Here is a 109515-nt window from a genome sequence, read left to right on the forward strand (position 1 = left end):
GCCGTTGATGCCGATCACGCCGCTGCCGCGCGGGCCGCTCAGGGCGTAGGTGCTCAGGCGGTTGCCGTTGGTGATGTTGTAGATGTCCACGCGCTCGTTCACGAGAATATCCGCCGCGTCGAGCAGGTCCTGGTCGATGGTGACACTGCCCACGTAGTCGAGATCCGCCTGCGTGACGGTGGCGCGGTGAATCTTGGCCCTGAACATGATGCGTTCCACGAGCGGCCATTGTACGCGGTGCCGGGCCGCGCACCGGGCGGCGGGACACGGTCGGGCGCTGCGCGCCTACTCGGGCAGGGTGCCGTCCACGAACACGGTCTTCTGGTCGGTGTAGTGCACCTGCCCGGCGGGCGCGCCACGCGGCTTCCAGACGTGCTTGATGCGGGTGTAGTCCACGGGGACGTTGCTGCTGCCGCGCGCCTTGCTGTTCGCAGCGGCCAGCCGCGCCGCGTACAGGATGTCGGGCAGGTCCAGTTCGCGCCCGCCGCTGCGCACCAGCACGTGACTGCCGGGGTAGCCCTGCGCGTGAAACCACCAGTCCATGCTGCGCCCGACGCGGTGCGTGAGGGTAGCGTTCTCCTTGTTGTTGCGGCCCACCAGCGCCTCCAGACCGCTGGGCGTGGTGAAGCGGGTGCCGTAGGGGCTCTTCTCCGGGCGTTCCTGCTGCACCTGGGCACTCAGGGCCTCCAGTTCGGGCAGGTCGGCGGTGTCCAGGGCCTGCACGCGAGCCTCAGCTTCGGCCAGCTCGGCGCGCAGGGGGTCCTCCCGCTCGGCGAGGCGCAGGTACACCTCCTCGCGGCGGCGGGCGCGGGCGTAGCGTTTCTCGGCGTTCTGCACGGCACTCAGCTGCGGTTCGAGGCTGATGGGCTGCTCGCCGCTGCCATCGAAGGCGGGCAACAGGACGCTGCTGGCCCCGGTCGGCACGGTGTGCGCGTAGGCCATCAGCAGGTCCGCGTCCTGACGGTCATGGGCGGCGTCCGCGAGGCCCGCCTCAGCGCGGGTGACGTCCGCCAGCTGGTTGCGCAGCAGGGTCACGCGTTTGTCTAGCGGTTCCCGCAGCGCCTTGCGCAGCGTGGCGGCCTTCTCGCTGCGGGCGGCCTCTCGGGCGCCGTCCTGCATGACGCCCTCACTGACGGTCGGGTCCGCCACCAGCGACTGCACGGCCTCTAGGGCGTGGGGCCACGCGTCGCCCGGCGCCTCCCCGGGGGCCAGGGCGGCGCGCCGGGCCAGTTCCGCGCTCAGCAGGGGGCCCAGGCCGTCCAGCTGCTCGCGCCAGCGGCCGATGGGCACGTGCCGCAGCGCCTGCGCCTCTTCCGGGATCAGGTGGCGCGGGTCGAGCTTCTCGTACGGCGGCGGGGGCGTGTACCGTCCCCCGGTGCGGATGGTGCGGAACCGGTTGCGGCTCCCGGTGATCTCGCGCGCGGCCATCACGATGCGGCCCTCGAATCCCTCTCCTTGATCCAGGACGAGCAGGTTGGCGTTGCGGCCCGTCACCTCGAACAGCAGCCGCGTGGGCGCCTGATCCACGAAGCCGGTCTCGCCCGCGAAGTGCAGCGCGATCACGCGGTCCAGTTTCAGCTGCTCGGCGCGCAGCAGGTCGCCCCGCACCCGCGCGGCCAGAAAGCGCTGGAAGGGACTGCGGGGGTCGCCGCGCAGCCGCTCGCGGGACAGGAACACCACGGGTTGCGGCGGTCGGTATGCGAGCACCAGGTTCGTCTGCCCGCCCAGGCGCGGCCCGTCGAGCAGGAGTGCGGCGGTCGTCTCGTCCGGGAACACCCAGCCCAGCGTGCGCAGGGGCAGCTGGCCGGTCAGGTCGCGCAGCACGCGCGCCAGCATCAGGCCTTCCACGGGCGGCCTCCGGGGTGGGGGTGGGCGGTCATCCGGGCATGCTAGCGCGAAGGGGCCACGTCCCGGCCCGCAGGCGGAACGTGGCCCCTTCCGGGAAGCGGTTTCTTTACCAGAAGTTGCCGATGCGGAAGTAGAACTTGCCCGTGCCGGTCTGGGGGCTGAAGCCGTAATCGAAGCGCAGGCTGGGCAGCAGCGCCCCGCCAATCCCGAGGTTCAGCTGCGCGCCGGCCCCGAAGCCGTACTTCAGGCTGGGGTCCGTGTTGGTGCCGCCGCCCCAGGCGGTGCCCGCGTCGGCGAACAGCACGCCGTACAGGCCCTGCGCGATCCCGGCTTTCAGGCCGAAGTCGTAGCGGTACTCGGCGCTGGTGGTGAAGTAGTTCGTGCCGAACAGTTCGCCGTCTTTCAGGCCGCGCAGCTGGTAGGGCGTGGCGACGCTGCCGCCACCGATGGCGTACCCGGTCCCGGCGGGCGCCGTATCGAGGCCCAGGACGGTCCCGGCGTTGGCGCGCACGGCGAACACCTGCTGCTTGTTGCTGACGCCCAGGTCCTTGTCGATGGTGCGCCCAAAGCCGTAGTAGGTGCTGGCCCCGCCGTTCAGGGTCGTCCAGCGCAGGGGGTCATCACCCTGACGGCCGAAGCTGTACGCGGCGCCCACGCTGGCGCGCACGCCACGGTCGGGGAATTCGCTGCTGGTGGTGCTGTCGTAGTTCAGGCCGCTGGACAGGCGCGTGGTCAGGTTGGTGTCGGGCAGCAGGGCCTGCGCTTCCGCCTGCGTGAAGGTGCGGGTCTGCTCGTTGCCGCTGGCGTCCTTGTACGTGACGGTGTTCTTGTCGCTGCTCTGGAGGGCTTCGAGGTAGTACGTCTTGTAGCTGACGCCCACGCCCACGCTGCCGGTCAGGTTTCTGGCGAGGTTGCGTCCGGCACTGACGCTGAAGCTGGTGTCGCGGGTGGTGTAGTCCCAGCCGGTGTCGGTCCTGGCGGGGGTGTCCGTGTCCTTCGTGAACAGGGCGTTGTTGCCGTACACGTTGGTGCCCGCGCCGAAGCTGAGGCTGGTGGGCGTCTTGCGGAAGTCCAGGAAGTCGATATCCAGCCAGGGAATGGTGTAGCTGGCGTTCGCGACGAGGTTCTGCCCGGCCTCGTTCTGCTGGCCGCCCAGGCTGGCGGTCAGGTTGTGGCCCAGGCCGAAGACGTTGTTGTTCGAGTACCCGGCGTCCCCGGCGAAGCCGCCGTTGAACTGGTCGTAGCTCAGGCCCAGGTTGACCGGGATGCCACTCTTGGTCTCGGCCACGCCAAGCACGTACGTGATGCTCTCGGGGTTCTGCGGGTCGGCGCGGACCGTCTCAGTCGTGACGCGCACGAAGCCCAGGCGGGCGATGCGGCCGATCGCGGCGTTCAGGTCGTTGCGGTTGAAGGCCGTGCCGGGGGCGGGCAGTTCACGCGTGATGACGCGGTCCTTGGTGTTGTGCGCGCCCTGCCACTGCAGTTCGTACCCGGCGACTTTCACCTCGCGGACGGTGTAGGTGAGGGTGCCGTCTTTGAAGCTGATGGCGTCGCGGGTGCTGATTTCATAGCCCTGTTTGCGGTACGCGTCGCGCAGCGCCAGGAAGTCCTGCTGCGCCAGCTGCGGGGAGTACACGTCGCCGACCTTGGTTTTCAGGGCGGCCTGGAGGGTCGCGGTGGGGATCAGGGTGTTGCCCTGGATGGCGACGGCCTTCACCGGGCCGGTTTCCACGCCGGAGGAGCCGAACATCACGGTGACCTGCGCGGGGTTCTGCGGGTCGGCCTGGATGGCGAAGCCCACGGGTTTGCCGGTCTGGTTGGAGAGCGTGCGGACGTCCGCCTGGAGGCTGCTCAGCTTGACGGGCTGGCCGGCGGTGGTCAGCAGGGTGACGGTGGGGTTGCCGAGGTCGTCGAGGTTCACGGCGCTCACGCGGCCCTCGATGACCTTGACCTTCAGGACGCCGCCTTCGAGGGTGCTGCTCTGCACGTCCACGCCCGCCTGGATGTACCCGGCGTCGTCGTAGGCCTGCTGAAGCTGCTGCACGGCGCCGTAGTACACGTCAGGCGTAAAGCGTTTGGCGTCGTAGAGGGGTTTGAAGATGGTGGTGACCTGGCTGGCCGGGAGCAGCGTGACGCCCTGGACTTCCACGCGCGTGACGGGCGCAGTTTCGTCCACAACGAAGTTCACGGTGACGCTGCCGTCCGTTTCGGTTTTCACGTTGGCGCTGATGCTGGGCGCGAACGGGTAGCCTTCCTGCTGGAAGTTCTCCGCCAGGGCGGTCTTGGCTTCCTCGATGCGCTGGTTGTTCAGCGTGGCGCCGGGGGCGATGTTCAGGAGGTCCGCGACGCTCTTCTTGAAGCCCTCGGCCGGCAGGAAGCTCAGGCCCGTGATGGTCACGGCCTTGATGGTCGGATTGGGGGTGACGGTGATGACCAGGGTGTCCTTGCCGCCCACGGTGCGCAGTTCGGCCACGGCGGTCTTGAAGTAGCCGCTGCTCAGGACCTCCTGCTCGACCTGACGGAGGTTCACGGCCGAGAGGGGGGTGCCGGTCTGGGTGCTGAGGGTGGCGCGGACGAAATTGGCCAGCAGGTCGCTGGTGCCGACCACGGTCACGTCCTGCACGGTGCCCGCGGTCTGGGCGACGGCGGGCGCGGCAAGAAGGACGGTCACGGCGAGCGTCAGGGGGTGTCGCATGCTTCTCCTAGTGTCGCACACCCCTGGACGTCGCCCCCGGCCGCTGGTGCTGGCGGGGGCGTTGGGTGCGCGCATCGCTGCTCACAGTTGCGGGGCGCAGCCTGAGAAGGGTGAAGATTGCGTGCGGGTCGCTGATGATCCGTGTGCGGCGTGCCCGGCGGGCCTCCTGCCGGGGCCACGCGCGCCATGAGTGCGGTCTGAGTGACGTGAGACGACCGCTTGAGTGCCCGGGCCGCGCTGGGTGAGAATGCACGGGTGAACGCATTCAGTCAGCGGGTGAGGCGCGCGCGCGCCGGGATTCACCCATGAGTCTTCCGGAGGTGCTGGCAGGCATCCGGGCGGCGGAACAGGCGGCGGGACGCCCGCAGGGCAGCGCGCGGCTGGTGGCCGTCACGAAGGGACAGCCGCTGGAGGCCATCGAGCGGTGCGTGCTGAGTCACGGGACGTTCCCGCTGGGTGAGGGCCGCGCGCAGGAACTGCGGGACAAGTCCACGCTGCGCCCGGACCTGGAGTGGCATTTCATCGGGTCTTTGCAGCGCAACAAGGTGAAGTACCTGCGCCACGTGAGCCTGGTGCACTCGATCGAGGCGGCGTGGCAGGCGCAGGCGATCGCGCAGGCCGCGCAGGGCTGGGGGCGCGCGCCGGACGTGCTGCTGCAACTCCACAACGGCGAGGCGCAGAAGCACGGCCTCGGGCCGGATGAGCTGCGGGGCGCGCTGCGGGAGGTGCAGGCAACCGGGCTTACCGTGCGGGGCCTGATGGTCATGGCGCCCGACCTGGATGACGTGCCGGACGCCGAGCGGGACGCGCGGCTGTCGGCCCTGTTTGCGGACACGGCGCGGCGCGCGCATGATCTGGGTCTGTCAGAGTTGAGCATGGGCATGAGCGGGGATTACCCGCTGGCCGTCGCGGCTGGAGCCACCCTCGTCCGGGTGGGAAGGAGTCTGTTCACGTGAAATTCACCCCCCTTGATGTGCGGCACCAGGAATTTCCCACCCGGATGGGCGGGTATGAACGCAGCGGCGTGCGGGCCTTCCTGCACGACCTCGCTGACGATCTGGAAGTGCAGTTGCAGCAGCATCAGGCGACCCTGGAACGCGTCGCGGCGCTGGAGAAGGAACTGGAAGCGCAGCGGCAGCAGGAAGACGAGATCCGCCGGGCCGTAATCGCCGCCGAGCGCATCTCGCACGAGCTGCGGGAGAACGCGGCGCGCGAGGCGGACCTGATGGTCGCGCAGGCCACGACCGAACGTGACGGCCTGATGCGCGAGGTCGAGTCGCGCCGCACCGAACTTGAAGCCGGGCATCAGGCCCGCCTGGCGGCCCTGGACGCGGCGTTCCGGGGGCGATTCGCGGACCTGGAACGCGACCATCACACCCTGACCCTGGAGCGGGAGCGGGCGCAGGCCGAGCGCCTGGCAGACCTGGAGCGGACCTTCAGTGAGCGGCTCGCGGACCTGAACGCGCGGCTCGTGGCAGCCCGGCAGGAGTACGCGCAGTTCCTGAGCGGGTACCGGGCGCTCGTGGCGTCCTTCTCGGAACTCGCCGCCCGGCACGCCCCGCCCGAGGAGTCGCCGTTGCCCGCACCGCGCCTTAGTGCACCAAGCGTGCAGGAGGACCCGGCGGTCAGGTCCGCCGACGCCGGGTCTGACCTCGCCGGGCCTGGGCCGGGCGCGCCGCTGACTGGGCACGCGCTGATCACGCCCGCGAAGGCCGAACCGGAGGAGCGCCCCCTGCGGCTGGAAGCGCAGCAGTTCCTATGAGCGCCCCCACCTCCTCCCTGCCGAGTTTCGCGCTGCCGGTCACGGACCCGGCGTTCGTGCGGGACCCGTACCCGCTGCTGGCGCAGCTGCGTGAGCAGCAGCCGGTGTTCTTCGATCCCGGCATGAGGCGCGTGGTGCTGACCCGGCACGCCGACATCAGCGCTGCTCTGCGTGACCGGCGCTTCGGGCGCAGCGCCCTGCACCGCTTCTCCCGCGACGAGTTGGGCTGGCCGCTGCCGGACCCCCGGCAGGCGAACTTCGATGCGTTCAACAGTAATCACCTGCTGGACAGCGAACCGCCCAAGCACACGCGCCTGCGGTCCCTGGTGCAGCTGGCGTTCACGCCCCGCCGCGTGGAGGCCCTCACCGGGCGGATCGAGGCAATCCTCGAAGCGCAGCTGCGCGACCTGGGCCGGACTGGACCCTTTGATCTGGTGGAAGGCTACGCCGAGCCGCTGCCCGTGACGGTCATCGCGGAACTGCTGGGCGTGCCGCAGGAGCACCGCGCCCAGCTGCGCCCCTGGTCGGCGTCCATCGTGAAGCTGTACGAGCCGGCCCCCACGCCCGCCGATCAGGACGAGGCGGAACGGGCCGTCCTGGACTTCAGCGCGCTGCTGCGGGACCTCGTGGCGCAGCGCCGCGCGCAGCCGCAGGATGACCTGATCACGGCGCTCGTGCAGGCCGAGGAGAACGGCGACCGCCTGACTGAGCAGGAACTCATCGACACCTGCATCCTCCTGCTGAACGCCGGGCACGAGGCCAGCGTGAACGGCCTGACGGCGGGCGTGCTGGCCCTGCAACGCCAGCGGCACCACTGGGACGCCCTGGTGGCGCAGGCGCACGAGCCGGACAGCCTGCCGGCCTTCCGCCGCGCGACCGAGGAACTGCTGCGGTTCGACACGCCCCTGCCGATGTTCGAGCGGATCGTGCTGGAACCCCTGACGCTGCACGGCGCGGACCTGAAACCCGGCGACCGCGTGAGCCTGCTGTACGCCAGCGGGAACCGCGACCCGCAGCGCTTCGACGCGCCGGACGAGCTGCGCCTAGACCGAGACCCAAACCCGCACCTGACGTTCGGACTGGGCATCCACTACTGCCTGGGCGCGCCGCTGGCCCGGCTGGAACTCGCGCTGAGCCTGCGGGCACTGTGCCGCGCCCTGCCGGATCTGCGCCTCGTGAACCCGGGCGAACCGGGGCAGTACACCGGGGGCTTCGTGATCCGGGGGCTGGCGCGGCTGGACGTGCAGGCCGGTTGACCCCCACCGGCCCGCGCGCGGCGGAGATCGCGGCGCACTGGCCGGTCGGGGCAGTCCGGGCGGTGCGCCCGCTGGGCGGCGGGAGCATCAACGCCGCCTGGCGCGTGCAGGCGGCGTCGGGGGCGTTCCACCTGCGGGTGTACCGTGATCCCCGCCGCGAACGGGCCGAGGTCGAACACCGCGCCGTGCGGCTGGCCCGCACCTGCGGGGTACCCACGAGACGTGCTCGTCATGCGTGGGGGCGGCACGCTGGCCCGGCTGGGGGACCGCTGGGGGGCGCTGTTCGAGGTAGTAGTACCCGGCGCCACGGTGCCGCGTCACGCGTTGAGCCCGGAGCACGCGGCGGGTCTGGGGGCGCTCCTGGCCGCGTTCCACACGCGGCTGCCGGGCGCGGTGCCGTTCGAGGTGCCGCCGCTGGTCCCTGCGGCGGGCGTGGCAGTGACGCTGGACCGCCTGCGGGTCATCGAGACGGCGATCCTGGCTCTCCCCCACCCGGACGCCACAGACGGCTGGGCGCTGGACCGCACCCGGCAGCGCCTCGCACACCTGCGGACCTCGCCGCTGCCGGAGGACCTGCCCACGCTGCCCCTGCGCTTCGTGCACGGCGATTTCCACGACGGGAACGTCTTCTTCCAGGCTGGTGTGCCCGCTGCGGTGATCGACTGGGAACAGCCGCGCCTCGCGCCCCGCGCATGGGAGGTCGTGCGGGCGCTGCACCTCAGCCTGCGGCTCGACCCGGCGCTCGGCGGGGCGTTCCTGCGCGCCTACCGCGAGCACCTGCCGCTTCCCCCGGAGGAGCTGCGGCTGGGCGCCGACCTGTACGCCGCCCTGCAGGAGCGGAACATGTGGGTCTACGAGAGCGTGTACCTGCGCGGCAATCCCGGCCCCCGGGCGTTCATCCGTCCGCCGCCGTACGTGCCGTTCCCGCAGGCGTGGACGGCGTCGGGGCTGCGGTGAACGCCCACCAGCCGGAGTGCAGGTCGCCGGCGCGGGCCTCGGCGAACGCCTCGTCCGGGCGGCCCAGAGCCAGCAGCGCCAGCACCCGCGCGGGACTGCGGGGGGCACTGCGCTCCAGGGCCTTTGCGGCCGTCCCCTGACCCTTGCGGACGTTCAAGCGCCCCTGGGTGTGCGCCAGGACTGCCAGCAGGTGCGGGTCGGCGCTCTGACCGACAATCTCGGCCACCTTCAGGCCCTCCGCCAGGGTGCGCAGGGCCGCGTACGGGTCGGCCTGCTCCCCCTCGGCGAGGAGGGTCACGGCGGCGATCAGGGCGGCGCTGTCACCCTCCTTTCGGGCCAGGGCACGGGCCTGTGCAGCCAGAATGGGCGCGTCCTGCGCGCCGGTCAGGGCAGCAGCGCGGGCTCGCAGCAACGCCACCCGGGCGCCTACAGGCTCACCGGCCAACTCTGCCATGGCCGGCCCCGACTCGCCCACACGCAGGTGCGCGGCGGCGCGGCGCAGCGGGTCATGACTCCAGGCGAGCGCCGCGCGGGGCGCCCCCCAGTGCAGGGCCAGTGCGGCGGCCTCCTCAGACTGCACGGCGGTCAGGCCTGCCGGGAGGGACAGATCCACCGCGCGGAAAGCGCCGGTGGGCAGGCTCAGGGCGGCGCGCAGGTCATTGAGCAGCGGGTCGGTCACGCCCGCCATTGTGCCAGCCGCTGCCGAATTACGCGCTCAGGGCGAGGTCCAGCCCCAGGAAGCGCCACAGGGAGCGTCTGGGCACGCGCAGCCCGCTGGGGTGCTCAACGGCGCTCAGGCGGCCGTCGCGGATCCAGCGGCGGACGGTGCGTTCGTGCGTGCCGGTGAAGTCGGCCACCTCACTGACCTTCAGGAGTTTGGGCATGTTCTGGTACTGGTTGCTCAGGGTCACGGTCCCTCCTTCAACGCAGCGGGGCCGCCCGCAGGCAGCCCCGTTCAGATTCGATGTCGATGCCAGAAAGCGCGCGGCACGCCAGCAGGAGTCGGACGGGCGCGCCACCTGGCCCGCCGCTCAGACGCGGTTGGGGCAGGAGGATGTGATGCGGCCGTTTCAACTTGCGAGGAAGGTACCACACCACTTATCAGCTCAGCGTCAAAAATGGCGCACCGCCCTTCAGGGGCCCTGAAGGGTGCGTTCAGACTCCGCTGATGCAGTGTGACCCTGCGGGCGCACCAAGGGATGCACTACAGTCAGCCGCGATGAGCGTTCTCTCTCAGCTGTCGGGCACCCTGGTCAACGTCGTGACGGTCCTGCTGGGCACGGCCGTCGGGCTCGCCGTGGGTGGGCGCCTGCCCGAACGGACACAGCGCACCCTGCTGCAGACCCTGAGTCTGATCACGCTGTTCATCGGGCTGGACATGGCCGGCAGCCTCAACCGCGTGCAGGGGGGCGCCGTGCCGGGCGTGATCCTGGCCCTCGTGAGCCTCGCGGCGGGCGCCGTGATCGGTGAGGCGCTGGGCATCGAGGAGAGCCTGGCCCGTCTGGGTGAGACGCTGAAGCGCCGCTTCCGGGGGGGCGGGCGCTTCACGGAGGGGTTCGTGGCGGCCAGTCTGCTGTTCTGCATTGGCCCGATGACCGTGATCGGTGGGCTCCAGAACGGCCTGACCGGCGACAGCGCCACGTACATCCTGAAGGCCACCCTGGACGGCATTGCCGCGCTGGCCCTGGCCGGAGCGTACGGCATCGGGGTGGGCTTCAGTGCCGTGACCGTCCTGATCGTGCAGGGCGGCATCAGCCTGCTGGCGGGCACCTTCGCCGCCGGGCTGCTGGGCGGCGCCGACCCGCAGATCCTCAAGACGAACCCGTACGTGCTGCTGATCACCGGGGCAGGGGGCCTGACGATCATCGGCATCAGCTGGAACCTCATGCTGGCTGGCCTGGGGTTCGAGGATCGCCGCGTGCGGGTCGGCAGTCTCCTTCCCGCGCTGGCGCTGGCCCCGCTGGCCCTGTGGCTGGCGAGGCACCTGAGCTGAAGCGCCCCTCCCCTGCGCCTGATCGCCCGCTGGTGTCACGGACCCAGGCAGAGCAGCCCGGCTCGGCTCTTGCCGTTCAGCGGTTCTGGGCGCGGTTAACCTGCGCCTGCCACCACGCGCGCACCCAGGCGCGAAACGCTGCGTAGTCACCACCCAGCAGGCGGCGGACCTTGCGGTCCTTCTCGGCGTTCATGGCCGCCAGTTTCACGTTGAGGGCGCGGTCCCCGGCGGTATTCAGTGTCCGGGCCGCCTGGGCGTACGCGCTCTCGCTGCCCGCCAGACGCTGAAATTCACGCACCTGCGCGACCGTCAGGTTCAGGGTGCGGATCAGCTGATCCCGGTCCGGGCGTCCGGCGGGTGCCGTGAATACGCGAGTCAGGACCGGAACGCTGGGCCACGGGTCGCCCGCCGCGGTCCGGGCCTCGCCCCCGCCCAGGGTGCTGAGCTGGGCGGTGATCAGCAGGGCAGGCACCGGACGCATGCCCTCAGAGTAGAGGGACCGGGCCAGCTCACGGTGAAACGCGTCCTGATCCGGGCGGCGTCCTGTTCTCATGAACTGCTGAACCGGGCAGGTCAAAGCTTCAGTGTCCTTTGAGAATCCCTTTGGGGACGGTCTTTTATCAGCAACCGGTCAGAACGGCGGGGTACGGTGCGCGTCAACACGAGGAGGCAACATGCTGAAACGAACCCTGATCCTGAGTACCCTTCTTCTGGGCGCCGCCCAGGCCAGCCCCGCCAAGATCACCGCGCAGAGCATTATCGTGAACCCGGTCGAGACGAAACTGAACGTCGAGGTCTGGGTCAACAAGGACGCCAGCGGGAAGGCGAACCCCACGTACCGCAAGGGCGAACCCATCAAGGTGGCGGTGAAGACGAACCAGGACGCGTACGTGTACCTGTTCAACATCAACGCCAACGGCGTCGTGGACCTGTTCTTCCCCAACAACTACGAGGAGAGCAACTTCGTGCAGGGCGGCGTGACGCGCGTCTTCCCGCAGCAGAACGCCAAGTACGGCCTGAACATCGGCGGGCCGAACGGTCAGGACCGCCTGCTGGCGCTGGCCAGCAAGAAGGAACTGGACCTCACGGACATTGCCAAGTTCGCCAAGGACCAAGGCTTCGCACAGGTGACCGTCAAGGGTCAGGAGAACCTGGCGCGGGCGCTGAGCATCGTCGTCAATCCCCTGCCAGCGGACGGCTGGACGACCGACGTCGTGACCTTCAAGGTGGGCGGTCAGCCCGTCGCGAACGTGCCCGCCCCCACCCGCGACACGACCACGGGGACCGTGACCATCACGCCCGGCCAGGCGCAGCAGCCCGCGCCGCAGCCCACCCCGGCCCCACAACAGCCGGCTCCGGCTCAGCCCACACCAGCGCCGCAGCAGCCGACCACGACCATCCAGCCCGGCGAGAAGCAGGGCGGGGACCGCGATCAGGCCATGGTGGACGCCTACGCCCGTCTGAAAGGCGAGGAGAGCCTGGGTCAGGCCACCACCTACGCCACCCCCTGGGGTGACGGTCTGTGGCAGAAATTCAAGGGGGTTGGCGCGTACGGGGACGCCGTCCTGCTGCACGCGAACGGCAGCAGCCGCGCGTACGCGGTGCACGGCATGCTGCTGGAGCGTTACCTGGCGCTCGCCAAGGCCGAGAACGGCACCACCCGCCCGCCCAGCCGCCTGGGCTGGGCCGCTGGTGACGAGAAGGTCATTCCGCAGAACAGCCTGGGCACCAGCGGCCTGTACGGCTTCTTCCAGAATGGCGCGCTGTATGGCACCGAGAAGTACGGCACGTTCTGGCTGAGTGGCAACGTCCTGAAGACCTACCAGGGTCTGGGCGGCAGCGGTTCCTTCCTGGGCTTCCCCACCCGTGACCAGTACACGATCAGCGGTGCGTGGGCGGCGGACTTTGAAGGCGGCACGATCCGCACCGTGAACGGCGTGACGAAGGTGTACCGCAAGTAAGCAGCTGTGCTCAACAGCAGGCCTTCCATGCGCTGGGAGGCCTGCTGTTCATGTCCAAGCGCTTCAGAGCTACGTAGCTCGTCGGCTTCGGGTCAGGCTGACAGCTGACGAGCCTCTCCCGCCTGACCGCACCTGGACTGACGGTGAAGGCCGATGAGGGGGAAAGCGCCTCCATGAGGGCGCCGTTCAGTGGCGGGTCAGCCAGCGCAGGTACCCTGGAAGCACCTCGGAAGAGGTTAATACCACTCACCCCATCAGTGCTGCCGGAGGGACACCCACCACGCCCCCGGCCCACCCCCCTCCCCCGTCCCCGCGGCGCACTGTGCGCGCCGCACCCACGGGGTCCGAATCGGCACCGCCGACCCGAAACAGTCTGCGGAACACCCTCCACTCCAGTTTTCCAGCACCCGGGCCGCCCCTCCACCCAGAGGACGCGGCCCATTCCCATGCCCCAGAAAGAGCGATCAGCTCAGTTTCGCCTTAAACGCCTCGTACCCGAAGGTCTTCACCCGCTCGTACGAGCCGTCCAGACGCAGAATGCCGATGTCCGGGTGCTTCACGCCGTTGAAGAACGTCGTCTTAACCATCGTGTAGTGAATCATGTCATCGAACACCACGCGGTCCCCGATGTTCAGCGGCCGGTCGAACACGTACTCGCCCACCACGTCCCCCGCCAGGCACGTCGTCCCCCCAATCAGGAACGCGTGCCCCGCCGGGGCGTCCACCGCCTCACGGTGATCCTGCTCAGGCGGATCACCCGCACCCAGAATCCTCGGCCGGTACGGCATCTCCAGCACATCCGGCATGTGCGCCGACACGCTGATATCCAGCAGCACGGCATTCTTGACGTTATGAACCACGTCCAGCACGCTGCTGACCAGCCACCCCGTCTGCCAGCCGAAGGCGCTGCCGGGCTCCAGGATCACGTGCACGCCCCACCGCTCACGGAACGCCCGAACCACACGGATCAGACGCGGAATGTCATACCCTTCGCGGGTCATCAGGTGCCCCCCGCCGAAGTTCACCCACTTCACCCTCTCCAGCACGTCCCCGAAGTTGCGTTCCAGCACCTCCAGCGTCCGCTCCAGCGTGTCACTGTCCTTCTCGCACAGCGTATGGAAGTGCAGACCATCCACGCCGTCCATCAGGTCCATCCGGAACTCACGCCGCGTCACGCCCAGCCGCGAGAACGGCCCCGCAGGGTTGTACAGGTCCGTTTCCACCTCGGCGTACTCGGGGTTCACGCGGATGCCCACGTGCAGCGTCCGGCCCGAGGCGCGCGCCGCCTCCACCTGCGGCCTGAACCGCGCCCACTGCGAGAACGAGTTGAACACCAGATGATCCACCAGTTCCAGAATGCGGGGAAAATCCTCATCGCTGTACGCGGGCGCGTACACATGCACCTCGCCCTGCATCTCCTCCTTCGCCAGGATCGTCTCATTCAGGCTGCTCGCAGTGGCGCCCGTGATCCCGTACTCACGCAGCAGCGGGAACGCCGACCACATCGAGAAACCCTTGAACGCCACGATGATCTGCGCGCCACTCTCCCGCTGCACGTACGAGATCAGTTCCAGGTTCCGGCGCAGCCGCGACTCGTCCAGCACGAACGCCGGACTGGGAATCGCCGCCCAGTCCACCGACTCGACCGGCGTCATGGGGCTCAGTTGAAGGTCCTCGGGTAAAGCAGTCACGCCCCACAGCGTAACGGCTCAGGCACAACTCGAAGGTCAGCGGGCGTTCAGTGATGGCCGAACAGGGCGGCGACCAGTCGCAACCCCGCCAGGACCAGCGTGACCTTCCACCACCAAGCCCAACGGTTCCGCCTGACAGGCTCTGACGTGTCCATGGTGGGGGCCAGTCGGGTCGCCCGGTCCGCATTCCACTCCTGCGCTGCCGTCTCGTGCAGGAGACGCCGGGCAGGTTCGTGATCGGCGGCAGCGGCGCGTTCCAGCAGGTACCGGGCATAATTCAGGCTTGACTGGAGCGGCGCCGTATTCACCGGGCGCAGGACACCGTCACCGCCCAGTTCAACCGCCCCGGCGCGCAACTGCTGGGCAAGCTCGACCCGCGCTTCGTTGTTGCCTCCGTCGGCGGCGCGGTGCAGGTACTTGAACCGCTGCCGCTCGGCCAGACCGAACTGCTGCTGATACGCCGTGAAGTCCTGATAGACGTACCAGCTCATATCGCCGCTGAACAGGTCAGCTGCTTTCAGAATGTCCCCGCGCGGCTCAATGTCCGGCGTCAGGGCGCCTGTGGCGTAGACGATCTCCTCAGCCGCCTCCGTGTGTCCCTGATCACGCGCAACGCGGAGGGCAGGCAGCGGGTCCGGCAGGTTCCAGGTCGGGTGCTTGCGCCGCAGACGAGCGATCCACATGGCGCTGTCCGTGTCTCCCCGGTTGAGTTCACGCACCATGAGGGCGCGCAGTAACGGAAGTTCCGGTTGAATCCATGAACCGGCTTTGGCCAGTGACCAGAAGAAGTTCCCGCTGAAAGTGACCGTCCGGTTCTGCTCGGCCGCCAGGAGAAAGCGGCGCAGTGCTGCGAGACGCGCCGGTCCCGGCGACGCCGCATTGGTCAGGGCAATAAACAGCTGCTCCGCTTTTGGCGGGTGCAGGTCAGCAGCCAGACTGGCCCGCTCGATTGCCCGGTCGGGATCACGGGCGAAGGACATGGCGTGGTGTGACACGTGCCCATGAAATTCAGCCCAGAGGCGCTGCATGTCAGTCTGGCCGAGCAGTCCGGCGTCCTGCTGCTGGCGGACGAAAGTCAGCATGTGCTCCTCGCTGCCGCCCCATTCAGTCCGCAGGTTCAAGAGCATGACGCGGCGCAGATGCAGACTGCCCGGGTTGTCCGTGAGCGCGTGCGTAAACCAGTCCGGGTACTGCTGGGCCTGCACGCCGGTCAGCTCGAGCTGGCAGCCGCGCGTATTGGCGACGCCTGCCACGACGTTCCAGGCGGCCAGGGGGTTGGCCGTCAGGGTCGCGGCGTGCCGGGCACAGCCGTCGGCCTGTTCCAAAAAGTGATCCATCGCGCGGCGTCCCTGGTCGCTGACATGGACGGACGTGTGCTGCCCGCGCGCTTCCCAGGCGCGGCCCAGAAACCAGCCCGCAAGTGCAGCCTGGGGGGCGTATGCGCCGGGATGAGCCTCGGTCCACTGCTGGAAGCCCTCCCCGAGTGTCAGGTCGGAGGTCTGGAAGGCCCTGAAGGCCTGCAACAGGTCGCTTTCATTGATTTGGGCGGCCTCGAACTGGGTCTGCAGGTCGGTGAGGTGGGCGTGCAGGGGTTCGATGTCGCGCTCGCGCAGCAGCTTCAGGAGGTCCGGGGCGTTCATGCAACCTTCATGCTAGGGCAGATGCGGCCACAGCCCGCATGCAACTGCCCATCACACCGCTGGGGGTGAGGGCCAGCCGGGGCTCCTCAACCTGCCGTGAACTTCAGGGTGCCTTCGGGCGCGTCACCGTGCGTCAGGGTGGGGACGATGGTGCTGGTGCTCAGGCCGGCGGCGGCGCGGACGTCCTCGCCCAGGCCCAGGCGGTTGAGGTGCTGGCCGTGGCCGCTGCTGCCCAGCGCCTCCAGTGGGTTTCCGCTGTTGCGGCGGACGGTCAGGGCGATCCGGGCGCCGTCATCAATGGTGAATTCGCCCATGGCGAGCAGGTACTCGGCCAGCACGCCAGCGGCGTACACATCCTCCAGGCCAACGTGTTCGTCGGTGCCGGCGCAGACGATGGCGATCTCCTCGGTGGCGGCGGCGCGGGCGCGGCGGGCCGCGGCGTGCGCGTTGGTCAGGGCAGCCAGGAACACGTGCTTGCCGCTCTGCGCGGCGGTGTGCGCGGCGCCGGTGCCGTTGGTGGTGTTCATGACGACCACCTTGCCCGTGAAGTTCTGCCCGGCGGCCTCCACGGGGCTGTTGCCGAAGTCAAAGCCGGGGATGGGGAGCCCGCCGCGTTCCCCGCCGAGCACGTAGGGGCTGCCCTCGGTGCGGAGGTTCAGGGCGACTTCGGGCGTGGCGGTCAGGAGCAGGGCGTCCGCGCCGCGCTCCAGGTACGTGACGGCGGTGGTGGTGGCGCGCAGCACGTCGATGACAACGACCACGTCGGAGTACTGCCCGTGCGGGAGGAGATCGACCCTCAGGCGCATGTTATTTCAGGGCCTCGCGGAGGCGTTCCAGTCCGGCCTGCGCGCCGTCCCTACCGAACACGGCGCTGCCCGCCACGAGGTTACTGGCTCCGGCGGCGACCACGGCGCGGGCGTTCGTGGCGCTGACGCCCCCGTCGACCTGAAGTTCGGCGGCGCTGCCGATCTCGTCCAGCCAGCGGCGGACCGTGCGGATGCGCTCCAGGCTGTGCGGGATGAACTTCTGCCCGCCGAAGCCCGGGTTGACGCTCATGATCAGGACGAGGTCCACGTCGGCCAGGACAGGCCGCAGGGTTTCCAGGGGCGTCCCGGGATTGAGGGTGACACCTGCCTGCTTGCCCAGTTCCTTGATCTGCTGCACCGCGCGGTGAATGTGCGGGGTGCTCTCCACGTGGACGGTCATGCCGTCCGCGCCAGCGTCCGCGAAGTCACGCAGGTACCGTTCGGGCCGGTCGATCATGAGGTGCACGTCCATGAACAGGGGGCTGGCGGCGCTGGCGGCGGCCAGGATGGGCAGCCCGAAGCTGATGTTCGGAACGAACTGCCCGTCCATGACGTCCACGTGAGCCCAGTCGGCACTCTCGATGGCGCGGAGCTCGTCGCCCAAGTGGGCGAAATCACTGGCGAGGATGCTCGGCGCGAGCTTCACGCGCCTCGCTTCGGGTGTGTCGGCGGTCACGGGCAGAAGCTTAGCATTCCTCACAGTTCAGTTTCACGCGGGCCGAATCATCAGGGTGCGGTTCGCACCAGGGCAGAACGGCGACCGCGTGGTCACGGGTGTGGGCCGGGCACCCCACAGTGCCCAGGGCGCGTGCGGACCGGTCACGCGAGACCAGTGCCTGCGCGCGCCCCTCTGTGGGTTCGGTTCAGCGGCTGTAGTACGCCGTGAGGCTGGTCTTGGCGAGGACCTTGCCGTTCAGCATGAAGCCCAGCACCGCCGGGCGGGTCTCAGCGGGCAGGTCCAGGGTGGTGTTCAGCGCGTACAGGGTGATCACGTAGCGGTGCGCCTGATCGCCGGGGGGTGGGCACGCGCCCGTGTAGCCGGGGGTGCCGCCGTCGTTGTTCAGCTGCGTGGTGCCGGCGGGAAGGCCGCCGGCGCTGCTGGCTCCTTCCGGGAGGCTGGTCGTACTAGCGGGCAGGTTGAAGGCCGCCCAGTGCCAGAAGCCGCTGCCGGTGGGGGCGTCCGGGTCATACATGGTCAGGGCGAAGCTGAAGGTGCCGGCGGGCGCGCCGCTCCAGCTCAGGGCGGGGCTGAGGTTCCCGCCGGTGCAGCCGTTGCCGCTGCCCACCTGCGCGGCGGGGAGGACGGTGCCGTTCGCGACGCTGGGGCTGGTGAGGGTCAGGCCCAGGCTGGCAGCAGCAGGGGCGGGCTGCGCGACCGTGAGCCGCTGGGCGGGGTTCAGGCCCGCGTTGTAGGGATTCGCGCCGCCGATCATCTGGGTGGGGGCGCAGGCGGCGAGCAGCAGGGCGCCGCCGAGGAGGACGGCCAGGTTCCGGTGGGTCATGGGGCTCCTTTCACTGCGCGGGCCGGGCAGAGAACAGCGGGGACCGGTGCGCGAGTCCTTCAACGCTAAACGGGTGCCGCCGGGCCGGGGCGTTGCGCAGCACACAGTGTGAAGGGACCCTTCAGCGAGTCTGTTCCACACGCGGGGACAGAAAGGGCCAGCGCGAACCGAACGGGCGTTTGGTTGCCGGGCGGAGCGGGTGGCATGATGGCGGCAGCACACGGAGGAACACACATGCCCGACCTGAGTGCCTGGAAAGCCCAGGCCAGCAAGGACCTTAAAGGCGCCGACCCTGCGCGCCTGAACCGCGAGACGCCCGAGGGCATCACCCTTCAGGCGCTGTACACCGCAGACGACGTGCAGGACGTGGACACGGCCTCACTGCCGGGCCTGCCGCCTTTCACGCGTGGGCCGCGCGCCACCATGTACGCCGCACGCCCCTGGACGATCCGGCAGTACGCGGGCTTCAGTACCGCCGAGGAATCGAACGCCTTCTACCGCCGCAACCTCGCCGCCGGGCAGAAGGGCCTGTCGGTCGCGTTCGACCTCGCCACGCACCGCGGGTACGACAGCGACCACCCACGCGTGGTGGGCGACGTGGGCAAGGCCGGGGTCGCCATCGACAGCGTCGAGGACATGAAGATCCTCTTCGACGGCATTCCGCTGAGCGAGATGTCGGTGTCCATGACCATGAACGGCGCGGTCCTGCCGATCCTGGCGGGGTACATCGTGGCGGGCCTGGAACAGGGCGCGGCCCTGGATCAGCTGTCCGGGACCATCCAGAACGACATCCTCAAAGAGTTCATGGTCCGCAACACGTACATCTACCCGCCGGCACCCAGCATGCGAATCATCGCGGACATCATCGAGTTCACGGCGCAGCAGATGCCGCGCTTCAACTCCATCTCCATTTCCGGGTACCACATCCAAGAGGCCGGGGCGAACGCCGCGCTGGAACTCGCCTACACCCTCGCCGACGGGCTGGAGTACGTGAAGGCCGCGCTGGGCAAGGGCCTGCACATCGACGAGTTCGCGCCGCGCCTGAGTTTCTTCTTCGGGATCGGCATGAACTTCTACATGGAAGTCGCCAAGCTCCGCGCCGCCCGCCTCCTGTGGAGCGAACTCATGGCGCCCTTCGAGCCGAGGAACCCCATGAGCCGCGCGCTGCGCACCCACTGCCAGACGAGCGGCTGGAGCCTGACCGAGCAGGACCCGTACAACAACGTCATCCGCACGACCGTCGAGGCGATGGCCGCCGTGTTCGGCGGCACGCAGAGCCTACACACGAACTCCTTCGACGAGGCCATCGGCCTCCCCACCGACTTCAGCGCCCGCATCGCCCGCAACACCCAGCTGGTGATTCAGGAGGAGACCGGCATCCCGCACGTCGTGGACCCCTGGGGCGGCAGTTTCATGATGGAACGCCTCACGCATGACTTGGCCGAGAAGGCACGGGAACTGATGCGCGAGGTCGAGGGGCTGGGTGGCATGGCGAAGGCTATCGAGAGCGGCGTGCCGAAACTGCGCATCGAGGAGTCCGCCGCGCGCAAACAGGCCCGCATCGACCGGGGCGAGGACGTCATCGTCGGCGTGAACAAGTACCGCCCCACGCAGGACACCCCGGTGGACGTGCTGGACATCGACAACGCCGCCGTCCGGGACGCGCAGATCGCCCGCCTGAACCGCGTGCGCGAAACGCGCGACCCGCAGGCCGTGCAGGCCGCCCTCGCGGCCCTGGAACACGCCGCTCGCAGCGGCGAGGGCAACCTGCTGGCCCTCGCGGTCACCGCCATGGCGGCCCGCTGCACGGTGGGCGAGGTCAGCGACGCCCTGGAACGCGCCTGGGGCCGCCACGCCGCCGAGATCCGCACCCTGTCGGGCGTGTACGCCGCCGGGTACGACGGCGACGAGGGCTTCGCGTCCCTCCAGAACGAGATCGAGGCCTTCGCCGAGGCCGAGGGCCGCCGCCCCCGCATCCTCGTCGTGAAGATGGGCCAGGACGGGCACGACCGCGGCGCGAAGGTCATCGCCACGGGCTTCGCCGACCTGGGCTTCGACGTGGACGTCGGCCCCCTCTTCCAGACGCCCGAGGAAGCTGCGCGCCAGGCCATCGAGAACGACGTGCACGTTGTCGGCGTGAGCAGTCAGGCCGCCGGGCACAAGACCCTCGTGCCCCAGTTGATCGCCGGGCTGCGTGAACAGGGCGCCGGGGACATTCTGGTCGTCGTGGGCGGTGTGATCCCGCAGCAGGACTACCCCGCCCTGCGCGAGGCGGGCGCGGCGGGCATCTTCGGCCCCGGCACGCCCATCCTGAACAGCGCGCGCGAAGTGCTGAACCTCCTGCGAGCGCGCGAACAGGCGTGAGCACACCCCAGCCCAGCTCGCAGATCCCAGCGCCCGCCGATCCCATCCGGGTCTGGCGGCATCTGGGCTGCTGGGGCATGACGGTCGGCCTCCTGGGCGTGGTGACGGGCGCACTGCTGCTCCTTGAACCGCTGGGGCTGGGCTTCTTGCTTTTGCTTGCGGGGGGCGGACCAGAAGCCTGGGACACCCTGCCCGATGTCCGCGCTCCGCTCCTGCTGGCCCTCGTGACGGGCGTCCTCTTCATCGTGAGTCTGTGCGTCTGGCTGATCTCCCTGATCTTTCGCCGGAGAGCCTGACGCGCGTGTCTCGCAACCTCTGCCCACCTCGCCGCGTACCTGCGCGCATGCTGAACCGACTGAGGGCTGTGGTGGCGTGTGCCGTGCTGGGCACCGCTGGATTGACTGGGGCTGGACTGGGTGGAGCGGGTGCGGCCGGGATGACGTTGCCCGCGCCGCCTGCGGGGCCGCCCGCGCAGGTGGGCGGCCTGCGGGTGTGCGAGCGGGAGGACACGACGTACCTGCTGGACCGCTCGGGCCGCGTGCGGAGCCTGACGTACGCGCGACTGGTGCCGGACAACACGCTGCGGGTGCGGCAGAGTTACGACCGGGCGGGGCGACTGACGGGCCTGAGCGTGAGCTGGAGTGGCTTCGCGGGTCGCCTGCTGGACGTGCGTGGGGCGTTCGACGCGCGCGGGCGACTGGTGAAGGAGACGGGGTTCCGCGCGCGGGGCGTGACGACACCGCTGAGGTCGTACCTGAGGGCGGTACCGAGGGGGCTGACATGCTGAAACAGGTGATGCTGGCGATGCTGCTGAGTGCGTCGCTGACGGGCGGGGCCGGACTGGCAGGTGGGGCGAGCGGTCCGGTGGGCCTCTCCCCTGCCGCGTCCGCGCGGGCGGTCATGACCGGGAATGACGCCGCACTGGGAGGCTGGCGGGCATTCCAGGGCTCGTCGATGCCGTGCATCAGGGACGCGTTCTTCGATGTGCAGACCTGGACGGACGCGCGCGGTACGGTGCGGCGACTGGTGTTCCGCGCCGCGTCCGGCTGGAACCCGGACCGGACCGAGCAGCGCATCGACTGGGATGAGGCAGGCCGCCCCCGCGCGTACTCGTGGGTGCTGCGCCGCACGCCCGGCCAGGACATGGTCGCCGCGCGGATTGAGCTGCTGATCGACCCAACCGGGCCGGTCGTGCAGACCCGCGAGTGGGGCGACGTGCAGCCCCAGGACCGCGTCCCCTGGCCGACCCTGGAGCGCGAACTGCGCCCCGCCGACCTGATTCAGAGGTTCACTTGCCCACCACTGCCCATCCCCTGACGCGTGTGCTCCTGCTGGCGTGCCTGACCGGAGGGGCGGGCGCGGCGGACTGGCCCGCGGGCTGGTCGGTCCGGACGTTCGAGCCACCCGCATGTGGTCCACTGGACTGGCAGACCTTTGAACGGGTGCAGGAGGTCAGCGACCGGTCCGGGCGGGTGCAGCAGCTGGAGTTCAGCTACACGAGCGTCCTGGACGCCGTGACGCACCTGACGTTCACGCGCTATGCGAACGGAGGCTGGAAGACGGTGACGTGGACGGCGCAGGGCGACTGGGACTTCGGGACGATCGCGTGGACGCTGGGCGCGGACGGTCGGGTGAACCGGGTGACGACCTCGGGCCAGCGGGACGGCGTGCGGTACTCACGTTCGCCTCGCCCGCAGGACTTGCCCCTGCCTGCGGCGTTCCGGTTCACGCCATCCCCCACAGCCTACGAGGCGCTGAACTGCGCGGAGTTGACATCATGGCCCATCCTCTGACGCTGCCGCTGCTGTCGGGGGCGCGGCGGGCGCTGGCGAAGGCCATCACGCTGGTCGAGTCCACGCGGCCCGAGCATGAGGCGCAGGCGCAGGCCCTCCTGTCGGAGGTGCTGCCGCGGGCGGGGCAGTCCGTGCGGATCGGGCTGACGGGCATGCCGGGCGTGGGCAAGAGCACGTTCATCGAGGCGCTGGGCGTGCGGCTGGCCGACGCGGGGCACCGGGTGGCAGTGCTGGCTGTGGACCCCAGTTCGGCCCGGACGGGCGGCAGCATCATGGGCGACAAGACGCGCATGCCGCGCCTGACGGTGCACCCGAATGCGTTCATCCGCCCCAGCCCCAGCGGGGGCACGCTGGGTGGCGTGGCGCGGCGCACGCGGGAGTCCATCACGCTGTGCGAGGCGGCGGGCTTCGACGTGATCCTCGTGGAGACGGTGGGCGTGGGCCAGAGCGAGACGCAGGTGGCGGCCATGACGGACCTGTTCGTGCTGCTGACCCTCCCGAATGCCGGGGACGAGTTACAGGGCATCAAGCGGGGGATCATGGAACTCGCGGACGTGTGCGTGGTGAACAAGGCGGACACGAACCCGCAGGCGGCGGTGCGCGCCCAGACGGAACTCCGCACGGCGCTGACGCTGCTCACCCCGCACGACGCGCCGTGGCGACCCATGGCGCTGCGGGCGTCCGCGCTGACCGGTGAGGGGCTGGACAGCGTTTGGGCGACCGTCGAGGCCTACCGCGCCGCCGTGGACCTGCGCGTGAAACGCCAGGGGCAGGCGGCGCAGTGGTTCGACGAACTGCTGCGCGAGGCGGCGTGGCGGGCGTTCCAGGCGGGCCTGGACCCGGCGCGGCTGCACGCCCTGCGCGCCGAGGTCACGCGCGGGGAGCGGACAGCGGTGCAGGGCGTCGCGGCGCTGCTGACCCCGGATCCCTAGGCGCTGGGTTTCCCCGCCGACACCCAGGGGTTGCCGGTGATCAGGAACCGCCAGGGCAGATCGGCGCCCCGGCGCAGGCCCACGCGGGCAGTGGTGGTCACGTCCCCATCCGGCAGGGGGTTGCCGGGCACGAGGTAGAAGTCCGGGCCGTCCACCGGCTGGCCGCGCAGCTCAGGTCCCAGGTGCAGGGCCGTGACGAGCTTCGCGGGGCCGTTCGTGAGGTCCAGGCGGCGCTTCACGGGCCGCCGCTCACGCATCCGCTCCTCGCCGGCCAGGGGTTCGGCCGCGCGGATCAGGATGGCGGCCTGCACGCCCTCGGGCCGGCACACGATGTTCAGCAGGGGCTGGTCGTACGCGATGTGGTAGTACACCCGGCCCGGCGGGCCCGCCATGCTCGCCGCCGCGCCCGGCAGCCGGGCGACGACGTAGCAGCTGGGGTCGCGCGGGCAGTCGTAGCCCTCGGTCTCCACGATCCGCGCCGCGAGCCGTTCGCCGCTGGGCAGCACGCGCACCAGCGCGGCCCCCAGCAGGTCGCGCGCCAGGGTGACCGGATCGCCCGCGAAGGTATGGGCGCTCAGGGCGCGGGCGTGGGAGAGGTCCATGCGCGCCAGCGTAGGGTGCAGCGGCGGGAAGGACTGTACGCGCTACTCCGCGTGGAATGGGCGGGCGAGGTCCATGCTGGGCACGGCGGGCGACACCCAGGGGTTGCCGCGCAGCGTGAAGCGCCATGGGAGGTTGCGTCCCTCGCGGATGCCGACGCGGGCCGTGACCTCCACCTGTTCGTCGGGCAGGGGCACGGGGGGCGGCAGGAGGTGCAGCTCCGGGGCGTTCACGGGCCGCCCGCTGATCTGCGCGGGGTTCAGGCCCAGCGCGTACACCAGTTTCGCCGGGCCGTTCGTCAGGTCCCGTTCGCGGGTGACGGGCCGGAAGCTCAGCATGTGTCCCAGGCCCTCCAGCGGTTCAAGGGCGCGGATGAGCACGCTGGCCGACACGCCTTCCGGGCGGCACGCGACCTGAAGCAGCGGGTGGCCGTGCGCCGTCCAGAACAGCCACGTGCCGGGCGGTATGGCCATCTCGGCACTCCGGGCCGCGTGGAAGCGGCCGGCGGTGCAGGCGGGATCGCGGGGGCAGTCGTACGCCTCGACCTCCACGATTTGCCCGGTCAGGCGTTCCCCGCCGTCCAGCACGCGCACCAGCGTCCCGCCCAGCAACGCGCGCGCGGCCGCCACCGGATCACCCTGGAAATGAGCGGGAAGCAGCGGGACCGTCACGGCTGGGCAGGCTGACGCGCGATGAGGACGCCCAGGCCGAGCGCCACCAGGTTGAAGAGCAGGAGAATGAGCTTGAAGGGCGGCAACCCCTCCCCCTCAGCGAGGGCGACCGCCAGAGCAGACAGGGACAGAACCGCGAGCCCAATGAGCAGGACGGGCAGCACGTTCAGGGGCCGCTTCAGGTACAGCCGGACCATCCACATCACCAGTAGGACGAATGGGAACGCCGAGCAGACGAGACGCAGCGGCGTCGGTCCGTCCGGCGTGCCGAGCAGATTCGCGGCGTTCACTGCAGCGGCCACTGCCAGTAGCGTCAGCTGGAAGAGGAGGAATGCGCGCGACGCTGGCGTGGCGGGCTCTGGATGGGTCACCCGGTCAGCCTAACGCGGCGGGCTGCCCGCCGGGGTGAGGCGCGGCCTTCACCCGACCCGCGCGCGGCGCATGGGGACTCAGTGCGCCGGTGCAGGCCGCCACGACCGTGCTCAGCAGCGTCCACTGCCCGGCGGCAAGGGAACGCACCAGCACGAAGTCCAGCGCGGCGCCCGACACTGGCAGCCTGAGCAGGATCACTGGGGTCGGAACGGGAGCAGTGCTGGGTGCGGCACGTGGACGCCAGACCATCACAGCCGTCCAGCGCAGCAACGGGCAGAGCGGCGCAGGGGGCAGTCCGCTGTGAGGAGCACCAGGGACCCGGCGAACGCGAAGGTCAGGAGCGGCGGGAACAGCGTGCCTGTGCTCACGCTGGGCGCAGGGCCTGTGGCTTCAGGTCGCGACCTGTCCTCTACCGTATCCCGGCTCGGAGCAGATCTCCCTCGTAGATGCGGCGGATGGTGGCCTCGATGTCCGGTTCGCGCACGGTGAGGTCGCGGACGGGGGCGTGCGCGGTGACGCGGGCGATAGGCCCCGCGGCGGCGCCCGTGAAGGCGTACGTGGCGCGGCCCGGTTCGTGGGTCAGGAGGGTCAGGCCCGGCACCTCCGGTTGAGCGACAGGGCCGTCGAAGTCCACGTGCAGTTCGCGCTGCGAGCCGTACGCGGCCTGAAGTCTGGCGAGGTCGCCGTCGAACAGCAGTTGCCCGTGGTCGATGATCAGGACGCGCCGCGCAAGCCGCTCGACGTCCCCGAGGTCGTGCGTGGTAAGCAGCACTGTGACCTCGCGTTCACGGTTGATGTGGGCGATGAAGTCCCGGATACGGTCCTTCGCCACGACATCCAGGCCGACGGTGGGTTCGTCCAGGAACAGGAGGTCCGGGTCGTGCAGGAGCGCGGCGGCGAGGTCGGCGCGCATCCGCTGCCCCAGCGACAGCGCGCGGGCCGGGGTGTGCAGGAACGGCCCCAGGTCGAGCAGTGCGGTGAAGGTGTCCAGGTTCGCCTGCCAGCGGCCTTGCGGGATGCGGTACACGTGCCGCAGCAGGCGCAGGCTCTCGATGACCGGCAGGTCCCACCACAGGGTGGTGCGCTGCCCGAACACCGCGCCGAGCCGCGCGACGTGGCGGCGGCGGTCCTGCCAGGGCGTCAGGCCGCCCACCGTGACGGCGCCGCTGTCGGGGACGAGCAGCCCGGTGAGGATCTTGACGGTGGTGCTCTTCCCCGCCCCGTTCGGCCCGAGGTACCCGACGATCTCGCCGCGTGGGACGTGGAAGGACACGTCCCGGACGGCCTCGTGAGTGCGGCGCTGTGCGCTCAGGAAGCGGCCGGTGCGGGTGGTGAAGGTCTTGCGCAGGTGCTCGACGTGAATCATGGGGTGCCTCCTCCCGTGAATGGCGTGTTGTGACGGGCGGGGACGGTCGGGGCGATCCTCGAAGCCCACAGCTCAGAACCCACAGCCCTCATGTCCCGGTCCCCTGGTAGTGCCGCACGCCGACGCGCCAGAACGCGAACGCAGCGGCCAGCACGAGTGGCCCGGCCAGCGGACCGATCAGCGCGGCCCAGTCCGGCAGGCCGTCGGGCAGGGGGCGGCCCAGCAGGTGCAGGGCGGGCAGGTAGCTCAGGAACGCGGCAGGGATCAGGTACGTGAAGGTGCGGCGCAGCCACGCGCTGTAGATGTCCATGGGGTAGCTGATCAGGGTGCGGCCGCCGTAGGTGAGGACGTTCATGGCCTCGACGCTGTCCACCGTCCAGAAGGTGAGGGTGCCGCCGATGACGAACAGCCCGCCAAAGAAGCAGATCATGCCCAGCACGGCGGCCGTCAAGAGGGCGGCGGTTTCGGGCCCGGCGGCGAGGGGAGCGTGCGTGAGGCCGTACCCGGCGATGGCGGCGGCGAGCAGCACGCGCGGGATGCGGCGCAGCGCGAAGTCGGAGGCGAACACCTGCAATGTCAGCGGGGCGGGGCGCAGCAGGAAGGTGCTGAACGAGCCGCTGCGGACGTGCGCGGAGAGATTGGGCGCGTCGAAACCCCCGAACAGGATGTCCATGAGGACGAACGCGAGTTCCGCGAGGCCGTACAGCAGGCAGATCTCGCCCAGCGTCCAGCCGCCCAGCCCGCCGAAGCGTGGGAGGACCAGCGCGAGCGCGGCGAACTCGGCGGCGGTGATCAGGAGGCTACCCAGCGCGTCGAGGATGAACGAGGTGCGGTGCGCACCCTGCGAGCGGATCTGCGCGCCCAGCAGCCGCAGGTACAGGGTCAGGTGATGCCGGAAGTCAGCCACCGGCGACCTCCAGCCGCCGCAGGCCCGCCCGCAGCGTGACGTGACAGGCCAGCAGCAGCGCCACGGTCCAGCCCAGTTGCGTGCCCAGTGCCGCCCACGCGGCCGCGCCGCCGGTAACGCCCACCCACAGTTCCACGGTGGTGTTCAGCATGGCGGGAAAGGGCGTCCAGGCCAGCAGCGCACGGAACCACTCGGGGAAGAAAGCCAGGGGCATCAGGAAGCCGCAGCCCAGGCCCAGCACCGCCCACGCGAAACGCCCGAACCCCACGGCGTCCGGCGACCAGAACGCCGCGCAGTTCACCAGGAAGCGGAACAAGAATCCGCAGCCCCAGGCGAGCAGGACGCTCAGGACAACCTGCGCCCAGGCGAGCGGGCCGGGCGGCCAGTTCAGGCCCCAGATGACCTGGAAGATCAGCAGCATGGGCAGGCCGCGCAGCGCCAGCTGCCCCAGGGCGCGCCCGGCGTCCTGCGCGGCCCAGAAACCCAGCAGGCTGGCGGGGCGCAGCAGGTCCGCCGTCACCTCGCCCCGGTGGATGACGCGCATGAAGTCGAACCAGCCGAACAGGCTGAAGGCCATGATGAACGCCTGCGTCAGGCCCGTGTACGTGATGGCGTCCTGCGGGGTGTACCCGGCGACCTGCGGGCGGGTGCCGAACAGCGCCAAGAGCACCGCGACGCGCAGCAGCCCGAAGAACGAGTTGGTGATCAGGCCCCACAGGGCCGCCTGCGGGTACGCGAACTGCCGCTGGAAGCCCAGCCGGGACACCGCCCAGGGCAGCGCCAGCCGGGACAGGCGTGAAACGTGGCCCCCCGTGGGGGGGGCGGGCGTGGTGGTCATAGGTTCCCTCCTCCAGTTGCCGAACCGGAAGCGTTCAGGGTACCGGGGGAAGGGGGAAGGGTGGAATACGCCGGGTGGCGGAGTGGGCAGGCGTCCGTCAGGGTTTCCTGAATGCCGGGCGCATCGGGCACCCAGGTGCGCGCCTTACGCTAGGCGCACGTCAAAGGGAGGCTTCACATGATGGACATCTTCAACATGCTGGGCGGAATGGGACAGGCGGAGCAGCGCATCGGGCAGCAGGCGGGCACCACCCCGCAGCAGACGCAGGCGGCCATGGAGGCGGCCCTGCCGCTCCTGCTGGGCGCCCTGACCCGCAACGCCGCGCAGCCCGGCGGTCTGGACACCCTGAGTGGCGCGCTGGACCGTCATGACGGCTCGGCGCTGGACGCCTTCTCCGGCGGGCAGGTGCCCGACACCCAGGACGGGCAGAAGATCCTGGGGCACGTGTTCGGCGGGCAGCAGGGACAGGCCGCGCAGGCCGTCAGTCAACGCGCCGGGATCAACCCGCAGCTGGCCATGCAGATTCTGAGCATGCTGGCCCCGCTGGTCCTGGCGTACCTGGGCCGTCAGCGGCAGGGCGGCGGGACGGGCGCGAACACCGGCCAGACGGGTGGTCAGGGGGGCGGACCGGATCTGGGCAGCATCCTGGGCGGCCTGGTGGGGGGCGGCGGTCTGGGCAGCGTGCTGGGCGGCATCCTGGGTGGGGGTCAGCAGCGCGCGCCAGCGCAGCCGCAGTCCGGCAGCGTGCTGGGGGGCGGCAGCGTCCTGCCCGGCTATCCGAATGCCGGGGCCGCACAGACCAGCACCCCGGGCGGCAGTGGCGACCTGTTCGGCACGCTGAACCGCGCGCTGGACGGTGACCGGGACGGCAATGCCCTGAATGACCTGATCGGCATGTTCGGCGGGGGCCGCCGCTAGACGTCCCCACAGGACGGGAGAGAGGCCCGGCGCACCTGCCACCGGGCCTCTCGGTATGGCGTTTGAAACGGGCCAGAATCTGTTTGGTCGGGCATGCAGCGGGGCGTGAAAACCAATGTGAGAGCGCTTTAGTAAGCGCCATCCTGAGAGCCAGTTGGTCTCCTGATCGGCGGACTCCCCACCGATCAGGACTGAAGTGCGGGCGGAGTGCAGGGCGGCGCCATCAGCAGGGCAGTGCGGTTTGGTGGTAGCGGGCGCATTCACCAACTGGCGATCCTCTGCTTCGCCGGAGGGTTACGCGGTGCGTTCGCGGGAGCGGGGCTGGTAGCCGGGGGGCGTGTCACCCTCGCCCGCGAAGAGGCTGGTGGTCAGGTAGCGCGCGCCGGTGTCGCAGGCGATGGTGGCGACGCGCTTGCCGGGCCCCAGGCGGCGGGCGACCTCCAGCGCGGCCCAGGCCATGGCGCCGCTGCTCATGCCGACGAACACGCCTTCCTCCTGCGCCAGTCTGCGGGCCAGGGGGTAGGCGTCCTCCTCCCACACGTCCACGACGTCGTCAATGACGCTGCGGTCGAGGTTGTCCGGGATAAAGCCGGGGCCCATGCCCTGGAAGCCGTGCGTGCCCATCTCGCCGCCGGTCAGGACGTTGCTGCGGGCGGGTTCGCACGCGATGATCTGCACGTCCGGGTTCATGCGTTTGAGGTACCGGCCGACGCCGCTGATGGTGCCGCCGGTGCCGCTGCCGTACACGAAAGCATCGATGCGGCCATGCATCTGCTCCCACAGTTCGGGGCCGGTGGTGCGTTCGTGCACGGCGGGGTTGGCGGGGTTTCCGAACTGGTTCATCATGACCGCGCCGCGCTCCTGCACGAGCTTCTCGGCTTCCTCGATGGCGGCCAGCATGCGGCGGGTGGGGTCGGTGAGGATCAGTTCGGCCCCGTAGGCGACCAGGGTGCGTTTACGTTCCTCGCTCATGCTGGCGGGCATGCACAGGATCAGCTTGTAGCCCTTGGCCGCGGCGACCTGCGCCAGGCCGATGCCGGTGTTGCCGCTGGTGGGTTCGACGATGGTCCCGCCGGGTTTCAGGACGCCGCGCCGCTCGGCGTCCTCGATGAGGCCCAGGGCGGTGCGGTCCTTGATGCTGCCGCCGGGGTTCTGACCTTCGAGTTTCACGAACACGTCGGCCATGCCGGGCTCGACGACGCGCGTCAGTTGCAGGAGGGGGGTGTGCCCGATGAGGGACTCGATCATGGCGTTCAGGATAGGCGCTGCCGGGCCGGGCGGTGGTGGCGGCGCAGACAGGTCGCCCCGGATGCACTGAGCGTCCGCCCGCGCCTAGGCTGGCGGGGCGGACGCGGCTGGGGCTAGGGTCTCAGCTCGGGCGGTCGTCAGGCGCGACCGGGAGGGACGCGGGGCGGCGCTCCTCGGCAGGCTGGCGTTGCACGGCGGGCTGGGCCTGGACGTGCGCCGAGGCCGCAGGTTGACTGGCGGGCTGGGCGACGGGGTGCAGGGGGTCGGGCTGGCTCTCCAGCGCCGCTTCACCGGTCGCGTCGGGGCGGCTGGCCAGGGGATCGAGGTGCGGGGCGTCCTTGTTGACGCTTTCGACCAGGATGTCCAGCACGTCGCCGTCGCGTGCGGCCTGCACGGCCCTGTGGGTGACGATCTCGCCGACGTTCAGGATGATGCTGTCGTCCGGGGCGAGGATCACGCGGGTGACGGGACGGCCCAGCGCGTCGCGGACCTTCTGCTCCTGCGCTTCCTGCTGCCGCTGGTCGATGGCCTGCTCGGCCTGCTCGCGCTTGTCGCCCAGCCAGTGTTTGGCACGTTCGAGCAGGTTCCCGGCGCTCTCGCTGACGTTCCCCAGGCCCTGGCTGACGGCGCTGGTGGCGGCCACGCCGGGGCGGGCGGTGCTGGTGGTGGCGTCAATCAGGGCCTGCTGCACCCCGACGTGCCGGGCGCGGTCCAGGATGGCGGGCGTGACGATCTGGCCCTGCGCGGCCACGAGGCTGCCGCCGGGGGCGCGCACGTCGGTCTTCACGCGGCGGCCGATGGTCGCCTCGGGGCTGTTCGGGTCGAGCTGCTGACGTTGCCGTAGGCCCTCGACACCGTCCTGGAGGGCGCCGCCGGTGGCGGTGGCGGTCAGGGCGGCGAGGCGGCCGGTCTGCTCGGCGCGGTCGGCCTGGAAGCTGGTGATGGTGGCCCCGGCGGGCACGATGACCTCGCCCGCGTCGGTGGTGATCTCGCTGCGGGCGGTCTTGCCGATCACGTACGCCTTCTGGCGTTCGGCGGTGGCGCCCTTGACGTCCTCGTAGGATTCCTGCACGCGGTCGCGGGCGCTGCCGTACGCCTCGGCGATGGTGCCGCCGGTCGCGGCGGTGGCGAGCGCGGCGAGTTTCCCGGCGGCCTCGGCGTCGTCAGCGTGCGCGGCGGTGATGGTCTCGCCCTTGGCGACGATCAGGTGGCCGTCCACGGCAGTGATGTCGCCCCCGGCGGTCTTGCCGACCACGTATTCCTTCTGGCGTTCGCGAGTGGCCTCGGCGATGTTCTCGTAGGCGCCCTTGACCCCTTCGGCCGCGTTGCCGTACGCGTCCTTGATTCCCTCGGCGGCGTTCTGGTAGGCGCCGCTCAGGCTTTCACCGGCGCTGCTGAGTGCGCCCTTCAGGCCGCCGTCCTCCTGCTCCTGCATGGCCTGCGCGACCGTGATGGGCACGATGGCGGTGTCGGTGCCGATCTGCACGCTCTCGGGCGCGGGGACGAAGGTGCGGCCGCTGCTCAGGTCGGCGAACAGGCCGCCGGTGGCCTCGTACCCCTCGACCCGCCCGGTGTGCTCGTCGAAGAACACGTCCGCGATGCGGCCCAGGTTCTGCCCGTCGGTGGTGAGCAGGGTCAGGCCGACGAGGCTGATCTTGCTGTCCAGCGCGTCTTTCAGCCGGCCGTCCTCGCGGGTGGTGGTGACGTCTTCGGGCGTGCCGATCATGATGGCGTCCTCGCCGACGCTGCGGATCCGATCAAACGGCACGACTTTCGCGGCGCTGAACCAGCCGCCCTCGTCGACGAGCAGGCCCAGCACTTGATTGGCCTGATGATCGAAGATGACGTCGTGCACTCGGTCAATCTTTTCGCCACTGCTGACCGCGACGATGCTTCGGTTGAGGATGTCTTTGCCTTTGATCATGGGGTCTCCGGGGTGGGCGTCAGAAGCCCAGGTTGAGCAGGCCCTGCGGCTTGAGGTACAGGAAGTACACCAGCAGGAACAGGACGATGAGCAGAATGAGGACGAGCAGGATTCGACTGCCGCTGCCTCCGGGTTTGCCTTTCAGTCGGGTCATGGGGCCTCCAAGACCGAGTGTATGGAGCGCCGCTCAGGGTTCTGTGGGGAGCCACTGACGCTGGCTTGACTGAACCTTGCGGCCCCCTTTAAGCACAAGGGGGGCTAGCCTGAGCGCATGAGTGCTGCTGCTTCGGCCCTGCCTTTTCTGCGTGCGTCTGGCGCGCCGCCCGCCGAGTTCGAGCGTCCGCTGTCGGACCTGCCGCTGACCGTGCTGGTGGGCGTGACCGGGGTGGGTAAGAGCACCGCGCTGGCCGCCCTGACGGGCACGGACGCGGGCATGCGGGTGCTGCCGGACCGGCGTGAGGTGACGGACACCGTGATGATCCTGCCCGCCACGGGTGGCGCGCCGGTCCGGGACCGCGAGGACCGCTTCCGGCTGACGGCGGCGTACCGTGACGCGCATCCGGGCGGCATGGCGCAGGCGCTGGGGTCGCTGCTGGCGGACGTGCGGCACTGGGGCGAGGCGCCGGTGTTCGATGGGCTGCGCGGGCTGGAGGAGGTGCGGTTCGCAGCGCAGGCGTTCCCGGCGTGGCGGTTCGTGGCGCTGGGCGCGCCGGACGCGGTGCGGGTGCGGCGGCTGCTGGGCCGCGCGGACGCGTTCGATCAGGTGGGCGCGGGTGGGGGCGGCGCGCTGCGCGAGGACCTGGGGGCGCTGACGGGCGTGGACGCGGTGTTCACCCCGGCCGAACTGGATGACCTGGCGGCGCTGGCGCAGGCGGGATTCGCCCCGGCGGATGTGCTGGCGAAGGTGAAGATCGTGGTGTCCGAACGCCGCAACTACGACCCGGTGGCAGCCGAGGCGTTCCTGCGGACGCTGCCGCCCGCGCGGGCGCTGGTGCTGGACACCGTGGCGCTGGACCCGGCGGGTGTGGCGGCGGCCGTGCGCGCCTGGGCCGGGGGTGAAGCGTGAGCGCCCCCACCGTCGCGCGGGTGGAGGGCATTCCCTTCCGGCTGCCGCTCACATCGGCGCTGGCGTGGGGGGCGCACTCGGCCCTGAGTGCCGCTGAGCACGTGCTGGTGCGCGTGACCCTCTCGGACGGGACGGTGGGGCAGGCGGAGGCCACGCCGCGCCCCACCATCTACGGCGAGACAACTGCGAGCGTGCTGGGCATCCTCACGCATCTGGAAGCGGGCCTGCGGGGGCTGGCGATCACGGATGAGGTCAGCCTGAACCGGGTGCGGAACAGTGTCGTGAACAACCACACGGCGCGCGGCGCACTGGACATGGCGCTGCATGACGCCCGCGCCCGCGCGCAGGGCGTCACCCTGTTCGACACACTGCTGGGCCCGAGCACGCGGGTGCGGCCCAGCTTCATTCTGGGCATCGCCCCGCCCGAGGAGATGCTGGCCGAGGCGCGGCGTGTGGTGACGGCAGGGGTGCGCTGCCTGAAGGTGAAGGTGGGCCGCGAGCACGAGCGGGACCTGCGCGTGATCCGCGAGCTGCGCGCCGAGTTCGGCCCGGACGTACTGCTGTACGCGGACAGCAACGAGACGCTGACGCCGCAGTCGGCCCCGGCGGCGCTGGACGCCATGCGCGAGGCGGGCCTGATGTACGTCGAGGAGCCCCTGCCCGCACGGAACCTGCGGGCGCGCGCCGAGTTGCACGCGCAGGGGCGGTTGCCGGTCGTGGCGGACGATTCATGTTTCACGCCTGCCGATCTGGACCGCGAACTGGATTTCGATACCTTCGACGTACTGAACGTCAAAACCGCCCGCAACGGCTTCACGGACGGCCTGAGCATGCTGCGCCGGGCGGCGGCGGCGGGCAAGCGGGGCATGGTGGGCTCGCAGGCCAGCACGGGCCTGGGCACCATTCACGCGGCGCTGCTGTCCACCCAGGCAGAGGTCACCGAGCCGTGTGAACTGAGCTTCGTGCTGAAGCTCCAGGATGATCTGCTGAACGCCCCGATCGCATTCCGGGACGGGTGGCTGGATGTCACTTCCATGAGAGAACTCCGAGTGGATGAAGCCAAACTGAGCCAGTACCGGCTTTCATGAAGGGCCTGTGTAGGCAGTTCCAGTCGCATAAACCCCCGGGCATCATCTGAAGCAGGATCTGGGTCATATGCCTGTCATGGTTGTCCTTCAATAATGAGGTATGGCTCAAGAGATGCTTAACGCACTGCTGCTGCCGCTGCTGTTCAGCATGGCGGGCGGCACCTTCGTCTTCCTGCGGCGCCCCGAGGCCCGCCAGCAGGGTCTGCTCGTCATGATCCTCTTCCAGCTGGTCGGCGCCGCCGGGTACACCCTGCAGTCCACCCTGGAAGTCTTCGCGCTGCTGTGCGTGCACGCCCTGTTCGTGCTGGTCCTCATGACCCGCCACCTGCAAACGCCACACGTGGCACCCCAGACCAGCGGCGACTGACCCCGACCCTCCCACCCGGGCGGCCCCTGCACCGGCGGGCCGCCCGCCGCCGTCGACCGTGAGGGCCGCCGCAGCCTCAGCGGGCGCGGGCGGGTACACTCGGGCGCATGACGCGCCGGGACCTCGACTCGCGCACCCAGACGCTGGAACGCACGCACACGCAGCGGCCCCGCCTGTTCCGGGTGCTGCTGCTGAACGACGACTACACCCCCATGGAATTCGTGGTGATGGTGCTCAGGCGGTACTTCCGCAAGGCCGAGCAGGAGGCCGAGCTGATCATGCTGGCCGTGCACCACAAGGGGCAGGGCGTGGCCGGCGTGTACACCCGCGACGTGGCGGAAACGAAGGTCGCGCAGGTCATGAACCACGCACGCCGCGACGGGCACCCCCTGCGCGTCGTGGCCGAGCCGGAGGCGGACGCATGATTGGCGATCATTTGCAGGTCACGATCGGCCGCGCGGCGGACTACGCGCGCGAGGCCGGGCATGAGCTGGTCACGCTGGAGCACCTGCTGCTGGCGCTGACGCACGATCCGGAGGCGCGTGAGGCGCTGCTGGCGGTGGGCGTGGACGTGGAGCGGCTGCGCGAGGATCTTCAGGCGCTGCTGGCGGAGTTCGAGGTGGTGCCGGATGCCGAGCCGGACTTCACGCTGGGCGTGCACCGGGTCGTGGAGGGCGCGGTGTTGCAGCTGCACGCGAGCGGGAAGGGGCATGAGGTCGCGGACGGCGCGCGGGTCCTCGTGGAGTTGCTGGAGGAACCGGACAGTCCGGCGCGTGCGGTGCTGGAGGCGCGGGGGGCGTCGCGGCTGGACGTGCTGAGTTTTGTGTCGCACGGCGCGGCGAAGGTGCCGGGTCGTGAGCGGGAGCGGCGCGTGGCGGGCGTGGACGGCCCGGCCCCCGAGGCGCCGGAGGCGGAGGTGGACCCGCTGGAGGCCTACGCCGCCGACCTGACGGCGCAGGCGCGCGCCGGGGCGTTCGATCCGGTGATCGGGCGCGTGGCGGAACTGGAGCGGGTGGTGCATGTGCTGGCGCGGCGCGGGAAGAACAACCCGGTGCTGGTCGGCGAGCCGGGTGTGGGCAAGACCGCGCTGGCCGAGGGCCTCGCGCAGCGGATCGTGGACGGTGAGGCGCCGGGCTTCCTGCGGGGCGCGTCGGTGTTCGCGCTGGATCTGGGGGCGCTGCTGGCCGGGACGCGCTACCGGGGTGATTTCGAGGCGCGTCTGAAGGCGGTCCTTGCCGCGCTGGACGGGCAGAACGCGGTGCTGTTCATCGACGAGCTGCACACGCTGGTGGGCGCCGGGGCGACCGAGGGCGGCAGCGTGGACGCCGCGAACCTCCTCAAACCGGCCCTCGCGCGGGGCAAGCTGCGGGTGCTGGGGGCGACCACCCCGGCGGAACTGCGGCACCTGGAGAAGGACCGGGCGCTGTGGCGCCGCTTCCAGACCGTCGAGGTGCCCGAGCCGGGAGAGGAGGACGCGCTGAAGATCGTGCAGGGCCTCGCGCCCCGCTACGAGGCGCACCACGGGGTGGTGTTCACGCCGGACGCGCTGGACGCGGCGGTGCGGCTGTCGGTGCGGCACCTGCGCGACCGCTTCCTGCCGGACAAGGCCATCGACGTACTGGACGAGGCGGGCGCGGCCCGCAGCAGCGCCGGGACAGGCGGTACCATCGACGTGCCGGACATTGAGGGCACGGTGGCCCGCATGGCGCGCGTGCCGCTGGGGGCCGTGAAGGCCGAGGAGGTCATGTCCCTGGCGACCCTTGAGGCTGACCTGAAGGCGCGGGTGTTCGGGCAGGACGCGGCGGTGGGTGCCGTGGCGAGCGCTGTGAAACTGGCCCGCGCGGGCCTGCGCGACCCGAATAGACCGCAGGGGGCGTTCCTGTTCGCCGGGCCGACCGGGGTGGGCAAGACCGAACTGGCCCGCGCGCTGGCCGAGCGGCTGGGCATTCACCTGGCGCGGTTCGACATGAGCGAGTACCAGGAGGCGCACACGGTCGCGCGCCTGATCGGGGCGCCCCCCGGGTACGTGGGCTTCGATCAGGGCGGGCTGCTCACGGACGCGGTGGCGAAGCATCCGCACGCGGTGCTACTGCTGGACGAGATCGAGAAGGCCCACCCGGACGTGTACAACGTGTTCCTGCAACTCATGGATCACGGGACGCTGACCGACCACACCGGGAAGAAGGTGGATGGGCGCGGCCTGATCCTGGTGTTCACCACGAACGCCGGGGCGGCGGACGCGTCGCGGCCCGCGCTGGGCTTCGGGCGGGTGGGCCGCGCGGGCGAGGAGGCGGAGGCCGTGAAGCGGACGTTCACGCCGGAGTTCCGCAACCGCTTGGATGGGGTGCTTCACTTCGCGCCGCTGTCGCCGGAGGTAATGGGCGGCGTGGTGGACAAGTTCATCCGCGAGTTGCAGGTGCAGCTGGAGGAACGCGAGGTGGCCCTGAGCGTCACGCCCGCGGCGCGCGCGCGGCTGGCGGCGCTGGGGTACGACCCGCTGATGGGCGCCCGGCCCCTGGCGCGCGTGATCGAGGCGCAGCTGAAACGCCCGCTGGCGGACCTGATGCTGTTCGGCCGCCTGAAGGGTGGCGGGCGGGTGCGGGTCGGCGTCAAGGATGGGAGCTTCACTTTCACTTAATTGCGTGTACTGGACGTAAAGATTCCCTGGCTTTCTCCTCACATGAGAAGCGCGGGGAATCGGGAAGATGACAGGCATGAAACCCACCCTGCTGGCCCTCCTGACCGCTGCCCTCCTCGCCTCCTGCGCGCCGAAGACCGAGTCCACCGAGACCTCCACCGACGGCACCACCACCACCACCACGACCGACACTGGCGTGGCCGCTGACAGCACCATGAACAACAACGACAGCGCCAACGCCAGCGAGGAAGCGGACATGGCCGCTGGTGACGGCCTCGAAGGCATGGTCATGAACTTCGACGGCACCGCTAAGACCTTCGGTCTGAACGAAGACGACAAGAACTACGAAGTCAGCGTGACCGACACCACCACCTACGAAGGCAACGCCACCACCGCCGACGACTTCTTCGGCACGGACCGCAACAACGCGAACGTCGCCGTGGAAGGCGAGATCGAAGGCACCAAGCTGGTCGCCAGCAAGATCACCCTCAACTGAATCACCCCACACGCCGGGCCGGGTTCCTTCGGGAGCCCGGTTCTGCCGTGACGCTAGGCTGGGTGGATGACCGACGTGCTGATCCGCCCCGCCCACCCCTTCGACGCGGCGTTTGCCGTGCCGCTGATTCAGGCGACCATCGGCCGTATCGGACTGGCCCTGACCGGAGCGGCTGCCGACGTGAAGGCCGAGCGGGCCCTGCTGGGCTTCTACCCTCTGCGCGGCAACCGCCTGAGTTTCGAGCATCAACTGATCGCGCAGTCGCCTGCCGGGGAGCCGCTGGGCCTGATTCTCGCGTACCCCGGCGAGCACGCTGAAGCGCTGGACGAGCCGTTCCGCGAGCGGCTGCGCGCGCTGGGCCTGCCGGGCCGCGTGGAGTCCGAGGGCACGCCCGGCGAGCTGTACGTGGACACCCTGGCCGTCACAGAGGCCGCGCGTGGGCGCGGCACCGGGGGGCAGCTGCTGGACGCGGCCGCCGAGCGCGCTGCCGGACTGGGGCTGCACCGGGTGGGCCTCCTGGTCGAGGACGGCAATCCGGCCGCGCGGCTGTACGCCCGGCAGGGTTTCCGCCCGGCAGGGACGCGCGTGCTGGCGGGCGGGACGTACACGCATCTGGTGCGCGACCTGACCTGACCCTCCCCCTTAGGGTTGATCCGCACGGGGGGTGCCGGGCGGTATGCTCCGCGCGTGCGCACTCCGGTTGTGGTTGGTCTGGTGGTCCTGGCGGGCGTGGTGGCGGTCGTGTCGCCCGCCGCGCCGTTTCTCGCGCGGTACGGCACGCTGCCACGCAAGGCCGCTGGGCCGGTCAATCTGGTGCTGGCGGGCATGGACGTGGACTACAATGACCGCGCGCCCGTCTGGCCCTACCCCCCCAAGGAGGATCCGTACGCGGGCCGCACGGACACGCTGATGCTCGCGCAGGCGTGGCCGGACGGACGGGTGAACCTGCTGAGCATCCCGCGCGACTCGTGGGTGAACGTCCCGAAATCCGGGTGGGGCAAGATCAACGGCGCCAACCGCAGCGGCGGTCCCGAGGGGCTCATGCAGGCCGTGCAGGACCTGACGGGCCTGCCGGTGGACGGGTACGCGCTGCTGAACCTGAACGCGGTGCCCGCCCTGGTGGACGCGGCGGGGGGCGTGACGGTGGACGTGGGGCAGGTCATGAAGTACGACGACAACGCCGGGAACCTGCACATTGACCTGAAGCCCGGTCGGCAGCGCCTCAGTGGCGAGCAGATGGTGGGCTTCCTGCGCTTCCGGCACGACAACATGGGCGATATCGGGCGGATCGCGCGGCAGCAGCAGTTCGTGGGGGCGCTGGGGGCGCAGGTGCGGAGCCCGCTGAACGTGTGGCGGCTCCCGCTGATGGTCGCGGCCATCGACCGGAACATGAAGTCGAACCTGACCCGCTCGCAGGTGGCGGCGCTGATGGGCGCGGGCCTGAGCGGCGTGAAGATCAAGACGCATCAGGTGCCCGGCAACTTCGGATACCGGGGCGCGGCGAGCATCTGGGAGGTAGACCGCGCGGCGCTGGGCGCGCTGGTGGCCAAGAATTTCCGTGACCCGAACGATCCGCGGTCGCTGGGCGTGGCGGTCGTGAACACCGACGCCCCGGACGGCAGCGCCCGCCGAATGAAGGAGCGGCTGGAGGGCTTGGGGTACGCGAACGTCTGGATAGTGAACGAGACGCGCGGCCCGGCGAAGACCACCGCATCGGGCGCGGCGGCGGCGCGGGTGCTGCGCGACGTGGGCTTCGGGACGGTCACGGAGCAGCCGCTGGCCTCCGGCGCGGACGTGACGGTGCGCCTGGGCTCGGACACGCCTGCCCCCTGAGGGCCGCAGCAGAAGGCGAGGGGGGCCACGACCGGTTTCCCTCGCCTGTCCATTGATCCCCTCTTGATCTGAAACGATTTAGACCGTACTGTGCTGGGCATGACCTCTTCCCTGACCGGCGAGCTGAAGTGGTGGCAGAGCGGCATCATCTACCAGATCTACCCCCGTTCCTTCCAGGACGACAGCGGCGACGGCGTGGGCGACCTGCGCGGCATCACCCGCCGCCTACCCTACGTGGCGAGCCTGGGCGTGAAGGCCGTGTGGCTCTCCCCCATCTTCAAGAGCCCCATGCGCGACTTCGGCTACGACGTCGCCGACTACTGCGACATCGACCCGCTGTTCGGCACGCTGGAGGACTTCGACGCCTTCGTGGCCGAGGCGCACCGCCTGGACCTGAAGGTCATGCTGGACTACGTACCCAACCACTCCTCGTCCGACCACGCGTGGTTCCAGGAGGCGCTGACCGGCAAAGGCAGCGCGAAACGCGACTGGTACGTGTGGCGCGACCCGGCCGAGGACGGCGGCCTGCCCAACAACTGGAAGTCCTTCTTCGGCGGGCCCGCCTGGACGCTGGACGAGGCCAGCGGGCAGTACTACTTGCACCAGTTCCTGCCCAGCCAGCCGGACCTGAACTGGCGCAACCCGGCGGTCAGGGAGGCGATGTTCGACGCGCTGCGCTTCTGGATGCGCCGCGGCGTGGACGGCTTCCGCGTGGACGTCATCTGGCTGCTCGCCGAGGACGACCGCTACCTGGACGAACCCGAGAACCCCGACTGGCAGCCCGGTCAGCCCGAACACTGGAGCCTCCTGCACCCCTACACGCAGGACCAGCCGGAGACGCACGAGTACATCCGCGAGATGCGCGCCGTGCTGGACGAGTTCGACGACCGCATGATGGTCGGCGAGATCTACCTGCCGGTCGAGCAGCTCCTACCGTACTCGGGCACGGAGGACGCGCGGATGGTGCACCTGCCGTTCAACTTCCACCTGATCCTGATGCCCTGGCAGGCGCAGGAGGTGCGGCGTTTCGCGGACAGCTATGACGCGGCGAGCCTCGCGGCGGGCGCGTGGCCGAACTGGGTGCTCGGCAACCACGACCAGCACCGCTTCCGCAGCCGCCTGGGTGACGCGCAGTACCGCGTGGCGCAGACCCTGCTGCTGACCCTGCGAGGCACCCCCACCGTGTACTACGGCGACGAGATCGGCATGCACGACGTCGAGATTCCCGCTGACCGGATCGTGGACCCCGCCGCGCTGCAACAGCCCGACAGCCCCGAAGCGGGCCGCGACCCGGAACGCACCCCCATGCAGTGGGACGCTGGCGTCAACGCGGGCTTCAGCGCGGACGGCACGACCCCCTGGCTGCCCATCGCGGACGACTTCGCCACCCTGAACGTCGCCGCGCAGGAGGGCGACCCGGCCAGCGACCTGAACTACTTCCGCGCCCTGACCCGCCTGCGCCAGGAGCATCCCGCGCTGATCGGCGGCACGTACCGCAGCGTGGACGCCCCCAACGACGTGTTCGCCTTCGTCCGCGAGGAGCACGGCGAGACCCTGACCGTCCTGCTGAACTTCGGCGCGCAGACCCACGACCTGGGCGCCCTGGCAGGCGGCAAGACTCTCCTGAGCAGCCTAGGCGACCAGCCCGCGAGCGGCGCGGTCCTGCGCCCGAACGAAGCCCGCATCCTGCGGGGGTAAGGGGACGTAGGGAGCGGGGACAACAGGGAGAGGGGGAGGTTGTCCGGTGACAGCCTCCCCCCTCCTCTGCTGCTGCGGCAAGCGGGGGTGGATCTTCACCCCCAGCCCACCCGGCCCGTTCAGGCACTCATACGGGTAGCGCGTCACGCGCCCAGTCTTCAAGCTCGTCAGTTCGCCCCGCACCTTCCAGATCTGCGCGGTGACGGGCGTCACGCTGAGGAGACGATTGGCCGGTCCCTCTGCCCCGTACAGCTTGGCGAGATTCAAGCGCGCGTGAGCCACGCACTCCCGCGTGATCGCCTGCGGCTCCGGCAGCGGATCGTCCTGGCGGAAGGTCACCACGGGGGACTGCGCTGTCCTCCCGTCGTGCGCGGCCCGCAGGCTCACGCCGAGCATCACGGCCAGCAGGACGCACGCCAGCACCGGTCCGGTCCTCTGCATCGTCGTCATCCCAGCCTCCTCTGCTCAGGAGGGGGTGGGGTCCGTCACGCGACGAAGCCCACCCCCTCCAGTTCCCACGTTCAGTGTCAGGTCGCGCGGCGGGCCTGCATGACCTTCAGCAGCACGGGCACGATGCTGATTACGACGACGCCACCCACGATGAGCAGGATGTAGCGGTCCAGGTGGGGAATGCGGTCGCCCAGGAAGTAGCCCAGGGCGGGGACGCTGACGCCCCACAGGATCGCGCCGAGGATGTTGTACAGCGTGAACGGTGCCAGGGGCATGCGGCTCACGCCGGCCATGGTGGGGACCAGGGTGCGGACGACCGGCACGAAGCGGGCGAGCACGACGGCCAGCCAGCCGTAGCGGGTGAAGAACAGTTCGGCGCGGGTCACGTACTCGGGCTTGAAGTACCGGGCGTCCTGGTTGGCGAAGATGCGCGGCCCGAACCTTCCGCCGATGAAGTACCCGGCGACGCAGCCCAGGACCGCGCCCGCCACGACGGCCGCCATGATGCCCCCGAGGCTCAGGGCGCCCCCGGCGGCGAGGACCCCGGCGGCCAGCAGCAGGGTGTCGCCGGGCAGGAAGAAGCCCAGCAGCAGGCCCGTCTCCGCGAAGACGATGGCGAAGAGGCCCACGTAGGACGCGGAGAGGATCAGGCTGGTCAGGTCGTGCATACCCGCGCAGGCTAGCGCGTCCCGGCGGAGCGGGCCGTCCGCCATTGGTTGTGGGGCGTGCCGCTCAGCGGGCGCGCAGGTTCGTGGTGTTTCCAGCGGTGTCGGTCACGACAATGTCGGCCCAGATGCCGGTCGTCTCGGCGTAGAACTCGACCTCCTTGCCGGGCGTGATGTTCAGGCGGTTGCCGTCCACGCTGATCTGCGCGACGCGGACGTTGTCGCTGGCGACGCCGGACACGCGGATGACGTTGCCGCTGCGCTCGAAGCGGGTGACCTTCACGGTGGGCCGCGCCGGGTCCACGCTGACGGGCAGCACGAGTTTGCCCTCGTTGCCGGCGGCGTCGCGGGCGGTGATGGTGTACTGCCCGGTCGGGGTGGACAGCACCGCCTGGAACTGGAAGCGGGCGATCTTGCGGCTGCCGGGCTGGATGGGAATGGTCTTGCCGTCCACGCGGATGTCCGTGACGCCCATGTCGTCCAGCACGTAGCCCTGCACCAGGAAGCCGTTGGCGGTGCGGGTGGCGCCGGTGTCGGTGACGCTGATGCGCGGCGTGAAGTTGTCCGTGGTGCGGGCGCAGCTGCCCAGCGTGAGGCTCAGGGTGGCCCCCAGCAGGGCAAGGATGGGGGCTCGGCGCATACAGCGGGAGTATACCGGGGCGGAGGCAGACGGGCGGGACGCGCGCATGAGGGTGGGCGCTTAGAATGCCGGGCGTGAATTCGTCCGCCCCAATCCGTTCCGCTGGCCGCAGCGCCGCGCCGCGCGTGTCGGCGTTCATTCCGGAGGGCACGCGGGACGTGCTGCCGCCCGAGTGGGCGCAGCGTGAAGCGATCCGCGCGCAGCTCTCGGGCCTGTTTTCCCGCTGGGGGTACCGGGGTGTGGAGGTCCCCGCCCTGGAGTACGCCAGCGCGCACCACCCGCAGGACGCGGTGGCGTTCAAGCTGATCGACTCGGGCGGGCAGGTGCTGGCGCTGCGCAGTGAGTTCACGACCGCCGTGGGCCGCCTGGTGCGCACGCGCTACCCGCAGGGGCCGTTCCCGCTGCGCCTGCAGTACGGGGGGCGGCTGTGGCTGCGCGCGCTGAACAGTGAGCTGGGGCGCCTGCGGGAGTTCAATCAGCTGGGCGTGGAACTGATCGGCGTGGAGACCGCGCAGGCGGACGCGGAGTTACTGCACCTCGCGGCGGCGGCGCTGGGCGCGGTGGGACTGGGCGAGCTGGGCGCGACGCTGGAACTGGGCTACCCGGGCTTCGTGGACGCTGTGCTGGAGGACGCCGGGCTGCACGGCGCGGCGCGCGCGGCGCTGCACGACGCGATTGACCGCAAGAGTGGCGCGGACGTGGACCTGCTGTGCGCTCAGTTCGGGCTGAGTGGCGAGGCGCGCCGCACCCTGCACGCCCTGACGGACCTGTACGGCGGGCCCGAGGTGCTGGACGCCGCGCAGGCGCTGGCCCGCGGCACCCGCGCGCAGGAGGCGGTGGCACACCTGCGCCGCGTGGCGGGGCTGTACGGCAGCCCGCTGCTGTTCGATCTGGGTGTCAGCCGCCGCTACGATTACTACACCGGGCTGACCTTCCGGGCGTACGCGCCGGGCCTGAACCAGCCGGTGCTGGGGGGCGGGCGTTACGCGCTGGAGGGCGGTTTGCCGGGCGCGGGTTTCGCGCTGGGCCTGGAGCGCCTGATGCGCGCCGTGGCCGGTGACCTGCCGCCCGAGCCGGAGGTGGTGCTGGCGCTGGACCTGCGGGCGGCCGAAGCCGCGCGGGCGCAGGGCCTGCACGCGGAACTCGCCTGGACGGACGACGCGGAGGACCTGCGGGCGTTCAGCGTGGCGCGCGGCATCCACCGCTGGGCGCGCAGTGCGGACGGCGCGCTGACCTTCCAGCCCGCCGGGGAGGTGACGCTGTGACGCCCGCCCCAGCCCGTGACCCGCAGCACCTCACGCTGGCGCTGCCGAAGGGGCGCATCCTGGAGGACGCCATCGCGCTGCTGTCGCAGGCGGGCCTGCCGCTGACCCTGCCCGAGAAATCCCGCGCGCTGCGGCACGAGTTCCCGGGCGTGACCGTGCTGGAACTGCGCAACCAGGATGTGCCGGTGTACGTGGATCTGGGCGTGGCCGACGCCGGGATCGTGGGGAAGGACGTGCTGATCGAGTCGGGCCGCGCCGTGTACGAACCGGTGGACCTGAAATTTGCCGGGTGCCGCCTCTCCCTGATCCGCGAGGTCGGGGCGGGCGGCGAGATCGCCCGGGTGGGCACGAAGTACCCCCGCGCGGCCCGCGCGTACCTGAACGCGCGCGGCATTCCCGCCGAGATCGTGAAACTCAGCGGGAACATCGAACTGGCCTGCCTGACGGGCCTTGCGGACGCCGTGGTGGACCTCGTGCAGACAGGCAGCACGCTGCGCGCCAACAACCTGGAGGAAGTGGACGTGCTGTTCCACTCCACGGCTCGCCTGGTGGTGAACCGCGCGGCCCTCAAAACCCGCCGTGAGCGCCTGCGGCCCCTGATCGAACGGCTGCGCGACCTCACGGGAGCGCCGGAGGACAGCGCGTAAACCGGGCAGCCCGACGTGTCAGCGGTTCAGGTCCTGGATGTAGGTTTTCATCTCCGCGATTTCTTTCTTCTGGGTGGTGATGATCCCGTCGGCCAGGGCCCGCACGCGCGGGTCTTTCAGCTGGGCGCGTTCGCTGGTCAGGATGGCAATGGAATGGTGGGGGATCATGGCGCGCATCCAGGCGACGTCGCCCACCAGGGTCTGCGTGCGCACCAGCCACAGGCCGGCGGCGAACAGTGCGGCGCTGCCCAGGAGGATCGCGCGGTTTCTCGCGGGGTTGCGGTACATGTGCCGCATGAACAGCAGCATGATCACGGCCATGGCCGCGGTGGACATCATGGTCATGTACAGCCGCGTCCAGCTGAAATACACGTGATCAAGCTCGTACGTGTTGAAGTACATGACGACGTACATCACGGCGGCTGACGCGAGGATCATCAGCGCGAAGCGGCGGTATGAGTTGCCCGGCATTCCGCCCTGCTGATCCGCGTGTGGGGCCGTGCCGGGGGTGGGGGATGTCATCCGCTCATTCTCCGCCGGGGTGGCCCCAGGCCGTGAATTCACCCTTGATGCAATCTTCCCCCGGCCATCACGTCCCCTCAATTTCGGGGTGCGGCGGCTGGCGTGCCGCTTCAGCTGGCGCTGGTCATGGCGGCGTTCAGGGCGCGTTCCATGCGGGTCAGCGCCTCGGTCAGCAGTTCGCGGCTGGTGGCGAAGTTCAGGCGGATGAACCCCTGGTACTGCGGTTTGTGGCCCTCGTGCGCGAAGACCGGCCCGTCGTGAATGGCGACCCGCGCTTCCTCCAGCAGGAAATTCTGGATGTCCGCCGCGCGCGGGTGGTCCCGCAGGTCCAGCCACGCGAGGTACGTGGCCTCGGGGCTGTGGAAGCGCACCCAGGGCAGCCGCTCGCGCAGGAACGCGGCCAGATAGTCGCGGTTGTCCTTGAGGTACTGCACGGTCTCGGCCAGCCAGGGGCCGCCCTCGGCCAGCGCGGCGCGCCACATGGTGAGGCTCAGGGCGCTCTCGTGGCCCATCAGGCCGCCGGCCGCGCCACGCACGCGGGTCAGGAGCTGGGCGTTGTGGCTGATCATCGCGCCGATGCCCAGGCCTGCCGTGTTGAACGCCTTGCAAGGCCCGGTCAGGGTGATGGTGCGGTTTTGCACGCGCGGGTCCGCCGCGAACGCCTCAAAGGGCTCGCCGGTGAAGCGCAGGTCGGCGTGCAGCTCGTCACTCATGACGAACAGGTCGCGCGCCAGCACGAGGTCGCGCAGCTTCTGCAACTCCTCGGCGGTCCAGACGCGGCCGGTGGGGTTGTGCGGATGGCACAGCAGCAGCAGGCGCGACCCGCGCGACGCGGCGTCCATCGCCGCCCAGTTGATCTCGAAGCCGTTCTCGCCGTCGCGCAGCGGCACGCCCGCCACGCGGCGGCCCAGGTCCGTGATCGCCAGGTGGAACGGGTGGTAGATGGGCGTCATGGTCACCACGGGTTCGCCCGGGGTGGTCAGGGCGTGCACGGCGGCGTAGATGCCCGGCACGACGCCCGGCAGGAACGTCAGGTTGTCGTGCGTCAGGCTGTCCAGGCCCTGCGCGGCCAGGCGGGGCAGCAGCGCGTCTTTCAGGCGGGTGTCGCCGCGCAGTTGCGCGTACCCCAGGCCCTGGTCCAGCCGCTCGTGCAGGGCCTTCATGATGGGCGGCGCGACCGGGAAGTCCATGTCCGCGACCCACATGGGGATCACGTCTTCCGGGTACAGCGTCCACTTGAGCGAGTCGGGGTGACGCAGGGCGTTCACGTCCAGGGTGTCACGTGGGTTCCGGGCGGTGTCCGTCATGCGTGCGAGCATACGCCCCGCCCATGAGGAGGGGTGGAGCGGCGCGTGCGGCGCGCGGCGGGGCTACACTGCTCGGCATGCTGGCGATCATCGGCGCAATGGACGAAGAAATCGAGTTGCTGCTCGCGGACCTGCGGGAACGGGAGGACCTGACGTTCCCGGGCGTGACGCTGCACCGGGGCGCGCTGGACGGCGTGCCGGTGCTGCTCACGCGCGGCGGGATCGGGAAGGTGAACGCCGCGATGACCACCACGTACCTGCTGATGCAGGGCGCGACCCGCGTGATCTTCACGGGCGTGGCTGGCGGCGTGCACCCGGAGCTGCGCGTGGGCGACATCGTGGTCAGCACGGACTGCGTGCAGCACGACGTGGACGTGACCGCGCTGGGGTACGCGGTGGGCACCGTGCCGGGCGAGGTGCCGGCGTGGCCCGCCGATGAGACGCTGCGCGCGGTGGCGCTGGAGGCCGCGCGGGACGTGCCGGGCGTGCGGGTCCTGGACGGCCGCGTGGCCAGCGGGGATCAGTTCATCGCCTCGAAGGAGGGCGTGACGCGCCTGTGGTCGAGTTTCGGCGCGGCCTGCGCGGAGATGGAGGGCGCGGCGGTCGCGCAGGTGTGCGCGAAGGCCGGGGTGCCGTTCGTGGTGATCCGCTCGGTCAGTGACACCGCCGACCACGACGCGAACGTGGATTACCGGGAGTTCATGCCGCGGGTCGCGCGGCACGCCAAGCAGGTCGTGCGGGGCATGCTCGCGCGCCTGAGCGCCCAGGCCAGCTGAGGCCGTGACCGCAGGCTCGGTCACGGCGCGCCTCGCGGCACCCGCCCGGTTCGTGCTGGGCCTGGGCGTGCTGCTGGCCTTCGCGGCGGCCGGTCAGGCGCTCACGGGCGCACTGGGGCTACCCCTGCCGGGTTCAGTGGTGGGCCTGCTGCTGCTGTGGGCGGCGCTGGGGCTGAAACTTGTGCGGCTGCACTGGATTGCGGACGCCGCCGACGGCCTGCTGGGCATCCTGGGCCTGCTGTTCATTCCGGCCACCGTGGGCTTCCTTCAGTTCCTGAGCGCGGGGGCCGCGTGGGGGGTGTGGCTGCTGGTCATGACCGCGGGCCTCCTGATCGGTTCGGGCGCGGCGGGTCTGCTCGCCACACGCCTCCTGCGCCCGGAGGACAGACCGTAATGGGCGCGGGGTCCGCCGCGCTAACCACCCGGGCAGGCCCGGTCGCGTGGGCTGCGCAGCGGCGTCCGCCGAGTCCCTCATGACCTGGATCATGGTGACGCTGCTGGCGTTCGTGGCGGGCGCTCTGGCGGGGCTGCGGGTGCGCTCGCCCCTGGCGAACCCCACGCTGATCGGCACGCTGATCGTCGCGGTAGCGCTGCTGCTCACGCGGGTGCCGTACGAGCGCTACCTGCACGACGTGCAGCCCCTCTCGGCGCTGCTGACGCCCGCCGTGGTGGCGCTGGCGGTGCCGCTGTACCGCCTGCGGGCGCTGCTGGCGCGGCAGTGGCGGGCGCTGCTGCTGGGCGGCCTGACCGGGACGGCGCTGGGCGTCACGGTGGACACGCTGCTGGCGCGGGCGCTGCACGTCAGCGTGGACGCGCAGCGTGCCCTGCACACCGCGCCCGCCACGAGTCCCGTCGCGCTGCAACTCGCGCCGTTCACGCACGCGCCGCCCGCCCTGGCGGCCACGCTGGCGGTCCTGTCAGGTCTGGTGGGCGCCCTGGTCCTCCCGCCCATGCTGACGGCGCTGGGCGTGCGGCATCCGCTGGCGCGCGGCATTGCCATCGGGGCCGTCGCGCACGGCGTCGGCACTGCCCGCGCCCGCGAGGAGGGCGAGCACACGGGCGCAGCGGCGTCCATCGGCATGGGGCTCGCCGCGATTCTGGTCACGCTGATCGTGGCGCTGCTCGCCTGACCGGCACGCGCGGGGGGCACGCAGGACAGCGGCCGGGACGAGTCGAGCCTGCGTGGGGCGGCCCAGATCTCCCGCACCGGGGCCGCAGCTCTTCCCTCCCCCAGCCAACTCAGGCCACTTCTGCCCGCTTTCCCTTGACGGGTGGCCTGCGCAGCCGGGATGCTGGGGGCAATGGCGCGCAAGGTGAATCCCATTCAGGACCGCTTGCGGCGCGCGGCGCTGGAACGTGCGGCGTACCTGGCGATCTACGAGCGGGGGTACGCGGGCGTGACGCTGGCGGATATCGCCGCGCACGCCGGGGTGAGCCGGGGCACGCTGGTGTACCACTTCGGGAGCCGGGCGGGCCTGCTCGCGGCGGTCATGCGGCGCTTTTCCCGCACGATTGCCGTGGCGACCCGGCGCGCGGTGCGGCAGGCGGGTACGCCGGAGGGGAAACTGCGGGCGTACGTGGACAACCAGTTCTACGGGCTGGTGAACACCCGGCGGTTTTACACGGTGTCGCTGGATTTCCTGGCGGCGGCCACGCGCGACCCGGAGCTGATGGCGATGCAGCGGGCGTTCCTGGCCGAGTCGCTGGCGGTGGATCTGGAACTGGCGCGTCTGGCGGGCCCTGCGGGCGCGGAGGGCCGGGCGCGGCTGCTGCGGGCGCTCGTGGAGGGCCTCAGCGTGCGGTTTCTGGCGGACGCCGAGCCGGACCTGGAGGTGTACCGCGCCGACTGCATGACGGGCCTGCGGGCCGTGCTGGGCTGGCCGGCGGAAGGCGCGGCGGTCAGCACGCAGAGTCTGCGCTGACCGCCGAGCTGCGGTTCAGACGTGCACGCCGTCCAGCGTGGCAATGCCGTGCTTCAGGGCGTACAGGGCGGCCTGGGTGCGGCTGTCCAGGCCGAGTTTGCTGAGCAGGCGGGACACGTGGGTTTTCACGGTGGCCTCGCTGACGCCCTGGTCGGTGGCGATGTCGCGGTTGCTGTAGCCGTGCGCGAGGAGTTGCAGGACGATGGTTTCCTTGGGCGTGAGGCTCTCGCGCATCTCGCCGCCCCGGAAGTCCCGCACGAGACGCTTGGCGGCTTCGGGGTGCAGGCGGACCTCGCCGCGCGCGGCGGCGTGGATGGCGTCGGCCAGCGTGTCGGAACTGGCGTCCTTGAGCATGTAGCTGATGGCGCCCGCCTCGATGGCGCCGTTCACCTTGTGCTCTTCCAGGGTGCTGGTCAGGGCGATGACCTCGGTGTCCGGGTGCTGGCGTTTGAGGGTGCGGGTGGCGGTGATGCCGTCCATGACGGGCATCATCAGGTCCATGATGACCACATCGGGGTGCAGGGTGGCGGCGGCCTGGAGGGCTTCCTCGCCGTTGGCGGCCTCGCCGATGACGTCAATGAGGGGGTCGAGGCCCAGGAAGAGGCGCAGGCCCTGGCGGACGACGGCGTGGTCGTCGACGAGCAGCACGCGAACGGCGGGGGGCTGGCGGGTGGGGTCGTGGGTCATGGGGTCTCCGGGTGGGGTCAGGGTCGCGTGGGCATCCGGGTGGGTGCAGGTGGGGTGGGCGGTTCGGGCGCGGCGCGGGTGGTCACGGTGACGCGGCTGCGTCCGGCGTCCACGAACACGTCGAGGTCCGGGGCGGGACTGGGGGGCTGATCTGCGGGGAAGGTGTCGGTGTCGCGGTCGGGGTAGCGGACGCGGGCGGTCAGGCCGGGTGGGAGGAGCAGGGTGACGTGCCCGCTCTGGGTGCGGATGTCGAGGTTGCCGCGTGTGTGGCTGGTGGCGGTGATGCGGATGTCGCCGCTGCCGGTGGTGACGGTGCCGCGCCCGGTGAGGACCGGCAGGGTCAGCTGGATGTCGCCGCTGTCCGTGCCGATGCCCAGCGTCTGGGCGGTCTGCCCGGCGAGATTCAGGTGCTGGTTCCCGCTGCTGGTGTTGACGCGCAGGGCGTCGGTGCGGCTGCCGGTGGGGGCGCTGAGGGTGACGGGGCCGCTGCGGCTGACCACGCTGATCGCCCCGGATTCCCGGCCGGGCAGGTTCAGCGTGAGGTCCCCGCTGTCACTGCGCACGGTCAGGGCCCGCAGGCGCAGCGGCGTGAGGTTCAGGCGCTGCTGGCCGCTGGCGGTGGCGGTGCTCAGCGTGACGGGCAGGTCGCGGCTGAGCGCCACGTCCAGGGCGTGCTGCACGCCTTCGGGGCCGCCGATGATCATGCCGCGTTCCCGCAGGGGCTGCACGTTCAGGGTCAGCCGGGCACTGACGCTGCGCCCCTGGCGGGTCACCTCGGCCTGCACGGGGTTCCGGGCGCGGTGGTGCGCCAGGCCACGCAGGACGTACGGCGTGCCGCCCGGCAGGGGCGTGACGGTCAGGTCGGCGCGGTCGCCGCTGACGGTCACGGCGGCGCTGCCCGCTAGGTCCAGCGGCAGGGGACCGTCGCGGTGCACGCTGATGGGCGTGTCCTGCACGCTCATGCCGGGCGTCAGGGTGCGGGCGCTGCCCAGCCACATCAGGGCGCCGCCGGCGGCGGCGATCAGCAGACCCCACGCCATGCGGCCCAGCGTGCCGCCCAGGGGCCGGGAGGCCGGTACGCTGGTCACGGGGCGCTCCCGGAGTCTGCGGCGCCGGGCGTGCGGGGCAGGGTCAGGGTGACGAGGGTGCCCTGGTCGGCCGCGCTGCGCACGAGCAGGGTGCCGCCCGCCCCGGCGGCGCGTTCGCGCATGCTGCGCTGGCCCAGCGTGCCGCGCCCCTGGGCGTTCACGTCGAAGCCGCGCCCGTCGTCGCGGACACTCAGGGTGACGTGCGCGGCGTCCTGCGTGACGCTCAGCCACACGGCGCGTGCGCGGGCGTGCTTGACGGTGTTGTGCAGGGCTTCCTGCGCCACGCGGTACGCGGCGGCCTGCGCGTCGGGGCTCAGGTCCGGTTCCTCGCGCAGGTCGGCGTGCACGGTCAGGCCGTGGCGGGCTTCCAGGGCGTGGGCGTGCTGGGTGAGCGCGGCGATCAGGCCGCCTTCCTCCAGCGCGTCGGGGCGCAGGCTGAACAGCAGCGCCTTCATCTCCGACACGCCGCCCTCCGCGAGGCGGATGGTGTACTCCAGGCTCTGGCGGGTGCGGTCCGGGTCGCGTTCCAGGGTGGCGCGGGCGGTCTTAGCGCCCAACGTGATGCCGTACAGCGCCTGCGCGACGCTGTCGTGCAGTTCCCGCGCCAGCCGGGCGCGTTCGAGTTCCCCGGCGCGCGCGCCGGCCCGCTCGATCAGCTGCGTGGCGTGCAGCGCCGTGCCTGCGTGATCGGCAATGGAGAGCAGGAACGCCAGTTCGTCCGCGCCGGGCCGCGTGCCGGGCGCGTACAGGGCGCGCAGGGTCCCACCGTCCCCGCCGGCACTGGCGGGCAGCGTGACGGGCAGGGTGGCCAGGGCCGCCCCGCCGCGCAGGGGCGTCAGGCTGGCCTCACCTGGCGCGGGCGGGCGGGTTAGGGGTCCAGCCAACGCCGTGAGGTCCGGGCCTGCCGCGCCCGGGCCGGGCAGGTCCGGCAGGAAGCCCAGGTCCTGCGCGAGCAGGGTGCCGTCCGCGGTGACCAGCACGACGGCGTCGGCGGTGCTGGCTTCGCGTGCCTGCACGGTCAGGTCGCGCAGCGTGGCGTGCAGGTCGTCGCCCAGCGCGACCCGCCCGGCGGCGCGGCGCAGGGCGATCACCTCACGCCGGGCGGCCTCGGCCGCGTCCTGGGCCAGAAGCGCGGCGCCCAGGCGGGTCCACATGCGGCCCATCAGGTTCAGCACGCCGGCCGTGACGATCAGCGCGCCCGCCCCGGTCAGCATCAGCCCGGTGATGGCCAGCGGCCCGGGGCGCAGCGTCCACTCGTTCCACACCAGGGGCACGCTGGTGTTCAGCGCCCACAGGGGCGCGCCCAGACCCAGCACCACGGCCGCCAGGAGCGCCGCGAGCACCACCCAGCAGATCAGGCCCAGCGGCAGCTGAATCACGTGGAACAGCAGCGTGCGGTACGTGGCCGGTTCAGCCAGCGTGGCGCCCAGCCAGCCCAGCAGCCCGCCGGACGACAGGCCCGGGGCGGCGCGCGCGAACCGCACGCCCAGCACGCCGGTCAGGGCGCGCTGCACGTCCCCAAGTGCCGTGACCAGCCACAGCGCCGCGATCAGGAACAGGGCGCCCACCAGGACCGGCAGGGTCAGCACGCCGCCCAGTACGGTGGCCGTGAGCAGCGCGGCCACCAGCGCCCCGGCGGGCACGCTGAGCAGCACGTACGCGGCGGCGCGGTACGTGGATGGGTCCAGCAGCTCCGCCAGGACGTGGGCTCTGGCAGGGCGGGTGGGCTGGGGGGGGCGGCCCTGATCCATCACCCTTATCATGCCGCGCAGCGTAGCGGCCGCCCGGATGGGTGGGCGTCCCCCGAAAGGCGCACGCGCGGCTCAGGGACGCTCAGGGTCCGCTCCGGTCAGGTTGAACGTGGCGTGCTGCGCCGGCCAGTGGCGCAGCCACGTCAGGAAATCCCCGGGGGTCAGCGGACGCGCGAACAGGTAGCCCTGCATGGCCGCGCAGCCCAGCCGCAGCAGCTGCCGCACCTGCGCGGGCTCCTCGACCCCCTCGGCGATCACCTGAAGGTTCAGGGCGCGCCCCAGGCCCACGATGGCCGTGATGAGCGCCTCGGCCTGCGGGCCGTGACGGTCCGGCGCCAGGAACGACCGGTCGATCTTCAGGGTGTTCACTGGGAACGCGTGCAGGTAACTCAGGCTGGAGTACCCGGTGCCGAAATCATCAATGCTGACCTGCACGCCCAGCGCCCGCAGCGCCTCAAGGTTGCGCTGCACGTGCTCCACGTGACGCATCAGGATCGTCTCGGTCACCTCCAGTTCCAGCAGGTGGGCGCCCAGGCCGCTGCGGCGCAGTTCCTCCTGCACGGTGTCCAGGAAGGTGGGGTCCGTGAACTGCGCCGCGGAGATGTTCACGGACACCGGCAGCGCGTGCCCGGCCGTCACCCAACGCTGCGCCTGCTGGCACGCCTCGCGCAGCACCCAGCGGCCCAGCGGCAGGATCAGACCGGTGTCCTCCGCGACCGGAATGAACGTGGCGGGCGGCACCGGTCCGTGCGGCCCGTTCCAGCGCAGCAGGGCCTCGGCGCCCAGCACCTCGCCGCTCTGGGGGTTCACCTTGGGCTGGTACACGAGGTGGAACTGCCCCGCGTCCAAGGCGGCGCGCAGGTCATGCCGGAGCTGCTGCTGCCGCTGGTTCTCATCATGCAGCGCGCGGGAGTAGAAGTGGTGACGGTTTCGGCCGTCCGCCTTGGCGCGGTACATGGCCGCGTCGGCATGTTTGAGCAGGTCGTCCGGACCGTCGCCGTCTGCTGGGTACAGCGCCGCGCCCACACTGACCGTCACGTGCAGCGTCTGCCCCTCTACGACGTAGGGCGCAGTGACGGCGGACATGAGCTTGCGGATCACGGTCTGCACGTGCGCCGGGTCGTGCACGTCAGGCAGCAGGATGATGAACTCATCGCCCCCCTGTCGGCTGACTGTGTCCGACGCGCGCAGGCTGCCCAGCAGGCGGCGGGCCACCTCGCGCAGCAGTTCGTCCCCCACGTGGTGCCCCAGGCTGTCGTTCACGTCCTTGAAGTGATCGAGGTCAAGGAACAGCACCGCGAAGTTCACGCCCCGGCGCCGGGCCAGCCGGGTGGCCTGCGCAATCCGGTCCCGCAGCAGCACCCGGTTGGGCAGGTCCGTCAGCGTGTCGTGCTGCGCGAGGTGACTCATGCGCAGCGCCATGGCGCGCGTCTCGCTGACGTCATGAAAGACGATCACGGCGCCCAGCAGTTCCCCGTCGTCACTGATGATCGGCGCGGCGGAATCCTGCACGCTGAACAGCGTCCCGCTCCGGTCCCGCAGGACCGTGTCGCCCGCCATGCCCATGATGGTCCGCTGCGCGAGCGCGGCCCGCAGCGGGTTGGGAATGGGCGTCAGCGAGCCCTCCTGCGCCAGCGGCATGACCGTCTCGATGGGCTGCCCGGCCGCGTCCTCGTTCGTCCAGCCGGTCATGCGCTGCGCGACCGGGTTCAGGAACGTGACCCGCCCGTGCGGATCGGTGGTGATCACGCTGTCCCCGATGGACGCCAGGGTCACGCGGGCCAGTTCCCGCTGCTCCCGCAGGGCCTGCTCGGCCGTGCGCCGCGCCGTGACGTCCGTGCCCAGCGCGAAGAACCCACGCACCTCGCCGCCCTGCACGTCCGGCACGTAATGCAGCTGCGCGTGCCGCTCGCGTCCCGCCGGGTCGAGGATCGTCCGGTCAAACAGCTGCTCCTGCCCGCCCAGCACCGCCTCGATCATGGGCTGGTTCGCCCGGTACGTGTCCGGGCCGATCACCTCACTGATGTGCCGCCCCAGCATCTGCTCCGGGGTCTTCCCGAACCAGTCGACGTACATGCGGTTCCCGAAGCGGTTGCGGCCGCGCGCGTCCCAGTAGCCGATCATGGCGGGCAGGTTGTGCAGCACCACCTCCAGATCCTGCTGCACCTGCACGCGGGCCGTCACGTCCGACAGGATGCCGCTCACGCGGGTCACGGCGCCGTCCACGCTGCGCCCCGTGATCCGCCCGCGCACCGCCAGCCAGCGCTCCACCCCGTCCGCCCCCCGCTGGCGGTACTCGGCATTCAGCTGCTCCGCCTTGCCGTTCAGGTGCCGCCGGTAGGCCCGCAGGAGGCGGGAACGTTCGGCAGGACGCACGGCCTGCCACCAGTCCCGCAGATTCCCACGCAGCAGACCCGCGCCGCCCAGCTGAAGGCAGCGGTCCGTGCAGTCCAGCTGCCCGGTCTGCGGGAACCAGTCCCAGATGCCGTCCTGGCTCGCCTCGACCGCCACGCGCAGCCGGTCCGTGACGTTCTGAAGTTCCGTCACGTCCTGCACCTGCGAGAGCAGGCCAGCAGGCACCCCCAGATCATCAACCAGCAGGGACACATTCACCAGCGCCTCCACGACGCGGCCATCACGGTGCAGGTACCGCTTGCGGCGCTCGAACCCGTCCTGCTGGCCGCTCAGGGTCCGCTGCACCTGCGCCTCATCGCCCGGCAGGTCATCCGGGTGGGTCACGTCCCCCGAGGCGCGGCTCAGCAGTTCCTCCGGCGAGTAGCCCAGCGCTGCGCACAGGGCGTCATTGACGGCCAGGAAGGTCCCGTCCGGACGCAGCAGGGCCATGCCGATCGGAGAGCGGCGGAAGACGGCCTCGAACAGGCGGGCACGCCGATCAGGCACGCCGGGTACTCCAGGAAGACGAGCAGGGCATGACCGTCATCGTACTTGCCCGTAAGGCTCACGCACCCCAACCTCGACGAGCACGCGGGCCGCGCTGCATGGCCCCTGCATACGGCGCTCCGCTGCCGCATTCACGGCTGTGGCGGGTCCGGCATCATTCATGGCCCAGTGTGGCCCGAGCACCACGTGAGCGTCAGGTTGTGCGGCCCAGTTCCGCAGATCTCCCGGCCTAGTCTGGGACGCCTCCTGCGCTGTGCAGGGGCACCAGTCGAATGCACACCCGGTCCGGGTGCGCTCAGAGTATGTGGTCCTCTCTGCTTGGCCGGCCCGCTGACCCCTCTCCGTGGGCGCTCAGTGGCGCTGGGCCTGTTCCGGCTGAGCGTCGCTGGACGTCAGGCGAATCAGGTGTTGCCAGTCCATGAGGAGGTGATGCATCTGATCTTCCTGCGCGGCGTACGAGAGCGGTTTGATCAGGTAATCACTGGCGCCCGCGTCGGTGGCCGCCTGTCGGTCCTGTGGATCATTGCTGCCGCTCCGCACGACGACGTTCACGTTGCACAGCCGCCTGGACGCCCGCAGGGCAGCGAGAACGGCAAGTCCAGACATGCCGGGCAGGTGGAGGTCCAGCAGGATCAGGTGGGGTAGCTGCTCTGCCTCGTCCAGGTAGGCCAGGGCGGCCGCGCCGGACCGGACGCCGATCAGGTTCACGGTCTGCACCTCTCCCTCCAGCATGGCTTCCACCAGCAGGAGCTCTTCAACCTGATCGTCTACCAGGAGGAGTCGGAAAGGTTCCATCCTGGACAGTATGCGCGAGACTTGCGCCGAACACCTTCACGACGCAGCTTCAATGTTCAAATGATAAATGTTCCAAATGAAAATATCTCTGCGTCGGTGGTGAATGGCACACAACCTGGCACTGGGAGGGGCCACAACCTTCCTGAAGGGCGAACTGCCCAACTCTGCTGGGCAGTTCACCAGCAGCACTTCCAGCCAACACCCTGGCACCCGCCTGAGCATGCTCTAGAACAGCCCCAGCTTCTTTCTCGATCGGCTGCGCGGTCCATCAGTTGAGAGAGGCACGGGCAGCCCTGTGAAACAGAGGGATTCAGGGCTGCCCGACCGCGCGCCCACGCGGCCTGGATTGATCCACCGCGCCTCACTCGGCGGGTCCCTTCAGTGGACAATGGACGCCGAAGTGTAACTTCCTAATTGATGATGGCGCCTTCATGTGCCACCCTGACCTGTTATGACTTCTTCCCGTCACCTGTGCATCCTGCTGATCGACGACAATCCGGCCGATTGTCTGCTGGCGGAAGAGGCGTTCGAGATGCATGCGGAGCAGGTCACCGTGAAAGTTATCCAGGACGGACAGAACGCACTGAACTGGCTTCAGGCGCAGGCGGCGAAGGATTCACTGCCGGACGTGGTGCTGCTGGATGTCAACATGCCCGCCATGAGCGGCTTTGAGGTCCTGACGGCCATTCGCGGGGACACGACGTTCCGGCACCTGCCGGTGGTGATGCTGACCACGTCCGACCGGGAGGAAGATATTGACCGGGCGTACGAACTTGTCGCGAGTTCCTACCTGGTCAAGCGGCGGGATTTCCAGGGCTTCCTGGATCAGGTGGACAGCCTGGTGCGCTTCTGGAGTCAGGTCCGTTTCCGGCGGCGAACGAACCTGATGAGCTGAGGCCTGAGCGCAGCGCACGGACGCCGGTCGACACGAAGCCCAGGCGTCCGCACCGTGCTCGTCGTCCACGCTGGCCATGGGCGCACGGCAAGTGCGCCAAAACCGGGCCTTCACTGATCCCCCTGGCAGGTGGCGTGGTGCTCACTCAAGGGCACGGCTCAGCTTGAGTGGACTGGACCCGCGCCGGAAGCCAAAAGAACAACGCCTCCTACGTAGGAGGCGTCGATGTGTGGTGGGCGGTATAGGATTTGAACCTACGACCCTTCGCGTGTGAAGCGAATGCTCTACCGCTGAGCTAACCGCCCGTGTTGGTGGGCCCTGCCGGATTTGAACCGGCAACCAATCGGTTATGAGCCGACTGCTCTGACCGTTGAGCTAAGAGCCCTCAGAGCTTTATGGCCGCCCTGCATTCAGGGCGAGGGGAAGTGTACCAACGGCCCGGCGGGTTGTCAAACCCTCGTGGGCGCCGTTGCCTGAGTGTTGGCGGCGACCCGAGCGGTCCGGGCGGGTAGAGTGCGGGGCATGCGTGTCGTGCATGTGGCGTCCGAGGTGTTTCCGTTCTCGCGGTCCGGCGGGCTGGGTGATGTGCTGGGGGCGCTGCCCGCGCAGCAGGCCCGGCTGGGCGCGCAGGTGACGGTGGTGTCCCCGTGGTACGCGGACATCACGCAGGCGGTGCGGGAGGTGTGGCGTGGTCCGCTGGAGGTGCCGGGTTCGGTGCCGCTGACGGACGTGCGGGTGGGGGCGTTCACGGAGGGCGGCGTGCAGTTCCTGTTCGTGGGGCTGGACGCGTTTGACCGTCCGGGGTTGTACTTCCCGGATGACGTGTGGCGCTTCACGCAGTTCGGGCGGGCGGTGCTGCCCGCGCTGGAGCAGGTGGGGGTGGTGCCGGACGTGCTGCACGGGCATGACTGGCAGGCGGGTCTGGTGGTGGCGCGGGCGCGGCTGGCGGGCCTGCGGGCGGTATTCAGCGTGCATAACCTTCAGTACCAGGGGCGCTGGAACCTGATGGACGGGGTGGGCTGGACGGGCCTGCCGGACGGGGTGTTCACGGCTGAGGGCCTGGAGTTCCACGGGGACGTGAACCTGATGAAGGCGGGGCTGGTGTTCGCGTCGCAGGTCACGACGGTCAGTCCGACGTACGCGCAGGAGATCACCACGCCGGAGTACGGGGAGGGTCTGGATGGCCTTCTGATCCGCCTGACGCATGAGGGGCGTCTGAGTGGCATCCTGAACGGCCTGGATCAGGAGCGCTGGGATCCGCGGACGGACGCGGACATCACGCCGTTCGGGCAGCTGGCGGGCAAGGCGGCGTGCGGGGCGGCGCTGCGGGCCGAGTTCGGGCTGGATGACGCGCCCATCCTGGCGACCGTCAGTCGCCTCGCGGAGCAGAAGGGCATGGACCTGCTGATCGCGGCGCTGCCCGAACTGACGCGGGCGTGGAATGTGGTGGTGCTGGGCGGCGGTGATCCGCGCCTGGAGGCGGGGCTGCGCGAGTGGGACGCGCACCCGCGCGTGGCGTTCGCGCAGGGCATGAATGAGCCGCTGGCGCACCGCATCTACGCGGGAGCGGACGCGTTTGCGATGCCCAGCCGCTTTGAGCCGTGCGGCCTGTCGCAGATGATCGCCATGCGGTACGGGACGCTGCCGGTGGTGCGTGAGACGGGTGGGCTGGTGGACACCGTGCCGCACGAGGTGGGGTTCCGCTTTGCCGGAGCGACCCCGGAAGCTCTGGCGGACGCGTGCGCGGCGGCGAGGTTGACTTTCGATGACCACGCGGAGTGGGCAGCGCGCGCGCAGGAGGCCATGAGTCTGGATTTCAGCTGGGACGGCCCGACCCGGGAGTACCTGGGCCTGTATGCTCGGGTCCTGAGTGGGCCGCTGCGGCCCCTGGTAGGCCTGGAGCGGGCGTGACCGCGCCACAGGAGAGGACCGTGCACGTCGAGCGGCTGTCCGGGGAGGGCCTGACCACCGCGCTGGCCGCGCTGTATGACGCCCCGCAGGAGGCGGTCGCGTGGATGGCGGACGTGTGCACGGCGGCGTGGGTGGCCTTTGAGGTGCAGCCCGGCGACGATGGCCCGCGCGAGGTGGTCCTGGGCGCGGCTGGGACGCGGCCCAGCCCGGCGCACGGGGCGGAACTGCTGGGCGGCGTGTTCAGCGGGCCGCTGCGGGATGAGGCGGCGCTGGCGCTGGCGGACGCCGCACGTGCCGAGGTGGGCCGCGCGTACGTGTTCGCGGACGGGCACCTGTTCCCGCCGGAGCCGTTCCTGACGCTCGGCTGGCGTGAGACGGGCGCGTACCGCCGCCTGGAGGGCCGCGTGCCCTACCGGCACGTGACGCCGCCGGACGGCGTGACCCTGCGCACGCTGGCGGACACGCCCCACGCGGCGCGGCTGGAGGCGCTGCGCACGTACGAGGACCGCATCGGGCATCACGCGGTGCATGAGGACGCCGCGCGGGACGGCGCGGGGGATTTCGACGCGCACATTAGCGTGATGGCCCTGGATGACCAGGGCCGCGGGGTGGGCGTGTGCCGCGCCGCCATCGAGGACGGGCAGGGCCGCGTGGACGCGCCGGGCGTGCATCCGTTGTGGCGCCATTCGTCGCTGCGCTCGGCGCTGCTGAACGAGGTGAACACGCACCTGCGCGCGCGGGGCGTGACGCAGCTGAGCATGGATTCCTGGGGGGACACGCCCGAGGAGCTCGCGCACGACCTGAAGTGGGGTCTGCACGTCATGGATGAGACGCCGCTGCTCAGCTCTCCTTAAGGGGGTTCGGAGAGTTCGGGAGGTAGGCGCAGCCCTCTTCTCCTGTGGCGCACGCTCCACGTCTCACACCCCCTGAGGTACCATCGGGGGTGTGAATCTCGCGGTTGTGCTTGTGTCCCCCAAAACTCCGGGCAATATCGGGTCGGCGGCGCGCGCCATGCTAAACATGGGCGCGCGGGACCTGCGGCTGGTCGCGCCGCGCTGCGATCACCTGGATTCCGGCGCGGTGGCCATGGCGGTGCACGCCGCGGATCTGCTGCGTGGGGCGAAGGTGTACCCGACGCTGCGTGAGGCGCTGGCCGACCGGGACCTGAGCGTGGGCACCACGGCGCGCCTGCGGGCGGATCTGGCCCCGCCGCAGCATCCGGCGTACGTTCGCCCGCTGGTGCGCGCGGCGGCCGCGCCCGCGCTGGTGTTCGGGCCGGAGGAGACGGGGCTGATCAACAGTGACCTGGAGCAGTGTCAGGTGGCGGTGCGCATCCCGACCGGGGATTACGCGAGCTTGAACCTCGCGCAGGCGGTGCTGCTGGTGTGCTACGAGTTCCTGCAGGGGCAGGAGGATCTGCCCGAGCGGCAGCGCAAGACGGCCACGCGTGAGGAGATGGAGGCCCTGTACGGGCACCTGCGCGAGACGATGACCCTGATCGGGTACACGGACGCGGTGCGCGCGCGGCACACGCTGCGGCTGTGGCGGGCGGTGCTGGACCGCGCGCTGATGAGCAGCGCCGAGAGCCGCCTGTTCCGCGGCCTGCTGCGGCAGGTGCAGTGGAAGGTCGACGACGCCGCGGCGCGCGGCACGACCGAACCCAGGACCGCTCCGGTGGCGGGCGCACCGGCGGGCGACGAACAACTCGAAGACTGAGGTGCGTGGTCCCGCTGGTCGCACCGCCTTCTGCCCGCGCGGGACGGGCGGCCCGGCCCCCCGGGCCTAGACTGGGGGCATGACGGACGCTCCTGCGCCGCGCCAGCCCACTCCTGACGCCCTGACCCCCGACCTCTCCCCCGCCCCGGACGCGCTGGAGGACACCCCGGTGCGGGGGCGCGGGCCGCGCAGTTTCCGCCTGTCGGACCGCGTGCGGGTCGTGCGCAACGTGCTACCGCCGCTGATCGTGCTGGTGGTCGGGGTGGTGGAGTTCCTGATCTCGCTGCTGCGCAGTCCCACGCAGGAACTCTGGGCGCACCTGCTGTTCTACGGACTGGTGGGGCCGGCCGTGACGTACTTCAGCGTGGAATGGATCGCGGAGGGCACCCGCGCGCGTGAGCGGGCCGAACGGCAGCTGCTGGACCTGTACGGTGAGCTGCGGGTGTCGCACGCGCGGCTAGGCGCGGTGCAGGAACTCATGCGCGACCTGTCGGACGCGGCGGACATGGGCGCGGTACTGGACGTCGCGGCGCGCGGCGCGGTCCGCGTGACGGGCGCGCAGCGGGCCACGCTGACCGTACCGGGCGGCCTGAGTGGCACAGCCCGCGCCGACGGGGCTGAACCGGCGGGGCCGCTGCACCCGCTGAAGGTGCCGGTGCCGGGCGGCGGGGCGCTGGCGCTGCACTTTCAGGAGGCTCCCCCGGCGGACGCGGAGGCCCTGGCGCAGGCGCTGGCAGCGGAGGTGGCGCGCGGCGTGGAGGCGGTGCGGCAGCGGACGCTGGACCTGATGACGCTGTACTCGGTGGATCAGAGCATCCGCGCGGAGCGGAACATGCGCCGCCTGCTGGGCCGCGTGACGCACGCCATGGCGGGCCGCGTGGGCGCGGGCGCGCGCGCGGTGGTCCTGAGTGACCAGGACGGCGTGCTGCGCCTGGAGTACGCGCAGGACGCGCACGGCGAGCGGCGAGGCGGGGTCGCCCCGGCGTTCGCGCAGCGGGTCGCGCAGGCCGAGGCGCCCCTGAAGGCCGCGGAAGCAGAGGCCGGGGAGGTCTTCCCGGAGGCGCGCAGCGTGCTGGGCCTGCCCATGCGGGACGAGGAGGGCCTGGTGGGCGTGCTGCTGCTGGGCGACCCGGACCCGAACGCCTTCGATGACGCGCGGGTGTCGCTGCTGGGCCTGATGGCGGGTCAGGCAACACTGGCGGTCCGCAACGCGCGGGCGTACCTGTACTCGGAGGAACTGGCGATCAGTGACGAGCGCGCCCGCATTGCCCGGGAAATCCACGACGGGGTGGCGCAGTCCCTGGCCTTCGCGGCGCTGAAGCTGGACCTCGTGGCCCGCCAGCTGCACTCGGACCCCGCGAAGGCCGAGGCGGAGGTGCGCGCCGCGACGACGCTACTGCGCGAGCAGATCCGCGAGGTGCGCCGCTCGATCTTCGCGCTGCGCCCCATTGACCTGGAACGCTACGGCCTGCTGGAGACCGTGCGGCGGTACGTGCTGGATTTCGGCGAGCAGAACAACCTGCGCGTGAACCTGAACGTCAGTGGGGACGTGCACCTCGCACCGGGGGACGAGGCGGTCGTGTTCCGCATCCTGCAGGAGAGCCTGAACAACGTCGCCAAGCACGCCCGCGCGCAGGAGGTCAAGGTGACGCTGCACGGCGCGGAGCAGGTGACGCTGCGTGTGCAGGACGACGGCGCGGGCTTCGACCCGGAAACCATCACGGGCCGCGTGAGCAGCGCGGGCGGCCTGGGCCTCCTGCAGATGCGTGAACGGATCGAGGCGCGCGGCGGGCTGTACCGCGTGCTGTCCAGTCCGGGGCACGGCACGCTGGTCGAGGCGGAACTCCCGCAGGGCTGACCGGTCAAGGGCACGTGCCGCGGTCAGCGCATGGATCAGCAGGTCTGCTGGATGAATTCCAGCATGGAGTAGCTGCTCCGCTGTGCAGCTCTGCTCCTTGCGCGCCGACCGGGCCGGAGTTTTCGGTCCTGGCGGTCACCTGGCCGTGCACCTGCCTGCCCTAGTGCGCGCAGCGACGCAACAGGGCGTTCACGTAAGTCACGACGACAGGGGCCGAGGTCAGCCGGGCCACCCTGCCGTGCAGCCTCCCGGATGGAGCGGCAGGTACGGCTCGACGGGCTGCGCGCCTGGGCTCCGTATCAGACGGCTGCACGGGGCTCATTCCGGGGTAGGTCAGCCGGGCAGCGCGGCGCGGATCTTCGTTTCCATGCCTTTCAGGACGCTGGGGTGGCGCAGGGCGTTCACCAGGGCGCGGGTGGCGTGGTGTTCGCTGCCGCCCAGGGCGCCCTGAAGGTGGTCCTGGATGGCGGGGTGCAGGTGCCCGCGGGGCCACAGCAGGTCGCGCAGCAGGTCGGCGGCGGGCAGGTGCGTGACGGCGCCGTCGCCGCTGCGGGTCAGGCGGAGGGTGGCGTGGCCGTGCGCGTCGCAGGTCAGGGTGGCGTGGACGGGGTGCCCGGCGTGGCGGGTGACGTGTTCCAGGGTCTGCTGGAAGGCCTTCACGAGGTTCAGGGCGAGGCTGCGGCCCAGCAGGGTCAGGCGTTCGGGGTCGTGGGTGGTGACGCGCAGGGTGTGCGTGAGTTGCCGGGCGAGGCGGTCGCCTTCGGTCATCAGGGCGGCGTGGGGGTCAGGGGCGGCGGGGTCGGGCGTCATGGGTCTCCGGGGGGTGGACTGTCTGGACAGGTAGGCCGTGGCGGGGTGGGGGCGGCGGGAACCGATGAAGGCAGGGTTTGAGCGGCTTAGTGTAAGCTCATCGGGTATGAACGTCATTGGGAAAGTCACTGTGCTGCCTCAGCTGCCGCCCAGCATCGCGCGGCTGTCTGAGCTGGCTTACAACCTCTACTGGTCGTGGACGCCGCACGCTCAGGCGCTGTACGAGGAACTTGACGCCCCAAATTGGGAGCGCTTCCAACACAATCCGGTCCGTCAGCTGCTCGAGGTGCCCCAGGCCCGCCTGGAACAGGCCGCCGCCGACCCCGCATACCTCGCGCGCTACGCGAAGGTCATGGCCGACTTCGACGCCTACATGGGCAAGCAGGACACCTGGGCCGCGAAGAACGCCGCCAGCATGAAGCCGGTCGCGTACTTCAGCATGGAGTACGCCTTCCACGAGTCCCTGCCCATCTACTCCGGCGGCCTGGGCGTCCTGGCGGGCGACCATTGCAAGAGCGCCTCGGACCTCGGGATTCCCTTCACGGCAGTCGGCATGCTGTTCCACCAGGGCTACTTCCGGCAGCTGTTCGACAAGGACGGCTGGCAGAACGAGGCGTACGACGAACTTGACCTGACCACCCTGCCCATCACGCCGGCCCTGACCGAGAAGGGTGAGGAGGCGCGCGTGAAGGTCCGCATCGGCGAGCGCGACGTGCACGTCCGCATCTGGAACCTGAACGTGGGCCGCATCAAGGTGTTGCTGCTCGACACGAACGTCCCCGAGAACAGCGAGGACGACCGCAAGCTCACGGCCCGCCTGTACGGCGGCAACCAGGAACTGCGCGTGCAGCAGTACGTCCTGCTGGGCGTCGCGGGCATCCGCGCGCTGCGCGTCCTGAACGTCCCCGGCGACGTGTACCACATGAACGAGGGCCACGCCGCGCTGCTGGGTCTGGAACGCACCCGCGAGTACGTAGCGCGCGGCCTGGACTTCAAGACCGCCCTGGAAACGGTGGCCAGCTCGACGCTGTTCACCACGCATACGCCCGTCGCCGCCGGGAACGACGCCTTCGCGTACGACCTGATGGACCGCTACATCGGCGCGTGGCCCGCGCAGCTCGCCACCAGCCGCGACGAGCTGTACCGGCTCGCCGAGCACGAGCAGATGTGGGACGGCCACCCGGTGCCCACCTTCTCCATGACGGTGTTCGCGCTGAACATGAGCCGCGCGGCGAACGGCGTGTCCGAACTGCACGGCGAGGTCAGCCGCGACATGTGGAAATTCCTGTACCCCGGCGCGGAAACCGAGGAGGTGCCGATCGGGCACGTCACGAACGGCGCGCACAACCTCACGTTCACCAGCCAGGCCATGCGGGACCTGCTGGGCACCGTCTTGCCCGTCGACTGGACCGAGCGGCTGGAAGACGAGCAGATGTGGACGGCCGTGGAGAAGCTGACCGACCAGCAGCTGCAGGACGTGCAGCGCGACATGAAGCGCGACATGATCACCTTCGTGCGCGGCCGCATGCGCGAGCAGATGCTCCGCAACGGGGCGTCCGCCGCCGACGTGGCCGCCACCGACACCCTGCTCGACGAAAACACCCTGACCATCGGCTTCGCGCGCCGCTTCGCGACGTACAAGCGCGCCACGCTGCTGTTCCGCGACAAGGCCCGCCTGAGCCGCATCGTGAACCACCCCGAGCGGCCCGTGCAGTTCGTGTTCGCCGGGAAGGCCCACCCGGCCGACAACCCCGGCAAGTCCTTCATCCAGGAGATCTACAAGATCAGCCAGGAACCCGAGTTCCGCGGCAAGATCGTCATCCTGGAAAACTACGACATGCACGTCGCCCGTCACCTCGTGCAGGGCGTGGACATCTGGCTGAACAACCCCCGCCGCCCCCTGGAGGCCTCCGGCACCAGCGGCATGAAGGCCAGCTTCAACGGCAGCCCCAACCTGTCCATCCTCGACGGCTGGTGGCGTGAAGGCTACGACGGCACGAACGGCTGGCCCATCGGCGAGGAACGCGAGTACGCCGACCTGAACGTCCAGGACGACGCGGACGCCTTCAGCATGTACCACACGCTGGAAACCGACATCACCCCCCGCTACTACGGCGGCCTGAGCGGCCAGCCCAGCTGGGCGTCCACGGTGCGCCGCGCCATCCAGACGGTCAGCCCGCGCTTCTCCATGCAGCGTCAGGTGATTGACTACGTGCAGAAGTACTACCAGCCCATCGGGGAGCGCGGCGCGAAACTGGCCAGTGGGAACAGCACCCGCGCCCGCGAGATCGCCGCGTGGAAGGGCTGGGTCCGCCAGCAGTGGCCCTACACCACCCTGACTGCCCAGGCGCAGCTGCCCGCCACCGCCCACCCCGGCCAGACCGTCCCCGTGAGCGCGCAGGTGAACCCGGCCGGGATCAACCTGGACGAACTGCGCGTCGAGGCCGTGCTGAACCGCGGCGGCCACCTGACCCGCGTGCCCCTGACCAGCCGCGGCGGCGGCACGTACAGCGCCGACCTGCCCCTGAAGGACAGCGGCCTGTACTCGGTCGGCGTGCGCATGGTGCCCGTCCTGGACGGCCTGAGCAACGACCTGGAAGCGGGCCTGATCAAGTGGGCCTGAACCCCTCCTGACCTTCGTTTCCCCCTCCCCGACCGGGAGGGGGTTTTTCGCTGTCTGCACGCTCCCTGACGCGGTGACAGCCCCGCCGCAGCGGCGCCCGGTACGCTCAGGCATGAGCGAGCAACTGGAGCGTGGGAAACGCAAACGCGCGCAGGTCATGGGGCAGGAGTACGTGGACCGGGCGTTCAGTGGGGATCCCGAAGCGTTCGGCGCGGACTACCAGCGCTTTCTCACCGAGTACGCCTGGGGCGCCGCGTGGGGCCGCGGAAACCTAACCGACCGGGAGCGGCACATGGTCACGCTGGGCATCCTGGCCGCGCTGGGCCGCGAGCGGGAGTTCGAGGGGCACGTCCGCGCCACCCGCAACACCGGCGTGAGCGAACGGGACCTGAGCGACGTGCTGCATCAGGTGGCGATCTACGCGGGCGTCCCGGCGGGCCTGAGCGGATTCACCATTGCCAGGCGGGTGCTGGAGGAGCGGGACTAAGCATTCCGGCGGAGCAGACACCCGCGCCCGCCACACCCGCGGGGAGTGCTCTAATGCCCGCCATGTCCTGCGTTCTGCCCCGCCCTGTCCTCCGGCTGCCGGCTGCGGCGTTCACCTGCCGGCACCGCGCCGGCGCGTGGACGCCCCGCCGGGGACCCGTCCAGTGTCCGCTCGTCTCTGCCCGGGTTGAACGGCGTTGACCAGCACCGCACCCGCAGGCCGGTTCAGCCTGCCGCCCGTGCCGTCCCTGCTGCTGGCCATGCTGAGCATTCAGGGTGGCGCGGCCTTCGCGAAGACGCTGTTTCCCACGCTGGGCCCGGCCGGGACGACCACGGTCCGCGTGGCGCTGGCCGCGGCGCTGCTGATGCTGGTGTTCCGCCCCGCCCTGCACCGCCTGACGTGGGTGCAGTGGCGCGCGATCCTGCCGTACGGCGCGGCGCTGGGCCTGATGAACCTCGCGTTCTACGAGTCGCTGCGGCTGCTGCCGCTGGGGCTGGCGGTCACGCTGGAGTTCGTGGGGCCGCTGCTGCTGTCACTGGCGCTGTCGCGTCGCCCGCTGGACGTGGCGTGGGTGGCGCTGGCCGGGCTGGGCATCGTGCTCATCTCGCCCCTCGGCAGCGGCGGGGCCACGAACGCACCGGTCATGGGGATCGTGCTGGCGCTCGTGGCGGGCGGCATGTGGGCGCTGTACATCCTGGCGGGGGGCGCAGTGGGCCGGCGGGTGCCCGGGACGACCGGTGTGGTCGCGGGCATGCTGGTGGCCGCGCTGGTGACCGTGCCCTTTGGGGTGATTCAGGCGGGTCCGGCCCTCCTGGCGCCGCACGCGTTGCTGCTGGGGCTGGGCGTGGCGGTGCTGTCGAGCGCCCTGCCGTACACCCTGGAGATGCGGGCCCTGCGCGCCATTCCCGCCCGGATCTTCGGGGTGATGATGAGCGTCGAGCCGGCCCTAGCGGCCCTGAGCGGCCTGCTGTTCCTGGGCGAGCGCCTGAGTGCCGTGCAGTGGGCCGCGATGGCCTGCGTGATCGCCGCCAGTGCGGGCATCAACCTGACCGGCCGGGCCAGCGCGCACAGCGAACCTGAGCCCGTGAACTAGGGGAACAGGCGCAGGCCCGCCAACGGGGACGCTGCGCGGGCCTGTCTGACGTGCGGCGGATCTGCCCGCCGCGTCCTTACCAGCCGGCTTTGGTGGTAGTGGTGTCCTGACCGCTGCCGGTCATCAGGAGGCCCAGCTGGGTCTCGGTGGCGTTCGCGGCGTTCACCTCGCCCACGACCTTGCCCTCGTACATGACCAGAATCCGGTCGGCGAGACTCATGACCTCACCCAGGTCGGCGCTGACGAGCAGCACGGCCAGGCCCTGGTCGCGCGCCTCGACGATGCGGGCGTGAATGAACTCGATCGCGCCGATGTCCACGCCGCGGGTGGGCTGGCTGGCCACGAGGATCTTGGGGCCCTTGCGCATCTCGCGGGCCACGATGATCTTCTGCGCGTTCCCGCCGGAGTAGCTCCCGGCGGGCAGCGTGGCGCTGCGGGGGCGAACGTCGTACTGCTCGCTCAGGGCGCGGGCGTTTTCCTCGATGACGTCCTGCTTCAGCAGGCCCATGGGGCCGGCGAAGGGCGCGCGGTCATGCTCGCCCAGGATGAAGTTCTCGGCGGTGCTCATCTCGAGCACCAGGCCGCGCTCGTTGCGGTCCTCGGGCACGTGGGACAGGCCGCTGGCCTCGACGTCGCGCACACCGCGGGCGCTTTTTCCCAGGTACGTGATCTGCCCCTGGTACGGGTGGAGGCCGGTGATGGCCTCGACCAGTTCGCTCTGACCGTTGCCCTCAACGCCCGCAATGCCGACGATCTCACCGGCGCGCACCTGGAAGCTCACGCCGTCCACGGCGTTGCGGTGCTCGCCCTTGACGATGACGTTTTGCACGTCCAGCGCGACCTGTCCGGGCGTGGCGGGCGCCTTGTTGACCTTCAGGGTCACGTCGCGGCCGACCATCATGCGGGCGAGGATCTCGGTCGTGGCGCCCTGGGTGGGGATCGTGCCGATCATGCGGCCGTCCCGGATGACGCTGATGGTGTCGCTGATCTGGAGCACCTCATGCAGCTTGTGGCTGATGAACACGACGGCGTTGCCGCTCTTGGCGTACTGGTTGACTAGGAAGTCGAACAGTTCGTCCGTCTCGCTGGGCGTCAGGACGGCGGTGGGCTCGTCGAGAATCAGGATGCGCGCGCCGCGGTAGAGGGTCTTGAGAATCTCGACTTTCTGCTGGAGACCGACGGGCAGCTCCCCCACGATGGCGTCGGGGTTCAGGGCGAAGTTGAACTGCTTGATGAGTTCCGCGACGCGCTTGCGGGCCGCGGCGTAGTTGATGGAGCCGCCGCTGGTGGGTTCCATGCCCAGGATGACGTTCTCGGTGACGGTCAGCGTCTCGACGAGCATGAAGTGCTGGAAGACCATGCCGATGCCGCGCTTGATGGCCTCGCTGGGGTCGCTGAGGTTCACGACCTCGCCGTCCACGACGATCTCGCCGCTGGTGGGGGGCTGGATGCCGTACACGATCTTCATCAGGGTGCTCTTGCCCGCGCCGTTCTCGCCGCACAGGGCGTGCACGCTGCCCCAGCGGACCTGCATGGAGATGTTGTCGTTGGCGAGCACGAGGGGGAAGCGTTTGGTGATGCCGCGCAACTCCAGCGCGTTCGGGGAGTTGTGCTGAACCGCGCGCAGAACGTCGGCCTGTGGAACAGTCATAACATTCAGTCTAGCCTTCACGGGCTCGTCTGGACAGACCCTGCGGGGGCGGCGCAAACCGCTAGGCTGTGCGCATGCGGCAGCCCATCACGGCCCTGATGCGCACCCCAGCCGAGGCGCACGACCTTGCCCTGAGCTGGGCCCGGGCGGACCTGCCGTTCTTCGCAGCGGGCGCGTGTCACGTGCTGGCGTTCGCGTTCCTGGAGCGGTACCCGCGCTCGGGGTTCTGGCCCCGCTTCATCCGGCCCGCGCCGGGCTTCCGGGGGGCGCACGTGTACGTCACGGACGGGCAGCTGGCCTTTGACGCCCAGGGGTTCGTATCAGAGGCCGAGCTGCTGCGGCTACATACGCTAGCCCTGCGGTCGATGCAGCCCGGCTGGCAGGGGGAGGTTCAGGAGATCAGCGTGCCACTGGCCGAGTTCTGCGCGGGCCAGCAGCACCGGCCGCCCTGGGCTTACCCGGGGGACGTGTGGGCACGGGCCCAGCGGTACCTGAGGACCTTTCCCGATCCGACGACCGTGACAGCCGATTCACTGGCGCCGCCTCACTGACCTGGGTAGCGGCCGGCGGCCACCACGGTCCCCTTCCGGATGAGGCATGATGAGAAGTACATGGAAACGTTGTGGTTGATGATCACGAACCTGGGTCGTGACGAGGTCTTCATCGTGGTGCTGGCGCTGTTCACGTGGTTGGTGCGGCCGCAGGGGGGCCGGGAGCTGGGCGTGGCGTTCGCGCTGAGTTACCTGCTGAACTCCGCACTGAAGTACGGTCTGAACCTGCCCAGGCCCTTCACGAACGACCCGTCGCTGGCGTCCGAAGCCGCGCGCGCCACGGCGGGCGGTCCGGGTCTGCCGAGCGGGCACGCGCAGATGAGCGCGACGCTGTGGCTGGGCATCGCGGCGCAGTTGCGGTCCACGGGCTTCACGGTGTTCGCCGCGCTGCTGGTGGCGCTGATCTGCGCGTCGCGGCTGCTGCTGCACGTGCACTACCCCAGTGATATCGCGGTGGGGCTGCTGCTGGGCGCTGTCTTTGCGCTGCTCGCGGCGCGGGTGCACTTCCCGCAGGCGGGCCTGCTCCGCTGGGGCGTTCCGGCGGCGCTGCTGCTTGCCGCGGCGTTCATTCCGGCGGGCGCTCCACGTGAGTTCGGCACGGGCCTGGGCCTGCTGGCGGGCTTCTGGGCGGCGCGGCCCACGTTCTCGCCGCCCCGGGACTGGGCGGGCCGCCTGATCGTGGCCGCGCTGGGCCTGATCATGGTGTTCGCGGTTTACTTCGCGCTGGCTGCCCTGCCGCATGAACTGAAGGACCTGGGTGTGGTGCGGACGCTGCGGTACGCGCTGCTGGTGCTGGTGGCCGCCGAGGGCGTCCCCCTGGCGCTGCGGCGCTGGCTGCCCGCGCAGCCCGTGACGCCGCAGGGCGCGGCGCAGGCCGTACACTGACCTCCAGTTCAGTTCAGTCCGTGACGTCTGGCTGCGTTGCCTTCCCGTTCCTCCTGCCCCCGCCCCCGTCCCCTGTGGAGGCCCCATGAACCACCGTGCCCTGCCCGCCCTGATTCTCTTCGCCGCGCCCCTCCTGGCGGGCGCCGCCGCCCTGGCACAGGGGTCAGCTGGGCTCAGTGCGGCCCTGGTGGCGGGTCCGCCCGATCTGGCCCACGGGGCGGTCCTCGCGGAGACCTGCGCGACCTGTCACAGCCCCACCAGCCGCGCCCCCGTCCTGAAGGGCGAGTCGGCCGCGCTGATTCAGGAGGCGCTGGTCGCCTACCGCAGCGGCGCGCGCCGGGGCGGTCCGATGCCGGGCGTTGCCGCGCGCCTGAGTGACCAGGACATCGTGGATGTCGCCGCGTTCTACGCCGGGACGCCCGCCAGCGCCGCAGCCACACCACCCGCAGCGGCCACCCCAACTCCTGCGGAGCCAGCTGCCGCGACCCCCGCAGCGCCGACCCCGGCTGCGAAGGCCGCGCCGGACGGACAGATGATGTACCTGGAGGGCGACCCGGCCCGTGACCTGCTGGCCTGCGCCGTGTGCCACGGCGAGGACGGCCGCGGGGCGGACGCGGTGGGCATTCCGGCCATCGCGGGCCGCAGCGCGCAGGAGGTGCTGGCGACGCTGAAGACCTACCACGTCATGCCGGCCGTGGGGATCGCGTACCCGGACGCCATGCGCATCGCGGTCAAGCCGCTGTCCGAGGCGGACATGCAGGCCGTCGCGACGTTCGTGAGCACCCTGAAGTAAGGCGCCCCTGTCCCGCGCCCCCTGGTCAGCCAGGGGGCGCCTGCTGTGCGCCTGAACGGGGACCGGTTGGCCTGACCCCCGGACCCCTGCGCCCGCGCCGTCAGCGGACGCGGACGGCTTTCGTGGCGGGTTGCCGGCGGATCCAGCTCACGAAACGCTGCACGTCCTCGTGGGTGCGCAGGGTGTCCAGGTCGCTGTACTCGCGGGCCAGTTCGGCATTCGTGAAGGTGCGGTGCAGGAACTTGTGGCAGGGGCCGCACAGCATCGTGGTGGGCAGGTCCGTGACACGCAGGCCCTGGCGGCGCCCCTGCGAGCGGGGCAGCAGGTGGTGCTCGGTCAGCTGCGGCACCGCCCGCTCGCACAGCGCGCACGTGGGCGTGGGCTGGGGCGGCGGGGGCCACGTGGACTCGGGCTGGCGGCGGGCCATCAGGCGCCCAGGATAGGCGCGACCCCCCGCACACTTCTGCGCGGGGGGTCGCAATCCTGCCGGGGGCTTACAGGCGGGTCAGGTTCGGGTACTTCTGGATGGCCTCGTCCTCGGTGAGGAATTCGCCGGGCGCGTCGGGGCTCCAGACGACGTCCGCGCGGATCAGGTCGCCCGGAGCGACGCTGCTGATGGCACTCAGGGCGGCGCGGGCTTCCTGAGCGGTAGTCACGCCAGCGGGCGGCAGGCCCGCCAGGGCGTGGGCAGCGGCCATGATCGTCACGGCCAGGTACTGCTGGCTGGGGTCGGCCTTGAAGGTGTAGTCGCTGCGGCTCTGGTAGCCGCTGCTGGGGTCCTGGTTCTGGTAGTTGCTGGTGGTCTGCTCGGTGAAGGCGGCGCGGGCCTCGGTGGCCCAGGCGCCCACCTGACTGTCGGCGGTGCTGGCCGAGCCCTGGGCGCGCTGCACGTTGCCGTACACCCAGCGCTCGGGGTGGCGCAGCGCGACCAGCGCGGCCTCCTGGAGCATGCGGGCCAGGCCCTCGTTCGTGTCGGGGTCGCCGGTCTGCGCGACGCGTTGCAGGGCCCGCTTGACCTCGTCGCCCTCGGCGAGAAGCAGCTGCACGCTGACGGCCTGGGCGGTGCCGCTGACGCTGCTCAGGCCGCGCACGCCGCCCCCCAGGCTGCGGCGCATGGTCATCACGACGGCGAAGATCACCACGCCGAAGATGATCAGTCCTATCAGGCCGAAGCCGCCGCCGCCGGTGCTGTACCCATACCCGCCACCGTAGCCGCCGTTGTTGATGATGATCGGACCGCTGTACCCGCCGCCGTAGCCACCGCCGTAACTGCCGCCGCGGGAGGAGCTGCCGCCGCTGTACCCGCCGCCGGAGCGGGAACTGCCGGAGCTGCCGGAACTGCGGCCCCCGAAGCCCCCGCCGGACTGCGCGTGGGCAACGGAGGCGAGCAGCGTGGTCAGGACGAGCAGCAGGGCCGCCAGCAGCAGCAGGCGGCGCGGAGCTGCGCCGGGGTGGGCTCGGGTCATGCGTCAGTCTACGGGGCGCGCGGGCCGCCCGTTCCAGCAGCGGCCCTGCACGCTTCCTTCACGCCCGGGGCCGGGCAGGCCGGGGGCTACACTGCGGGGATGAAGCGTGTGATCACCCTGACTGCTGACGCCTGGGAGGCTTTCCTGGCGGGCCTGTACGAACGAGATGACCGCCTGGACCTGCGCCAGGACGGCGAAACCTACGCCCGGGATGAGGTGGTGGACACCTGGGTGATGAGTGGTCACGCCGAGGCGCTGCGCAGCGCCGAGGTGGACGGTGACCTGTGGGGCACCCTGGAAGACCTGGAGGAGTCAGCGCCCGATGAGGAGGCCGCCTGGGCGAAGATCACGGCGTTCTACCTGGAGCGCGGCTGCGTGCTCGTGCAGGTGGATGGTTACGACGAGCCGGAGGAGTGGATTCTGGGTGAGGGGCTGGCGCGGCGCCTGGGTCTGCTTCCGGCCTGATCGGCGCTGCATCAGGAAGCCCTGAACGCCGTGTAAATCGCCGCTCATCCTGCACAGATGAGGGGGGCGTAGGCTGACTCTCATGAAAAGCGACCGTCATTTTCCCGTGAAACGACTGCTGCTCCTGGGCGCCCTGGTGGGCGCGGGGGCGTACTACTTCAGCCGTGAGCAGAACCGCCGGGCGCTGGACGCCAAGCTGGCCGAACTGGGCCTGAAGGACGCCGCGCATGACGTGGGTTCCAGCGTCACCAAGGGCTGGGAGAAGACCAAGGAGGCCGCCAAGGACGCCGGGGCCGTCATTGCCGACAAGGCCGGCGAGGTGAAGGACGCCGCCGCCGGGGGCGCGCAGGCCGCCGCGGACAAGGCCAAGGAGGTGGCCGGGGACGTGAAAGATGCCGTGCAGGGCGCCGCCGCGAAGGCCGGGGACGCCGCCAAGGACGTGGCGGGCACCGCCAGCGACAAGGCTTCAGACGTGAAGGCCGCCGCTCAGGACAAGGCGGGTGACTTGAAAGCGGCCGCGCAGGACAAGGCGGGGGACGTGAAGGCAGCGGCCCAGGAGAAGGCCGCCGAGGTCAAGGCGGAGACTCAGGCGAAGGTCGCGGACGTGAAGGCGGACGCGCAGAAGACCGCGAACGACGTGAAGGGCGCCGCCCGCGACGTCAAGAACTCCTGAGCTGCCCAGAACAGGAGCGCGCCCCGCCAGTGACTGGCGGGGCACGCTCCTGTTCTGGGCTCAGCGGCGGGTGAAGTCCGCGCCCTGCGGCAGGTGTTCCAGCCACGCGGCGATGATGTCCGTACAGGCCTGCACGTCGCGCTCATCGACCATCTCGCTGGGCGAGTGCATGTAGCGGTTGGGGATGCTGACCACCGCGGTGGGTACGCCCGCGCGCACCAGGGTCAGGGCGTCGGCGTCCGTGCCGGAGTAGCGGCCCGAGGCGCTCAGCGTGAAGGGCACGCCCGCCTCGCGGCCTGCGTCGGTCATCTGGCGGGTCAGGACGGGGCTGACCATCGGGCTGACGGTCAGGTTCGCGCCGGACCCGAAGGGCACCACGCCGTACTTCTTCTCGCTCACGCCGGGCTGCTTGGTCTCGTGCGTGACGTCCACGGCGACGCCCGCCACGGGGTTCAGGTGGTACCCGCCGAGTTGCGCGCCGAAGCAGCCTATCTCCTCCTGGCTGGTGCCCACGGCCACCACGCGGTACGGGAGGTTCTTGTCGGCGACGGCCCGCAGCGCTTCTAGCACGATGAACGCGCCCACGCGGTTGTCCAGCGCGCGGCCCACGACGCGCGTGCCGACCATGATGGGGCCCTGCTCGATCACGGCGTACGTGCCGACCGGCACCTGCTCCTTGACCTCGTCCGGGCTGAGGCCCAGGTCAATCCAGAGGTCCTCGATCTTGCTCGCCTTGGTGCGCTCCTCTGCTTCCATGACGTGAATGGCCTTCTTGCCGATCACGCCGATCAGGTCGCCGCCGGGCGCGAGCACGCGGATGCGCTGCCCCACGAGCACCTGCGGGTCCCAGCCGCCAACCGGCAGGACACTCAGGAAGCCCTCGTCCCCGATGTGCGAGACGATCAGGCCGATCTCGTCCAGGTGGCCCATCAGGGCAATGGCGGGCGCGTCCTCGGGGCCGACCTCGGCGTACACGTTGCCGTAGTGGTCCTCGTGCGTGCGTGCGAAAGCGTCGGCCTCGGCGAGCCACACGTCGGCGGCGCGGCGTTCCAGGCCGCTGGGGGCGGCGGCGTCCAGAAGCTTGAACAGAAATTCCCGGTTGAGACTGGTCACGTCCGCGAGTCTAGAGCCCGCAGGCCCCGCATCCGCCAGAATGCGGATGGTCATGCCGGACTCTTCCCCCACTCTGCTTCCCCCGCCAGACATTCAGGTGCGCGCCGAGGTGCTGTTCCTGGCGGCTCACAGCCAGCCCGGGCGGCTGGTGTTCGCGTACGTCATTCACATCGAGAACCGCAGCGATCAGACGTGGAAGCTGCTGGCGCGCCACTGGGACATCGTGGACGGGCTGGGGCGCGAGGTGAGCGTGGACGGCGAGGGTGTCGTGGGTGAGCAGCCGGTCCTGCCGCCCGGCGGGTCGTTCACGTACGACTCGTTCGTGACGCTGGAGGCCGCGCCCGGGCACATGAGCGGGCACTACGTCATGCAGGACGCCTGGGGCGCGCGGGTGCAGGTACCGATCCCGGCGTTCGGGCTGAGTGAACCGGGCGCCCGCCTGCTGAACTGAGGTCAGACCAGAACGCCGGCCCCGCCGGGCCGCTCGTCGAGCACGGCGTCCGGCACGCCGGCCAGGGCGGCCTGCACGACCTCCAGGCCCGCGCCGGGCTTGTGGCCCTGTTCGCTGATGGTACGTTTCCAGTGGCGCGCGCCGGGCTGCCCGGCGAAGAGGCCCAGGGTGTGTTTCATCATGCGGTTCAGCGGCTGCCCGGCCTGAAGCTGCGCGGCGACGTAGGGCAGGTACGCCTCGATGGCCCCTCGGCGCGTGACGGGCGGGGTGTTCTCTCCGAAGATGTCCGCATCCGCGCGGGCCAGGATGAACGGGTCCTGGTACGCGGCGCGGCCGATCATGACGCCGTCCGCCCAGCCCAACGCGTCCTGCGCGGCGTCCAGCGTGAGCACCCCGCCGTTGAGCACGACCGTCAGGTGCGGGAAGTCGGCTTTCAGCTGGCGCACCACCTCGTGCCGCAGCGGCGGAATCTCACGGTTTTCCCTGGGGGACAGGCCCGACAGCCAGGCCTTGCGGGCGTGCACGATGAAGGTGCCGCACCCGGCGGCCTCCACGGTCCGGACGAAACCGGTCAGGTGTTCGTAGCTGTCGAGGTCGTCAATGCCGATGCGGTGCTTGACGGTCACGGGCAGGGTCGTGGCGGCGCGCATGGCGCCCACGGCGCGCGCCACGACGTCCGGGGTGCCCATCAGGCACGCGCCGAACGAGCCGCTGCTCACGCGGTCACTGGGGCAGCCGCAGTTCAGGTTCACCTCGTCGTACCCGTAGTCCTGCGCGATGCGGGCGCACTCCGCCAGGGCCGCGGCGTCACTGCCGCCGAGTTGCAGGGCGACCGGGTGCTCGCCCGTGTCGAACGCGAGGTGCCGGTCGCGGTCGCCGTGCAGGATCGCGCCGGTCGTGACCATCTCGGTGTACAGCAGGGTGCGGCGGGTCAGGGTGCGGTGGAAGACGCGGCAGTGCCGGTCGGTCCAGTCCATCATCGGCGCGACCGACAGCGTGTGCGGCGGGCGGGTCTGTGCGGGGCGGGCGGGAGCACTCATCAGCCCGTCAGTGTACGCCGCGCCCCCCGCACCGAATCGTGAGGCGGGTATCCTGCGGCGCATGCTGCTCAGCGCCTCTCCCCTGCCCGGCTGGCCGGACGTGCAGCCGCTGGACCCGGCGACCCTGGCGGGCGCGGCGGGCGTGCTGTTGCCGCACGACGGCGGCCCGGTCGCGGACCTGCGGGATCAGCCGCAGCGCTGGGCCCTGCTTACCGACGTGACGGCGGCGCTGCGGCGTGGCGTGCCGGTCCTGGGCTGGGGCACGGGCGCGGCGCTGCTGGGCCGCGCGCTGGGCGCCCGGGTACACGGGGCTGCGGGAGCGGAGCGGGCGGCCCTGCCACGCGGCGCTTCCCCACACGCCTGGAGGGGCGACGTACCCCTGCACTGGACGCAGGGGCGGGCGGTCGCCTGGGCGGACCCGGAACTCCCCGAGCGGGTGCGGACTGAGTTCCTGGCGGCCCTGCCCGGCTGGGCGGACCGCACGCCCGGCTCTCCGCTGGAGGAGGTCGGGGGCCTGCCCGCACTGGAGGCAGTCGTGACCGAGTTCTACGCCCGGGCCCGCCGCGACCCACTGCTGGGTCCAGTGTTCGAGGCTCATGTGCAGGACTGGCCTGCGCACCTCGCGCGCGTCACGGCCTTCTGGGCGACGATGCTGGGCGGCCGAGATCTGACCCGCTGGCGCGGGAACCTGAACGCCGCGCACGCGGGGCTGGGCGTACGCGGCGAGCACCTGCAGGCGTGGCTGGCGCTGTGGTCGGCCACCGCGCACGATCTTCTGCCCCCGCCTGCGGCGGACCTGCTCACGCGGCGGGCCGGGGCGATGGGCGCCCGGCTGGGTCCACGGCGCCACTGAGCGCCTCAGCGGGCGTAGCGGCGGCCCGTGTAGTTCGTGAACACACCGATGCCGTAGCTGACGCGCCGCACGCTGTCCAGGACCGCGTGGCCGTTCCAGGCGATGCCGGCGCTGCTGCCCCCGTCGAGCAGCAGGGCGTCGCGGACGCCCAGGCGCAGCAGCAGTTTGCCCATCTCGGTGGTGGTGAGTTTCGCGTGCGTGCTGACGAGCACGAGGTCGCGGTTGCTGACGAGGCCCACGGCGCTGCGCGCGGCGCGCCCGAACAGCGCCGGGTCGCGGAACGCGGTGCTGTAGCGCGTGACGACCTGCCCGCCGCTGAGGATGCGCGGGCCGGTGGCGATCACGGTTTCCATGCCGGTCCAGGTGGTGTCCAGCGGGCGGCCCAGCAGGGCGGTGGCGCTGGGGCGGATCGCGGCGCGGTTGTCGGGCGTGATTGCCAGCGCCTGCGGGATGCGGCCCCAGGTGAGGAGCCGCCCCTGCATGACGATGTCCCCCGCGGGCGCGAAGGACTGCGGGTGAAAGTAACTGCCGTTCACGAGGACGCGCGCGCCGCTGCGGCGCGCCAGTTCACCCACCCGCGCGCCGGAGTTGAACACCAGTGCCCGCCCGGGCAGCACCGGGGCGACCAGGGTGCTGCGCCAGCGCAGGTCCACGTTCGCGATCTGCACCGGCACGTTCAGAGGTTGGAGGCGCTTGAACGTCACCGGGTCCCGCTGCGGCTTCGGGGGAATCGGAACGGGCACCCGGGACGGGACCAGCAGTTTCTTGCCGGGTACGATGTGCTTGAAGCTGCTCAGGCCGTTCAGGCGGCGCAGGTCGTCCACGCTCAGGCGGTAGCGGGCGGCCAGGGTCTGTGGGGTGTCCTTCACGCCTACCCAGACGTAGCGGTACACGACCCGCACCTCGGTGGTAGGACGAGGTGGGGTGGCCGGAGCGCGGCCCCGCGCGGGGATCTTGAGGCGCTGCCCGACGGCCAGCGCCGTCCCCTTCAGGCTGTTGCCCGCCTGGAGGGCCGAGACGGTCACGCCGTACCGGGCGGCAATGGCGCTGAGCGTGTCGCCCTTCTTGACGGTGTACGCGCCCTGACCGCTGGCGGGGCGGGCGGGCGCGGCTGCCCCCACGAGCCGGAGGACCTGACCGACCCGGATGGTCGTGCTGGTCAGGCCGTTCATGCGTTTGATGTCCGCCACACTGACGCCGGTGCGGGTGGAGATGCGGAAGAGCGTGTCGCCACTCTTGACCTTCACGCTGGCCGGGACCGCCAGCGCGGCGGAGCCCAGACTGGCCAGCAGGAGAGAGAAAAACAGTCGCCGCATGGGGTCACACCTGATCACAGTTGCCCTCCCGGGTCGTGAACTGAAGCTGACGTGACGTTCATGCCCGGACGCTGTCCCACAGCCCGTCCGGTGCCCTCAGTTATGACATGAAAAGCCCGACGCGTTTCTGATGGGCCCACCGGTGTGTGAGTTCCCATGAGAATGCGGCCATCAGGCGCTATTCAGGAGGTCGGCTGGGCCCAGGCATCCGCAGAAGCGGGGGCCAGGGATGACCAAAAGGGCAGCCCCGCCAGGCTTCGCGGGGCTGGATGACGGAACCTGCTTCTTCGTCTGGTGGGTCCACCTGCCCTGCGGTTAGGTGCCGGGGGTGCTGCCGGGGAACACGGCGACCCGACCGATCATGAAGGCGCAGCCGTACATGAAGAAGGTCACGAGCGGCAGGAAGCGCAGGCCGATGCGGCGCGGGGTCAGCCGCTCGGTGATCAGGATCTCGATCAGGTACAGGCTGCCCAGCACGAACGCCACGTACATCCAGTGTTCCCAGTTGCGGCTGGGATCCACGGGCAGCCCGTAGCGGGTGAGGCCCTTGCCGGCGTCGGTGGCGCTGGCGACCTTCTCGCCCCCCAGGGCCAGGAGGACGCCCGTCACGGCCGGAAGCAGAAACGCGGCCCAGGTCACGCGCAGCCATATCAGGAAGCCGCGCCCCACGGTGCCCTTGATGGCCGGCGCGAGGCTCCACACGAACAGCACCAGGCTGGCCGCGACCAGCGGATTGGACAGCAGGATGCCCAGAGGCGTGTCGAACCGGACATTGTGAATGAGGCGCAGGAACTCCATACCCGCAGCGTAGAGCATTCACCGGGCCGAAAAAGCCCCGCCCGAATGGTGACGGGCGGGGCAGCGGATGAGGGGATCAGCCGGCGTCGGGAGCGCGACCGGTGTCGTGCAGCTGCACGGCCTTGCCGCGGCGGACGCGCAGGTTCAGCATTTCCACGGCAATGGCGAAGCCCATGGCGAAGTACGTGTAGCCCTTGGGGATCTTGAAGCCGAAGCCGTCCGCGATGAGGTTCACGCCGATCAGCAGCAGGAACGCCAGGGCGAGCATCTTCACGGTGGGGTGCGCCTGCACGAAGTCCCCGATGGGGCGCGCGGCGACCAGCATGATCAGCACGGTCACGACGACGGCCGCCACCATGACGCCCAGGTCGTCGGCCATGCCCACGGCCGTGATGACGCTGTCGAGGCTGAACACGATGTCCAGGATCATGATTTGCCCGATGATCGCCGCGAAGTTCGCGCCCGCGACCTTCCCGGCGGTGGGGGCGCCGTGATCGTCGGGCCCTTCGAGCTGCTCGTGCATTTCCTTGACGGCCTTGTACAGCAGGAACAGGCCGCCGAAGATGAGGATCAGGTCCCGTCCGGAGAAGCCCTGCCCGAACAGGGTGAACAGGTCGTCTTTCAGGCGGTAGATCCAGGTGATGGAGAAGAGCAGGCCCAGGCGCATGATCATGGCGGCGAGCAGGCCAACCGTGCGGGCGCGCTGCTGCTGCGCGGGGGGCAGTTTGCCCGCCAGGATCGAGATGAAGATGACGTTGTCGATCCCGAGAACGATTTCCAGAAGCAGCAGCGTTGCGAACGCCAGCCACGCTTCCGGCTGCGTGATCCAGCCGAACAGTGATTCCATTGAATTGTCACTCCCGTAGTCAGAAAGCGGACGCTGCCACGCACGTCCAGGATGCCGATGGGGGTGGAGAAACCCGAAACCGCGCCCGTGCGGCGCGCCAGGCTCCATGCTCCGGGAGAAGTGGACCACGAATCGTGAACCTTACATGAAGGTTCTTCATGAAGGGCGCGGGCCAGCCCTCAGCTGCTGCGGGGCGTCGCGCCGTCCAGGAACACGGCCAGCAGCGCCCGCGCCGTGCCCTGAGGATCCGCAGACGGCGCGCCCGTCACCAGTGGATACGTGATCGCCAGGAACGCCCGCGCCAGCATGCCCGGCGGCAGGTCCCCCCGCAGCTCACCCCGCGCCGCGCCCTCCTCGAACAGACGGGACAGGCCGCCCACCCACACGCGGCGGTACTCCTGCTCAAACGCCGCGCGCCGCTCCGCGCTCACGTGCCGCAGTTCACTCGCCAGCTGCAATCCCACGCGCTGCTCGGGCGCGCTGGCCACCAGCTCGTACACCAGCGTGTCCAGTTGAAGGCGGATCCCGACCTGCGAGTTCGCCGCCATGATCAGACGACTCAGGCCCGCCAGGGTCCCCTCCAGCATCGCCAGGAACAGCGCCTCCTTGTCCGCGTAGTGGTGATACAGAGCGGGCTTGGTCACCCCGACCGCCTCGGCCACCTCACGCATGCTGACCCCGTGATAGCCGCTCTTTACGAACAGCCGCGCCGCCTCCTGCTGAATGCGGGCGCGGGTCGTATCAGGCACAGCGGGGGAAGACACAGGAGGAACCGTCATTGCCGATCATGATAGCCGGGCGCAGGGCTGGCACCACCCTGACAGAACAGCGTAGAGTGAAAAGCGTCACACAACCCAACGCCCAGTTCACGGAGGAGACCTCACATGCGCCCACTTCTTTCCGCCGCCCTGACCCTTGCCCTGCCGCTCGCCCTGGCCGCCTGCTCCCAGCAGACCCCGCCCGCGCCCAGCAGCGACTACGCCGCCCGCCCCGAGTTGCAGGACCCGGGCAGCCAGGCCATCCTGGCCCGGTACGGCAACGACCCCGGCCTGACCGCCGCGTTGCAGGAAGCGTACGGCGAGCGCACCACGGTCCTGTCCTACCCCAGCGTGCCGCAGCTGGGCGCGCAGGACTACGCCAGTGACCGCCTGAACTACGTCAAACGCACCGGGTGGGGCACCGTCAGCAACTACAACGCGCAGTACGGCGCGTACGCCGGCACCGGCCTCCCGTACACCGGCCTGGACTGGACCCGTGACGGATGCAGCGCCCCCGACGGTCTGGGCCTGGGCTACCGCGAGGACTTCCGGCCCGCGTGCAACGTGCACGACTTCGCGTACCGCAACCTGAAGGTGTACGAGCGCACCGACGCCAACCGCGCCACCAGCGACGACGTGTTCTACACGAACATGAAAGCCATCTGCGCCGCCAAGAGCTGGTACGCCCGCCCCGCGTGCTACAGCGCCGCGTACGCCTACTACCAGGGCGTCCGCATGGGCGGCAGCAGCAGCTTCTAACGTCCAGGGGCCCTGGAGGCGGAGCCTCACGCGCCCCGCCTCTAGGTGTGCTTCAGCCGGGATTCGTCCAGTACGCCCAGGTATGCCCGCCGGGGCAGGTGGCCGTGAAGTCCAGGCCGCGCTTGCTGACCCTGCCCGGCTGCCCGCACTGCGCGCACACGGGCTTGGCGGGCGTGTTGCCGCCGCAGTCTGCGCACTTCAGGTAGTACCCGTACTTCCCGAACTGCACGGTCACGTTCACCGACGCGCAGGCGCGGCAGGCCACGTCCGGCCGGGGCCGGGCCTGCGCCTGCCTTTCCTGGGATGTCCGCACCGGCGCGGCGCTGGGCCGCTCGGTGCGGGCGGGCGCGGGCGGCGCGGCCTCAGGCGAGACCGCGGTGGGGTTGGCGGGCGCTGGAGCGTGTCGACTCCGCAGAAAGGCCTGGATGCGGGTCATCTCGGCGTCCGTGAAGCCGAACGAACCGAAAGTCTTGTCCTGTTCGGCCCGGATGATGGCCTTCACCCGGTCAGGCACCTGATCGGCCTTCACGAGTTCCGGCACGTCCGCCTTGCGGGTGATGCGGCCCCCGTCTGAGATGGCGACCAGCACGTCGCGGCGTACGCCGGACAGGGTGCGCTGCTTGAGGCCCAGCAGCGAGCGGTCCATCAGCTCCGCGGTGTGATCTGACAGGAGGGCCAGGAGCAGGTCCAGCTGCCGCCGCGCCTGCAGGACGGGCGAGGGCATGCCGCGCCCCTGGCGGTTCCACCAGCGGGTCCACTCGCCGTGCTCGTTCACGCTGACCTGCCCCGCCACGCTCTTGCTCTCCACGATCAGCAGGCCGAAGCGGTGCAGGATCAGGTGGTCAAGCTGCGCGACCTCACCGCGGCGTTCCAGGCGCAGGTTGTGGAACACGAACTTGCGGGGGTCCTCCGCGAAGGCGCGCTTCAGGTAGTGGGCCATCTGACGTTCCGCCTCGAACCCGGCGCGGCGCAGTGGGTCGGCGTGATCCTGCGGTTCGAGTTCCTTGACGATCATGCCTGTACGCTAGCGCGCCGAGGAAACTGGACGCTGAAAAACCGCCCGGGGACGCGCGAAGTTTTACACAGTTTCCTCGGCGCGCCAGATGTCCTGCGGGGTTTCGCGCCGGCGGATGACCGTCCAGGCGCCCGCGTCGTGCAGCACCTCGGCGGGGCGGGCGCGGGTGAGGTAATTGCTGCTCATGGCCGCGCCGTACGCCCCGGCCTCGTGAATGGCGAGCAGGTCGCCGGGCTGCGGCTGCGGCAGGGTCAGGTCGCGGGCCAGCAGGTCGCCGCTCTCGCAGGCGGGCCCAGCGAGATCCCAGGTGTCCGTGCCCGCGCGCGTCCAGAGGGGCGTGACGGGGTGCTGCGCGCCGTACAGCATGGGGCGCAGCAGTTCGGTCATGCCGGCGTCCACCAGCACGAAGTTCCGGCCGGTGCGTTTGGTGCCGACCACCTGCGTCAGGAGGGTGCCCGCCTGCGCCACGAGGTACCGGCCCGGTTCGACCCACAGCTGCGCGCCGAACGTGGCGGCGGCGGCGTGGGCTTCGCGGGCAATGCCGTGTAGGTCGGCGCCCAGGCCCCAGCCGCCCCCGGCGTCGAGCACGTCCAGGGGGCCGGTGTCGGCGCGCAGTTCACCGAGGCGGTGGAAGGCCGCCGTGAAGTCGTGCGCGTCGCGGATGGCGCTGCCGATGTGCACGTGCAGGCCCAGGGCGGTGTGCCCGGCGGCGCGCAGGGCGTCCAGCACGCGGGGGGCCTGGTCCAGCGTGACGCCGAACTTGCTGCCGGCGGCGCCCGTGGCGAGGTGGTCGTGCGTGCTGACGTTCAGGGCGGGGTTCACGCGCACCAGCGCGCGCGAGGCGGGGGGCAGCAGCTGCACTTCCTCCTCGCGGTCGATGATGAACGTGGCGCCGAGTTGCGCGCCGGTGGCGTACTCGCCGGGCGTCTTGGCGGGGCCGTTCACGAGGATGCGGTCCCCAGCCGCGCCGATATGGGCGGCGCGGGCGAGTTCCCCGGCGCTGACGCACTCAAAACCCACGCCCTGGGCGTGCAGGCGGCGCAGCAGGGTCAGGTTGGGGTTGGCTTTCATGGCGTAGTACACGCGGGCGTCCCCGAAGGCGGCGCGGACGCGGGCCAGGGCGGCGTCGAGTTCGGCGGCGTCGTACACGTACAGGGGCGTGCCGTGCTGCTGCGCGGCCGCGCGGAGGTCGTCGGGCGTGAGGCTCATGCGGGCGAGTGTAGCGGGCGCGGCGGGCTTGACGCAGAGTCAGTGGTCGGCCCAAACTGGTCAGACCACTGACCACTCTGCACGACTGGAGGTTCGCATGCCTGAGCCCACCCCACCGAGTCCACCTCCCCTGCGGCCCGCCCTGCACGCCGAGGACACCCTCCTGTCCCGCCTGCTGGACGGCACGTACCCGCCCGGCAGCACCCTGCCCGCCGAGCGCGACCTCGCCGCCCAGCTGGGCGTGACCCGCCCTACCCTGCGCGAGGCCCTGCAACGCCTGGAACGCGACGGCCTGCTGGAGATCCGGCAGGGCAAACCCACCCGCGTCCTCCACCCGCACGAGGGCGGCCTGCGCGTCCTGGCCCACCTCTCCCGGCACGGGGACCTGCGCGGGCTGGTCCCGGACCTGCTGGACCTGCGCGCCGCGCTGCTGCCTTACTGGGTCGCGCAGACCGCCGCGCGTGACCCGGCCACGCTCCGCGAGCACCTCGGCGCGCCACCCGCCGAGTCCACGGACCCGGCCCTGCCCGTCACCTTCGCCACGTTCGACTGGACGTTCCAGACGCTGGCCGCGCAGGGCAGCGGGAACGCCCTGGCCCCGCTGCTGCTGGGCGCCTTCCACGAGGTCTACGCCCGCGCGGGCGCAATCTACTTCAGTGACGCCACGCGCCGCGAACGCTCCCGCGAGCACTACCGGGCGCTGCACGCCGCGCTCCCGCTGGGCGCCGCCACAGCCGGGCACGTGGCGCGCACCACCAGCCTGGACAGCCTGACCCTGTGGGAGGCGCGCGGTGTTTGACCTGATCCGCGCCGCGATCCCCGTGTTCCTGCTGTCCCTGCTGATCGAGTGGGCCGCGTACCGCCACCTGAACCACGACCATGATCACGAGGGGGCGCACGAGCACTACGGGTACGAGACGCGCGACACCCTGACCAGCCTGAGCATGGGCATCGGGAACGTCCTGATCAACCTCGTCTGGAAGGGCGTCGTCGTGACCGTGTACGCCGCGCTGTACCGCCTCACGCCGCTGCGCCTGCCGCAGGACGCGTGGTGGGTGTGGGCGCTGCTGTTCTTCGCGGACGATTACGCGTACTACTGGTACCACCGCGTCAGCCACAAGGTCCGCCTGTTCTGGGCGAGCCACATCGTGCATCACTCCAGCCAGCACTACAACCTGTCCACCGCGCTGCGGCAGACCTGGGTGCCCATGACCGCCCTGCCCTTCTGGCTGATCCTGCCGCTGCTGGGCTTCGCGCCGTGGATGGTGCTGCTCGCGCAGGCCTGGAATCTCCTGTACCAGTTCTTCGTGCACACCGAACGCGTGGGCCGCCTGCCCGCCCCCATTGAGTATGTGCTGAACACGCCCAGCCATCACCGCGCGCACCACGGCAGCAACCGCATCTACCTCGACCGGAACTACGGCGGCATCCTGATCCTGTGGGACCGCCTGCACGGCACGTTCCGCGCCGAGACCGAACCGGTTCGCTACGGCCTGACCCGCAACATTGACACGTTCCAGCCCGTGCAGGTCGCCTTCCACGAGTTCAGGGACCTGTGGCGCGACGTGCGCGCCGCCCGCACCTGGCGCGACCGCTGGGGTTACGCGTTCGGCCCGCCCGGCTGGCACCCCAGGCGCAGACGCCGCACATAGCCCCACAGCGCAGGCTGGGCCGCGCCTTCCTCCGACCTCGTTCCCACGCTCTCAATTGCCGCGCGCGTCACCGCCCGTTCAGGGGCCGGGTGGTAAGCTGCGCGGCTGTATGAGCGCCCCTGCCTCCGCCCCCACGACCATCCCCTCCCCTGCCGCCACTGCGGGGGAACGGGTGCTGTGCGCCATGTCCGGCGGCGTGGATTCGTCCGTCACGGCGGCCCTGCTGAAAGACCAGGGATACCAGGTGGTGGGCGCCATGATGCGCTTCTGGCCGGACGACAAGCGCACCGACACCTTCGACTCGTGCTGTTCCCCGGACGCGGCGTACGAGGCGCGGCGCGTGGCTGAACAGGTGGGCGTGCCGTTCTACCTGCTGGACTACCGCGAGCAGTTCCAGCGGCACATCGTCGGCCCGTTCATTGACGAGTACAGCAAGGGCCGCACGCCGAACCCCTGCGTGAACTGCAACACCAAGGTGAAGTTCGACGAACTGGTGAAGAAAGCCAAGATGCTCGGTTGCCGCTACGTCGCCACCGGGCACTACGTCAAGCGCGTGGAGAACGCGCGCGGCGAGGTGGAATTCCATCGGGGCGACGATCCCCGCAAGGATCAGACGTACTTCCTGTGGGGTACCCCGCGGGACGCGCTGCCGTACATCCTCTTCCCCGTGGGCGAGCTGGAAAAAACCCGCGTGCGCAAAATCGCTGCGGAACGCGGCCTGCTGACCGCGCAGAAACCCGAGAGTCAGAACATCTGCTTCGTGCCCGGCAAGGTGCAGGACTTCGTGGCCGAGCACATCCCACAGGCGCAGGGCTTCATCCGCGAGATCAGCACCGGCGAGGTCGTCGGGGAGCACCTGGGCACGCAGTTCTACACGCTGGGCCAGAAGAAGGGCCTGGGCCTGTACCAGTCGCACCGCGTGCGGCACGTCGTGCACCTGGCGCCCGACACGAACACCGTCTGGGTGGGCGATTACGACGACTGCCTGTGGACCGGCCTGAAGGCGCAGAGTGCCAACTACCTGATCGACCTGACCGACCTTCCGCAGGAACTGGAGGTGCAGGTCCGCTACCGCACCGCGCCCGTCAAGGCCCGCGTGGTCCGCGCCGACGAGAACGGCTTCGAACTGGCCTTCCAGGACCCGCAGTTCGCGGTCGCGCCCGGCCAGAGCGCCGTGCTGTACGCCGGACCGCGCCTGCTGGGCGGCGGCCTGATTGAGGACCACGTCCCCGCGCTGCCCGAACCGAAAGCCCCGCCGAAGAAACGCCCAGCTGTGCTGCTGTCCTGAATGCTGGAGCTGGTGCGCCGGGTTCAGGCGGCCCTGCTGGACCGGGAGGGCCTCTCGCCCGGCGCCCTGGCCGACCTGCTGGTTGACCTGCGGCAGGAGGTTCAGGGACTGCCCTTCGGCGTCCCAGACGCTGATGACCTGCCGCGCGAGGCGTACCGCGACCTGCGCGCCCGCATCGCCCGGGCGTGGCCGGAACTCGGCTTCTACGACCCGGCCACCGGACGCGCCCTGAGCACCTGCGACCTTCCCGCAGAGATCGGCGACGCGCTGGACGACCTGACGGACCTCGCCCTCGACCTGGACACCGCCCTCGCGCTGGCCGACACGGACGAGGCCGATGCGCTGGCGTGGCTGCGCTTCTCACACGACGCCCACTGGGGCGACCACGTGCAGGACGTCACGCGGCACCTGCGCTGGCTGGACTAGACCCGCCTGCTCAGCACGGGCACGAGCATCTCCTGGGCGGTCCAGCCGCCGTGCAGGCCGAGCATGGGGGCGGGGCTGGTGGGGCGGCGGATGGCGTACCCGGGGTGCGGGATGGCGATCAGGTCGCCCACGCGCGGGCGGAAGCGGGCCTCAGCGTGCGCGGGTGGGCCGAGCAGGCCGCCGGTCCAGGCGTCGTCGGCGCTCAGGAGGGTGGCGTGCGGGGCCAGCAGTGCCGCGATCTCGGCGTGGTGCCCGGGCTGGGGGCGCAGGTACGCGGCGCGTTCCTCTCCGGCGACGGGGCTGCGCAGCAGCAACTTCATGACCTTCTTCGTGATGACGTCCACGTAGCCCTCTGGCGGCTGGGCGCTCTGGCCGTGGTCGGCGGTGAGGACGACCAGCGTGTCGCCGGTCCTGGGCAGCGCGGTCAGGAGGTCCGCGACGATGCGGTCGGTGCGGCGCAGTTCGGCGTACGCCTCCGGGCTGTCGGGGCCGGAGCCGTGGCAGATCAGGTCGTATTCCGGGAAATACACCAGCGTGTACGACGGCTGCCCCGGCTGGACGGTCGCGGCGGTCAGTTCTGGCGCTTCCTCTGGCTGCGCGTAGGGGTGGTACTCGGCGCCGTCGCAAGCCCAGCGGGTCAGGACACTGTGCTGGTACGCGGCTGGCATGATGACGTGCGCGGCGACGCCCCGGTCACGCACCTGGCGGTACAGGGACGGTACGGCAGCCAGGAATCCCGCGTCCGTCAGGGGGGTGTGAGTGTACACGTCGTACAGGCGAATGAGGTTCACGACCGCCTGCACCTCGTCCAGCCAGACGGTCAGGCCCAGGTAGCCGTGCTCGGCGGGCGCGCGGGCGGTATGCAGGGTGGTCAGGGCGGCCATGGTGGTGCTGGGGAACACGCTGGTGACCGGGCCGGGTGCCGGGGTCAGGGCGGCCAGGGTGGGCGCGTCCCCACGCAGGACCGCGTCCTGAAGCTGCCCGGCGCCCAGGGCGTCCACGACGATCAGGATGACGTGCTGCGCGCCCCCCAGCGGCAGCGGGTGGCGGTACGGCGCGTGCGGGGTGGGCACGCCGAGGTGCGCGCCGAGCGTCGCAGCGAGGTTCAGGACGCTGCCACCCGCGTAGTCGGGCCGGACGGCATGCGGGGGCAGGTGCATGGGTGAGGATAGCCGCCAGGGCCGGGAGGAGACCTTGAGCCTTCGTTCAGTGCCTGGCCGCGCGTGGCAGGAACGCCCCGGTGCGCGCGCGGTACGCAGCGTGGTCGGGGTGCAGCCTGGCCAGCGCGTCGTCCTCGATGCGGGCCTTGTGCCGCAGCAGTCCCGCGAGCAGCAGGGTGGCCGTGACCCTGGTCCGCCCACCCCGCGCGACCGTCCAGCCGCCCGCCAGCAGGAGCAGCGCCGCGTAGATGGGGTGCCGCACGAGGCGGTACGGGCCGCGCTGCACGAGCACGCCGCCTCTGACAGGCGTGGGCAGCGGAGTGAGGTGACGGCCCAGGGCCCGTCCACTCCAGATGAGCAGGACCAGCCCACCCACGCTCAGCGCCCCGCCGGCTACCTGAACGGACCGGGGCCGACGCCTCCCGCGACGCCCGCCGGTCAGGATGGCGGCCAGCAGCGTGAACTGCGCGGCCACCAACGCCCGGTCACGGTTCACGCGGATTTCCTCCGGTTCGATGACCATCCGGAACGACGCCGGATGATCAACGGCACTCCCGAAATCCATTCCACACCTCCTCTGCTGGCGCAGCTCTGCGAGTCGCATCCGCTCGGGTGGACAGGTTCTGCGCCCGTGTGCACCGGAGTCCTTCCTCAGTACGTGCGTCCGGCGGTGACGCGCCCGTCGGGTTCGTGACCCTGTTGCAGGTCGATCAGGAAGTCGCGGGTCAGGTGGGCGCCGCGCGTGACGAGGTCGGTGGTGGTGCTGGCGATGTGCGGCGTGAGGATCACGTTCGGCTGCGCCCAGAGCGGGTGCTCTGCGGGGAGGGGTTCGGGGTCGGTGACGTCCAGCACCGCGCCGCCCAGTTGCCCGTCCTCTAGGGCGGCGAGGAGGTCATCCGTGACGATCAGGTTGCCGCGGCCGACGTTCACGAGCCACGCGCAGCGCTTCAGGCCGCGCAGGGTCCCTTCGTTCACGATGCCGCGCGTGTCCGGGGTGCTGGGGAGGAGCAGCACGACCCAGTCCGCCTGGGCAAGCAGCTCGTCGCGTTCGTCTGAGGGCGTGGTGCTGCGGATGCCGTATACGTGCGCGCCGTGGGGGGCCAGGAGTTCTTCGAGGTGCCGGCCGATGTGCCCGTGGCCCCACAGGACGACGTTCGCGCCGTCCAGGGTGGTCAGGGCGGACTGGCTGGGCAGGGCGGGGGCGTCCCAGTGGTGGCGGTGCTGCGCGTCCCGGAAGCGGTGCAGGCCGCGCGCGGCGGCGAGCATGCCGGTCAGGGCGTGCACGGCCACGGCGCGGTCGTGCAGGCGGCTGGCGTTGAACAGGGCCACGCCGGGCGGCAGGTGGGCCTGCACGTGGTCGATTCCGGCGGTGAGGGTCAGCACCCACTGCAATCCGGGTGTGGCGAGCAGGGCGGTGCGGGTGGCCGCGTCGGTCAGCCACAGCACGGCGCCGTCGGCCTCACCGTCGGGCACGTGGCCGCGCCGGTAGTGGTCGAAGGTCACGCCGGGCACGCCGCGCTCGTCGTGTTGACTCAGGGCGCGGAACTCGGGCAGGTCGGGCAGCAGGACGCGCATGCGTCTATTCTGACCCGCCGGGGGCGTGCGCGGCGAGCCATTCGGACCGGGTGAGTTCCATGTGCACGTCGGTGCGGCCGTCGCGTTCGGTGCGGTGCACCTCGCGGAACCCGCAGGCGTGGAAGGCCCGCTGGGCGCGGCGGTTGTGGCCGAAGGTGGTCAGGCGGATGCGGTTCAGGGTGGGGTCGCGCTGCGTGAACGCCCAGCGCAGCAGCGCCTGCACGGCCTCGCGCCCGTAGCCCTGGCCCCACAGGCTGGGTACGCCGATCATGACGCCCAGCGTGGCGGTGGTGGGGGTCAGGGGCGGTGAGGGCCGCAGGTCGTACAGTTCGGCGCTGCCGATCAGCGTGCCGTGTTCGTCCAGGATCCCGAAGCCGTAGCGTTCGCCGGTGCGTTCCTCGTCCTGCATGATGCGCCGGAACAGGAAGCCGGGCAGGCGGATGGGTTTGGCGTCGTTCCAGTCGGCCAGTTCACGGTCGCGGAAGAAGCCGTGCAGGGCGCGCCACTCGGGCGGCGTGAAGTCCAGCAGGGGTTTGAGGGTGACGCGGGGCTTGAGGGGGTCGGTCATGCGCGTCAGCTCTGAAGGGGCCCCAGGGCGCGGGTCACGTCCCGCGTGAGGCGGTCGAGGTGGAAGGCGTCCCCCTCGGCCCGCTCGACCTGCCGGGTCTGGGGGTTCACGATGAGCAGGGCCAGCAGCTCGCCGTCCGCGTGGCGGATGTTCACGCCGGGGTGACCGTCCAGCGCGGCGCGGTCGGGGGCGGGCAGCAGCGTCCAGGCGGGGTCGCGACTGGTCAGGCCCAGGTGCGCGCTGGGCAGGCGGTGCTGGCGCAGCTGCGCGTCCAGCCAGTGCAGCGCGCCGGGCGTGCCGCCGATCAGGCCCTGCTCGATGTTCGGGCGGGACTGGTTGTAGCGGATGGGGCGGCCGTCGCGGCGGCGCAGGTCGCCCCCGGCGGCGCGCAGCAGGGCGTGCCCAGCGGCGATGTCCCATTCGCTGCGGGGGGACATGGTGAAGGTCGCGTCGGCCTGCGCGGCGGCCAGCCGCGCGAGCTTCAGGGCGATGCTGCCGCTGGGTTTCATGCCGGTCAGGCCGGACCGGTGCAGTTCCCGCCCGTGCTCGGTGTCCGAGACCGCGATGCGCCAGTCCGGCCCGGCAGAGGGTGCGGGGACGGGCTGGCCGTTCAGGGTGACGCCGCGCCCGACCACGCCACTGAACAGCTCGTCGGTGTCGGGGGCGTACACGACGCCCAACACGGGCTCGCCGCCCACGGCCAGGCCGATGCTCACGCAGTAGTCCGGCAGGCCGGTCGAGTACTCCTTCGTGCCGTCGATGGGATCGACGATCCAGACCCGCGCGGCACTCAGGCGGTCCTGGCGGTCCTCCTCCTCCTCGGACAGCAGGCCGTCCAGGGTGAACACCTGGGCCAGGCGGGTCATGATCAGCGTGGACGCCTCGCGGTCGGCGGCGGTGACGGGGTCGTCGGCGCTGGTCTTGTGTTCCACGGTCAGGCCCCGGCGCAGGTGTTCGCGCAGCAGCTCACCGGCCTCGCGCGCCAGGTCCTGGGCCAGCGCGAGTTCCGCGTGCAGGTCGGAGGGGGTCGTCATGACCCCGAGCATAGCCTGCGCCCCGGCTCTCACCGCGCGGCCCGCTTCAGCGCGGGCGCAGCAGCGCCGCCGAGGGGCACAGGTCGGCCAGCACGCACGCGCCGCAGCGCGGGTGGCGGCTGAGGCACACCTCGCGCCCGTGCCGGACGCCTGCAACGTGCAGGCGCAGCCGCTCGGGGGTGGTGCGCGGCACGGCCGCGTCGAACCAGCGCTCCACCCGCGCGGCCGTCCAGGGGTCCGGCACCCACTCCAGCCGCCGGGCCAGCCGGTCCAGGTTCCCTTCGACGGGCATGGCGGGCCGGTGCAGGTCAAAGAGGAGCGTCAGGCTGGCCGTGTGCCGGCCCACGCCGGGCAGGGCTTCCAGGGCCGCGCGGGCGTCATCGTCACTCAGGTCCGCGAGGTGCTCCAGGCTGAGTGGGCCGTCCTCTTCGGGCCCGGCCAGGGCGCTCAGGATGCCATGCACGCTGGCGGCCTTACTGCGGTGCAGGCCGCCGCCCGCGCCGCGCAGGGTGTCCTCGATGCCGTCCGGGCCATCGAGGAGCGCCGCCTCCCACTGGGGGTAGGCCGCGCGCAGCGCGCGGTCCTGCCGGTCGGCAGCCGCGCGGGTGTTCTGCTGACCCAGGATGGTCCGGATCAGGCTGCTCAGCAGTTCCGGCGGGCGGGTGCGGGGGAAGGGCACCTCCCCGTCCGGCAGGTACTGCGCGGTCAGGCGGCGCGTGACCTCGGGCAGGGTGGCGGGCACCGTGAACGTGGGGGTGGGGCGGGGCATCCGGGCAGGCTAGCGGGCCGCGCGGGCGCACACCGTGCCGGTGCCCGCGTTCCGCCGGGTGCGTGCCGTCAGTACGGGAGGCCCGCGAGGCGCAGCAGTTCCGCGCGGACCTGCCCGGCGTCGCCGGGACGTTCAGCGCGGGACGGGCGGGTCAGGCTCAGGTACAGGGGTTGCAGGGGATCGAGCGTGTGGGGGTGCGGGTCGTCCGCGTCGGGCAGCGAGCCGTGGATGCCCCAGCCGAGCAGCACGCCGACGCCGTACAAGTCACTTTCCGGTCCCAGCGGCTCGCCGCGCGCCGCTTCGGGGCTCTGGAACGCGGCGGTGCCCATGCGCAGGGGCGCCTCGAAGGTTTCCAGGGTGGGTCCGGCCAGGTCGAAATCCACGAGTTTCGCGCCGCCGTCCTCCTCGACGATGATGTTCTCGGGTTTGATGTCGCGGTGCACCAGGCCGCGTTCGTGCAGGTAGCCCAGCGCGTCCAGGAGGTGCACCAGGGTCAGCAGGAAGGCGCGGCGTTCGGTCTTCACGGCGGGCCGCTGCGCGTAGCGGCGGAACAGCACCTCGCCGCGCGCCAGGGTGCTGATCAGCGCGGGCTGGCCGTCCACGACGGTCTGGTCGATCACGCGGACCAGGCGGGGGTGGTGCAGGTCGTGCCCGTGGTCGTATTCCCGCGCGGCGTAGCCGCCCAGGTGCGCGGGGAAGATCTTCACGGCGCAGGGCTGGCCGTCGCGGGCCACGGCGAAGTACACGAGGCTGTGCGAGCCGCGCCCGACCGGACGGACCAGTCGGACGCCGTTTCCCACCACCTGTCCCGCGATAGGCATCTCCATCAAACTACCCCAGGAGTCCGGGGCAGGGGTAGCCGGATCATTCTGAACCCGGTGCAAAGAAGTCGTAGAGTGACGGCTGACATGAGTTACGGACTGGTACTGGGCGGCGGCGGCGCGCGCGGACTGACACACATTGGCGTCTGGCGCGTCCTGGAGGCACACGACCTGCACCCCGCCGTCCTGGCGGGCACCAGCATGGGCGGCCTGGTGGGCGCGTTCATCGCCGCCGGGTACAGCGCCGCCGAGATGGAACGCCTGGCCCGCAGCGTCTCCTGGCGCCGCCTGCTGGACCTGCGCCCCGGGCCGGGCCTGATCCGCCCGGCCGTGGTGAGCGCCTGGCTGGCCGACCACCTGCCCGCCACGTTCGAGGACCTGCGCCTCCCGCTGGCCGTGACCGCCACGGACCTGCTCTCGGGCCGCGCGGTGTACCTCACGCGCGGCAACCTGCACGACGCGCTGCGCGCCACCACCGCGTACCCCGGCGCCGTCGAGCCCATCGCGCAGGAGGACATGCTCCTGGCGGACGGCGGCATCCTGAACCAGGTGCCGGTGGACGCGGCGCTGTTCCTGGGCGCGCGGCGCGTCCTGGCTGTGGACGCCACCGCCACGGACCCGCTCACGCCGCCCGAACGGCGCGGGCACCTGTGGCGCCGCTTCACCCGCGAGCCGGGCGGCGCGGACAGCGCGCCGCACCTGGGCACCGTGCAGACTTTGCGCCGCGCGGTGGAGATCATGCAGGCCCAGCTGACCGACGCCCGCGTGGGCCTGTACCGCCCGGACGTCCTGCTGCGCCCCACCCTGCGGGACGTGGACCTGATGAACTTCAACCGCGCGGACGTGGCCGTGCAGTCCGGCGTGGACGCCGCCCAGGCGCAGCTGCCGCGCCTGCTGACCCTGACCGGCTGATGCGGCAGGCACGGCCGGGACAGCTCACCCCCGCGCCGCGCCCCGTCCGTCCGGTATTCTGCGCGGTGCATGACAGCCCCTGAGTCCACCCCCGCCCCGAACAAGCCCCCGCAGACCGCCCTACAGAAACTGTGGAAGGAGATTCTGGAGCCCATCGTGTTCGCGGTGGTGATCACGCAGTTCGTGGCGACCCTGGTGGGCGTGGACGGCGTGAGCATGATGCCGAACCTCCGCAACGGGGAGCGCGTGTTCGTGCCGAAGTACGAGACGTGGCTGCACAAGGCGGGCGTGGGTGACTTCAAGCGCGGGGACATCCTGATCTTCAAACCGCCCCGCGAGGCCAGCGCGAAGATCGAGAACCTGAACAAGAGCGCGTTCGGGCTGTGGTCGTACCGGCCGTTCCTGATCAAACGCCTGATCGGCCTGCCCGGCGACCGGATCAGCATTCAGGCGGGCGAGGTGACCCTGAACGGGCAGCAGCTGGACTCCAGCTGGACCACCGCGTTCTGGCAGGCGCAGGGCTGCTGGGACACGCAGAGTGAGGTGGCGAACAGCATCACGTCCGCCAGCATCGCGGGCTCGCCTGTGAATGTCGTCCCGGACCGCAAGGAGTTCACGGTGCCCGAGGGCCAGTACTTCGTGATGGGGGACAACCGCACCGCGACCGGCAGTGAGGACTCGCGCATCATGGGGTCCATTCCGCGCCGGGACGTGGCGGGCCGCGCCGCGGCCGTCGTGTGGCCGATCATGCGCAAGGCGAACGTGAAGTACAACTGCCTGTCCCCCAACGAGGCGCCGGAATTCAGCGGCGCGAACGAGCTGAACTGGCGCCTGCTGAGCCGCCCCGCGGGCTTCGGGCAGTTGAAGTAAGGTCAATGTGGGCGCGCCGGATCGGGATGACCCTGATCCGGCGCGCTTCTTCTGGCGCCCGGGCGGGCGCTGACGCTACTCGTCCTCGTCGGGGCCCAGGGGCGTGATCTCGATGTGCTCGCTGGTCACGCGGTACGGGCCTTCCTTGGCGATGTAGTCGGCGGCCATGCGCAGCGTCTCCTCCACCCAGCCGTAGTCGTTGCTGAGGGTCGCCACGCCGATCACCTCCCAGTCGTGGGCGTCCAGACCGTCAAGCCGGGCGACCGTCAGGGGAAAGCGGACCTTGAGGCGCTCGACGACCGGGCGGACCAGGGCGCGTTTCTCTTTCAGGCTGGCCACCCAGGGCATCTCGACACGGATGGTCAGGACGCCCACGTACCCCAGGGCCACGTTCAGATCATGCCGGCCAGGAAACCCTGACGGCGGATGGCACGCACGAGGTCCATGACGGTCAGCTGCGAGGGATCGTAGTGAACTTCCAGCTGGCCCTCATCGGGGGTGGCTTTCACGACGCCGGGCAGCGCGCTGAGCGCCTGGGCGACGGTGAGTCCGGCGTCACGGTTCATGCCGCGTACGCCCAGCAGCACGCGGGTGGCGGTGTTGGTCATACCCGTCATTATGCGCCCTGCCCGGGTAGGGTGCCCAGCCGTTCACCGGGGGCCGTCTGCGCGCGGGTCCCCAGATGCGTGACGGCGTACGCGCCGGTCAGGACGGCCCCCTCGGCGGTCGCGGCGGCGCGCAGGACCGGGGTCACCGGATAATGGATCTCGTACACGGCGGTGTCGTACGCACTCTTGACCGCCGCGTGCAGCAGGCCCTCGGCCGTCTCGGCGGGGGCCGCCGGGTGCAGACTCAGGGTGCGGATCAGCACGATGGGCCGGTCCCCCTGCCACACGGACTGCGCGAACACGAAGCCGTGCAGGGTGCCGTCCAGCTCCGCGACGAAGGAGTGCTCGCTGCGCTCGTAGAACTTCAGGGCCGGGAGGCTGGAGTGCACGCGGCCGTCGCGTTCACGTTCCGGCAGGGTGTCGAAGGCCGGGTCAGCGGCGCGCTGCACGGCCAGGTCCAGGGCCTGAATGGCCGCGTAGTCAGGTTCGGTGAAGGTGCGGTAGCGCATACGCCGAGCGTAGCCCACGCCCCGCCGGTGGGGCCAGGGACAGCGTGCACGGGCGGGTCAACGTCCGGCCTGAAGCACCTCGTCGACCTCAGCCCAGGTGGGCATGGCGTCCTGCGCGCCGGGGCGGGTGCAGGCCAGCGCGCCCGCGATCCCGGCGGCCCGCAGCGCGCCGGGCAGGTCATCCCCGGCGGCCAGGCGCGCAGCGAGCACGCCGCAGAAGGTGTCGCCCGCGCCGGTCGTGTCGGTGGCCTGCACCGGGTGAGCGGCCAGGCGGTGCGTGCCGCGCGGCGTGACGGTCAGGCTGCCCTGCGCGCCCAGCGTGACCGTCACGGCCTGCGGGCCGCGCGGCAGGATGGACGCCGCCTGCCGTTCCAGCGTGCCGCCCTCGGGGTGCAGGGCGGTCAGTTCGTGCTCGTTCACGATCAGGTGCGTGACCTGCTCCAGAAGTTCACCCGGCAGCGGGCGGGTGGGCGCGGCGTTCAGCAGCACCGGCACGCCGGCGGCGCGGGCCTGACGGGCGGCGTGCAGGGTCACCTCGGGCGGCAGTTCCTGTTGCAGCAGCAGGTGCGTCACGCCACTCAGATCGGGCGGCAGGTGGGCGGGCGTGACGTGCGCGTTCGCGCCGCTGGCGACCGTGATGGCGTTCTCCCCACTGGCGGACACCGTGATCAGGGCCAGCCCGGTGGGCGCCTCCAGCGTGCGCAGCCCACTGAGGTCCACGCCCGCGGCGTGCAGGCCGCGCAGGGCCACGTCCCGGAAGGCGTCCTGACCGACCGCGCCGATCAGGCGGACGGTCGCGCCTGCCCGCGCGGCGGCCACCGCCTGGTTCGCGCCCTTCCCGCCGGGCGAGGTGACGGCGTCTCCGCCCAGGACCGTCTCGCCCGGGCGGGGAATGCGGGCGGTCCGCACCGTGAGATCCGCATTGACGCTACCAACCACCAGAACGCTCATGCGTTCATTGTGACAGCGAGCCTCCAAGCGAACGCGCGGACCGGCATGGGTCTGATCAGCTCCCCGAAACGCCCGAAGATGAACGCACGAGGATGGCCGCCGGCTGAGCGCGGGTCGAGACTCACCTCAGGCTCGACGCCCGGGGAGCGGCCGAGAAGTGGCGTACGTGCCGCACCTCTGGGGATGACAGGGTTCGTCTGGCGGCAGGCTGCGCGGTCAGGGAACCAGCAGCTCTGGGGTAGGACCGGAGCGTTGTCCCCGGGGCGGGCACAGGGAAGGCAGGTGGGGCGCCGCATGACGTGCTGGACCTGCTTTTCCGGGGGGTAGTGCCGGGGCCGCCTGCCGGTGGGTGGGGGTGAGCCCTTGATGCCGCCGCCCCAGTGTTTATACTGAGTTTAATTTCAGACCTGGCTCAAAGAGCCGCCGATCGACCGAGATCACCCGCCCTCCCGCCCCTAGGAGCGCGGACGCCGGGAGCCGCCCCCCAGGGCCCCCCCACCCCACCCCGAGGAGTGACATGACGCAACCTCCCCTCCCCCAGCCCTGGCTCGCCCACTACGAGGCCGGCGTGCCCCGCACCTTCCGGCCCAGCGGCCTGACCCTGCCCGAACTGCTGGAACGCACCACCCGCAAGTACCCCGACCGCACCGCCCTGAGCTTCGTCGGCGCGCACACCAGCTACCGCGAACTGTGGCAGCAGGTCCAGCGCTTCGCGTCCGGCCTTCAGAAGATGGGCGTGCAGCCCGGCGACCGCGTGTCCATCATGCTGCCCAACACCCCGCAGTTCGTGGTGGCCTTCTACGGCACGCTGCTCGCGGGCGCGGTCGCGGTGAACACCAGCCCCATGTATACGCCCAGCGAACTGGAGCACCAGCTTCAGGACAGCGGCAGCGACACCCTGGTCATCCTGGACAGCTTCTACCCCCGCTACGCCGAGATTCAGGGCCGCGTGAACGTCAAGCGGGTCCTCGTGACCGGCGTGCAGGACGCCCTGAGCTTCCCCAAGAACCTCCTCTACCCCGTGAAGGCCAGACGGGAAGGCACCTGGGTGCCCGTGCCGTACGGCGAGCGCGTGCTGTCCATGCGCAAGGTCATCGAGTCCCAGACGCCCAATCCCGCCCCCGTGCCCCTGACGCCGGGCGACGTGGCGCTGCTCCAGTACACCGGCGGCACCACAGGCGTCCCCAAGGGCGCCATGCTCACGCACGCGAACCTCGTCGCGAACTGCGAGCAGGCGCGCAGCTGGATGACCGACCTGCGCGAGGGCCAGGAGATCACGCTGGCCGCCATTCCGTTCTTCCACGTGTATGGCATGACGGTCGCCATGAACCTCAGCATGCTGATTGGCGCGACCATCGTCCTGATCCCTAACCCCCGCGACCTGACCATGATCCTGAAGGCCGTGCAGCACACCCGCGCAACCCTCTTCCCCGCGGTGCCCACGCTGTACAACGCCATCAACAACCACCCGGACACGCCCAAGTTCGACCTGACCAGCATCCGCGCCTGCATCAGCGGCAGCGCGCCCCTGCTGAACGAGACCGCGCGGCGCTTCCGGGAGATCACGAACGGCGCGAACCTCGTCGAAGGCTACGGCCTGACCGAGGCCAGCCCCATCACGCACGTCAACCCCATCTACGGCGAGCAGCTGGAGGGCAGCATCGGCCTGCCCGTGCCCGGCGTGGACGCCATCGTCGCCGGGGACGACGGCCAGCCCGTCCCGGACGGACAGGTCGGGGAACTGTGGGTGGCTGGGCCGCAGGTCATGACCGGCTACTGGCAGAAACCCGACGAGACCGCCAAGACCCTCGTGGAGGCGCACGGCCGCACGTGGCTGATGACCGGCGACATGGCCACCATGGACGAGCAGGGGTACTTCCGGATCGTGGACCGCAAGAAGGACCTGATCATTGCCGGTGGGTTCAACATCTACCCCCGCGAGGTGGAAGAAGCCCTGATGAGCCACCCGGCCGTGCTGGAAGCCGCCGCCGTGGGCGTCCCCGACGCGTACCGCGGCGAGAGCGTGCACGCGGTCGTGGCCCTGAAGCCCGGCGCGACCGCCACGGACGCGGACATCATCAGCCACTGCCGCGCCCTGCTCAGCGCGTACAAGGTGCCCCGCAGCGTGGAATTCCGCACGGAGCTGCCCAAGACGGCCGCCATGAAGATCCTGCGCCGCCAGCTGGCCCAAGAAGCCCGCGAGGCCCGGGCCGCCAAGAGCGCCTGAACCGGGCCGGCAGACAGACCATGAGCAGAGGCGGCCCCACCCGGGCCGCCTCTCCCCTGTTGGCCTCAGGTGGTGGCGAGGGGCGCGTACGCGGTCGCGCCGCCGTCCAGGGTACTGGCGGGCCGACCCGCCTGGATGGCCGCCGCGCCCGCCAGCGCGATCATGGCGCCGTTGTCGGTATTCAGGCCCTTGCCGGGGAACACCACGTGCAGGCCGGTCGCGGCGAACGCGTCGCGCAGCGCGCGGTTCGCGGCCACGCCGCCCGACACGACCAGCGTGGTGCGCCCGGTGGCGTGCGCGGCGCGGACCGTGGTGTTCACCAGCGTCTGCACCGCGGCCCGCTGGAAGCTCGCCGCGAGATCGTCGGGCGTGGCCCCGCCGCGGTGCGCCAGGAGCGCCGCCGTCTTCAGGCCGCTGAAACTGAAATCGAAGCCGCTCTGGCCCTTCAGGGGTTCCTTGAACGGCACGGCCTGCGGGTTGCCGCGCGTGGCCGCCTCACTGATGGCCGGGCCGCCCGGGTACCCCAGGCCCGCGAGCCGCGCGACCTTGTCGAACGCCTCGCCCGCCGCGTCGTCGCGGGTCGCGCCGACCAGCACGTACTCGCCGTCTCGGGGCACGTCGAACAGGTGCGTGTGCCCGCCGCTGACGACCAGCGCCAGGAACGGCGCGCTGAGCTGGGCCTCGCTGGCCGCCGCGAAGATGTGACCCTCCAGGTGGTGCGCGGCGTGGAACGGCACGTTCAGTGCCTGCGCGAAGCCCTTGCCGTACATCAGGCCCACCAGCAGCGCGCCCACCAGGCCGGGCCCGGAGGTCGCGGCGACCGCGCCGATGTCCTCCACGCGCAGGCCCGCCTCGCGCAGGGCGTCTTCCATGATCTGGTCGATGCGTTCCACGTGCTCGCGGCTGGCGAGTTCCGGCATGACGCCCCCGTACTGCGCGTGCACCGCCTGCGACCACACCCGGTTCGCCAGGACCGACACCTGCCCATCCGGCGTGAGTGCCACGATCCCGACGCCCGTGTCGTCGCAGGACGTGTCGATTCCCAGGATGCGCAGCGGCAGGGGGCGGTCAGTCATCGCCGCGGAGTGTAGCAGGGCCCCGGCGGGGCAAATGGTGGCCGCAGCCGGGGGCCAACGCATGACCGGGGCTGGCCCCAGCGGGACCGGGGCTTACTTCTTCTGGAGCAGGGCGATGTAGGCCTTGAGCTGGTCGGCCATGCGGCCCTGCTTGAAGGGGTTGAACGTGCCCGCCTGACCCTGGCTGGTCTGGCCCGGCCCGGCCTGACCTGCGCCGCCGGGGCGCTGGCCCTGGCCGCCGAGGAAGCCGCCCAGACCGCCGGGCAGGCCGGGCACGCGCTGCCCCTGTCCCTGGGTGCTACTGCGCTGCGCCTGGGTGCGGCGTGCCTCTCGCTCCTGTTCCGCTTTCAGCTGTAGGTCGTCCATGGCGGTCAGCTGCTTGCCCGTCAGGATCTTGTCCTCGATCTGCGTGAGGTACTTCTTCGCGTCGTTCGGCTGCACGCTGCTGGCCTTCTGAATGGCGGTCAGGATCGGTAGGAGCTGCTTGGCCTGCGCCTTGGTCAGGGCGGTGGCCTTGTTCTTCTCCAGGTCGGGCAACAGGCGCAGGTCCTGCGCGAGGTCCAGGACGGGCTGCATGGCTTTCATGCGGGCCTGCATCTCGGGTGTCATCTGCCGCTGGCCCTGCGCTCCGGTCTGCGCGCTGGCCGCGCTGAGCAGGGCGAGGGTGAGGGTGGGGAGCAGCTGGGCGGTGCGGGTGCGCTGGGTCATGGTGGGGCCTCCTATTACTCGTACCTGAGGGAATCGACGGGGTCGAGGCGGGCGGCGCGCGCGGCGGGGTAGTAGCCGAAGAACACGCCGACCAGGGCACTGAACGCGAAGGCGATCAGCATGGGCGGCAGGCTGAAGACGGGCGTGATGTTCAGGGCCTTCCCGCCGAAGGCCAGGGCGACGCCGAGGAGCATGCCGATCACGCCGCCGCCGATGGACAGCAGGCTGGCTTCCACGAGGAACTGCGTGAGGATGTCGCGGGGCCGGGCGCCGAGGGCCTTGCGCACGCCGATCTCGCGGGTGCGTTCGGTGACCGAGACGAGCATGATGTTCATGATCCCGATGCCGCCGACGAGCAGGCTGATGCCCGCGATGGCGCCGACGAACAGGGTGAGGGTGTTCGTGATGGAGTTCAGGCTGGCGAGGCTGTCCGCCTGGTTCTGCACCTGGAAGTCCAGGCTGTCCGGATCGGTCAGGTCGTGGCGGGTCATGAGCAGGTCGGTGACGTCGGTCTGGAGTCCTGTCAGGTCCTTCGCGTCGGTGGCCTGCAGGTAGACGGTGCTGACGGTGGGCTGCCCGCCGGCGCTGTTCGTGCGGGAGAAGCGTTGCAGGTACGTGCTGAGGGGAATCAGGACCTGGCTGTTGGCGTTCCCGAAGCCGCTGTTGCCCTTGTCGGGCAGGACGCCGCTGACAGTGAAGGTGACGCTGCCCAGCCGGACCTTCTGCCCGAGGGCCTGCTCCGGCGCAGCGCTGCCGTCGGTGCCGTCGCCGAACAGGTCGAGCAGGGTCTGGTGGCCGATCACGGCGACGCGTTTCCTGCCGCTGACGTCTGCATCCGTGAAGTACGTGCCGGTCTCGACGGGGCTGTTGCGCACCGTTTCATAGGCGGGCCAGGTGCCCACGACGCTGACCTGGGCGTTGTTCGAGCCGACCTTGGCCTGCAGGTTGCTGTTCACGCTGGGCGCGACGCCCGCCACCCGGTCCGGGAAGGCGGTGGCCAGCGCCTCAGCGTCCGCGACGGTAATCGTCTGGCGGGGTCCGGCGCGCACGAGGCTTCCGCCGCCCCCACCCCGGGCGCTCTGCACGGTCAGGAGGTTCGTGCCGAGGCTCTCCAAATTTTTCGTGACCCCGGCGGTGCTGCCCTGCCCAATGGCGGTCAGCGCGACGACGGCAGCCACGCCGATGATGACGCCCAGCGCGGTCAGCACCGAGCGCAGCGGCGTGCCGACGATGGCGCGCCACGCGATGGTGAACGCGCCGCCCAGGCCGATCCCACCGCGCCGGGGGATGGCAGGGGCCTGGGCGGCCGCACCGGTCTGCGGGAGGGGACCTGCGGTCACGGGTGGCCCCCCAGGCCACGCCGGGGCGTCTGGCGGCGGTCACTCTCGATCAGGCCGTCACGCACACGGATGACCCGCCCGGCGTACGCGCCGATGTCGTCCTCGTGCGTGACCAGGACGACGGTGGTGCCCTCGGCGTGCAGGTCGCTGAACAGCCCCATGACCTCCTCGCTGGTGCGGGTGTCGAGGTTCCCGGTGGGTTCGTCCGCCAGCAACAGGCGGGGGCGCCCGGCCAGCGCACGGGCGACCGCGACGCGCTGTTTCTGCCCGCCGCTGATCTGGCTGGGGAGGTTGCGGGCCTTGTCGGCCAGGCCCACGCGCGCTAGGACCTGCATGGCCCGCTCGCGCCGCTCGCGGGGGGGCACCCCGGCGTACGTGAGGGGCACCTCGACGTTCTCGACGAGGTTCAGGCGGGGCAGCAGGTGGAATGCCTGGAACACGAACCCGATCTCCAGATTGCGGGCTCCGGCGCGTTCGTTCTCGCTCAGCGTCGTGACATCCCGCCCGCCCAGCCAGTACCCGCCCTCGCTGGGCCGGTCGAGCAGGCCGATGATCTGCATCAGGGTGGTCTTGCCGCTGCCCGAGGGGCCCATCAGGGCGACCATCTCGCCCGGCAGGATCTGCACGTCCACGCCCCGGAGGGCCTCGAAGATCACGTCGCCCTGCGCGTACACCTTGCGGATGCCGCGCAGGTCCACGACTGCCGGGGCGAGGTCGGGTACGGGGAGGACTGGGGTGACCTGCGGCGTGGTCATGGAGCGCCCCCGGGGAAGCCGCCGGGCGCGCCGCCGAACCCGCCCTGGCGATTGGTCTGGCCGCCGCCCTGGCTGCCGGTGCCGGAGGTGCCCGCGCGGCGGGCTGCGCCGGGCACGACGACCTCCTGCCCGGGGGTCAGGCCATCCGTGACGATGGTGTTCGTGCCGTCGGTCGCGCCGGTCTGCACGCGCACCCGTTCGGGCTCCGCGCCCGCCGCGGCGGCGGGGGTCTGCACGTAGCTGCGGCCCCGCACGGTCTGCACGGCCTTGCTGGGCACGAGGAGGCCCTGGGCCTCGCTCTGGACGATCTCCGCCTCGGCGGTCATCCCGGCGCGCAACTGCCCGTCCGGGTTGGCGAGCTGCACGGTGGCAGTGAACACGCTGATGCCGCTGCTCTGGGTGGCGCCGGGCGAGACGCGCACGACCTTCCCGCTGAAGGTCTGCCCGTCGAAGGCGTCGAGGGTCACGTCGGCGCGCTGCCCGACCTTCACGCCCGCGATCTCGGTCTCGTCGATCTGCACGGGGAGGTTCAGGGTGGTGTCGTCGATCAGGGTCAGGATGCTCGCGCCGCTGGTGACGACGGCGCCCTCGGTGGCGGTGACGGTGCTGACCACGCCGCTGATCGGGGCGTACACCTTCAGGTCGGTGCGGTCCTGCGCGGCGGCGTCCAGGCTGTCCTGCGCCTGCTGCACCGCGAGCGCCTGACTGCGGAGGTTCTGCGCGTCGGTGCTCGCGCCGGTCTGCTGCTGCGTCAGGGCGCTGCTCAGGCTGGCGCGGGCGCTGTCCACACTCTGCTGGGCTTTCGTCACGGCCGACTGTGCGTCGGCCAGCGCAGAGGCGCTGAGCGCGCCGATGGCCGCGAGCTGCTGCTGGCCACTGAGGGTGCGCTGCGCGTCGGCGAGGCTCTGCTCGGCCTGCGTGACGCTGCCCCGGGCGCTGACGACGCTGCTGGCGCGCTGCGCGGCGCTGCTGGCCTGACTGGCCCGCGCAGCGTCCAGGCTGGCGCGGGCCTTGTCGAGGTTCAGCTGGGCCGTCTGCACGTTCTGCTCGACACTGTCGCTGCTCAGGGTGGTGATCAGTTGCCCCTTCGTGACGCGTTCACCTACGGCGGGCACGGCGCCGACGGTGGCGGTCAGGTCCGCGCCGACCGTGCGGGTCTGCGCGGCTTCCAGCGTGCCGGGTCCGCTGACGGACACCCGGACGACGCCCGGCTGCGCGCGGCTGGTGGTGGTCGTGGGGGCCGCCACGGTGGTCTGCGCGCTGTGACTGCGGGTGTACAGGACGCCCCCGGTGGCTGCACCAACCAGCAGCAGGCCCCCGAGCACCCACGGCCAGCGGCGGCGCGGCGCGGCGGGCCGGGCGGGGCTGGTGGTCGTCACAGCGCGCCTCCGATGCCGGTGAGGTTCTGCCCGGCGGCGACCGACAGCGCCGCGAGGGCCTCGGTGACGTTGTTCTGCGCCTGCAGGCGGCTGTATTGGGCTTTCTTGAGGGTCAGCTGGGTGGCCTGGAGTTCGACGGCGCTGATCGTGCCGCTCCTGAGGCGCGCGCTGTCCTGCGTGTAGGTTTTCTGCGCGGCGGCCTCGCGGCTCAGGGCGACCTGCTGAAGTTCGGAGGCGTTCTGCGCCGCCTGATACGCACTGGCGAGGGTCTGCCCGGCCGTCTTCTGAGCGCTGTCCTGGCTACGCTGCGCGTTCGCCAGGGCGGTTTTCGCGTCCTGGAGGGTCCGGGCGGGCGTGAAGTCGTTGTCGGCGAGTTTCACGTTCAGTGTGGCGCTGGCGACGTCGTTCGCAGCGCTGATCAGGCTGCTGAGGTTCCCCAGGCCGCCCTGGAGGGCCGCCAGCGTGGCGCTCAGTTTGGGGGCGGTGATGGCGCTGCCCGCGCGGACACTGCTGCCCAGACCGGTCAGGGTGCCGAGTTTTGCGGCGGCGAGGTTCACCTGCGCGCGGGCGTCGGCGAGGGTCTGGGTGCTGGCGGCCAGGGTGTTCTGCGCGTTCGTGACGTCCAGGGTGGTGGCGTTCCCGATACCGAGCTTCACCTGCGCCACCTGCACGCTCTTGGTGTCCACCTGCACCTGAAGCGTCTGGAGTTCGACGTTCTCCTGCGCTTCCAGCAGGGCCGTGTACGCGCTGATGGCCCCTTGCAGCGCGCCGAGTTTCGCGGCGCGCAGCCCCGCCTGCGAGAGCTTCTCGGCGTTGCTGGCGCTCAGTTTCGCGGCAACCAGGGTGCTGGGGTCGGCCTGCGCGGCGCGGCTGGCCGCCTGGGCCTTGTCGAGGTTCGCCTGGGCGGTGCGGACGTCACTGCTGCTGTTTAGCGCGGCGGTAACGGCACTGCCCGCGCTGAGGGTGGTCTGGGCATGCGCGGCGGGGGCCACGAGCAGGGCGAGGCCGAGGGTGAGCAGTCGGGTGCGGGCGTGCGTCATTGAGGGCCTCCGGCGGCGTTGAGAAGCTGGGTCAGGCTGAGCTGGGCGGTGATGCGGGCGGACAATAGGTCGCGCTCCGCCTGCGCGAGGGTCAGGGCGGCGGCGGCGAGGTCGTCGGCGGTGCCAGTGCCGGCGTCCAGGCGGGCCTGGGCGGTCTGCACGGCCAACTGCGCGGCCTGCACCTGGGCGGCGCGGGCCTGCACGGCGCTCAGGTTGGTCTGCACCGTCACGAAACGGCTGCGGACGTCGAGTTCGGCGTTCTGCTGCGCGACGGTCAGGGACAGCTGCGCCTGCGTGACGCCCGCCTGCGCGGCACTGAGCGCGGCCTGCTGCGCGGGGGAATACACGACGTACGAGCCGCTGACACTGGCGGTCAGGCGATTGCTGCCCGTGCCCGCGCGGTCCCCCAGCGGCAGGCTGTAGCTGCCGCCCAGGGTGCCCTGCTTGAGGTTCAGTGAGGCGCTGACCGTCCCGGCGGCCCCGCCGCCGTAGCCGACGCTGGCGGTCAGGTCGGGCAGGCGGGCGTCACGCTGGTCGGCCTCCAGGCTTTCCTGCGCGCTGGCCAGGGCGTTCTGGGCGCTGATCACGTCGCTGCTGCTCGCGCGGGCGCGGGCGACCAGTGCAGTCAGGTCCGGGAGGGTCAGCGTGGCGTCCGGCAGCGTGCTGAAGGTCACGTCGCCCAGCGCGCTGCCCAGCGTGGCGTCCAGCGTGCGGCGGGCGCTGTCCAGACTGGCCTGCGCCTGCGTCACGCTGTTCTGCGCGGCCTGCACGGCGCTCTGCGCATTCAGGACGGTCTCGGCGGTGGCGTTCCCGGCGGCCTGCTGCGCCTGCGCGACCGTCAGCTGCCGCTGCCTCAGGTCCAGTGTGCGGCCCGCCAGCGTGATGTCCTGCGTGGCGAGCACCGCCGAGAAGTACGCCTGCGCGACGTTCAGCCGGGTGGTCAGGTTCGCGTCGCGCAGGTTCGCCTGGGCCAGCGCGAGGCTCCGTTCGGACGCCCGCAGGCTGCTCTGCCCGCTTGACCAGGGCAGCAGGCCCAGGCTGACGTTCGCGCCCGCCGTGCCGGACAGGCTGCCATTCACAGCGGCGCTCGTGCCGTCACTGGCCGTGGTGGTCGTCGGCCCGGCGTAACTGGCGCTGCCACTGACACTGACGGTCAGGCCCAGTGCCGCGCGGGCCGCCTGGAGGTTCTGCTGCGCGACCTGCACGCTCAGCGCGGCGCGGGTGACGCCGGGCGCCTGGGCCAGCTGCGCGTACGCCTGCTCCAGGGTGAGGTCGGCAGGTGGGGCCGTCTGTGCAGCCGTCTGGGCGTGGGCGGCGCCGAGCAGCAGGGCCAGTGTGAGCAGGCGGGACGGTGGAGGGCGTCTCATGGAGCACAGCGTGAGCGCAACGGGTCAAGACTCCGCGCAGCCTCCGTGAAGATTTATCGAAGACGGGTTTCCCCGCGCCAGGAGGACATTTGAGCCGACCGCCGCGAGCTGCGCGCGGCTACGAGCGTTCGCGTGACCTTCACGCCGTTCACGTACGCTTGTGGCATGAGTGCCCTGATCCTGATTGTCGAGGACGAACCGCAACTGGCGGAGGTCCTCGAGGCGTACGCCCGCCAGGAGGGCTACCGCACCGAGCGCGCCGCGGACGGGAACGCCGCCCTGAGCGTGTACCGGGCCGCCAGCCCGGACCTGATCCTGCTGGACGTGATGCTGCCGGGCCGCAGCGGCCTGGACGTCCTGAAGACGGTGCGCGCGGAGGGCGGCACGCCCGTGATCCTCGTGACCGCCCGCGCCGAGGAGACCGACCAGATCGTGGGGCTGGAACTCGGCGCGGACGACTACGTGGTCAAACCGTTCCGCCCGCGCGAGGTGATGGCCCGCGTGAAGGCCGTGCTGCGCCGCGCGACCGCCCTGCTCGACGATGCGGACCGCCCGCTGCGGGTCGGGCCGCTGGAGGTGGACCGCCGGGCGGTCGTGGCGCGCGTACACGGCGAGACCCTGAGCCTCACGCCCGCCGAATTCCGTCTGCTGTCGCAGCTGGCCGAGGCGCCAGGCCGCGCGTACACCCGTGAGGAACTGCTCGCCGCGGCCCTGCCGGACAGTGACGCGCTGGAACGCGTGGTGGACGCGCACCTGGCCAGCGTGCGCCGCAAACTGGACGCCGCGCGCGCCGGGGGGCTGCTGCACACCGTGCGGGGGGTCGGCTACCGGCTGGAGGCCGCCGGATGACCCCCCGCCCGCCGGGGCTGCGGCGCGCGCAGCCGCTGGCCGTGACGCTGCTGCTGGCGATGCTGCTGGTGGTGGGCGTGGCGGTGGGCAGCACCTTCTATTTCTCGAATCTGGTCGTCAAACGGGAGTTCGAGCGGCTGCCCAGCGGCGTGCGGCAGCTGCTGCGCGAGCAGCAGGCGGCGGCGCTGCGGGGTGAACTGATCGCCCCGACCCCGCCGCTGCCCGTGATCCGCACCGGCAGCGCCGCCGACGCGTACCTGGACCCCTTCGAGAGCAGCCTGGATGTCAGCGGCGTGGTGAAACAGGCCAGCGGGGACGACGCGGTCGTCACGAACGGCAAGCGGCCCCGCAACCTGTGGGTCAGTGACGGCAAGCCGCCGCCCCGCAGCCGCGCGCAGGACTTCCTGCACGACGTGCAACGCAGCCTGTTGCAGGTGGGCGTAGTGGCGGCCGCCGTGTCGGCGCTGCTGGCGTTCCTGATCTCGCGGCGGGTGGCGCGCCCCGTCTCGGCCGTGTCGGGCGCAGCCGCTCGGCTGGCCAGCGGGGACCTGAGTGCGCGCGCGCCCGTGCTGGGCGGCGAGCGGGAGATCGCGGCGCTGGCGCATTCCTTCAACGACATGGCGGAGAACCTGCAGGCGCTGGAACGGGAGCGGCAGCAGGCGGTCGCGGACATCGCGCACGAGCTGCGCACGCCGATCGCCGTGATCCAGGCCCGCCTGGACGCGCTGGAGGACGGCGTGTACCCGCTGAACACCGAGCAGATCGCGCTGCTGAGCACGCAGACGCAGCTGCTCACGCGGCTGGTGGGGGACCTGCGCACCCTAACCCTCGCGGACGCGGGGCGGCTGGCGCTGGACCCGCAGCCGCTCGATCTGGGTGCCCTGGGCCGCGAGGTCGTGCAGGCCCTCCAGGACCGCGCCGCCGCGCGCGGCCTGACCCTCAACGTGCA

114 protein-coding genes and 2 tRNA genes (2 of these 116 cut by a window edge) are annotated in these 109515 nt (G+C 70.9%); 53 read left to right on the forward strand and 63 right to left on the reverse strand.

The features are described from left to right. From panD to bamA, 3 genes are all read right to left on the reverse strand, one after another. Positions 1–219, reverse strand: the 5' portion of a protein-coding gene (panD, locus tag IEY63_RS04925; RefSeq protein WP_189067796.1) for an aspartate 1-decarboxylase. The gene continues 144 nt to the left of window position 1, outside the view; only the first 219 of its 363 coding nucleotides appear in the window; it begins with the start codon at positions 217–219; its stop codon lies beyond the left edge, outside the window. A 66-nt stretch (positions 220–285) separates the two neighbouring features. Then, positions 286–1848: an Rqc2 family fibronectin-binding protein gene (locus tag IEY63_RS04930; protein WP_189067797.1), complete on the reverse strand. Its 1563-nt coding sequence runs from the start codon at positions 1846–1848 to the stop codon at positions 286–288. 106 nt (positions 1849–1954) lie between these two features. Continuing rightward, positions 1955–4543: an outer membrane protein assembly factor BamA gene (gene bamA / locus IEY63_RS04935; protein WP_189067798.1), complete on the reverse strand. Its 2589-nt coding sequence runs from the start codon at positions 4541–4543 to the stop codon at positions 1955–1957. Positions 4544–4848: 305 nt separating this feature from the next. Here bamA and IEY63_RS04940 point away from each other — a divergent pair, with 305 nt between their 5' ends. From IEY63_RS04940 to IEY63_RS04955, 4 genes are all read left to right on the forward strand, one after another. Further along, the gene (locus IEY63_RS04940; protein WP_189067799.1) at positions 4849–5499 is read left to right on the forward strand and encodes a YggS family pyridoxal phosphate-dependent enzyme; all 651 of its coding nucleotides are present in this window, start codon (positions 4849–4851) and stop codon (positions 5497–5499) included. Beyond that, positions 5496–6305 (forward strand): DivIVA domain-containing protein, encoded by an 810-nt coding sequence (locus IEY63_RS04945; protein WP_189067800.1) that lies wholly within the window; start codon positions 5496–5498, stop codon positions 6303–6305. Before IEY63_RS04940 ends, IEY63_RS04945 begins: the two co-directional genes overlap by 4 nt. Further along, positions 6302–7561 (forward strand): cytochrome P450, encoded by a 1260-nt coding sequence (locus IEY63_RS04950; protein ID WP_189067801.1) that lies wholly within the window; start codon positions 6302–6304, stop codon positions 7559–7561. The genes IEY63_RS04945 and IEY63_RS04950 overlap by 4 nt, the downstream gene beginning before the upstream one ends. Before the next feature lie 231 nt (positions 7562–7792). Beyond that, complete coding sequence (locus IEY63_RS04955; RefSeq protein ID WP_229784515.1) at positions 7793–8518, forward strand: phosphotransferase; 726 nt, start codon at positions 7793–7795, stop codon at positions 8516–8518. On the opposite strand, the gene IEY63_RS04960 is transcribed toward IEY63_RS04955, so the two are convergent. Together IEY63_RS04960 and IEY63_RS04965 are read right to left on the reverse strand one after the other, a co-directional pair. After that, positions 8457–9197 (reverse strand): hypothetical protein, encoded by a 741-nt coding sequence (locus tag IEY63_RS04960; RefSeq protein WP_189067803.1) that lies wholly within the window; start codon positions 9195–9197, stop codon positions 8457–8459. The two genes, IEY63_RS04955 and IEY63_RS04960, sit on opposite strands and share 62 nt — an antisense overlap. A gap of 28 nt (positions 9198–9225) precedes the next feature. After that, entirely contained in the window at positions 9226–9402 is a 177-nt protein-coding gene (locus tag IEY63_RS04965; RefSeq protein WP_157445459.1) for a helix-turn-helix domain-containing protein, read from the reverse strand. A 335-nt stretch (positions 9403–9737) separates the two neighbouring features. Between IEY63_RS04965 and IEY63_RS04970 the strand changes: the two genes are divergently transcribed. Continuing rightward, complete coding sequence (locus IEY63_RS04970; RefSeq protein WP_189067805.1) at positions 9738–10511, forward strand: DUF554 domain-containing protein; 774 nt, start codon at positions 9738–9740, stop codon at positions 10509–10511. A gap of 76 nt (positions 10512–10587) precedes the next feature. Here IEY63_RS04970 and IEY63_RS04975 read toward each other — a convergent pair whose 3' ends face one another. Continuing rightward, positions 10588–10992, reverse strand: a complete 405-nt coding sequence (locus IEY63_RS04975; protein ID WP_189067806.1) for a hypothetical protein — start codon at positions 10990–10992, stop codon at positions 10588–10590. A gap of 193 nt (positions 10993–11185) precedes the next feature. Here IEY63_RS04975 and IEY63_RS04980 point away from each other — a divergent pair, with 193 nt between their 5' ends. Beyond that, positions 11186–12472: a DUF4384 domain-containing protein gene (locus IEY63_RS04980; protein WP_189067807.1), complete on the forward strand. Its 1287-nt coding sequence runs from the start codon at positions 11186–11188 to the stop codon at positions 12470–12472. Positions 12473–12936: 464 nt separating this feature from the next. On the opposite strand, the gene nspC is transcribed toward IEY63_RS04980, so the two are convergent. The 5 genes from nspC to IEY63_RS05005 form a co-directional block, all read right to left on the reverse strand. After that, positions 12937–14127, reverse strand: a complete 1191-nt coding sequence (gene nspC, locus IEY63_RS04985; RefSeq protein ID WP_189068075.1) for a carboxynorspermidine decarboxylase — start codon at positions 14125–14127, stop codon at positions 12937–12939. Between the two features lie 83 nt (positions 14128–14210). Beyond that, a complete protein-coding gene (locus tag IEY63_RS04990) occupies positions 14211–15803 on the reverse strand; it encodes a hypothetical protein (RefSeq protein WP_189067808.1) in 1593 nt (530 codons plus the stop codon). An 86-nt stretch (positions 15804–15889) separates the two neighbouring features. Continuing rightward, positions 15890–16609, reverse strand: coding sequence for a 2-phosphosulfolactate phosphatase (locus IEY63_RS04995; RefSeq protein ID WP_189067809.1), 720 nt, complete (start codon positions 16607–16609; stop codon positions 15890–15892). A 1-nt stretch (position 16610) separates the two neighbouring features. Then, positions 16611–17285, reverse strand: coding sequence for a ribulose-phosphate 3-epimerase (gene rpe, locus IEY63_RS05000; protein ID WP_229784486.1), 675 nt, complete (start codon positions 17283–17285; stop codon positions 16611–16613). Between the two features lie 187 nt (positions 17286–17472). Beyond that, entirely contained in the window at positions 17473–18111 is a 639-nt protein-coding gene (locus tag IEY63_RS05005; protein ID WP_229784487.1) for a YbhB/YbcL family Raf kinase inhibitor-like protein, read from the reverse strand. A gap of 234 nt (positions 18112–18345) precedes the next feature. On the opposite strand from IEY63_RS05005, the gene scpA reads away from it, so the two are divergent. From scpA to meaB, 6 genes are all read left to right on the forward strand, one after another. Further along, positions 18346–20475: a methylmalonyl-CoA mutase gene (gene scpA / locus IEY63_RS05010; RefSeq protein ID WP_189067810.1), complete on the forward strand. Its 2130-nt coding sequence runs from the start codon at positions 18346–18348 to the stop codon at positions 20473–20475. Positions 20476–20552: 77 nt separating this feature from the next. Beyond that, positions 20553–20771: a hypothetical protein gene (locus IEY63_RS05015; protein WP_189067811.1), complete on the forward strand. Its 219-nt coding sequence runs from the start codon at positions 20553–20555 to the stop codon at positions 20769–20771. Between the two features lie 140 nt (positions 20772–20911). Beyond that, the gene (locus IEY63_RS05020; RefSeq protein WP_189067812.1) at positions 20912–21262 is read left to right on the forward strand and encodes a hypothetical protein; all 351 of its coding nucleotides are present in this window, start codon (positions 20912–20914) and stop codon (positions 21260–21262) included. Next, positions 21256–21792, forward strand: coding sequence for a hypothetical protein (locus tag IEY63_RS05025; protein ID WP_189067813.1), 537 nt, complete (start codon positions 21256–21258; stop codon positions 21790–21792). Before IEY63_RS05020 ends, IEY63_RS05025 begins: the two co-directional genes overlap by 7 nt. Beyond that, complete coding sequence (locus IEY63_RS05030) at positions 21768–22268, forward strand: hypothetical protein (protein ID WP_189067814.1); 501 nt, start codon at positions 21768–21770, stop codon at positions 22266–22268. Before IEY63_RS05025 ends, IEY63_RS05030 begins: the two co-directional genes overlap by 25 nt. Beyond that, positions 22253–23200, forward strand: a complete 948-nt coding sequence (gene meaB, locus IEY63_RS05035) for a methylmalonyl Co-A mutase-associated GTPase MeaB (protein WP_189067815.1) — start codon at positions 22253–22255, stop codon at positions 23198–23200. Before IEY63_RS05030 ends, meaB begins: the two co-directional genes overlap by 16 nt. Here the strand turns inward: meaB and IEY63_RS05040 are convergent. From IEY63_RS05040 to IEY63_RS05070, 7 genes are all read right to left on the reverse strand, one after another. Continuing rightward, positions 23197–23802 carry a DNA-3-methyladenine glycosylase gene (locus IEY63_RS05040; protein WP_189067816.1) on the reverse strand — a complete coding sequence of 202 codons (606 nt, stop codon included), beginning with the start codon at positions 23800–23802 and terminating at the stop codon, positions 23197–23199. The genes meaB and IEY63_RS05040 overlap by 4 nt on opposite strands. Positions 23803–23844: 42 nt before the next feature. After that, positions 23845–24471 carry a DNA-3-methyladenine glycosylase gene (locus IEY63_RS05045; protein WP_189067817.1) on the reverse strand — a complete coding sequence of 209 codons (627 nt, stop codon included), beginning with the start codon at positions 24469–24471 and terminating at the stop codon, positions 23845–23847. Continuing rightward, positions 24468–24842, reverse strand: coding sequence for a hypothetical protein (locus IEY63_RS05050; protein WP_189067818.1), 375 nt, complete (start codon positions 24840–24842; stop codon positions 24468–24470). Before IEY63_RS05050 ends, IEY63_RS05045 begins: the two co-directional genes overlap by 4 nt. A 4-nt stretch (positions 24843–24846) precedes the next feature. Then, positions 24847–25020, reverse strand: a complete 174-nt coding sequence (locus tag IEY63_RS05055) for a hypothetical protein (RefSeq protein WP_189067819.1) — start codon at positions 25018–25020, stop codon at positions 24847–24849. A 232-nt stretch (positions 25021–25252) separates the two neighbouring features. Further along, positions 25253–26209 (reverse strand): ABC transporter ATP-binding protein, encoded by a 957-nt coding sequence (locus IEY63_RS05060; protein WP_189067820.1) that lies wholly within the window; start codon positions 26207–26209, stop codon positions 25253–25255. An 88-nt stretch (positions 26210–26297) separates the two neighbouring features. Further along, positions 26298–27116, reverse strand: a complete 819-nt coding sequence (locus IEY63_RS05065) for an ABC transporter permease (RefSeq protein WP_229784488.1) — start codon at positions 27114–27116, stop codon at positions 26298–26300. Then, the gene (locus IEY63_RS05070; protein ID WP_189067821.1) at positions 27109–27954 is read right to left on the reverse strand and encodes an ABC transporter permease; all 846 of its coding nucleotides are present in this window, start codon (positions 27952–27954) and stop codon (positions 27109–27111) included. Before IEY63_RS05070 ends, IEY63_RS05065 begins: the two co-directional genes overlap by 8 nt. 177 nt (positions 27955–28131) lie before the next feature. Between IEY63_RS05070 and IEY63_RS05075 the strand changes: the two genes are divergently transcribed. After that, positions 28132–28872 (forward strand): DUF937 domain-containing protein, encoded by a 741-nt coding sequence (locus IEY63_RS05075; RefSeq protein WP_189067822.1) that lies wholly within the window; start codon positions 28132–28134, stop codon positions 28870–28872. 294 nt (positions 28873–29166) lie between these two features. On the opposite strand, the gene cysK is transcribed toward IEY63_RS05075, so the two are convergent. The 3 genes from cysK to IEY63_RS22435 all read right to left on the reverse strand — a co-directional run bounded on the left by cysK (position 29167) and on the right by IEY63_RS22435 (position 32198). Next, entirely contained in the window at positions 29167–30120 is a 954-nt protein-coding gene (cysK, locus tag IEY63_RS05080; RefSeq protein ID WP_189067823.1) for a cysteine synthase A, read from the reverse strand. A gap of 121 nt (positions 30121–30241) precedes the next feature. Then, complete coding sequence (locus IEY63_RS05085) at positions 30242–32044, reverse strand: PRC-barrel domain-containing protein (protein ID WP_189067824.1); 1803 nt, start codon at positions 32042–32044, stop codon at positions 30242–30244. Between the two features lie 19 nt (positions 32045–32063). Next, positions 32064–32198 carry a hypothetical protein gene (locus IEY63_RS22435; RefSeq protein WP_268239641.1) on the reverse strand — a complete coding sequence of 45 codons (135 nt, stop codon included), beginning with the start codon at positions 32196–32198 and terminating at the stop codon, positions 32064–32066. A 117-nt stretch (positions 32199–32315) separates the two neighbouring features. Between IEY63_RS22435 and IEY63_RS05090 the strand changes: the two genes are divergently transcribed. From IEY63_RS05090 to IEY63_RS05130, 9 genes are all read left to right on the forward strand, one after another. After that, positions 32316–33110 carry a P-loop NTPase family protein gene (locus tag IEY63_RS05090; RefSeq protein WP_189067825.1) on the forward strand — a complete coding sequence of 265 codons (795 nt, stop codon included), beginning with the start codon at positions 32316–32318 and terminating at the stop codon, positions 33108–33110. After that, positions 33107–34198, forward strand: coding sequence for an enolase C-terminal domain-like protein (locus IEY63_RS05095; protein WP_189067826.1), 1092 nt, complete (start codon positions 33107–33109; stop codon positions 34196–34198). The genes IEY63_RS05090 and IEY63_RS05095 overlap by 4 nt, the downstream gene beginning before the upstream one ends. A 112-nt stretch (positions 34199–34310) precedes the next feature. Further along, positions 34311–34565: a hypothetical protein gene (locus IEY63_RS05100; RefSeq protein WP_229784489.1), complete on the forward strand. Its 255-nt coding sequence runs from the start codon at positions 34311–34313 to the stop codon at positions 34563–34565. Between the two features lie 107 nt (positions 34566–34672). Beyond that, positions 34673–34990 carry an ATP-dependent Clp protease adapter ClpS gene (gene clpS / locus IEY63_RS05105; protein ID WP_189067828.1) on the forward strand — a complete coding sequence of 106 codons (318 nt, stop codon included), beginning with the start codon at positions 34673–34675 and terminating at the stop codon, positions 34988–34990. Further along, entirely contained in the window at positions 34987–37203 is a 2217-nt protein-coding gene (locus IEY63_RS05110) for an AAA family ATPase (protein ID WP_189067829.1), read from the forward strand. Before clpS ends, IEY63_RS05110 begins: the two co-directional genes overlap by 4 nt. Before the next feature lie 76 nt (positions 37204–37279). Continuing rightward, positions 37280–37699, forward strand: coding sequence for a hypothetical protein (locus tag IEY63_RS05115; protein ID WP_189068093.1), 420 nt, complete (start codon positions 37280–37282; stop codon positions 37697–37699). Between the two features lie 66 nt (positions 37700–37765). Further along, positions 37766–38332: a GNAT family N-acetyltransferase gene (locus IEY63_RS05120; protein WP_189067830.1), complete on the forward strand. Its 567-nt coding sequence runs from the start codon at positions 37766–37768 to the stop codon at positions 38330–38332. Positions 38333–38386: 54 nt separating this feature from the next. Then, positions 38387–39532 (forward strand): LCP family protein, encoded by a 1146-nt coding sequence (locus IEY63_RS05125; RefSeq protein ID WP_189067831.1) that lies wholly within the window; start codon positions 38387–38389, stop codon positions 39530–39532. Between the two features lie 99 nt (positions 39533–39631). Continuing rightward, a complete protein-coding gene (locus tag IEY63_RS05130) occupies positions 39632–41230 on the forward strand; it encodes an alpha-amylase family glycosyl hydrolase (protein WP_189067832.1) in 1599 nt (532 codons plus the stop codon). Here the strand turns inward: IEY63_RS05130 and IEY63_RS05135 are convergent. The 3 genes from IEY63_RS05135 to IEY63_RS05145 all read right to left on the reverse strand — a co-directional run bounded on the left by IEY63_RS05135 (position 41165) and on the right by IEY63_RS05145 (position 42985). After that, complete coding sequence (locus IEY63_RS05135) at positions 41165–41680, reverse strand: hypothetical protein (RefSeq protein ID WP_189067833.1); 516 nt, start codon at positions 41678–41680, stop codon at positions 41165–41167. The genes IEY63_RS05130 and IEY63_RS05135 overlap by 66 nt on opposite strands. Before the next feature lie 77 nt (positions 41681–41757). After that, positions 41758–42348, reverse strand: a complete 591-nt coding sequence (locus IEY63_RS05140; RefSeq protein WP_189067834.1) for a DedA family protein — start codon at positions 42346–42348, stop codon at positions 41758–41760. 64 nt (positions 42349–42412) lie between these two features. Continuing rightward, complete coding sequence (locus tag IEY63_RS05145) at positions 42413–42985, reverse strand: hypothetical protein (protein WP_189067835.1); 573 nt, start codon at positions 42983–42985, stop codon at positions 42413–42415. A 74-nt stretch (positions 42986–43059) separates the two neighbouring features. Between IEY63_RS05145 and hisZ the strand changes: the two genes are divergently transcribed. Both hisZ and hisG read left to right on the forward strand, forming a co-directional pair. After that, positions 43060–44250, forward strand: a complete 1191-nt coding sequence (hisZ, locus tag IEY63_RS05150) for an ATP phosphoribosyltransferase regulatory subunit (RefSeq protein ID WP_229784490.1) — start codon at positions 43060–43062, stop codon at positions 44248–44250. Next, positions 44247–44897 (forward strand): ATP phosphoribosyltransferase, encoded by a 651-nt coding sequence (gene hisG, locus IEY63_RS05155; RefSeq protein WP_189067837.1) that lies wholly within the window; start codon positions 44247–44249, stop codon positions 44895–44897. The genes hisZ and hisG overlap by 4 nt, the downstream gene beginning before the upstream one ends. 18 nt (positions 44898–44915) lie before the next feature. Here the strand turns inward: hisG and IEY63_RS05160 are convergent, their stop codons facing one another. Both IEY63_RS05160 and IEY63_RS05165 read right to left on the reverse strand, forming a co-directional pair. Next, positions 44916–45419 carry a DUF305 domain-containing protein gene (locus tag IEY63_RS05160; protein WP_229784491.1) on the reverse strand — a complete coding sequence of 168 codons (504 nt, stop codon included), beginning with the start codon at positions 45417–45419 and terminating at the stop codon, positions 44916–44918. 110 nt (positions 45420–45529) lie between these two features. Then, positions 45530–46726, reverse strand: coding sequence for a MalY/PatB family protein (locus tag IEY63_RS05165; RefSeq protein WP_229784492.1), 1197 nt, complete (start codon positions 46724–46726; stop codon positions 45530–45532). 77 nt (positions 46727–46803) lie between these two features. Here IEY63_RS05165 and IEY63_RS05170 point away from each other — a divergent pair, with 77 nt between their 5' ends. From IEY63_RS05170 to IEY63_RS05185, 4 genes are all read left to right on the forward strand, one after another. Continuing rightward, a complete protein-coding gene (locus IEY63_RS05170) occupies positions 46804–47502 on the forward strand; it encodes a 5'-methylthioadenosine/adenosylhomocysteine nucleosidase (RefSeq protein ID WP_189067839.1) in 699 nt (232 codons plus the stop codon). A 4-nt stretch (positions 47503–47506) separates the two neighbouring features. Then, positions 47507–47896 (forward strand): CidA/LrgA family protein, encoded by a 390-nt coding sequence (locus tag IEY63_RS05175; protein ID WP_189067840.1) that lies wholly within the window; start codon positions 47507–47509, stop codon positions 47894–47896. Positions 47897–47975: 79 nt separating this feature from the next. Continuing rightward, entirely contained in the window at positions 47976–48632 is a 657-nt protein-coding gene (locus tag IEY63_RS05180) for an LrgB family protein (RefSeq protein ID WP_189067841.1), read from the forward strand. A 171-nt stretch (positions 48633–48803) separates the two neighbouring features. Next, positions 48804–49424: a TetR/AcrR family transcriptional regulator gene (locus IEY63_RS05185; RefSeq protein WP_189067842.1), complete on the forward strand. Its 621-nt coding sequence runs from the start codon at positions 48804–48806 to the stop codon at positions 49422–49424. 15 nt (positions 49425–49439) lie between these two features. On the opposite strand, the gene IEY63_RS05190 is transcribed toward IEY63_RS05185, so the two are convergent. From IEY63_RS05190 to IEY63_RS05210, 5 genes are all read right to left on the reverse strand, one after another. Then, entirely contained in the window at positions 49440–50111 is a 672-nt protein-coding gene (locus IEY63_RS05190) for a response regulator (RefSeq protein WP_189067843.1), read from the reverse strand. 17 nt (positions 50112–50128) lie between these two features. Further along, complete coding sequence (locus IEY63_RS05195) at positions 50129–51199, reverse strand: DUF4097 family beta strand repeat-containing protein (protein WP_229784493.1); 1071 nt, start codon at positions 51197–51199, stop codon at positions 50129–50131. Continuing rightward, the gene (locus tag IEY63_RS05200; protein WP_189067844.1) at positions 51196–52962 is read right to left on the reverse strand and encodes a sensor histidine kinase; all 1767 of its coding nucleotides are present in this window, start codon (positions 52960–52962) and stop codon (positions 51196–51198) included. The genes IEY63_RS05195 and IEY63_RS05200 overlap by 4 nt, the downstream gene beginning before the upstream one ends. A 60-nt stretch (positions 52963–53022) precedes the next feature. After that, positions 53023–55851, reverse strand: a complete 2829-nt coding sequence (locus IEY63_RS05205) for an EAL domain-containing protein (protein WP_189067845.1) — start codon at positions 55849–55851, stop codon at positions 53023–53025. A 351-nt stretch (positions 55852–56202) separates the two neighbouring features. Further along, the gene (locus IEY63_RS05210; protein WP_189067846.1) at positions 56203–56646 is read right to left on the reverse strand and encodes a response regulator; all 444 of its coding nucleotides are present in this window, start codon (positions 56644–56646) and stop codon (positions 56203–56205) included. A gap of 451 nt (positions 56647–57097) precedes the next feature. Here IEY63_RS05210 and IEY63_RS05215 point away from each other — a divergent pair, with 451 nt between their 5' ends. Next, complete coding sequence (locus tag IEY63_RS05215; RefSeq protein ID WP_189067847.1) at positions 57098–57541, forward strand: response regulator; 444 nt, start codon at positions 57098–57100, stop codon at positions 57539–57541. A 230-nt stretch (positions 57542–57771) separates the two neighbouring features. Here IEY63_RS05215 and IEY63_RS05220 read toward each other — a convergent pair. Next, positions 57772–57846 (reverse strand) — tRNA-Val (locus IEY63_RS05220). A 4-nt stretch (positions 57847–57850) separates the two neighbouring features. Next, a tRNA-Ile gene (locus tag IEY63_RS05225) sits at positions 57851–57926 on the reverse strand. 137 nt (positions 57927–58063) lie between these two features. Here IEY63_RS05225 and IEY63_RS05230 point away from each other — a divergent pair. The 4 genes from IEY63_RS05230 to IEY63_RS05245 all read left to right on the forward strand — a co-directional run bounded on the left by IEY63_RS05230 (position 58064) and on the right by IEY63_RS05245 (position 63026). Then, a complete protein-coding gene (locus tag IEY63_RS05230; protein ID WP_189067848.1) occupies positions 58064–59452 on the forward strand; it encodes a glycogen synthase in 1389 nt (462 codons plus the stop codon). Continuing rightward, positions 59449–60306: a hypothetical protein gene (locus IEY63_RS05235; protein ID WP_229784494.1), complete on the forward strand. Its 858-nt coding sequence runs from the start codon at positions 59449–59451 to the stop codon at positions 60304–60306. The genes IEY63_RS05230 and IEY63_RS05235 overlap by 4 nt, the downstream gene beginning before the upstream one ends. Positions 60307–60397: 91 nt before the next feature. Continuing rightward, the gene (locus IEY63_RS05240) at positions 60398–61168 is read left to right on the forward strand and encodes an RNA methyltransferase (protein ID WP_189067849.1); all 771 of its coding nucleotides are present in this window, start codon (positions 60398–60400) and stop codon (positions 61166–61168) included. Between the two features lie 79 nt (positions 61169–61247). Beyond that, the gene (locus tag IEY63_RS05245) at positions 61248–63026 is read left to right on the forward strand and encodes a GAF domain-containing sensor histidine kinase (protein WP_189067850.1); all 1779 of its coding nucleotides are present in this window, start codon (positions 61248–61250) and stop codon (positions 63024–63026) included. Between the two features lie 333 nt (positions 63027–63359). On the opposite strand, the gene IEY63_RS05250 is transcribed toward IEY63_RS05245, so the two are convergent. Further along, entirely contained in the window at positions 63360–63836 is a 477-nt protein-coding gene (locus tag IEY63_RS05250; protein WP_189067851.1) for a hypothetical protein, read from the reverse strand. 106 nt (positions 63837–63942) lie between these two features. Here IEY63_RS05250 and glgP point away from each other — a divergent pair, with 106 nt between their 5' ends. The 3 genes from glgP (at position 63943) to IEY63_RS05265 (ending at position 68039) form a co-directional block, all read left to right on the forward strand. Next, positions 63943–66459, forward strand: coding sequence for an alpha-glucan family phosphorylase (gene glgP / locus IEY63_RS05255; RefSeq protein ID WP_189067852.1), 2517 nt, complete (start codon positions 63943–63945; stop codon positions 66457–66459). 112 nt (positions 66460–66571) lie between these two features. After that, entirely contained in the window at positions 66572–66946 is a 375-nt protein-coding gene (locus tag IEY63_RS05260; protein ID WP_189067853.1) for a carboxymuconolactone decarboxylase family protein, read from the forward strand. A gap of 259 nt (positions 66947–67205) precedes the next feature. Continuing rightward, positions 67206–68039, forward strand: coding sequence for an EamA family transporter (locus IEY63_RS05265; RefSeq protein ID WP_189068082.1), 834 nt, complete (start codon positions 67206–67208; stop codon positions 68037–68039). A gap of 76 nt (positions 68040–68115) precedes the next feature. Here IEY63_RS05265 and IEY63_RS05270 read toward each other — a convergent pair whose 3' ends face one another. Further along, entirely contained in the window at positions 68116–69690 is a 1575-nt protein-coding gene (locus tag IEY63_RS05270; RefSeq protein WP_189067854.1) for an ABC transporter ATP-binding protein, read from the reverse strand. A 74-nt stretch (positions 69691–69764) separates the two neighbouring features. Here IEY63_RS05270 and IEY63_RS05275 point away from each other — a divergent pair, with 74 nt between their 5' ends. The 3 genes from IEY63_RS05275 (at position 69765) to IEY63_RS05285 (ending at position 71919) form a co-directional block, all read left to right on the forward strand. Continuing rightward, positions 69765–70241 carry a hypothetical protein gene (locus IEY63_RS05275; RefSeq protein WP_189067855.1) on the forward strand — a complete coding sequence of 159 codons (477 nt, stop codon included), beginning with the start codon at positions 69765–69767 and terminating at the stop codon, positions 70239–70241. Positions 70242–70301: 60 nt separating this feature from the next. Further along, positions 70302–71126, forward strand: a complete 825-nt coding sequence (locus IEY63_RS05280; RefSeq protein WP_189067856.1) for a phosphatase PAP2 family protein — start codon at positions 70302–70304, stop codon at positions 71124–71126. Positions 71127–71211: 85 nt separating this feature from the next. After that, on the forward strand, positions 71212–71919 hold the full coding sequence (locus tag IEY63_RS05285) for a c-type cytochrome (RefSeq protein ID WP_189067857.1): 708 nt from the start codon (positions 71212–71214) through the stop codon (positions 71917–71919). Positions 71920–72019: 100 nt separating this feature from the next. On the opposite strand, the gene IEY63_RS05290 is transcribed toward IEY63_RS05285, so the two are convergent. Both IEY63_RS05290 and IEY63_RS05295 read right to left on the reverse strand, forming a co-directional pair. Then, on the reverse strand, positions 72020–72346 hold the full coding sequence (locus IEY63_RS05290; RefSeq protein WP_189067858.1) for an HNH endonuclease: 327 nt from the start codon (positions 72344–72346) through the stop codon (positions 72020–72022). 67 nt (positions 72347–72413) lie between these two features. Beyond that, positions 72414–73385, reverse strand: a complete 972-nt coding sequence (locus IEY63_RS05295) for a DUF1517 domain-containing protein (RefSeq protein WP_189067859.1) — start codon at positions 73383–73385, stop codon at positions 72414–72416. A 99-nt stretch (positions 73386–73484) separates the two neighbouring features. On the opposite strand from IEY63_RS05295, the gene IEY63_RS05300 reads away from it, so the two are divergent. Then, a complete protein-coding gene (locus tag IEY63_RS05300; RefSeq protein ID WP_189067860.1) occupies positions 73485–73850 on the forward strand; it encodes a hypothetical protein in 366 nt (121 codons plus the stop codon). 82 nt (positions 73851–73932) lie between these two features. After that, the gene (locus IEY63_RS05305) at positions 73933–74523 is read left to right on the forward strand and encodes a desiccation-associated late embryogenesis abundant protein (RefSeq protein WP_189067861.1); all 591 of its coding nucleotides are present in this window, start codon (positions 73933–73935) and stop codon (positions 74521–74523) included. Positions 74524–74583: 60 nt separating this feature from the next. Here IEY63_RS05305 and IEY63_RS05310 read toward each other — a convergent pair whose 3' ends face one another. Continuing rightward, positions 74584–75636, reverse strand: coding sequence for a M42 family metallopeptidase (locus IEY63_RS05310; RefSeq protein WP_229784495.1), 1053 nt, complete (start codon positions 75634–75636; stop codon positions 74584–74586). Between the two features lie 52 nt (positions 75637–75688). Between IEY63_RS05310 and apaG the strand changes: the two genes are divergently transcribed. After that, positions 75689–76087, forward strand: coding sequence for a Co2+/Mg2+ efflux facilitator ApaG/CorD (gene apaG, locus IEY63_RS05315; protein WP_189067863.1), 399 nt, complete (start codon positions 75689–75691; stop codon positions 76085–76087). Between the two features lie 2 nt (positions 76088–76089). Here the strand turns inward: apaG and dusA are convergent, their stop codons facing one another. Then, complete coding sequence (gene dusA / locus IEY63_RS05320) at positions 76090–77127, reverse strand: tRNA dihydrouridine(20/20a) synthase DusA (RefSeq protein ID WP_189067864.1); 1038 nt, start codon at positions 77125–77127, stop codon at positions 76090–76092. 61 nt (positions 77128–77188) lie between these two features. On the opposite strand from dusA, the gene IEY63_RS05325 reads away from it, so the two are divergent. Continuing rightward, positions 77189–77980, forward strand: a complete 792-nt coding sequence (locus IEY63_RS05325; protein ID WP_189067865.1) for a group III truncated hemoglobin — start codon at positions 77189–77191, stop codon at positions 77978–77980. A gap of 5 nt (positions 77981–77985) precedes the next feature. On the opposite strand, the gene IEY63_RS05330 is transcribed toward IEY63_RS05325, so the two are convergent. The 4 genes from IEY63_RS05330 to IEY63_RS05345 all read right to left on the reverse strand — a co-directional run bounded on the left by IEY63_RS05330 (position 77986) and on the right by IEY63_RS05345 (position 81720). Continuing rightward, entirely contained in the window at positions 77986–79296 is a 1311-nt protein-coding gene (locus IEY63_RS05330) for a LysM peptidoglycan-binding domain-containing protein (RefSeq protein ID WP_189067866.1), read from the reverse strand. A gap of 315 nt (positions 79297–79611) precedes the next feature. Continuing rightward, positions 79612–80094: a hypothetical protein gene (locus IEY63_RS05335; RefSeq protein ID WP_189067867.1), complete on the reverse strand. Its 483-nt coding sequence runs from the start codon at positions 80092–80094 to the stop codon at positions 79612–79614. A gap of 76 nt (positions 80095–80170) precedes the next feature. Beyond that, entirely contained in the window at positions 80171–80941 is a 771-nt protein-coding gene (locus IEY63_RS05340) for a TerC family protein (protein ID WP_189067868.1), read from the reverse strand. A gap of 179 nt (positions 80942–81120) precedes the next feature. Then, complete coding sequence (locus IEY63_RS05345) at positions 81121–81720, reverse strand: TetR/AcrR family transcriptional regulator (protein WP_189067869.1); 600 nt, start codon at positions 81718–81720, stop codon at positions 81121–81123. 105 nt (positions 81721–81825) lie between these two features. Here IEY63_RS05345 and IEY63_RS05350 point away from each other — a divergent pair, with 105 nt between their 5' ends. Beyond that, positions 81826–82458 (forward strand): phospholipase A2, encoded by a 633-nt coding sequence (locus IEY63_RS05350; protein ID WP_189067870.1) that lies wholly within the window; start codon positions 81826–81828, stop codon positions 82456–82458. Positions 82459–82510: 52 nt separating this feature from the next. On the opposite strand, the gene IEY63_RS05355 is transcribed toward IEY63_RS05350, so the two are convergent. Next, positions 82511–83473, reverse strand: a complete 963-nt coding sequence (locus tag IEY63_RS05355) for a nuclease-related domain-containing protein (protein WP_189067871.1) — start codon at positions 83471–83473, stop codon at positions 82511–82513. Positions 83474–83536: 63 nt separating this feature from the next. Next, the gene (gene lysA, locus IEY63_RS05360) at positions 83537–84682 is read right to left on the reverse strand and encodes a diaminopimelate decarboxylase (protein WP_189067872.1); all 1146 of its coding nucleotides are present in this window, start codon (positions 84680–84682) and stop codon (positions 83537–83539) included. A gap of 97 nt (positions 84683–84779) precedes the next feature. On the opposite strand from lysA, the gene IEY63_RS05365 reads away from it, so the two are divergent. The 4 genes from IEY63_RS05365 to IEY63_RS05380 all read left to right on the forward strand — a co-directional run bounded on the left by IEY63_RS05365 (position 84780) and on the right by IEY63_RS05380 (position 88048). Further along, positions 84780–85481 (forward strand): GntR family transcriptional regulator, encoded by a 702-nt coding sequence (locus IEY63_RS05365; protein WP_189067873.1) that lies wholly within the window; start codon positions 84780–84782, stop codon positions 85479–85481. Continuing rightward, a complete protein-coding gene (locus IEY63_RS05370; protein ID WP_189067874.1) occupies positions 85474–86334 on the forward strand; it encodes a sterol desaturase family protein in 861 nt (286 codons plus the stop codon). The genes IEY63_RS05365 and IEY63_RS05370 overlap by 8 nt, the downstream gene beginning before the upstream one ends. Before the next feature lie 109 nt (positions 86335–86443). Next, positions 86444–87622, forward strand: a complete 1179-nt coding sequence (mnmA, locus tag IEY63_RS05375) for a tRNA 2-thiouridine(34) synthase MnmA (protein ID WP_189067875.1) — start codon at positions 86444–86446, stop codon at positions 87620–87622. 12 nt (positions 87623–87634) lie between these two features. Next, complete coding sequence (locus IEY63_RS05380; RefSeq protein ID WP_189067876.1) at positions 87635–88048, forward strand: DUF5063 domain-containing protein; 414 nt, start codon at positions 87635–87637, stop codon at positions 88046–88048. Here IEY63_RS05380 and IEY63_RS05385 read toward each other — a convergent pair. From IEY63_RS05385 to IEY63_RS05415, 7 genes are all read right to left on the reverse strand, one after another. Continuing rightward, complete coding sequence (locus IEY63_RS05385; protein ID WP_189067877.1) at positions 88045–89208, reverse strand: alkaline phosphatase family protein; 1164 nt, start codon at positions 89206–89208, stop codon at positions 88045–88047. The two genes, IEY63_RS05380 and IEY63_RS05385, sit on opposite strands and share 4 nt — an antisense overlap. Before the next feature lie 46 nt (positions 89209–89254). Beyond that, a complete protein-coding gene (locus IEY63_RS05390) occupies positions 89255–89773 on the reverse strand; it encodes a methyltransferase family protein (RefSeq protein WP_189067878.1) in 519 nt (172 codons plus the stop codon). Positions 89774–89859: 86 nt separating this feature from the next. Next, entirely contained in the window at positions 89860–90783 is a 924-nt protein-coding gene (locus IEY63_RS05395; protein ID WP_189067879.1) for an NAD(P)-dependent oxidoreductase, read from the reverse strand. Positions 90784–90787: 4 nt separating this feature from the next. Continuing rightward, positions 90788–91351: a GNAT family N-acetyltransferase gene (locus IEY63_RS05400; RefSeq protein WP_189067880.1), complete on the reverse strand. Its 564-nt coding sequence runs from the start codon at positions 91349–91351 to the stop codon at positions 90788–90790. Between the two features lie 5 nt (positions 91352–91356). Continuing rightward, complete coding sequence (locus tag IEY63_RS05405; RefSeq protein WP_189067881.1) at positions 91357–92385, reverse strand: 3'(2'),5'-bisphosphate nucleotidase CysQ; 1029 nt, start codon at positions 92383–92385, stop codon at positions 91357–91359. Between the two features lie 46 nt (positions 92386–92431). Then, positions 92432–93154, reverse strand: coding sequence for an endonuclease III domain-containing protein (locus IEY63_RS05410; protein WP_189067882.1), 723 nt, complete (start codon positions 93152–93154; stop codon positions 92432–92434). Between the two features lie 68 nt (positions 93155–93222). Continuing rightward, entirely contained in the window at positions 93223–93975 is a 753-nt protein-coding gene (locus IEY63_RS05415; protein WP_189067883.1) for a serine/threonine-protein kinase, read from the reverse strand. An 87-nt stretch (positions 93976–94062) separates the two neighbouring features. On the opposite strand from IEY63_RS05415, the gene IEY63_RS05420 reads away from it, so the two are divergent. Continuing rightward, a complete protein-coding gene (locus IEY63_RS05420) occupies positions 94063–94887 on the forward strand; it encodes a patatin-like phospholipase family protein (RefSeq protein ID WP_189067884.1) in 825 nt (274 codons plus the stop codon). A 69-nt stretch (positions 94888–94956) separates the two neighbouring features. After that, the gene (gene lepB / locus IEY63_RS05425; protein WP_189067885.1) at positions 94957–95757 is read left to right on the forward strand and encodes a signal peptidase I; all 801 of its coding nucleotides are present in this window, start codon (positions 94957–94959) and stop codon (positions 95755–95757) included. A gap of 75 nt (positions 95758–95832) precedes the next feature. Here lepB and IEY63_RS05430 read toward each other — a convergent pair whose 3' ends face one another. The 4 genes from IEY63_RS05430 to IEY63_RS05445 are packed head-to-tail and all read right to left on the reverse strand — an operon-like array spanning position 95833 to position 97825. After that, the gene (locus IEY63_RS05430; protein ID WP_189067886.1) at positions 95833–96147 is read right to left on the reverse strand and encodes a DUF503 domain-containing protein; all 315 of its coding nucleotides are present in this window, start codon (positions 96145–96147) and stop codon (positions 95833–95835) included. Positions 96148–96149: 2 nt separating this feature from the next. Beyond that, the gene (locus IEY63_RS05435) at positions 96150–96365 is read right to left on the reverse strand and encodes a heavy-metal-associated domain-containing protein (protein ID WP_373290889.1); all 216 of its coding nucleotides are present in this window, start codon (positions 96363–96365) and stop codon (positions 96150–96152) included. A gap of 8 nt (positions 96366–96373) precedes the next feature. Beyond that, the gene (locus IEY63_RS05440) at positions 96374–96874 is read right to left on the reverse strand and encodes a DUF1999 domain-containing protein (protein ID WP_189067888.1); all 501 of its coding nucleotides are present in this window, start codon (positions 96872–96874) and stop codon (positions 96374–96376) included. 57 nt (positions 96875–96931) lie between these two features. Next, entirely contained in the window at positions 96932–97825 is an 894-nt protein-coding gene (locus IEY63_RS05445; RefSeq protein WP_189067889.1) for a ribokinase, read from the reverse strand. A gap of 517 nt (positions 97826–98342) precedes the next feature. Between IEY63_RS05445 and IEY63_RS05450 the strand changes: the two genes are divergently transcribed. Further along, a complete protein-coding gene (locus tag IEY63_RS05450; RefSeq protein ID WP_189067890.1) occupies positions 98343–100052 on the forward strand; it encodes a long-chain-fatty-acid--CoA ligase in 1710 nt (569 codons plus the stop codon). Positions 100053–100117: 65 nt separating this feature from the next. Here IEY63_RS05450 and tsaD read toward each other — a convergent pair whose 3' ends face one another. The 7 genes from tsaD to IEY63_RS05485 form a co-directional block, all read right to left on the reverse strand. Continuing rightward, positions 100118–101128 (reverse strand): tRNA (adenosine(37)-N6)-threonylcarbamoyltransferase complex transferase subunit TsaD, encoded by a 1011-nt coding sequence (gene tsaD, locus IEY63_RS05455; protein WP_189067891.1) that lies wholly within the window; start codon positions 101126–101128, stop codon positions 100118–100120. A 93-nt stretch (positions 101129–101221) separates the two neighbouring features. Next, a complete protein-coding gene (locus IEY63_RS05460; protein WP_189067892.1) occupies positions 101222–101836 on the reverse strand; it encodes a hypothetical protein in 615 nt (204 codons plus the stop codon). A gap of 14 nt (positions 101837–101850) precedes the next feature. Next, positions 101851–103176 (reverse strand): ABC transporter permease, encoded by a 1326-nt coding sequence (locus IEY63_RS05465; protein WP_229784496.1) that lies wholly within the window; start codon positions 103174–103176, stop codon positions 101851–101853. Then, on the reverse strand, positions 103173–103931 hold the full coding sequence (locus IEY63_RS05470; protein ID WP_189067893.1) for an ABC transporter ATP-binding protein: 759 nt from the start codon (positions 103929–103931) through the stop codon (positions 103173–103175). The genes IEY63_RS05465 and IEY63_RS05470 overlap by 4 nt, the downstream gene beginning before the upstream one ends. Next, positions 103928–105310, reverse strand: a complete 1383-nt coding sequence (locus IEY63_RS05475; protein ID WP_189067894.1) for an efflux RND transporter periplasmic adaptor subunit — start codon at positions 105308–105310, stop codon at positions 103928–103930. The genes IEY63_RS05470 and IEY63_RS05475 overlap by 4 nt, the downstream gene beginning before the upstream one ends. After that, entirely contained in the window at positions 105307–106350 is a 1044-nt protein-coding gene (locus IEY63_RS05480; protein ID WP_189067895.1) for a TolC family protein, read from the reverse strand. Before IEY63_RS05480 ends, IEY63_RS05475 begins: the two co-directional genes overlap by 4 nt. After that, positions 106347–107717: a TolC family protein gene (locus IEY63_RS05485; protein ID WP_189067896.1), complete on the reverse strand. Its 1371-nt coding sequence runs from the start codon at positions 107715–107717 to the stop codon at positions 106347–106349. The genes IEY63_RS05480 and IEY63_RS05485 overlap by 4 nt, the downstream gene beginning before the upstream one ends. Before the next feature lie 165 nt (positions 107718–107882). Between IEY63_RS05485 and IEY63_RS05490 the strand changes: the two genes are divergently transcribed. Next, positions 107883–108566 carry a response regulator transcription factor gene (locus tag IEY63_RS05490; RefSeq protein WP_160980819.1) on the forward strand — a complete coding sequence of 228 codons (684 nt, stop codon included), beginning with the start codon at positions 107883–107885 and terminating at the stop codon, positions 108564–108566. Continuing rightward, positions 108563–109515, forward strand: the 5' portion of a protein-coding gene (locus tag IEY63_RS05495; protein WP_229784497.1) for a sensor histidine kinase. Its footprint extends 364 nt past the window's final position; the window shows 953 of its 1317 coding nt (coding positions 1–953); its start codon is at positions 108563–108565; its stop codon lies beyond the right edge, outside the window. Before IEY63_RS05490 ends, IEY63_RS05495 begins: the two co-directional genes overlap by 4 nt.

This window comes from Deinococcus radiotolerans, from assembly GCF_014647435.1.
GTDB classification, from domain to species: Bacteria; Deinococcota; Deinococci; order Deinococcales; family Deinococcaceae; genus Deinococcus; species Deinococcus radiotolerans.

What these genes read in the sequence shown, in the direction of transcription:
- bamA (WP_189067798.1), bottom strand. Translation starts at nt 4,543, where the DNA reads ATGCGACACCCCCTGACGCTCGCCGTGACCGTCCTTCTTGCCGCGCCC.
- IEY63_RS04940 (WP_189067799.1), top strand. Translation starts at nt 4,849, where the DNA reads ATGAGTCTTCCGGAGGTGCTGGCAGGCATCCGGGCGGCGGAACAGGCG.
- IEY63_RS04950 (WP_189067801.1), top strand. Translation starts at nt 6,302, where the DNA reads ATGAGCGCCCCCACCTCCTCCCTGCCGAGTTTCGCGCTGCCGGTCACG.
- IEY63_RS04955 (WP_229784515.1), top strand. Translation starts at nt 7,793, where the DNA reads ATGCGTGGGGGCGGCACGCTGGCCCGGCTGGGGGACCGCTGGGGGGCG.
- IEY63_RS04965 (WP_157445459.1), bottom strand. Translation starts at nt 9,402, where the DNA reads ATGCCCAAACTCCTGAAGGTCAGTGAGGTGGCCGACTTCACCGGCACG.
- IEY63_RS04970 (WP_189067805.1), top strand. Translation starts at nt 9,738, where the DNA reads ATGAGCGTTCTCTCTCAGCTGTCGGGCACCCTGGTCAACGTCGTGACG.
- IEY63_RS04975 (WP_189067806.1), bottom strand. Translation starts at nt 10,992, where the DNA reads ATGCGTCCGGTGCCTGCCCTGCTGATCACCGCCCAGCTCAGCACCCTG.
- IEY63_RS04980 (WP_189067807.1), top strand. Translation starts at nt 11,186, where the DNA reads ATGCTGAAACGAACCCTGATCCTGAGTACCCTTCTTCTGGGCGCCGCC.
- nspC (WP_189068075.1), bottom strand. Translation starts at nt 14,127, where the DNA reads ATGACGCCGGTCGAGTCGGTGGACTGGGCGGCGATTCCCAGTCCGGCG.
- IEY63_RS04990 (WP_189067808.1), bottom strand. Translation starts at nt 15,803, where the DNA reads ATGAACGCCCCGGACCTCCTGAAGCTGCTGCGCGAGCGCGACATCGAA.
- IEY63_RS04995 (WP_189067809.1), bottom strand. Translation starts at nt 16,609, where the DNA reads ATGCGCCTGAGGGTCGATCTCCTCCCGCACGGGCAGTACTCCGACGTG.
- IEY63_RS05005 (WP_229784487.1), bottom strand. Translation starts at nt 18,111, where the DNA reads ATGACCCACCGGAACCTGGCCGTCCTCCTCGGCGGCGCCCTGCTGCTC.
- scpA (WP_189067810.1), top strand. Translation starts at nt 18,346, where the DNA reads ATGCCCGACCTGAGTGCCTGGAAAGCCCAGGCCAGCAAGGACCTTAAA.
- IEY63_RS05015 (WP_189067811.1), top strand. Translation starts at nt 20,553, where the DNA reads ATGACGGTCGGCCTCCTGGGCGTGGTGACGGGCGCACTGCTGCTCCTT.
- IEY63_RS05020 (WP_189067812.1), top strand. Translation starts at nt 20,912, where the DNA reads ATGACGTTGCCCGCGCCGCCTGCGGGGCCGCCCGCGCAGGTGGGCGGC.
- IEY63_RS05025 (WP_189067813.1), top strand. Translation starts at nt 21,256, where the DNA reads ATGCTGAAACAGGTGATGCTGGCGATGCTGCTGAGTGCGTCGCTGACG.
- meaB (WP_189067815.1), top strand. Translation starts at nt 22,253, where the DNA reads ATGGCCCATCCTCTGACGCTGCCGCTGCTGTCGGGGGCGCGGCGGGCG.
- IEY63_RS05040 (WP_189067816.1), bottom strand. Translation starts at nt 23,802, where the DNA reads ATGGACCTCTCCCACGCCCGCGCCCTGAGCGCCCATACCTTCGCGGGC.
- IEY63_RS05060 (WP_189067820.1), bottom strand. Translation starts at nt 26,209, where the DNA reads ATGATTCACGTCGAGCACCTGCGCAAGACCTTCACCACCCGCACCGGC.
- IEY63_RS05070 (WP_189067821.1), bottom strand. Translation starts at nt 27,954, where the DNA reads ATGACCACCACGCCCGCCCCCCCCACGGGGGGCCACGTTTCACGCCTG.
- IEY63_RS05075 (WP_189067822.1), top strand. Translation starts at nt 28,132, where the DNA reads ATGATGGACATCTTCAACATGCTGGGCGGAATGGGACAGGCGGAGCAG.
- cysK (WP_189067823.1), bottom strand. Translation starts at nt 30,120, where the DNA reads ATGATCGAGTCCCTCATCGGGCACACCCCCCTCCTGCAACTGACGCGC.
- IEY63_RS05085 (WP_189067824.1), bottom strand. Translation starts at nt 32,044, where the DNA reads ATGATCAAAGGCAAAGACATCCTCAACCGAAGCATCGTCGCGGTCAGC.
- IEY63_RS22435 (WP_268239641.1), bottom strand. Translation starts at nt 32,198, where the DNA reads ATGACCCGACTGAAAGGCAAACCCGGAGGCAGCGGCAGTCGAATCCTG.
- IEY63_RS05090 (WP_189067825.1), top strand. Translation starts at nt 32,316, where the DNA reads ATGAGTGCTGCTGCTTCGGCCCTGCCTTTTCTGCGTGCGTCTGGCGCG.
- IEY63_RS05100 (WP_229784489.1), top strand. Translation starts at nt 34,311, where the DNA reads ATGCTTAACGCACTGCTGCTGCCGCTGCTGTTCAGCATGGCGGGCGGC.
- clpS (WP_189067828.1), top strand. Translation starts at nt 34,673, where the DNA reads ATGACGCGCCGGGACCTCGACTCGCGCACCCAGACGCTGGAACGCACG.
- IEY63_RS05110 (WP_189067829.1), top strand. Translation starts at nt 34,987, where the DNA reads ATGATTGGCGATCATTTGCAGGTCACGATCGGCCGCGCGGCGGACTAC.
- IEY63_RS05115 (WP_189068093.1), top strand. Translation starts at nt 37,280, where the DNA reads ATGAAACCCACCCTGCTGGCCCTCCTGACCGCTGCCCTCCTCGCCTCC.
- IEY63_RS05120 (WP_189067830.1), top strand. Translation starts at nt 37,766, where the DNA reads ATGACCGACGTGCTGATCCGCCCCGCCCACCCCTTCGACGCGGCGTTT.
- IEY63_RS05130 (WP_189067832.1), top strand. Translation starts at nt 39,632, where the DNA reads ATGACCTCTTCCCTGACCGGCGAGCTGAAGTGGTGGCAGAGCGGCATC.
- IEY63_RS05135 (WP_189067833.1), bottom strand. Translation starts at nt 41,680, where the DNA reads ATGACGACGATGCAGAGGACCGGACCGGTGCTGGCGTGCGTCCTGCTG.
- IEY63_RS05140 (WP_189067834.1), bottom strand. Translation starts at nt 42,348, where the DNA reads ATGCACGACCTGACCAGCCTGATCCTCTCCGCGTCCTACGTGGGCCTC.
- IEY63_RS05145 (WP_189067835.1), bottom strand. Translation starts at nt 42,985, where the DNA reads ATGCGCCGAGCCCCCATCCTTGCCCTGCTGGGGGCCACCCTGAGCCTC.
- IEY63_RS05160 (WP_229784491.1), bottom strand. Translation starts at nt 45,419, where the DNA reads ATGACATCCCCCACCCCCGGCACGGCCCCACACGCGGATCAGCAGGGC.
- IEY63_RS05165 (WP_229784492.1), bottom strand. Translation starts at nt 46,726, where the DNA reads ATGACGGACACCGCCCGGAACCCACGTGACACCCTGGACGTGAACGCC.
- IEY63_RS05170 (WP_189067839.1), top strand. Translation starts at nt 46,804, where the DNA reads ATGCTGGCGATCATCGGCGCAATGGACGAAGAAATCGAGTTGCTGCTC.
- IEY63_RS05180 (WP_189067841.1), top strand. Translation starts at nt 47,976, where the DNA reads ATGACCTGGATCATGGTGACGCTGCTGGCGTTCGTGGCGGGCGCTCTG.
- IEY63_RS05185 (WP_189067842.1), top strand. Translation starts at nt 48,804, where the DNA reads ATGGCGCGCAAGGTGAATCCCATTCAGGACCGCTTGCGGCGCGCGGCG.
- IEY63_RS05190 (WP_189067843.1), bottom strand. Translation starts at nt 50,111, where the DNA reads ATGACCCACGACCCCACCCGCCAGCCCCCCGCCGTTCGCGTGCTGCTC.
- IEY63_RS05200 (WP_189067844.1), bottom strand. Translation starts at nt 52,962, where the DNA reads ATGATAAGGGTGATGGATCAGGGCCGCCCCCCCCAGCCCACCCGCCCT.
- IEY63_RS05210 (WP_189067846.1), bottom strand. Translation starts at nt 56,646, where the DNA reads ATGGAACCTTTCCGACTCCTCCTGGTAGACGATCAGGTTGAAGAGCTC.
- IEY63_RS05215 (WP_189067847.1), top strand. Translation starts at nt 57,098, where the DNA reads ATGACTTCTTCCCGTCACCTGTGCATCCTGCTGATCGACGACAATCCG.
- IEY63_RS05230 (WP_189067848.1), top strand. Translation starts at nt 58,064, where the DNA reads ATGCGTGTCGTGCATGTGGCGTCCGAGGTGTTTCCGTTCTCGCGGTCC.
- IEY63_RS05245 (WP_189067850.1), top strand. Translation starts at nt 61,248, where the DNA reads ATGACGGACGCTCCTGCGCCGCGCCAGCCCACTCCTGACGCCCTGACC.
- IEY63_RS05250 (WP_189067851.1), bottom strand. Translation starts at nt 63,836, where the DNA reads ATGACGCCCGACCCCGCCGCCCCTGACCCCCACGCCGCCCTGATGACC.
- glgP (WP_189067852.1), top strand. Translation starts at nt 63,943, where the DNA reads ATGAACGTCATTGGGAAAGTCACTGTGCTGCCTCAGCTGCCGCCCAGC.
- IEY63_RS05260 (WP_189067853.1), top strand. Translation starts at nt 66,572, where the DNA reads ATGAGCGAGCAACTGGAGCGTGGGAAACGCAAACGCGCGCAGGTCATG.
- IEY63_RS05265 (WP_189068082.1), top strand. Translation starts at nt 67,206, where the DNA reads ATGCTGAGCATTCAGGGTGGCGCGGCCTTCGCGAAGACGCTGTTTCCC.
- IEY63_RS05270 (WP_189067854.1), bottom strand. Translation starts at nt 69,690, where the DNA reads ATGACTGTTCCACAGGCCGACGTTCTGCGCGCGGTTCAGCACAACTCC.
- IEY63_RS05275 (WP_189067855.1), top strand. Translation starts at nt 69,765, where the DNA reads ATGCGGCAGCCCATCACGGCCCTGATGCGCACCCCAGCCGAGGCGCAC.
- IEY63_RS05280 (WP_189067856.1), top strand. Translation starts at nt 70,302, where the DNA reads ATGGAAACGTTGTGGTTGATGATCACGAACCTGGGTCGTGACGAGGTC.
- IEY63_RS05285 (WP_189067857.1), top strand. Translation starts at nt 71,212, where the DNA reads ATGAACCACCGTGCCCTGCCCGCCCTGATTCTCTTCGCCGCGCCCCTC.
- IEY63_RS05290 (WP_189067858.1), bottom strand. Translation starts at nt 72,346, where the DNA reads ATGGCCCGCCGCCAGCCCGAGTCCACGTGGCCCCCGCCGCCCCAGCCC.
- IEY63_RS05295 (WP_189067859.1), bottom strand. Translation starts at nt 73,385, where the DNA reads ATGACCCGAGCCCACCCCGGCGCAGCTCCGCGCCGCCTGCTGCTGCTG.
- IEY63_RS05300 (WP_189067860.1), top strand. Translation starts at nt 73,485, where the DNA reads ATGAAGCGTGTGATCACCCTGACTGCTGACGCCTGGGAGGCTTTCCTG.
- IEY63_RS05305 (WP_189067861.1), top strand. Translation starts at nt 73,933, where the DNA reads ATGAAAAGCGACCGTCATTTTCCCGTGAAACGACTGCTGCTCCTGGGC.
- apaG (WP_189067863.1), top strand. Translation starts at nt 75,689, where the DNA reads ATGCCGGACTCTTCCCCCACTCTGCTTCCCCCGCCAGACATTCAGGTG.
- dusA (WP_189067864.1), bottom strand. Translation starts at nt 77,127, where the DNA reads ATGAGTGCTCCCGCCCGCCCCGCACAGACCCGCCCGCCGCACACGCTG.
- IEY63_RS05325 (WP_189067865.1), top strand. Translation starts at nt 77,189, where the DNA reads ATGCTGCTCAGCGCCTCTCCCCTGCCCGGCTGGCCGGACGTGCAGCCG.
- IEY63_RS05330 (WP_189067866.1), bottom strand. Translation starts at nt 79,296, where the DNA reads ATGCGGCGACTGTTTTTCTCTCTCCTGCTGGCCAGTCTGGGCTCCGCC.
- IEY63_RS05335 (WP_189067867.1), bottom strand. Translation starts at nt 80,094, where the DNA reads ATGGAGTTCCTGCGCCTCATTCACAATGTCCGGTTCGACACGCCTCTG.
- IEY63_RS05340 (WP_189067868.1), bottom strand. Translation starts at nt 80,941, where the DNA reads ATGGAATCACTGTTCGGCTGGATCACGCAGCCGGAAGCGTGGCTGGCG.
- IEY63_RS05345 (WP_189067869.1), bottom strand. Translation starts at nt 81,720, where the DNA reads ATGACGGTTCCTCCTGTGTCTTCCCCCGCTGTGCCTGATACGACCCGC.
- IEY63_RS05350 (WP_189067870.1), top strand. Translation starts at nt 81,826, where the DNA reads ATGCGCCCACTTCTTTCCGCCGCCCTGACCCTTGCCCTGCCGCTCGCC.
- IEY63_RS05355 (WP_189067871.1), bottom strand. Translation starts at nt 83,473, where the DNA reads ATGATCGTCAAGGAACTCGAACCGCAGGATCACGCCGACCCACTGCGC.
- lysA (WP_189067872.1), bottom strand. Translation starts at nt 84,682, where the DNA reads ATGAGCCTCACGCCCGACGACCTCCGCGCGGCCGCGCAGCAGCACGGC.
- IEY63_RS05365 (WP_189067873.1), top strand. Translation starts at nt 84,780, where the DNA reads ATGCCTGAGCCCACCCCACCGAGTCCACCTCCCCTGCGGCCCGCCCTG.
- mnmA (WP_189067875.1), top strand. Translation starts at nt 86,444, where the DNA reads ATGAGCGCCCCTGCCTCCGCCCCCACGACCATCCCCTCCCCTGCCGCC.
- IEY63_RS05385 (WP_189067877.1), bottom strand. Translation starts at nt 89,208, where the DNA reads ATGCACCTGCCCCCGCATGCCGTCCGGCCCGACTACGCGGGTGGCAGC.
- IEY63_RS05390 (WP_189067878.1), bottom strand. Translation starts at nt 89,773, where the DNA reads ATGGATTTCGGGAGTGCCGTTGATCATCCGGCGTCGTTCCGGATGGTC.
- IEY63_RS05395 (WP_189067879.1), bottom strand. Translation starts at nt 90,783, where the DNA reads ATGCGCGTCCTGCTGCCCGACCTGCCCGAGTTCCGCGCCCTGAGTCAA.
- IEY63_RS05400 (WP_189067880.1), bottom strand. Translation starts at nt 91,351, where the DNA reads ATGACCGACCCCCTCAAGCCCCGCGTCACCCTCAAACCCCTGCTGGAC.
- IEY63_RS05405 (WP_189067881.1), bottom strand. Translation starts at nt 92,385, where the DNA reads ATGACGACCCCCTCCGACCTGCACGCGGAACTCGCGCTGGCCCAGGAC.
- IEY63_RS05410 (WP_189067882.1), bottom strand. Translation starts at nt 93,154, where the DNA reads ATGCCCCGCCCCACCCCCACGTTCACGGTGCCCGCCACCCTGCCCGAG.
- IEY63_RS05415 (WP_189067883.1), bottom strand. Translation starts at nt 93,975, where the DNA reads ATGCCTATCGCGGGACAGGTGGTGGGAAACGGCGTCCGACTGGTCCGT.
- IEY63_RS05420 (WP_189067884.1), top strand. Translation starts at nt 94,063, where the DNA reads ATGAGTTACGGACTGGTACTGGGCGGCGGCGGCGCGCGCGGACTGACA.
- lepB (WP_189067885.1), top strand. Translation starts at nt 94,957, where the DNA reads ATGACAGCCCCTGAGTCCACCCCCGCCCCGAACAAGCCCCCGCAGACC.
- IEY63_RS05435 (WP_373290889.1), bottom strand. Translation starts at nt 96,365, where the DNA reads ATGACCAACACCGCCACCCGCGTGCTGCTGGGCGTACGCGGCATGAAC.
- IEY63_RS05440 (WP_189067888.1), bottom strand. Translation starts at nt 96,874, where the DNA reads ATGCGCTACCGCACCTTCACCGAACCTGACTACGCGGCCATTCAGGCC.
- IEY63_RS05445 (WP_189067889.1), bottom strand. Translation starts at nt 97,825, where the DNA reads ATGAGCGTTCTGGTGGTTGGTAGCGTCAATGCGGATCTCACGGTGCGG.
- IEY63_RS05450 (WP_189067890.1), top strand. Translation starts at nt 98,343, where the DNA reads ATGACGCAACCTCCCCTCCCCCAGCCCTGGCTCGCCCACTACGAGGCC.
- tsaD (WP_189067891.1), bottom strand. Translation starts at nt 101,128, where the DNA reads ATGACTGACCGCCCCCTGCCGCTGCGCATCCTGGGAATCGACACGTCC.
- IEY63_RS05460 (WP_189067892.1), bottom strand. Translation starts at nt 101,836, where the DNA reads ATGACCCAGCGCACCCGCACCGCCCAGCTGCTCCCCACCCTCACCCTC.
- IEY63_RS05470 (WP_189067893.1), bottom strand. Translation starts at nt 103,931, where the DNA reads ATGACCACGCCGCAGGTCACCCCAGTCCTCCCCGTACCCGACCTCGCC.
- IEY63_RS05480 (WP_189067895.1), bottom strand. Translation starts at nt 106,350, where the DNA reads ATGACGCACGCCCGCACCCGACTGCTCACCCTCGGCCTCGCCCTGCTC.
- IEY63_RS05485 (WP_189067896.1), bottom strand. Translation starts at nt 107,717, where the DNA reads ATGAGACGCCCTCCACCGTCCCGCCTGCTCACACTGGCCCTGCTGCTC.
- IEY63_RS05490 (WP_160980819.1), top strand. Translation starts at nt 107,883, where the DNA reads ATGAGTGCCCTGATCCTGATTGTCGAGGACGAACCGCAACTGGCGGAG.